The sequence below is a fragment of the Bacillus sp. ISL-34 genome (genome assembly GCF_018613325.1).
In the GTDB taxonomy this organism is placed as follows: Bacteria; Bacillota; Bacilli; order Bacillales; family DSM-1321; genus Peribacillus.
The window spans coordinates 1-115,343 of sequence record NZ_JAGGQJ010000026.1 but is presented as its reverse complement, the minus strand read 5'-3'; the positions used below and the strand labels follow the sequence as shown (position 1 = coordinate 115,343).

Genomic DNA, 115,343 nt, shown 5'->3' with positions numbered 1-115,343 from the left:
CTATTATTTTCCCTCTTGCAGCCTCCAATGAGGTTCTATCCAAAACATCTGCCGCGATTGATATCGCAGTTCCACCTGTTTGTTCGATGAGTTCGACCACTTCTTGCCCTTTTTCCGCCGTTCTGTTCAATATGGCTATCTTGACACCATGACGGGCCAATTCCACAGCCATTTTGGAACATAAAACACCGCTGCCTCCAGTGATAACCGCCACCCTGTTTGATAAGTTTTCATGGATGGGAATCATGATTTTTCACCTAATTTAGTAGCTTCATATGCATCCCATAGTCCGAGCAAATACATGATTCCCAGTGCTCGGTCATATAAACCGTAGCCTGGGCGGCAAACTTCACCCCATATATGACGGCCGTGATCCGGTCTGACATAGCCAGTATAATTTTGCTTATTCAATTCTTCCACGACACCCTGTATATTGATTGATCCATCCTGGGTATGATGGGATGTTTCCACAAAGTCACCATTTTCATAAACCTTCACATTGCGTATATGGGAGAAAGGCGAACGGTTTGCATACTTTTTAGCTATTTGAACCATATCATTTTCAGGGTTTGCCCCCATCGAGCCTGTACACATGGTAAACGCATTGGACGGTGAATCCGAAATCGAGATCAGTTTTTCATAGCTCGATTCTCCGGTGATGATTCTTGGCAAGCCAAAAATGGACCATGGCGGATCATCCGGATGAATAGCCATTTTAATGCCGCAAGCCTCTGCAACAGGTAATATTTCTTTAAGGAATATTTCAAGATTCGCCCATAGTTGCTCTTCGTCGACAGCTTTGTAAGCTTCGAATAATTCAGAAATTCGATCCATCTTTTCTGGTTCCCAACCTGGTAAAGTTAGATCTGAAGATTCAGTCACAGTACGAATTAAATCTTGCGGTTCTAACGTATCCACTTTCGCCTTTTCATAAAATAGGGCAGTTGAGCCATCTTCCAACGGATGGAACATTTCAGTCCGAGTCCAATCAAAGATCGGCATGAAGTTATAACAAATGACTTTCACTCCAGCTTCCGAAAGGTTCCGGATCGTCTCTTTGTATTTCTCTATATATATCATGCGGTCTTCGTTACCCAATTTAATCGATTCATGGACATTTACACTTTCTACGACATCCGTGTGAAAACCGAATGATTGGATATACTCGATTTCTTCTTTTATTTCTTCCTTTTCCCAAACCTCACCAACAGGTTTTTGGTGAAGTGCCCAGACAATTCCTTTCACTCCAGGAATCTGTTTAATGTGCTCCAATGTAACGGTATCATTTTCTTTTCCGTACCATCTAAATGTAATGTTCATCATGCACCTCCGTCATTCCGCAATTTTCTGCATGTATTTTCCGCTTAACTCCACTGCTGCTTCATAGCCGCCATTCTGATAGGCTTTGTTCAAGTCACTGCCGATACCGATCGCTACCGCGCCTGCATTCAGCCAGTCCTTCATGTTGTCCAAGTTAATTCCGCCGGTTGGCATGATCCTTACATTAGGCAGGGGACCATTAACCGACTTGATGAAAGAAGGTTCAAAATGGTTCGCAGGAAATAACTTTAAAACATCACAACCTGCTTCCAATGATGTAGCCATTTCTCTAATTGTCATGCAGCCAGGCATATAGGGAATGCCGTATCGATTACAAAGTTCGGCTACGCCATTGACAAAATAGGGACTGACAATAAACTTGGCTCCAGCTAAAATCGCATGTCGTGCCGTTTCAGAATCAAGTACCGAGCCTGCTCCTAATAGCGCTTCCGTATTTTGCAGTTCTTTGAAAGCTTCTTCAATTCCCGGTGTCGTATAAGTCAATTCGATTGCCTGAACACCGCCTTCCACAGCTGCTTTAGAAAGTTGTGCAGCCTTCTTTGCATCCTGTCCCCGGATAACAGCAACAACTTTCGTTTCCGTTATTCGACGTATGATTGAATGTTTATCCATGACTCCATACCCCCTTAATTAAAAACGATGATCGCTTTTCGAACTTGTTCGGGATGATTTTCAACAAAATTAAATGCTTCCTGAATATCATCGAGCGAAAATGTATGAGTAACTAAACCTTCATGTCTGAGTTTGCCTTCATTCAAAAGTTTAACCACTTTTGGAAACTGATTGGTTTGCAATCTAGATCCTTTCACAGATACTTCCTTTTTAGTGATTGGCAGCTGGGAAACCGATGAAGGTCGTTCATCAAAACCGAGTACGACAATCCGCCCCGCCGCTGACACGACATCGAAGGACAATTCAAATGTCATCGGCAAGCATACTGCATCAATGACGACGTTGGCCCCTTCTCCATTCGTCCATTCCTCCACTCGTTTTTGAACATCTTCTTTTCCCGCATGGACGGTGATATCGGCGCCGCATTCTTTAGCGAATTCTAAACGCTCATCACTTAAATCCGTGATCATCACTGATGCTCCTTGAAGCTTTGCCATCTTTAATATGCAAATTCCAATAGGCCCGGCTCCCTGGATAAGAACGGTTTCCCCTTCCTCCACTTCGCCTCTCCAAACGGCCTGTGCGCCAATAGTGTATGGCTCAGCCAATACTATTTCTTCCCAAGCTAAAGCGGAATCCACAACATGTAATTGTTTCTCTGGAAGGACGAACCATTCCCTCATCCCGCCATCTTCATGTACGCCAAAAACGGAAAGCTTTTCACAAACATTCTGGCGGCCTTTACGGCAAGCGTAACACTCTCCGCAATAACTGATGGGCTCAACAACAACGTGGTCCCCCACTTTTATGTTGGCTACACCTTGACCTATTTCCACAACTTCTCCCGCTACTTCATGCCCAACGACCCGCGGCAGCGTTGCAAGAGGATTGGTACCATGGTAAATATGCATATCCGACCCACAAATCCCGACTCTTTTTACTTTTACAAGGACATCCGTCGAGTTCGAAATCCGGGGTTTTTCCACTTCTTGAATGATAAGTTCACGAGCTTTACGTACTTGAACCGCTTTCATTTCTCCACCTACTTTGTAAGAAATTCATAAACACTTGATGCTATCGTAATACCTTGTTTCAGGTTTTTTTCTTCATTGATTTGTTCTATCTCACCCGGTACATATACGCGATCGAACCCAGGAGCTGGTTCGACCTGTTGCAGCTCTTCGATCATTCGATCCATTTGCTCTAAAAATATATCAGTATCCGTAAAGAACGAAGGATTAATCACACAAAAATAATGTCCCAGTTTCCGTTTCTTATCAAGGTCGTCATACATTTTCCCAATGTGCGGACCAAATGCCGCACCTGCCAATAATCCAGAAAACACATCTACAATTACGGATAGACCATAGCCTTTCGGGCCTCCGAAAGTGGAAAGGGAAACGACTTTATTCGGGTCTGTGACTTTAGCTCCATTTTCATCCACTCCCCATCCTTCAGGGATTTCCTTTCCTTCTTCGCGTGCCTGGAGGATTTTCCCCAGCGCAACATTGGATGTTGCCATATCAAGAATAAAGGGTTTCTTTGTTTTGGCAGGAACTCCGTAAGCAATCGGGTTGGTGCCAAGAAATGATGTTTTCCCTCCAAAAGGGACCACGATTTTATCGGTATGTGACATCGCGATGCCGATCAACTTAGCATCAGCGGCTTTTTGAACGAAATAGCTTAGTGCTCCGCAATGGCTGCTATTAAAAACAGTCACCATGCCCACGCCATTATCTCTAGCCATTTCGATTGCATGGTCCATGGCCACGTCGCCAATCACATGACCAAATCCATCATCTCCATCAACCACACCTGTAACGGGCCCTGTCTTTTGGAAGGAAATCTGTGCATCGGGATTTATGCCTCCTGCCAGTAAACGGTTCACATAATGCTCTGTTCGTAAAACACCATGCGAATTGACATTTCTGAGATCGGCATGAACCAAAACTTCCGCGATTTTCCCGGCATTTTCTTCATTTAAACCCACTTTGGTCAGCTGTTCTATGACTAATCGTTTTGCTTCCTTGGCTTGGATCGTTACTGTTGCCATTTCCTTCCCCCATTTCTTTCAGTCATCTATCTTTCTATAACAGCCTCATTCTGTATGAAAGGCATTACTTCATCCAAATATGGTAATCCTTCATTGTCCCCTGCAACAGTTGTGACAAGTGCCCCTACACCATTTGCGAACGTCAATCTTTCATCAATGGAAAGGCCATGGAGATATCCGTAAATATAACCGGCATCATAACCATCTCCCGCTCCAACAGTATCTAGGGGTATTACAGGGAAGGCTTCTTTTTCATGCCATTCATTTTTGGTATATAGTTTTGAACCATGTTTCCCGTCCTTTATGACAAGCTGATCAATGTCATTCACCTTTGCGAATTTTGCCAATGATTCTTTAGAATCATTTCCGATGATCAATCTTATTTCATCTAAACCTGTAAGCAAAATATCAACATATGGAAAAATATCATAATAAACTGATCTTGCTTCCTCGATGGACCATAGCTTTAAGCGGATATTCGGATCAAATGAAACAGGTATATTTTTTTGTTTTGCAATGTCCATCACCCTCTTGACAATATCCACATTTTTGGGATCTATAGCCAAAAATACTCCAGTAAGATGAACTAGATCAATCTCTTCAAACATCTTTTCTGTTATATCTTCCGGTTTTAAAGTTAGTATGGGAGATTGATAGCGATAATAAAATGTCTTTCCGGAACCATCTTCCCGGATTTCTTTAAAGTTAAGGGATGTTGGATATCCATTTACATAGGCAACATCACTCATGTCCACGCCTTCCCCACGAGCGAAATTATAGATAACCCTACCGAACTCATCCTTGCCTAAACGGCTTATCCATTTTGCCCGCATGCCTAGCCTTGCACAGCCAATGGCAAAATTCAGTTCAGCGCCTCCTACTTTTCGCTCAAAACGGGTAACGAATCTTAAAGGTCCTGTTTCTTCCGGATTTAGCGTAATCATGGCGTCACCCAGCGTTAAAACACCATATTTTGATGACAATACAGTACCTCCTTCTTTCGAACAATCACAAATAAAAAGAAAATCATTTGATCATATCACTTTCATTAAGCTTTACAGCTAAATCGATTTAGTTAATTACTAAACCGGTTTGGTAAATCATAAGGAAATTGTAAATGAAAACCCTACCAAAAACAATAGAAAAGTTTGATAATTTATAATTTTATTTTTATTTGATATTTTTTATCTTTTTTTAACCAAATTTATGATTAATAACCCTATTATTTATTTGATTAACAGTTTCTGATTTATACTCCTAAGGTTTTCAATCGAATTTTACTCTTTGCTATTAATTTGGAGAAAGTTGTATAATATATCAATTGTTAAATAAGTATGAAAGGTTGTTTGGAATGAGTATCGTGAAAATTTACATCTTACTTACCGGAATAATGATCACATGGGGGTTAAATGTTTCAGTTATTAAAATTTTAGTTGCGCAAACGCAGCCCGTATCCATAACTTCTTTGAGAATCTTTACTGCTTCTCTCATAGTCTTTCTTTTCCTTTTCTTTTTTCGTCTAATACGTCTTCCTAAAAAAAGTGAACTTTTTTACGTTTTTTGGGGAGCACTATTGAGCGTCGTTTTTCATCATTACTTTTTAGCTGAGGGATTGACGAAGACTTCCGCCTCGAATGCTGGACTGATTTTGGGCATGGGGCCAATATTGACTGTCATCTTGACCATGATATTCTTTCGTAAAAAGCCCACTTTAATCAAGCTTCTTGGCTTTATATGCGGTGCACTGGGTGTGAGTTTCACCGTTATGGCAGGCAGCGGAGGACTTCACTCTATTAATCTCGGGGATGTGGATATTTTATTATCCATACTTTCACAAGCTTTAAGTTTCATACTTATCAATAAAGCCTCAAAAACAATGGATCCACGATTACTAACCGGCTACATGATGCTGATCGGGTCTTTTATCCTTTTTGCCATCAGCTTATGGAAAGAGCCGGATGGCTTATCTTCACTGGCAACGGCCCCGCATTCCATCTGGGGAGCTTTCTTTTTCTCCGCTATTTTTGCCACTGCCCTCGGGCACATGAGCTATAATTATGCCATTGGTAAGGTAGGGGCAGCCGAATCATCGATATTTCTTAATTTAAACACCTTATTCTCCTTGTTAGGGGCAGCATTTTTCCTTAATGAAGCCATTGTTCCTGCACATTTCATTGGTCTGATCTTCATTGTTTCAGGAGTATTGCTTGGCTCCGGTGCAATAGAAATATGGATTCTTCAACGGAAAAATAAACGTATATCTGCCTGACGGCTACAGCAAAACATAGATTTCGTGACTTTCTATGTAAAAAAAGAAGAGACCCTATGACACTGCCATTCTTTTAAAAATGGCTTAGCAGTATCATAGGGTCTTATTATATATTGCCCCCCTCCTCCAACTACAAATAATAATCAGACTGAATAAATACTTGCAGCACAATTGGATCTCCATACCCACAATAATATACCCAGGAATAATTTGAAGAGTGCCATTTAGAAAAGCCCTTTTGTTAACTGTGCCACCCCACTTTTGGCTGCAGCATACGCTTGAACGGAAAGCAACGAGGCCATTTTCCACCCTTCTTTCAATCATGAGAAACCTCCTGGAAGATATATTGCCTTAATATTGGTTTTACATAAAAAAAAGAGACTGTCTATATGTTTAGACAGCCTGAGTTTGTTCCATTCATGCTTATAAAGTAAATCAATATGCCCAGAGCGCAAACAATCCTTCTGTTATACCCAATTTGTAAATATAATAAAGTCCGAAGACAAAACTTATGGCTCCAGCCAGTTTGATGAAGGTTCGGCTTAAACCGATGTTCTTTCCATTCAAAGCAAACGGTATGCCTACTATAGTTGTAAAGCACAGCATGCCAATAATCGTCCCTGCGCCAAATATAATTATATATATGGATCCTTCGCCTATACCGGTTACGGTCGACATCGTTAGAATGACCATTGCGGCACTGCCCGCAAGACCATGGACGAACCCAATTAATGCAGACACCAAAAAAGGGCGATATCCATCTTTTTCGTTAGTGATATTAGGTCGAGCTTTTAATAAACTTCTCGCCCCTAGAATAACAAGCATAATACCCACGCCGAATTCCAGCATCATGCTTAACGACTCCGGAGTTTCCCCTTTCATCCATATGAACAGCATCCCTATAAGGAACAGCGTACATGTATGGCCAATTCCCCAATACGCCCCCGTTAGAGTGGAACGCGATAATTTTTTCGTATTTCCTGCCGTGGTTGCTACTGCAATAACATGATCCGGCTCTAACGAATGCTTTATCCCCAATAGGAATCCTAATGTAAGAATCGACATGAAACTCATTTCTCTACCACCTCCCCGAGACATTTCCATACTTCTTCAAACACCCGTTTAAGAGGTATATTGTTCTGTACGGCAATTTTACGGCAATCTTCATATTCAGGTGCCTGCTGCATGGGCAAGCCCTCATGGAACCCTCTCTTTATCTTCACTTCCCCCCATTGTGTATATACATGTAAAAAGGATCGTTCGAGCCTGTGCACGGTAAGAGGATAGTAGCGTATACCGAGAGTAGTCGTTTCAGCAAATAATATCTTCTTCATTTTCGAAATCATCTGCTGTGAACAGAGAAGTTGCAATAACACCCCCGGTCGATTTTTTTTCATGAAGATTGGCGTATAATATACATCATTTGCTCCTGATTCAAACAATAAATCCATTACATGACCTAGCCATTCACCTGAAATATCATCTAGATTCACTTCCATTTTCACCATTTGTTCATCAAGATGCTCATGATCAGGTGGGCGGTTCATTGAGTCTCTCCTATGATGATTCGAAGGACGTTCGGATGATTTTCAAATGTTTTTGTTCCCGCACCATAGCCAATCGATTCTACAGTCATGGCTGGAAGCGAACAAAATGTTTCAGCTAATACCGCAGCGATGGCAGCACCGGTCGGCGTTGCTAATTCAGAACGAATATCGTGTGCTGCGACCGGTACCCCTTTTAATATTTCAAGAGTGGCAGGAGCAGGAACCGGATATATGCCGTGATCAATATATATGTGTCCAGATCCCGTTGGAATGGCTGATGACTGAACTGTTTCAATGCCTAGCTGATCGATTAAAATTGCAGCCCCGATTATATCAATTATTGAATCTACCGCTCCTACCTCGTGAAAGTGAACTTTTTCAAGAGGAATACCGTGTATGTGCCCTTCCGCTTCACCAATCTTCTTGAAAATGGCGAGTGACATGGTCGTTACCGATTCATTAAAGTTTGCCTCATTGATAGCCTCTACAATTTGTTTGTAGGTGCGGCTGCCATGATGATGGTGATGTACATGGATATGATTGTGTTCGTGTCCATGACTGTGGCTGTGTTCGTGTCCATGACTGTGGCTGTGTTCGTGTTCATGACTGTGGCTGTGTTCGTGTTCATGACTGTGGCTGTGGCTGTGTTCATGTTGTGTTTTACTAGTTAGAATGACATCAAATTTAGTGCTCGTAATGCCATTTTTGACGACCTTCCCCCATGATAGAGTATATTCTTCATCAATGTTCAGCTTTTTTAACTCTTCTTCCATTTGTAAAGGGTCTGCACCTGCATCGATCAACGCACCAATTACCATATCTCCGCTTATGCCGGAAAAGCAGTCAAAATATAATGTCCTCATCATCATTGATCTCCTTTTTATGTACAAGTTTGTATATAAGCGCTGCATTGTAGGCTGCACCAAATCCATTATCGATGTTCACCACACTAACACCTGATGCGCATGAATTGAGCATCGATAAAAGTGCAGATAAACCGTTAAAATTAGCACCGTACCCGACACTTGTCGGCACGGCAATAATTGGATTCATAACAAGGCCTCCCAACACACTCGGAAGCGCCCCTTCCATTCCCGCGACACAAACTGAAACGGTAGCACTTCGTATCTCGTCTATATGATCAAGGAGGCGATGAAGCCCAGCAACCCCAACATCGTAAATGCGCCTGACTGGAATACCTAGAGTCTCGGCCGTCACGGCTGCTTCCTCAGCAACGGGCAAATCTGATGTCCCGGCGCACACAATAGCAATATATGAACTCACGGATTTTGGCTTTTCTTTAACCCAAGCAAGTGTCCGTGCAATCTCGTTATACTCAAAATCCCTGCATTCTTTTTGTACAAATACTGCTTTTTCCCGAGAAATACGAGTCACAAGCACAGAATCATTCCTTGTCCGCAGCGATTGGACAATCGTTAAAATTTGTTCAGCTGTTTTCCCCTCTCCAAACACAATTTCGGGAAAGCCTTGTCTTCTTTTACGATGATGATCGATTTTTACAAACCCTAAATTTTCATAGGAAGCAAGTTTTTTCTTTGCCTCCACTGCTGTCAATGAACCATTTTGAACCTGCTCTAAAATATCGTCAATCATAACATTTCTTCCTTTTTAAGCGCTATATTCATACTTCCGCTTGTATAGCCCGTGAGATCCAATGATACAAACTTATAGCCAAATTGCTTCAGGCGTTTCCCAATCGCTACATGATATTGAAGAACACGCGGCATATCAACCGGTTCAACCTCAATTCGGGCAGTATCTCCATGCGTCCGGACTCGGACCTGGTTAATGCCTAATGATTTTAAGTAAGCCTCTGATTTATCCACTTTCGTCAATTTTTCCTTCGTAATCATATCGCCGTATGCTATGCGTGAGGATAGGCAAGCAAATGACGGTTTATCCCAGGTTGGCAAACCGGCTTCCTTGGACAATACTCTTATTTCTTCTTTGAATAAATCGGCTTCCAGGAGAGGTCCCCTGATTCCTTTTTCTTTTGCTGCTTTCATGCCTGGACGAAATTCGTTAGCATCATCAGCAATAACCCCATAAATAATATTATTGAATTCATATTCTTCAAGAATAGGTAGCAGGATCTCAAATAAACTATTTTTACAAAAATAACAGCGATTTTGATTATTTGCAGTATATCCAGGAATGGCCAACTCCGAAGTTTGAATGACACGATGGTTGGCACCAATCCATTTTGATAGCATAAGGGCTTCTTTCAACTCACTCGATGGATAGGTTTCCGAATCTGCTGTAATGGCCAATACATTTTCATAACCCAAAGTATCAATAGCGACTTTAAGTAAAAACGTGCTGTCCACCCCTCCTGAAAAAGCGACCACAACCGACTCCATTTTTTGGAGAATCCCCTGCAGGTTTCTGTACTTTTCTAGTAACATTGCAATTTTCTCCTTTCTGGTTTGCCTGAATTTATCCACTGTTCACCAGCAATAATACCCTTGTTGGACTACTAAAAGATTGAAAAGGAGGAAATAACACAGTCGTACGTTCATTCCCAGCGCTTTTTGAACTGATATTCATATATGCGACGGACAGTTTTAGCTTTTTTGTACGATAGCTGAGAATTTTTTTGCCGTTTCTGTCAGCTTGGTGTAATCTTCACCTGTAATCAATTTCTTAGGATTGATCAATGAACCACCAAGTCCCGCCGCGATGGCCCCAGCCTTAAAAAAAGAAGCGAGGTTGTCAAGGTTGATACCGCCAGTCGGCATAAGGGGGATGTGAGGAAGCGGCCCTTTAAGACTTTTAAAGTAGCCAACACCCAGTGCATCTGCCGGGAAAACTTTGATAATGTCAGCTCCATGCTCATAAGCAGTCAATATTTCGGTTGGTGTGAGCGCACCAGGGATACTAATGACGCCATAGCGCTTCGCCATTTTAATTGTTTTGACATTGACGGTTGGAGAAAAGATAAATTCCGCCCCTGCCATGATGACCGCACGGGCCGTTTCAGGATCCAATACTGTACCGGCACCCGCTATGATATCATCACCGAACTCCTCTTTCACTCTTTCAATCAAATGGCACACTTTGGGTGTTTCTACTGTAATTTCAAGTGTTCGGATGCCGCCCTCTTTCAGGGCTCGGACGATTGGTAAAATTTGATCCGGGCGTGCACCTCGAATGACGGCGACCAGTTTCCCATGTTTAACTTCTTCTAGTTTAGACATTTTTTCCACCTTTCTACCTCGTAACATCATCTGCGCCGCCACTCATGAACAAAGCGAGGTCGGCACGTACCGGCAAACCCTCAACATCGCCATTTACCATCGTTGCCATTGCTCCCATGGCATTTCCACGCCTTGCAGCTTCATCGAGCGGCAGTCCATCAAGCAGGCCGGAAAGTACACCGGCTGCAAAAGCATCCCCAGCGCCGATGGGATCAACGACCCGTTCCACAAAAAATCCAGGAACGTATGTTTTCTGTACAGACGGGGCTGAAATTAAAGAGCCTTCTTTGCCCAATTTCAGTAAAACTTTTTGAACACCGAGTTCATGAAAATGATCGACAAATACCTCCTGAGTTTGGGAGCCGAATAAAAATTCGGCTTCGGCCACTCCAGGCATGACGATATCACTCTCAGAAGCGTACTTTGTTATGATATGACGTGCTTCATTTTCATCGGCCCATATTTTCAAGCGAATATTCGGATCGAAGACGATTTTTGTTCCGGTTTCTTTAGCAATGCGGATCGCTTTATCCAGAAGCGACTGGCACGAATTCCCGAGTGCAGGGGTAATCCCGGTAATATGGAGATAAGCTGCGTCTTGAATGGCAAGATCCGATAGTGATTCTGCCGTCATTTTGCTCGCTGCCGAATCTTTCCGGTAATAATAAACTCGAGTATCATTCAACCGTCTGAATTCTTTAAAAAAGACTCCGGTAGGCGCAGTAGGGTCTCTTGTTACATATGAGACATCAACGCCTTCCCCGCGAATGAACGCTTGCATGGCATCGCCAAATTCATCCTCGCCGAGACGGCTTATCCAGCGTGACCTATGACCGAGTCGGCTTAACCCGATCGCGACATTGGATTCCGCACCTCCAAACTTCATCGAAAAAGATCGGGCGTGGCGAAGCGGACCTTCTTCATTCGGGGTAAACACTGCCATTGTTTCTCCGATGGTTACAACATCCATGTCATCATCTTCTTTCTCTTATCATGCTATTACTGAATTAGAAAGCGTGCCGATCTTCTCAATACTGACGTTCATCCGGTCACCGTTTTTCAGCCAGATTTTCGGATTCCGTCCCATTCCAACGCCAGGTGGCGTGCCAGTTGCAATCAAATCACCTGGCTTTAGTGTCATGGATTGTGATAAAAATGATATGATTTTTGGAACCGTAAAAATTAGGTTACTTGTATTTGAAGCCTGCATAATTTCACCGTTTAATTCAAGCGAAATCGCTAGTTCGTGTGGGTCGCCCACTTCATCATGTGTCACGACAACTGGACCAAATGGAGCAAATGTGTCCGCCGTTTTGCCTCTTGACCACTGCCCGTCCTGAAATTGCAAATCCCGGGCGCTAATATCATTCATGATTGTATAGCCAAAGACATAGTCATTCGCTTCTTCTTCTGATACATGTTTCGCTTCTTTTCCAATGACAAACGCAAGCTCTGCTTCAAAGTCTACCTCTGTTGAATTAATAGGGATTTCAATCGCATCATTATGGCCGGCGATCGCATTCGCATATTTTGAAAAAATGACCGGCGATTCAGGCGGCTCCATCCCGGTTTCCTTACAATGATCAAAATAGTTAAGCCCTACACAAATGATTTTATCCGGATTTGCGATTGGCGGCAGGATCTTTACTTCTGAAAGTTTGAATAGCGCATCGTCATTTTTCCGCTGCTCGATTAACTGTTCAGCACGTTTACGCAACTCGCTGCTTCGTTCTATAAATTTTTTCATGCAAGCAGGAAATTCTTCTGGACAGAGAGCCGTTAAGCTAATAATTCGATCATCTTGAACTAGGCCGATGTGCTGTTCGGTTTGTACGGAAAAAGTCGCTATTTTCATATTTTTCTCCCCTTTCTTAGGACAGTGAGTATGGTGTTTTTTCACCATTTAGGACCTGAACGATATTTCTCGCTGCTTTTTGACGAAGTTCAACCATCGCTTCCTCAGAATACCAGGCACTGTGCGGGGTAATGATGACATTGTCCATCGTGAGTAGCGGGCTATCGATGCTGACTGGCTCATTTTCTGTCACATCAAGTGCTGCTCCTGCAATTAATCCTTTTTCAAGTGCATCAGAAAGTGCTTTTTCATCTATTATCGGCCCACGTGCCGTGTTAATGATGACCGCATTTCTCTTCATTTGTTTAAGGCGATCCTCATTGATCAGATGGTATGTATCATCAATTAAGGGCACATGGATTGACAAATAATCGGCCACGCCTATAATTTCATCGAAATCCATTTTTTGAACCCCGACAGCAGCCATGTCTGCCGCAGATACGAAAGGATCGTAAGCAGCAGTTTTAAACCCGAGCGGTTTCACCTTTTCCATGAAACGGCGCGGAATTCGGCCAAAGCCCAGAACGCCAACCGTTTGCTCGTTAAAGCGATGAATCGGCACACACACTTTAAAGTCCCAGTTACCTTTTTTCACTTCCTTGTTTAACAGTGTCACTTTCCGCGCTGACGAAAGTAAAAGTGCCAATGCATGATTCGATACTTCCTCCATGCCATAATCAGGTACATTGGCGACAGTAATCCCCTTTTCCTTAGCAGCCGCGAGATTAATTGTATTGACGCCAACACCATAGCGTGAAATGATTTTGGTGTTTTCAAGCGACTCAATGACTCGGCGTGAGATAGGAGCATATTGATTTAAAATTGCATCTGCCTCTTTGGCATGCTCCATTACTTCTTCTTCGGTTTTGCATTGCGCTTTGATGAAATCGATATCCAGACCGCTTTTTTTAAAAACGGCTTCTTCATATTGCAAATGCTCAAATTCATAATCGGTTATTAATATTTTAAAGGTCATTTGGACTCCACTCCTTTATATAGTAATAAACTCCTGAATGACAAAGAGGGAATCCCTCGCGTTAAAATCATCTATTTCGCTGCTGCCTTTTCGATTTTCGCAATTCCGAGTCCTTCTGCACCGGGTTTTGATGTTTTTGCTTCTGGAAAGTATCGTTCAATCATTTGAATACCAATTGCGGCACGGCGTACACGTTCTTGAGCGAGTGAGATGTTCGTGCTTTCCCATTGTTTCCCTGATGGGTATACATCAGGGTGATTACGCAGTCCAAATTTGATGTATACAGGCGCCAATACACGGATAATTTCAGGTATTTCATAATAGCGAAGGAAGCCGCCGAAGGTATCCGGCACTTCAACGTATAAATCAATCGGAATGTTTATTGACTGTCGGATCGCTGCAAGTTTAGGCAGGGTTAATGCAGGTGGCACATTGTAGGTATCCGCTCCGATATCTTCCATCAATTTAACGGATACTGGATTGGCTGAACCCATTTGAACCGATACTTTAACAACAAAGTCTTCCGGAAGCTGCCCGTATTTTTTCATCTCTTTCGTTAAAAGCAATAGTCCTTCATCCGCAACTAACGCACCGCGAAGACCTAGTGCAGCTCCTCTTTTCAGGTCTTCCATGGCATAAACAAGCTGATCGGAGCCTTCATGGCGGATTCCCTGAGATTTGCCTCCTGGGGTAAGCGGTCCCGCACTTACATCCCATGACCCCCTGGGACCGACAAACAAACTTAGCTCCATACCGCGCTCTGCAGTCATTTCACACATTTCTTTAATTTCTTCATCCGTTTGAAGCATGATGCCGCTGCCTTGGGATATTCGGTGAATCGTCAAACCTAGTCGGTCAATTTCTTTCAAAGTTTCTTTTAGTGCCGCTGGACCTTCTACACTTGGGAGTTCAATGCGGTATTGAGCGCCGTCTGGAAATGTTTTTGTTGATGTAGGAAGTTCTTTAAGATCGGTTGATGGGTAGCCTAATTGTTCGAGCAAGTCGCGTGATTCTTTCATTTTTGGACGCCTTCTTTCACATCTATAATTTTTATAAGGGCAGCTACTTTTTCACTCAAATCAGCAGGGTATACATCGCATGGTGCACGGTGGCCAGCAGCCACGTCAAACCAACGCTGATGAACGGCTTCTTTCATGGCTGTAAAAAATGTCGGACCATAATTGTACACATCCATCAGTTTTGAAATCACTTGATGATTTTTCTGTGCTTCAGCAAAATCGCCTTTATGATACGATTCATACAAATCAACGGATATTTCCGGCGCAAAGACAGCGCTTCCATTAATGCTTCCTGCTGCACCAATCATTTGAGCCGGAATCAAATGCTCGTCAAACGCAGAGAAAACTCGGAAATCACTGCGAACTTTCGTCACTTCCGCCAGCACTTGACGAAGATGGCCGAAATCACTGACCGTCTCTTTAATACCAGCAATGTTTGAATGATCTTCGGCTAATTTTTTTATCAGTTCGATGGATAAATTTTGTCCTGTCAGGAGGGGGATATTATAAATGAAAACTTGCAGATTAGTATGGTTTGCGACGCTGGAAAAATGTCGGTATAATTGCTCGTCAGACAGCTTCCAGTAATATGGGTTGACTGCGAGAACGCCGTTCGCTCCATGCTCTTCTGCATAAGAAGTCAGTTCTTGCACCTCTTTTAATGCGGTATGCCCGACCCCGACCATAACAGGCACTCGTCCATTAATGTGCTTTATCATTTCGCGTACGTATAATTTTCTTTCTTCTGTTGTAAGTGATGAGAACTCACCTGAACTTCCCATCAACAAAATACCGTCAATATTCCGTGAGATTAATAGGTCGATATAACTTTTGTTCAGCGCTATATCCAAGTTCCCCGTTTCATCAAATAGGGTGACTACTGGGGGAATGATGCCATGAAAGTCCATTGTTTTTCCTCCTTTTATTACCATTCAGCGATGCTCCCGTCTTCATGACGCCAAATTGGATTTTTCCAATCATGTCCGGTTTCTGCTGCCTGCTTCACTTTTTCCTCATCAATTTCCACCCCAAGACCCGGTTTATCCGGAATGTTCACATAACCATTTTCATATTCGAATAATTCTGGATTTTTCATATAATCGAGAATATCCATGCCTTCGTTATAATGAATACCAAGGCTTTGCTCTTGAATAATGAAATTCGGTGTCGTTGCATCCAGATGAATTGATGAAGCGAGGGTCATCGGTCCAAGTGGGCAGTGCGGCGCAATGGCTACATCATAGGCTTCTGCCATCGCGGCGATTTTTTTTCCTTCCAAAATACCGCCTGTGTGAGAAAGATCTGGCTGAATAATATCGACATAGCCATCTTGAAGTAGCTGCTTAAAGCCCCAGCGTGTATACATCCTTTCACCCGTTGCAATCGGGCACGTAGTATGCCAGGCAATTTCACGAAGAGCTTCATTATTTTCCGGCAGCACCGGCTCTTCAATGAACATTGGACGGTAGGGCTCAAGTTCTTTCACGATTACCTTTGCCATCGTTTTATGAATCCTCCCATGAAAATCCACACCAATGCCAAAGTCTTTGCCAACCGCTTCCCTAATTGAAGCAACGCGTTCGATGACCGCCTCTACTTTCGAAAAGCTATCTATGTAATTCATTTCATCTGATGCGTTCATTTTGACAGCTAGGAAGCCCTCGTTCTGCTTCTCTATTGCGGCAGCAACGACATCCACCGGTCGATCTCCTCCGACCCAAGAGTACACTTTAATTTTTTGACGTGCCTTGCCGCCGAGCATTTGGTATACTGGAATATTGAAGTATTTTCCTTTTATGTCCCATAGTGCCTGCTCAATTCCAGAAATCGCACTCGTTAATATAGGACCCCCTCGGTAAAATCCACCTCGATACAGCGTTTGCCAAATGTCTTCAATGTCGTTCGGGTTTCTCCCGATCAAATAATCGGACAATTCATTAACAGCTGCTTTAACCGTTTCAGCACGCCCTTCAACTACAGGCTCTCCCCAACCAGAAATGCCTTCATCCGTATCGATTTTTAAAAACAGCCAGCGGGGTGGAACTTTGTATAAAGAAATTTTTACGATTTTCATCAAGCACCTCGCAATGTTTTTTTGGTAGAAAAAGAGTTTCTCCAACATGGAAACCTCTCTTAATCTTGTTAAGATCCTTTAATAAAAACCGTTTTTATGGCTGTATAAAATTCTTTCGCCGCTTCACCTTGCTCCCGTGAACCTGTACTCGATGCTTTCATGCCTCCGAATGGGGCTTGCAACTCTACGCCCGCGCTTTCTGCGTTAATGCGGACAAGACCTACTTCGATTTCATCGATGAATTCAAGAATTGAGCTAATATTTGATGTAAAGATTGATGCACTCAATCCGTATTTCGTATTATTGGCCAAGTCAATCGCTTCGAGAAGATCGGCTGCTTTTATAAGCGCGATTACTGGTCCAAAAATTTCTGCCTGTGCAATCACCATATCCGTCGTCACTTCGTCAAAAATAGCTGGAGTAATGAAAAAGCCTCTGTCATAGTCTCCGCCAGTTAATATCTCCCCGCCATGTATGAGTTTGGCGCCCTCCTGCTTGCCTTTTTCAATATACTCTTTCACTGTATTGAACTGGCTTTCGCTTGCACAGGGGCCCATCCAAATTCCCTCTTGAAGACCGTTGCCCACGGTAATTTTCGATGCTGCTTCTACCAGTTTTTGTTTAAATTCATCATAGACCGATGATTCAACGACAACACGGCTTGAAGCTGTACATTTTTGACCGGAGGAACGAAATCCACCGCTAATGACCGCCTCGACTGCTTGGTCGATGTTCGCATCCTTCGTAACGATGACCGGATTCTTGCCACCCATTTCAAGCTGGTATTTTATCCCGCGGGCGGATGCTGACTTTGCGACACTCTGACCGACACTTTCAGAACCGGTAAATGTGATCGCATTTAATAGCGGATGATCGACCAGTCCTTGGCCGATGTCGGATCCCTTACCGGTAATGAAGTTCACGACACCCTTAGGGAACCCGGCTTTTGTAAAGCATTCCATCACTTTCGCTGCTGTAACGGCTCCCTCTGTAGCGGGTTTCCATACTACTGCATTGCCATAAACAAGAGCTGGAGCCATTTTCCAGATGGGAATTGCAACCGGGAAGTTCCATGGCGTGATGATACCGACAACACCAAGTGGGGTGCGTTTCGTAAACATGAGGGCATCTTTATCGGATGATGGAATAACATCACCGTCTTTCCGCATCCCTTCCCCAGCATAATATCGCAGGATTGCAACACCTCGTGCCGTTTCACCTTTTGCTTCCGGTAACGTTTTACCCATTTCCCGGGTCATAGTTTCGGCAATTTCGTCCAGGTTTTCTTCCAATATATTGGCCGCTTTGAAAAGGATTTGGCCACGTGCAGACTGCCCGAGCCTGCGCCAAGCTTTTTTTGCCTTATGCGCGGACGCTACCGCTTTGTTCAAGTCATCTTCCGTTGAGCTTTGAACGTAACCAACCGGCTCTTTGTCCGCAGGATTAATGCTTTCGATCGTATTTCCGGAAGATGCATTCACCCACTCATTATTAATGAAGTTTTTATATGTTTTCGTTGCAAATGTAGTAGACATCATTGTCTTTAGCTCCTTTTTTAATTAGAATGTCGGTCCAATTCTCCAAATACCAAAGTCATGCTGCTTTAATATTTCCGCTTTTGTTAGTTTTCCGTTTGAAACATGTTGAATTTCTTCCATGATGCGCCTTCCCACTTCATCAACGGTCTCTAAACCATCGACAATAGTACCAGCATTTAAATCCATATTTTCATTCATCCTGTCAAACATTGGTGTATTAGTTGAGATTTTAATGACGGGTGAAATAGGAGAACCTGTTGGCGTGCCTCTTCCACTTGTAAAGAGAACGATTTGGGCACCTCCGGCGACCATGCCTGTCAATTGCTCAATGTCGTGGCCAGGCGTATCCATCCATACGAGCCCTTTTTTTGTGGGCGCCTGGGCATAGTCAATGACTTCTTCCAGCCTTGTTGTACCTGATTTTGTCGCTGCCCCCAGTGATTTTTCTTCGAGTGAGCTGAGACCTCCCTCAATGTTGCCCGGACTCGGATTTCCGGTGCGGATGTCTACGCCCATTTGAATCGAGCGGTCTTCCATCATTTTAATAACCGCATAAGCTTTTTGGGCTACCTGATCGTTTGCCGCCCGATTAGCGATCAAATGCTCTGCACCGATGAGTTCAGTCGTTTCCGCTAATATTGCGGTTCCCCCCTGTTGAACAACCAAATCGCTTGTCCGTCCGACTGCCGGGTTCGCCGATAAGCCGGAGCATGCATCCGACCCTCCGCATTCTGTGCCGACAATCAGCTCGCTAAAATCACATAATTCCCGCTGCACCATCGAGGCGTCCTGAACCATTTTGACCGCAATTTTTGCTACTTCGGCAATGGTTTGAAGTGTGCCGCCATGGTCCTGAATCGAAACCGTTTCCACTGGTTTACCGCATTTGGCAATCTCATCTCCAATACGGTGCGCCTGATGTGTTTCACAGCCAAGTCCAAGTACAATGACACCGTATACATTTGGATTCATGCCCATTCCCGCATAGGTTCTTGCCGTTTGATCATAATCTGTGCCCACTTGCGCACAGCCATGCTGATGAATGAATGTGACGGTTCCGCTCACCAGCTCTGTTACTCGCTGTGCTGTTTGGGTTGCGCAAGTTATCGTTGGTAGAATCAGTACATGATTACGGACACCGACACGGCCATCCGGACGGCGGTAGCCCCTAAACTGCATTTTTTCATTCAGCAATTTTGTCACCCCTTCCTCTCTTTCCTTCTAAATTGTGTACATGAACATGTGCACCAGCAGGAATAAAAGCTGAGGCAGCACCTATGACTTCCCCATATTTAATTATGTCTGTCCCTTGTTCGATGGCTTTAACTGCGAACTTATGCCCAAAACGGATCGGCTCAAGAATGGGTACGACAAGTTCTTCGAGGTCTGTCTTCACAACTACTGATGTGTTTGCAGGGATTTCGGATAAAGCGATAGCTACACTGTCTTTCGTACTTAAGTAAAGTGTTTTATATTCGCTCATTTAGTCACCCCCTAAATTGTTTGTACGGCTTTACTTTGGATGACCGGGTTACTTAATATCCCAATTCCTGGTATTTCAATTTCGATTCGGTCATCCCCTTTCAATGTAAATTCATTTGGCGGAACAACGCATGTACCTGTAAGTAAAACTGATCCGTCAAAAACAGTGTTATCTAAGACTAAATAGTCGACAAGCTCTTCCAATTTACGCTTCAGTTGGTTAACCTTCGCTTCGCCTTCAAATACTTTTTCTTCATTTCGATAAATACGGCACATGATTTTAAGCTCATATGGATCCGGAACAGCCTCTTTTAACAAGATGGCCGGTCCGATGGAGCAAGAATTTTTCCATACTTTTGCCTGTGGAAGATAAAGCGGATTTTCACCTTCAATATCACGGCAGCTCATGTCATTACCTGCGATATATCCCAGTACCGTTCCCTTTTTATCGATGACAAGACCAAGCTCCGGCTCCGGAATTTGCCATTTTGAATCAGAACGCAAGTATACCGGATCATTCGGGCCAACGGTTCTTGCTGCAGTCGATTTAAAGAAAATCTCAGGACGCACAGCATCATAAACTTTGTCATAGAAAGTTTGGCGGTCCAGCTTTCCTTGCGTCGCTTCGTAGTTACGTGCTTCCTTGCTTTTCTTGTACGTAACGCCAGATGCCCATACTTCCGGTGCATCGATAGGCGTTGTTAATTGAAGACCTTCCAATGGCTGCTTTTCCCCTTCGGCGACAATTTGTTTTACATTCTCAAACGCCGTTCTGTTATCATGGCGTGCCGCTGTAATCAACGACATGAAATCCGTAAATGGAAGGTCCACCACATTGTTTTCGTTTGTCACGGCAGCAAGTTGTTTTTTGTTTTCTTTTACATAGCGAATAATTCTCATTTGCTAGTTCCTCCTAAATGGCAGGCCTCATTTATATTTTTTGATATTCATAACCGAGCTCCTGCGAAATTTTACTGCTGCATTCCTTTAAGAGACGTACATAATACTCAAGTGTTTCATCGTTTACTTTCGAAGCAGGCATCGATACACTCATTGCAGCGATTACTTTTCCTGAATAATCTTTTATCGGTACAGCAAGACAATAAATGCCCGGTTCGTTTTCTTCATTATCCATTGAATAGCCATTAATGCGTACTTTTTCGATTTCCGCTAAAAATTGCTCCTTGGATCTAATCGATCTTTCGGTCGGTCCCGTATAATCATAGCCGTCCAAGAGCAAATCCAGTTCACTATCCGTTTTGGTTGCCACAAGAGATTTGCCAACTGCACTCGTATGGATCGGAACACGCCGGCCAATCCGGGAATATAAGACAGTTACCCCGGTGCCCTCCACTTTATCGACATATACACCTTCCTGCCCATCCAATATGACAAGGTGCAGGGTTAAATTCGTTGTTGCTGAAAGCCATTCAAGATGCTTTCTTGCTACGTTGCGTAAATCAAGATGTGTCACAACAACGCTTCCCCTCTCCAAAAGCTTTAATCCGAGTGAATATTTTCCATTTTCCTCATCTTGTGAAATATAGTGATGCACCTGTAGGGTTTTTAATAGTGAATGAACCGTACTTTTATGCAAATTCATTCGTTTACTTATCTCTGTTATAGTTAGTGCGCGTTCGCGCTCATCAAATAAATCCAATATTTTCAAGGCACGCTCCACCGATTGTATGATAGGCATCGTTCCTCACTCCTTTTATTCTGTCTACCCTTATCTTATCGGATTTATGACGAGCATTCCTCACTTTATTACTACTTTTTTTCATGGATCATAATATCCTGTTCATAATCAAGTACCGCATCCTCAATGACAGCGATTGGGACAACCCCATTTGCTGCATCTGTATGTCCAAACATCCTGTTACTGGCCGCAACCATCTTTTGTCTTGCTTTCATACGCTGCTTTCGTTCCACTGCCAACGATTTTCTTTCTTCTTTAAATCGATCCGCAAAATCATGAACCACATTTCCTGAATGAAGTTGAGCAGAATCAACTAAATCAATCCGTCGATCACGAAGCTGAAGATGAATCACATCCCCTGATTTAAGTAAACCAATGCCGCCACCTTCATACGATTCCGGTGTCATATGTCCTATCGCAGCACCATATGTTACTCCTGAATAGCGGCCGTCGCTAATGATTGTAGCGATTTTTTTCATAACACGGTTTGCATTGATGTGTTGCATCGGGGTAAACATTTCCGGCATTCCGAACGCTACAGGCCCCTGTCCTGAGATAATGGCAGCAATTTTCAATGTGCCTTCTTCAACCATCCTGTCAAATAACTCCTCATAGGTAGCAGTTTTTAGAAGAGACCATTCCGGCTCATTATTGTATTTAAGAGATTCGAGCAATAAATCATGTTCGAAAAGCTTTTGCTCTTTTATTTTTACAAGTAAATTTGAATCAAGCAGGCTTTTATTTGCATCATCTTCATTTTCGTAATAAAGCACAAATGCCAGCTTATCATCGAATTGGTCAAGCTGTGGTGTCGGCATACCGCTGATTTTTACAACGGCGCTTTCAAAGAAATTTCCTTTTAATACATCAACACCGCTGAATCCACGGCGTGGATTGGATAAAATGACCTGATTTTTCTTTACATTCACCGCTTTTAGGCTACGTGTAATCGAAAGACGTTCTTTCCAAGTTTTTGCTGCGACAGTCGGCGCATCCTGATCCATTGGTACACCATTCTCAATAAGTTCATGAAAAAGTGTTTCCATTCCTCTGCTTGTCCCGCTGCAGCACTGCATCGCAAGTGAATAAATGTCCCTCCCTTCCGTCAAACTGTAATCAAATAAGTCAGGAATTGGATGTGAATGATGAATGCGGTCAAGGTCCCATAAGCTGAATTTGTATCCTGCATAAAGCATGCCTGCGACAATATGCATCATTAAGTTAGTGGAACCACCTGAAGCGCTGTGAATACGGATTGCATTTTTTATGTTCGCAGCGACAATGTTGGCCACGCCGTAGCGCTCTTCGTTTATCATGCCGGCAAAGCTATCAAGCACCGAGTTAATCTGTCGTTGAGTTGGTGGATCGGTTAACAGCTCAACGGCTGGGTGTACGAGACCCATGCCTGCCACTAAATGACGTGAACTATTCCCCGTACCATTGAAGGCACATACACCTCCCTGCCCGTCACATGTTGCGACTGCAAGTCTCATTTCAAAATATTTATGCTGTTCCTTCGTCAATATTCCTCGTTCATAGGCCCGTTCAAACACACCCTGAAATGCAGTATTGGATGAACATTGCAATATGTATGCCATCGTATCACGCAAATCAACGGCTACATCAGTAGCTCCTTTACTTTCCGCGTTTTTCGCCAGCGTTTCCAATTCTTCAATCACGTCAGCTGGAATCGAACCGCCTTCTAATACGTGAGCAGGGGCGAATGTTGCGAAAAAGGGTGCTTCACCACGGTTTCGGCGAACACGATCGACATGTGCGAGTGCACTTACAACACCAAGAGGCTGCTTATCACACCCTTGAATGACGAATGCACCATGATAACTGTGTGCTTCTAGCTGATTGACAACCATTTGTGCAACCGCGTTTCGGCTCTGGAGGGAGTAACTCATTCCTTGATTGTTTTGCGCAGTGCCATCACACATGACCGGTGTCGAGAAGTGAAACGGCACGCCGCCGTTTTGCCAGATGCGGATTGCTGCCCTTGCCGACGTTTGGTAATCCATTATATGGGCCGGGTGATCGGACGAACCGCCAATAATTGCGATACGCGGGGCATTCCTCTCTAGCCGCATATATATTTCTTCAAGAGTCCAATCAGGCTTGCCCCCCTCATATGTGGAGCCAAGCGTAAGTTTCGAACGGTCCAACAGACCCGCAACCGTAATGGGTTCATTTGCTTTTCCCTGTACATTATCGCGGTAAGGGTTTATTTCGTTATCAATGAGTGGATATAGGTGTGTCATTTCAGCACTCCTTTTCTGATATCAAATGAAATTCTTCCATTCTCTAATAATATTAAAGAAGGTTTTTAGTCTAGTGCCAATTCTTCTGGTTCAGACAGGATCTCGATATTTTTGTTTTTTAAAGCTTCTTCCATCATGCTTTCAGAAATCCAAATTTCACCGATTTCAAGCGTATTTTTTATTCTAACTACTCTCACTTTATTCAAATCGTAGGCATTGCACGTTTTGATAGCGGCTTTAACAGCCAATTCCTGTGTATCTAAAAACATCGGGAGCTTTACTACATCTGTCACTGTGCTTGTGAGTGCATTGGCATAGCCTTTTTCCCATTCGATTTCATTCATGACGGCCTTCGTCGTCATATCAGCCATGCCGATGCCGTTTGCATTCCCGTGAGTTTTTTCAGTAAGTCCAAGTACAACGGTCCGTTTAACGTCTGGCCCCCCGGTAGCATATGGAGTGGCGAAGTTACCCGTTATATTCGGGTCCATTCCATCCCCCGAAATGTCCTTTCCGAGTTCATTTACAATAAGTACGTCCATCGATTCGAAATGTATTTTCGGCATCAATGATTTTGCTTCAAGCAAAAGTCCCGGCTCCACTTCCTCCAGATCCTCCGCTGGGACTGCGACAATTTTCGCTGGTTTATCATAGGCATTTTCAATTGTCGCAAGACCAAATATAATAGGAGCTTTTGTTAAGGAAATCTTCGCCATCTCAGGCACATGTTCCGCCATATACTTAAAGCTGTATGCATGTGCAGCTTCGGCTCCCTTTTGCTTGCCTAAACCGATTGTAATCATTTTCATTAGTCCGCTTTCAACCGGTCCGCGAAATGCCGTATGTGGTTTTATCCGATTGATGACGATGATTTTATCCGATTCATATGAAAGCCTATCAATATAGACAGGGAGCCCATTTGGCAATTCATCCAGTTTAATAACTTCCATCGATGACAGTATTGGCGCTCTGACCGATTCTTCTGAAATACCCAGCTGAAGCAACACATCGATTTGTCCTTCCGCTGTAGCACCCCCATGGCTTCCCATTGCAGGTACGATAAAAGGATTGCCACCAGCCTCCTTAACGGCAGCCACCGTTTCTCTTACTAGAGTAGGAAGGTCTGCTACCCCCCTGCTTCCTACTGCAATTGCCACCCTGTCATCTTCATTTATTCTTGATAAGACACCTGCTTCTTTTATCGCCTTCTTAACCTCACCAGCTACATCAGCGATTTGAGGTGTACGAAATTTCTGCCTCACTTTGACCATTTTCGGTAATTGGATTTCACGTAAAAGTTCAGAGATAATATCCATTTTCTATCCTCCAAACAGTCTGGACTATTTACCGCGTACTTTTTCAACTTCGCTCATCATTTCCTCAACAAGATCCGGCCCGAATTTTTGGGCATATTCGTCCGTGACTGGTTGGATGACTTTCTTCATTTTTTCCATTTCTTTCGGCTCTACTTCATTGATTTTCATTCCTTCTTCTTTTAGATACTCAAGTGCTTTTTCATTTTCTTTTTGGTTAACTTCCCGTTGATACTTTCCAGCCTCTTTTGCGGCCTCACTCATGATTTCTTGCTCTTGTTTTGATAAGTCATCCCAGAACTTTTTACTTACAAGGAATACAAATGGTGTATAAACATGATTTGTAAGACTTAAGTATTCTTGCACTTCATTATATTTTTGCGTTTGAATTGTTGCGAGTGGATTCTCCTGACCATCAACAGTGCCTGTTTCCAGTGCAGTAAATACTTCAGAAAAAGCCATCGGCGATGGATTAGCACCCAACTTGGAAAATGCATCTAAATGCACTTCATTTTGCATGGTACGAAGTTTAAGCCCTTTGAAATCCTCAGCCGTTTTAACAGGGTGTTTGCTGTTGGTTAAGTTTCGGAAACCATTTTCCCAGTATCCAAGACCCACTAAATCATGTTCCGGTAATTTATCCAAAAGTTTTTTGCCTACTGCACCATCAAGTACTGTATAAGCTTCTTCTTCATTATTAAAGACAAATGGGAAGTCATAAATTCCAAATTCCTTAATCATCCCCACAAGTGGTGAGGTTGAAGGAACTGTTACTTCCTGTAAGCCACCTTGAAGAGCTTCTGTCATTTTCTGATCATCTCCGAGGGCGGCATCAAAAAAGTTTTGCACTTTCATTTTCCCCCCGCTTTTTTCTTCAACCAGTTCTTTAAATTTCTCCATACCTTTTCCTTGTGGATGCATTTTACTATTTCCGATTCCTGCTTTGATCGTTCTTTCCTGGATACCGTCAGCTGAAGCGCTTTCATTTTGGCTTCCGCAAGCACTTAATAGCAGTACTGAGGGCAGTAAAACTCCCACCGCCAAACGTTTGAACAAATTATTCATTATCATTTTCCTCCTATAAAATAAGATGAATATCAGCATACAGTCCCTTTTTTAATTCCTTTAGGAGGTAAACCATTCTAGAGGAACCAATACTATGGAAGGAAACAAAATCAACAAGATCAATACAATTACTTCCACGAGCAAGAAAGGCCAAATCCCCTTCATGATATCTTCCATACTGATCTTACTTATGCCGCACATGACATTTAAAACGGTTCCAACAGGTGGTGTAAGTAAACCGATGGCATTATTCAGGATAAACAGGACACCAAAGTAAACTGGATCAATACCTGCAGCGACCACCAATGGCATCAAGACAGGTGTTAGAATAAGGATTGTCGGTGTCATATCCATAGCAGTTCCAACTACGATAACCAATAGGTTTATCATTATTAATAGAAGGAATGGATGATCCATAAATGGCTCCAGCAATCCAATTACCTGACCAGGTAAATCAGCTACAGTTATCAGCCAGGATGACACCAGTGCTGCAGCGACCAGAAACATGACAACACTCGTCATTTTTCCTGCATGAACAAAGACCTCATACAAATCTTTCACTTTCATTTCGCGATAGATCACAAGACCGACAAATATTGCATAGACTGCAGCCACCACTGCCGCTTCAGTCGGTGTAAATAAACCGAATTTCAATCCACCAATGATAATGACGGGCAGGAATAGAGCCCAAATGCCTTGACGAAGAGAAGTAAGTATTTCTTTTGCTGAAGCTCGAGGGTTAACGGCGACTTTATCTTTTCGTGCAACAATGGCCCAGGTAACCGTAAGTCCAACCGCTAGTAAAATACCTGGAACGATTCCTGCCATGAACAGCTTTGTAATGGACACACCACTCGCGACACCGAAAATGATAAAGCCAATACTTGGCGGAATGATCGGGGCAATGATACCACCTGATGCAATCAACCCACTTGACCGGTTCACATCATAACCGGACTTCACCATCATTGGAATTAATATAGCCCCAAGCGCTGCCGTATCGGCAACAGCAGATCCTGATAAACTCGCAAACAACACACTCGCAATGATCGCAACATAGCCAAGGCCTCCCTTGATATGGCCAACCAAATTCATTGCCATCTCAACGATACGCCGTGATAAACCTCCCCGATTCATCGCCTCTCCTGCCAGCATAAAGAACGGTATGGCCATTAGAGGAAAGTTATCCGCGCCACTGATTAGGTTTTGTGCGATAATTTGACTATCAAAAATACCAAGGAAGTACATAAGCACTACGCTACTAACAAGCAAGGCAAATGCAATGGGTATTCCAAGTCCCATGGCTCCCAGTAAAGATCCGACAAATACACCTATCATCCCTGCTTCTCCTCCTTAACTATCCTAATATCTGAAGCAAATTCATCAGCATGGAGGGAAATTAGGTCTTCTGACTCACTTATCATCACTAATTCTTCGTCTTTAATTTTATTGAAGAAAATCCGATACAAATTGAAAATGATCATGCTGCCCATTGAAACACTTACAAGAATGCCTGTCCCATATACAAATGCCAGTGGCATTCCAGTGGCCGGTGCATTACTATCAATGTTTATCATAGTCATTTTCCAGCTACCATCCAGGATTAAGAGAAGAACAAATAACATTATCAAATCACTAATTACAAGTACAACTTTTTTCAACTTATTTGGGAGTCGTTTGATTACCATGTCGACACCCAAGTGCTCTTTGTTTTTGAAGGCTCCGATGGCGCCGAGGAAAGTCAACCAAATAAAGAGGTACCTTGACATTTCTTCTGACCAAGTAATCCCTGAATTAAAGAAATAACGAAGAACTACATTACCGAACACGAGGACGACCATTATTGCTAACGCAGCAGCCATAATAATATTTAACGTATTTTCTAAGGTTCTGGATATTTTATTCACCTATACATCTCCCCCTTCCTATATAGGACATTCTTTATTCTGCTTTTATTTTTCCTACGAGCTCCTCTGCCCAGTCGTTTTCCTCAAAGACTTCATCATAAACAGGTTGGGCTGCCTTTATCATTTGTTCTAAAAATTCTTCATTAGGGTTAGTGAACTTGATTCCAGTATCCTTAAGGTATGCTTTGTCATCTTCGTAACTTTTTTCCATCAAATCAAACTCATATGCTGCCGATTCTTTTGCTGCATTTTGAATGATTTTTTGTTGCTCCATAGTTAGACCATTAAAGAATTTGCTATTAATAATGTAAATATTGGGGCTGAACATATGCTTGGATTCCAGTACATCACTTTGAACTTCATTCCACCCCGAGGATCTCAGCGTGGCAATGGGATTATCTTGAGCATCCACTACCTTTTGTTCAAGTGCGGTAAAAACTTCTGAAATAGGTAATGGGCTAACGTTCGCCCCTAATGATTCACCTAATTTTATGTAATTCGGGATGTTCGGCATTCTGAGTCGAAGACCGTCAAAATCTTTCATACTATTAATTGGACGATTGCTTGAAAACATCCTAAATCCATTTGCACTCCATGCAAGTGGGGTCACTCCATGTTTCGGATCAAGCTCTTCTGTCAATTCCTCTCCGATTGGACCATTCAATACCTTCTGTACATGGTCGTAATCCCTAAATAGGAATGGCCATTCCGGAACACCCATTTTCGGAATGTCCGCCTGCATAATTAATCCTGGAACACCCATTTCGATCGTTCCGTTTCTGACGCCGTCATAAAATTCTTTTTCTGCACCTAATGTACTGTTCGCATAAATCTGAACTTCTAGTTCACCATCACTCCCCTTTTCTACCATTTTTTCGAATTTTTCTTTTAAGGCAATGTTCTGAGGATGATTTTCAGCAAAATAATGTGCCACTTTAATCGTTTTCTTTTCAACTCCAGATCCGCTGGTTTTTTCCCCCTCACCTCCACCACATCCTGATAAAAGTAATGCCGCTGCAACAGATAAGCCTGTGGAGAATAAAAAATGCCTCTTTTTTCTCAATTAAAACCCTCCCCAACGTTTTTTGTAAGCGTTATCATTATGGACTGAAATAAAGAACTTTTCCTTCCTCATGTATAGGCCAAAGGTGTAATTGTTTTATAATATAAAACTCCGTTTTGATTTATTCGGAGTAGGAAAACACTTCACCACTTGTGGGTTAAAGACTTTTAAACTATTTACTCTTCCTTCTAAATTGAACGAAGAAATCGTTCTATAATATAAAACTCTGTTTTCGAATTTGAAATCTTACGTTGATTATAAGCTTCCAATTTTACTAATGTCAAACCATTTTTTGAATTTTATAACAATTAGAAAATACTCCATCATTCACATTTAGAGATCAATAATTTTTGATCTCATCATTTCCAGTCAGGTTTTTTAGAATCAGTACAGGAGAATTTACTATACTAGGATATCTATGGAATTAAAAATCATACATAACAAGAAAGTTCTTCTTAAAATACAATCACTACTCTATCTAATAGAGCCAAGTCGGAATTTTGTTTTGTCTGCTGAATAATTATGAACCTCTCTCACGACCGGTAAAGACTAAAGTATAAAAACTCCACCCGAAGCTTTTAAATTCTCATTAAATATATTTAATTATTACCGATATATAAAACATGTTTAATATATAACAAGGGGAAGGAATAAACAAAGATGAATAAACTCAGTACGAAAATAGGTTTTGTTCTTTTAACAGGCATGATCATTACATTAGTTGGAAGTTTACTATTGATGTATAAAAGTACAAATGATACGGTTGAGAAAACAATCGCCATGAGCAGCTTAGACATCGCAAGCAACATCGCTCAAGGAATAAATCCAACATCTTATGCTGATTTTTTAAGTAATCAATCCGAAACCTCTACATATTGGGAGATACGCGAACAGTTAAACGATTATAAACAAAAAACTGGAGCATTATATGTATATACATTGGGGATTAACGAAAGTAGCCAAAAAGTCCATATTCTTATAGATGGAATGGGTAAGGGAGATGAAAAGGCATCTCCCATTTTATCCCCCACAACCGTGACTTCATATCAGGATGTAGAAAGCGTCATGAAGGGAAAGGTTTCTACCACTTCCATCGTTCATGATCCTGAATTTGGTGACTATTTATCCGTTTTTGTTCCCATAAAGAAAGGGGACGAGGTCATTGGAATACTAGGGGTGGATATTGATGCCAGCAAAGTCGATGCTACGACCAGCATGGTACTGGGTGGCATCCTTCCCCTGATGATAATAATCAATGTGATCTTAATGGCAATTGTAGTGGGTGCATTAATATGGTTCTTGACTAGAAAGTTAAGCCCCCTTCTCAAGGTCAGCATGGCTGCAAAGGAAATCTCAAATGGAAACTTATTAACAGCCAATAAATTGATTAGCAACACAAGGGTTAAGGGAAACGATGAAATCAAGGTTTTAGTGAAATCCTTTGAAGAAATGATCACCAATACAACTTTGATCGTCAACTCCATGAAAAGCTCATCATTCCAGCTATTGGAGTCATCAAATGATATCGAACAAAAAATCAAAGAAATGGATACTTCCACACAATATATCGTTAAAGGCATTCAGCAAGTTGCAGGAGCTGCGGAAGTACAATTGCACAGAAGTGAAGAATCATCGAGGGTCATCGAGGAAATGACCATAGGGATACAAAAAATTGCCGAAGCTTCTTCAGAAGTCAGCGAACAGACAAATCATGTTTCAGCTAGAATGTCCATTGGAAATAAAGATATAAATGAACTCTCGAATCAAATTCTGCAAGTAAAAGATGTGATGCTGCAAACAAGTTCAGAAATAAAGAAATTGGACGAACAAGCAAATGAGATTGTGAATATTGTACATTTAATTACGGGAATTGCCGAGCAAACAAACCTGCTGTCTTTAAATGCGGCAATCGAAGCTGCTAGAGCCGGTGAACAGGGTAAAGGTTTTGCGGTGGTATCGAACGAAGTACGGAAATTGGCAGTAGGCACGAAGGAAGCTGCCATCAATATACAAGAGTCTCTACTTCATTTTAAATCCATCATAAATGATTCAGTGAAAATGATGGAAACTGGAACTAAAGAGGTGGAGGAAGGGACAAAATTTGTCCTGAATACTAGAGAAACTTTTAAACAGACCATAAAATCTTTTGAGCATGTTAGTGATCAGATTCAAGAAATATCCGCCATTACCGAGCAAATGGCAGCAAGTTCTCAGGAAATTAATGCTTCGATAGAAGATTTTGCAGGGTTGACAAGGGAAACGGCAGTTGCTTCAAAGCAAGTGGCACAATCAACCGATCAACAAGCGAAATCCATGGAGGACATTTCCTTCTCAACCACGTCTATGGTAAAGCTCGCTAATGACCTAGAAAGATCTGTTGAACAGTTTAACGCGTAAAAATCTTGAACCACATTCGATTACTATATCAAGAAAGGGATTTTGCTATTAATGCAAAATCCCTTTTATATTTACTTAGTTGATTTTAGTTTCAAATCACCTTCATAAGGTATATGTTCAACTGTTATCGTTATATCTTTGCCCTCTTTATCTTTACCAATTCGTTTATAAGTGAATTTATTTTCATTAAGCTCTGTAAGTTCAAGAACTGCGCCATACTTATTTTTCCCTTGTGAAACATGGGCTCTTATCTTATTTCCATGAACAACATCGTAATAGCCGTAATCACCACGGCTTTCACCGGTTTTAGCATCAAAAAATTCATACTTATTTGTTTTATCATCATATTTTGCCAGACCTAAATAATTCGAGTTATAGCTTGATACATCATTTCCCTTTTCATCCAATGCCACTGTACCTTGCCATGTGGTGCTTGATAAAATTTTGTCTCCATCAACGTCTGTAACTACATCTCCTGTGTAAGTTTCCAAATTTTTGACTGGATCAGTAAAGGAAAGTTCTGTTTCAGTATAAGGAATATGATCGACAAACACTTCTACGTCGTTACCATTTGCATCTTTGCCCATTCTTTTATAAGTAAACATATCCTTATTCAGTTCAGTTATTTCAACAACGGCTTGGTAACCCATTGATTCTGAAATTAACACTCGAATCTTCCCATTCGTGATAAAGAAAGTTCCTTTATCACCACGACTTTTTTTAGTATTTTTATCAAAAAATTCATATCTCGATGCTTCATCGTCATATTTAGCTAGACCAATAAAGCTTGCATTCTCCTTAGTTAAGTCATTATTATTTTTATCATAAACTTTTGTTCCTTGCCAACTCGTGCTAGTAAGAATTTTAGTCATTTCCTCTCCTGCGGTTAACTTATTTTCCTGTTTTCTCTGTTTTGCAGTTTGTTCCTGCTTCTGCGCACTTTGATTGTCTTGCGCATGTGTGGTACATCCTGTTATGGCCAATGTTAACCCAAGTAGTATAGCTGAAGAAATTTTTGCTTTTTTATTCATTTTTTCGTCTCCTCATCATATTGTGGTTTTTTTGTAGTGCAATTGACTTTACAAATGGAAGTATCAGCGAGCTGGTTATTTTGCCCCTGCTGTTAGTAAAATTTGTTCGATCTCCTTAAACCCTTTCTCGCGGGCATGTTGTAAAGGGTTCATACCACAATTGTCGGGGATATTGACATCTGCCCCATGATCTATTAGCAATTGCACTGTTTGCTGCTGTTTTCTATCACCATCATTCAAAATGATCGCTTCTAGCAACGCGGTCCAACCGAGATCATTCACATGATTCACATCAATATCAGTTTTAGTAAGGAGTTCTTCAATAACCTCAACATATCCATGTTCCGAAGCAGGGATTAAAGCCGTTCCTCCATAACGGTTGGTTATAGCCGGGTCGGCACCTGCTTCAATCGCAAGTTTAAGAATACCTACATAACCCTCAGCACCTGCATACAAGAAGGGGCTATTTTTCATGTCATCCTGAATGTTGACGTCTGCACCCGCTTCAATTAGGATTTTCGCCGACTCTACATCATTGTTGTAAGTCGCAATCATAGTTGCGGTTCGCCCTTCCGAGTCCTGTGCATTCATATCTGCTCCTTGCTCAATCAAACTTCTGATTCTTTCCGTTTCTTTTCGTTCTATAGCTTGAATCAATTGTTCATTCATTCCCTTTCCTGTCTCCTTTTCTTGTTTATTTAGCTCCACTTCGTTATCTAAGACACAGCCTTAAAGGATGAAAAGGCATCCGATGACAATCGTTAGCCGTCTCCACACGGAACACACCATCCTTTCCCCGTTTGCACTTCACAGCCGCAAAAGGATTTCCCGTCATTCTTATGTACAGGATTGGCTAGTTCTTTAGGTTCCATGATGTTTTTTTCTCCCTTTTATTTTTAGTTGCTTACTTATTCCGTCTTCATTATGTTAATGCTTAACCATAAACTCCCTCTAAACAATTTCTTAAAAAATGATTAACTTATTAATAAAATTTTTTAATGTTTATAAAAAAATCCCGCCACCTTCGTGACGGGTCCTACACATGCTATTTAAACATTAAAACGATACCCTGCTCCCCAAACGGTTTCCAAAAATTTAGGCTGGGCAGGATTTCTTTCAATTTTTTCACGTAGTTTCCTGATATGGACGGTGACAGTCGAAACATCTGCAGCCGATTCCAATCCCCAAATATTTTCATAAAGCTGCTCTTTGCTTAATACTTGATTCGGATGCATGACAAAAAACACTAAAGTATCGAATTCCTTTGTTGTAAACGGGACCACTTCTCCATTTATGTGAACTCTGCGTGCTGACTTATCTATTGAAATTCCATGAACATAGATTGAATTAGATTTGGGGTGACTTCCTGATAAACGTTCATAACGCGCTAAATGCGCCTTCACTCTTGCAACTAGTTCACTTGGACTAAAGGGCTTTGTAATATAATCATCTGCCCCTAGACCAAGCCCCCGAATTTTATCGATATCTTCCTTTTTGGCGGATACAAGCAAAATCGGGATATTTTTGACAGCACGTATTTGTTTGCATATCTCAAATCCATTCAACCCTGGAAGCATGATGTCCAAAATGATTAAATGATAATTTCCTTGAAGTGCCTGTTGGAGCCCTGCATCACCAGTATGTTGAATATCGACATTAAAATCATTAATTTCCAAATAGTCCCTTTGCAATTCAGCAATACTGACTTCGTCTTCAATAAGTAATATATTTTTCACATTTCCTCACCTTTCTTTATGGAAAAGAAGACACTTGTACCTTTTCCTATCTCGCTAGTAGCCCAAATATCTCCACCATGCTCGCCGATAATTTTTTTTGCGATCGCAAGGCCTAAACCACTTCCACCCGTACGAGAATTTCTAGATTGCTCAGCACGATAAAAGCGGTTAAATATATAAGGCAAAGCAGAAGGTTCTATTCCATAGCCATTATCCTTTACTTGTACAACTACATCATATAGCCCTTCATGCAGAGAAATGGAAATGTGTTTTTCATTTTTATTCATATACTTTACACAATTGCTGATCAGGTTGGTCAATACGCGTTTTAGTTTCTCTCTATCCGCTGTCACGTATATCGGTTTCTTCACCTGATGAAGTTCAATCTGGATCCCTAGTTGAAGTAAATCCAGTTGAAGTTCTTCTACGTAGTCTTTTAAATATTTATCTAATCTGACCGTTTCAAAAGTGAATGGTTCTTTTTTCAAATCCAACTTGGAAAATAAAAATAATTCATCTATCAATGAATCCATATCTCTTGCTTTTAGGTATACTGTCGATAAATACTTGTCCATTTTCTGTGGGGTGTTTGCCACTCCGTCTTTAATCCCCTCAACATATCCCATAATCGAAGTGATCGGTGTCTTCAAATCATGAGAAATATTGGAGAGAAGCTCTTTGCGATTTTCCTCATACTGAAGCTGAATGTTTACGGACTCTTTTAACTTTTTTCTCATTTCCTCAAATGCTCTATTCAATTGTCCGATTTCATCATTCGAAATGGCTTTGATTTCAAAGTTTAAATCTCCTGATTTTATCCGCTCTGCGCCTTCTTTAAGAATTGAGATCGGTTTGATGATGCTACGTGAAACTAAATAATTTAATAGTCCAATAATCATTACAAACAGTAATAACAATAGAGTGAATAAAATGGGAAAGAGCTCTCGAGTCAGCTCGGCATATGTACTTGCCTTTCTCAATACAAAAATACTTCCTTCACTTTTATCCGAAAAATAATAATCAAACTTCACATAAGTGAAAAAAGAGTCTTTCATTTTGATTGTGTCTCGCGTATTGATGTTCGTTTCTTCGAACTCGGGAAGTGATTGTATTAAGCCTGGCTTATCTAGTGTTTGGGACGCATACTCAATGTTTTTACCTTTTCTAACGACAATCTTAATATCTCCATGTTCAATCTTCTTCAGCTGTTCTTCGTTTAAAAGCTGCTCAGGGTTATTTTTTGCCAAAAGCTTCAAATCGAGAAACACACTTTCCTCTATTGCAGTCAAAGGTTTTTGGAGATAAGATTTTTTGTATAAATGCTCTATCGCTTTTACATCACCTGTTATTGCAAAAATAAGTAAAAACCCAGCCGCTAAAAATAAAGCGATGGAAATAAGAATTACGCCAACGTAGGACAACAGAAATCTCATTTTAATTGACAAATATTTTCACCCCGTATCGATCTCTCGTTTACTCTTTTTTAGAAAAGTTCACCGTTTTTCTGCTGTCTTGCATGTAAAAAAGATATTTTCCACGATAATTTTTCTTACTCAAAAAACCATATCACACAAATCTTAAAATTTTATAAAATACATGGAAAAAATCGAGTTGAATCTAGAAATCCGCTCCCTTTCCGCCGACTGTTTGTCAGGCCACCTCGACGCAACCGCCCGTAGGGTCTCGGCTAGCCATTTATTCGGCAAGGAGTGTCGCAAATTTCTTCAATTCATTGAGAATTTCATCAGTGCAGTTGATTTCAACCGAAGCACTTTTTCGACCTACACCGCACTTTTTTCGTTTTCCAGAGCTTTTTCTCGGCCGTTCACTCAGTTTTTCGTCCTTCACAGCACTTTATTCGACCGATCATGAATTTTTTCGACCTACACCGCATTTTATTCGACCGTTCATTTAACCTTTTATAATAATGGGATGGTTTATAAATTATCCAAGAATTAAATAAAACTGCACTTCAGTGTTTTCTATCCCTTCAATACAAAGATGGAATTAAGAAAAAAAGCGAACTTCCCCTTAAGGAGAGTCCGCTTTTACTTATATAAATTTCAAGAAAAGTTCACCTGTTCTTCTCATTAATTTGGTGAAACGATCATTTGGTCATCCAATCTAATATCGTCAATCGACCAAAACCAATTATTTTTCGCATTATGCATTCTCCATTGTAATTTCATAGAAGAAGCATCTTCAGGAACCTTAATCGATTTAACTTCATACCTATTCAAAACATGTCCATTTTTATTATCCGAAGCAGCTTTATTGTCATAAACGAGAACTTGTTGTTTTTCCCCATTGTCAAAGACAGCAGTTACTTCAGCTGTTTGCGTTCCTTCTTGTTTATAGTGGGATGCAAATCCTAAGTATAGATCTTTTGCATCATCAACTTTTACAGAAGGTGAAGTTAATGTACTATCAAAAAATCCTTTTGCTGCTGGTGAACCGTTATCATCCCATTCATCAGGATCCGCTACTGCTATAACTCCTTGACCAAGTTCAAATTTATTTCGCTCTTGGTCTTCTGCTTTTGTCCAAAAGTCCTTTGTTGTGAAGCTCCAACCTTGCCACTCTTCTGTACCAACTGGCATATTCGAGCTATTTGTAACCGACCAGCCGTTAGGAGCTGTATGGCTCCAACCGAGAATGGAACTTGGAATGTTTTCATTCACTGCTGGCTTTAATTCAGACTCTAATTGGTCAAAACTTTCTCCAAGCATCATGTTTACGAATACATTTATTTTCTTGGAGCCAATTATTTGGCCGCCCTCGTACGCAGTAATCGTGAATTGTGATGAACCCGAAATTCCCTTGCTAGGTGTAGCTTTTATTGACAACATTTTTTCTTCTTTTCCTGAAAGCTCATACTCAAGTTCATTGTGCTCCACACTCCAACCTTCAGGTGCATCAACTTTAATTTTCCCCTTCACACCATTACTTCCATACTTTTTCATCTTCACTTGGAGTGCAGTCGATTCACCTGAGGTTACTAAAGAAGGAGAAGCTTGTGCCGAGACCATTTCCAGGGCTTTTGTATGACCATCAGCCAGTAACACCCTTTTACTGCTATTGTTAAATGAATCTATTGCTTGTACCTTAATTTCATAATCAGTACCTGGCTTAAGTCCAGCAACAGGGAACTCTAAATTCCTTGGCACAGGATCATAATAGAATTCAGAAAATGCGGTGAAATCTGCGTCCAACTCCCCTGTTTCCATGTTTTTGGCTGTAATGTGATAAGAATGTACGAGCGCGTTATCTTTTGCCTGTGGAAATGTTACATTTAAACTTCTTAGTGTCGATTTTTCTTTTACAATCGAAGCCTTGTCTTTAACTGCAAAAACCGGTGGTAACTGATCTCGATCGTCTGTATATTTAAAGTTATTTTTTTTAGAAGGATTTTTTATTACCCATGGTTTTCCTGTCCAATCGTCTTTATGAAAGTCACGTTTTTTAATGACAACTTCATTATTATAAACTTCTACAATCATTCCTTGACTAATATCCCGATATCCTTCTGGATGGAACCCTTGAAGTTTGCCTGGCTCTAATTCCAAATAACTTACAGAAGACGTCCCAACTGACGTAAAGTCTTTTTGATGAATCGTTCTAGGGTCTTCAAGTGGATAATGAGAATGGCCTGAAAATGTAATAACCTGTGGATGTTTCTTTAGAGTATCATATAAAAGTTCTTTATTTTCCTGAGTTCCCCACAAGTCACTTCCATACACAGTGTCTTTAATGTGTTGATGAAGAAAAACAAAGATTGGTTGTTCCGGATTCTCTTTTTCTGCTGCAGCTAACTTTTCACCTAGCCAGTTAATTTGATTAATAGAATATAAACCATGCGTATTACCATTTTCCGGACTTAACGAAATAAAATCATATCCATTTACTTTTTTATGATAGTAAAGAGAATCCATTCCTGTTTTCTCGAGAAAACGATCTTGTGCTTTTTCAACGGAAAGTCCATTCCAATAATCATGGTTTCCCATTGTAAACATGGATTGGACATCGCCTTGTTTCTTCTCATTATAAATGGAGAAGAACTTATCATATTCAGTAGCGTATCCATAGTCCGTTAAATCCCCAACGACAACAAAAGCATCCTGTCTAGGCGCAGCTTTATTTAATTGATCCATGGCTGTTCTGAATTTGTTCATATCAGCAGTTGATCCATCATCGATATGTACATCACTGATTACTGGAAAAACGAGCTCTGGTTTACGTTTATTATCTGAATTTGAAGATTCCGAGAATGCTTGTACACTTGTTAAAGAAGTTGTTAATCCTACCGTTACAACTGTCAACATTGCTGCAAATTTTTTTTTCGCTTTCAAAATCCATTCCTCCTATTTATCATTAGCCACTTAAATTATGTAATCATTTTGCAAAAAGACAAATATCCTCCTTATTTAAAAATTTTATGTGGTTTACCAATTAAAATAGTAACTTTACATTATTAATAAAATATAAGACCCGTGTAATTTAATTATTAATAAATCAAAAAAAGGGCCTATGGCCAATATTCGTTCCATTCACTTTTTTTTTAGTTTTTGGTATTGATTTTCCTTTTCTTAATGGGAATGGCGGACTATCCCTTAACTGCGTAGTTACCCGTAAAATGGTAATATTTATACAGATGGTAAATGATTCCAAAGTACATAGAAACACCAATTTTCATATGGTAAAGTCTAGAAGAACGAAAGGAGAGAGATTATTATAAAAAAATTATTAAATATTGTGATGGTAATAACTCTTGTCTTTGGACTGTTCTTTGCGATTGCACCTATGAATAAAGCATTTGCCTTGTCCTACGATAATACAAACCCTTATTCGACAGGTTGTGCTTCTAAAAGCCCAATCACCTATGAAACAGAATATATCTATAAAAACGGTGTGAAAATTGGATATGTGCAGCTAAAAGGAAGTGCGTATTGTCATACGGCGTGGGGTTACTTAAAGTTTTATTCTTCTGCTCCTTATGATTATTATGCAAATGTTTGGGTTGACAGTTTTAATGGCACGACTAAGAGAGCATTTACAAGTTGTGCTAGTTCCGGTGGAAACGGATGGATAATGAAAGGTCAGACGTCCTGTTATACTGCACAATTATGGAATTTAGATCCTTATAATGCTCTGGCCAAAGCAGGTATTTATTCTTCAAGTGGTGCTCTAATTATTTCTGCGAACACTGGCCGTTATTAATGGGTTATAAAAGGGATCCTGACAGCAAAAAACGCATAAAAAAAAATCACCGCCTAACAATCAATCCCCTATTGCTTTACAGCTATTAATTGATTCCTTAAAAACAAATAAGGAGATTTCGCCTTCATGGTCGCTGTGTTTATACCTTTAATCATAGTTGGGTGTTTTTGTGCCGGCAGTAACAGAGGCGGAGGCTTCTGCTAGAAAATAATGGACGACTGTCATAGTCCGTCCTTTTTTACTTAGATTAATTGAAATACGTACTTTTCACCCAGGCTAAATACACAACTGAGGAACCTAATGGAAAAACTATCATGGCAAAATAAACAACCTTCAGATTATAGACAAAAAGCACTCGGAACGAATTCATTCCGAATGCCTTTTAAAAAAATTTAATCACATACCATGCTTTTTTGCATCAGCAAAAATAAGATCGCGAGGTTAAAGGTAATTTTTTGGTAACTACATAGTTTGAACCAAAACAATTTCGTCAATAATCGGAATCTCTCTTTTTAATGAAGTTAAGAGTGTGTCTTCGATTGCATTGTCGATTTCACAAATCGTAATTGCAGCACCATTGATTTTGGAACGTTCATTGGCCATTCGGGCTATATTGAACCCTTTTTGATAAAGAATATCCGATAATTCGGCAATAACCCCTTTTTGGTCGGAATGGCGAATAACAAGTGTTGGCCGTTCTCCCGAAAATTTAAATGGATACTCATCGAATTCCTGAACCTCCACTTTACCACCGCCTAAAGAGCTGGCCAAAACCTTTAGAGTACGTGTGACTTTTTAATTCTTTAGCAAGAAAAAGCCGCAGCCTTCCGCTTAGCTATAAAACAGTTACAAATAAATCACCTGTTTAGTTAATATATAATATGAATTTTTCAAAACCAGTGCTTTGGATATTGTCTTGTTTGAAATAAGTTATTATAAATCATCGATATAAAAACTAATAATAAGGTACCTATTACAATTGAAATCATGAATCCCCAACCAGCTTGAGAATTGATGGAAACAAGGGCACTTGCTGCTGCGGGAGGGTGAACAGTTTTTGTGAAAGTCATTATAATCAATACAATAGCCAATGTTAGACCGATAATGAGTAGGCTTTTACCAAAGATGCTCCAAATGATAAGAGCTGATGTAGTAGAGATTATATGTCCTCCAATAACATTACGGGGTTGTGACAAGAGACTTTTATGCGCACCAAAAACAATTACACAGCTCGCCCCAAGAGGAGCTAATGCCATAGGATATCCTAAATGGACAGCTATAAAACTAATAATGATAATAGCAATGAGCCCACCTATAGCTGAAACAAAGGAATCCATATAATCAATTCTGTCTTTTTCTCTAGCTTCGCCCTTCATTTTCTTTAAATACGCTGTTAAACCTATGTTTTGTTGATTGCTCCAACTTTTTTCAAAACTTTTTTCGAATTCCATAATGTACGTTATCCTCACGTTTTCTAAGTAAGCCGACATGGTTTTTTTATATTTTTATCTTACAGGAAAACAATGAATTATTAAATATATATCGGAATTTTCATTTTTTGATTTCCATAAAACAGTTAACACTCACTACTTATGTCTGTGAATCTATCTTTTTCCTCGGGGAATCATTAAGGCTTTACAGTTAAAAGAGAGTATAGATTAGTATCAAATGAAACATCATTTTGGTACATATAATTTCTCAGTATCCCTTCTTTTTTGAAACCTAAATTTGTCAACAACTTATTGGATGCTTTATTTTCAATAAAAACAATTGCTCCAATACGCGTTAAGTAAAGCTCTTTAAAACCATAAGAAATCAACTTACGGACAGCTTCTGTTGCATAACCGTTACCCCAATAGTTTGGGAAAAGTGCATAGCTCAGTTCTGCTCTCTTATGTTCATGGAACCATTCTTGAAATCCAATCGTTCCAATAATGCCATCCTTCCCTTTTAATTCAATTCCCCATTTAATTCCATGTTTTTCATTGAAGTTTTTTGAAAAATTTTTAATGATTTGCTTCGCCTGATCTGTATTAGTTAATGGAGCTTGCCCATAATATCGTAATACATCTGGATTGGAAAAACATTTTAATAGATCTAATGCATCACCTTCAACCAATTCTCTCAAGACCAACCGTTGTGTTTCTAATATGGGAAACATTTTTCCACTTCCTTTGCTACTAGATTCCTTTTAAAGATCCTAAGCCTATTTCGATCAGAGGCACTCCCTGAAAAAATTCGAACGTAATACCTGACTGCTTATATATCAAACTCCTTTTTAAAAAAAGGTCAACCAGTATAATAAACCGGCTAACCTTATAATCAGAACGCACCCTATAGCTTATTAAGAGCTTGATTATTCTCTTGTGTCCATGGTTTCCTAACCTATATACAGATTTCATGATATATGGATTTTCGATGAATGCATACCTTTGCACTTATGTGATTGGATAATGCTTCATTTATTAGGATTTGCTGTTATGTTCCATGGATATTACGATATTTCTATGTGCTTGAACTATTCTTCGAACGCATAATATCTGTCAATGAGCACTAACTTCTCCGCTTCAAAAAGTTCTTTGAGGAAGTTTAGAGCTTCTGGGGTTTCAGGTGAATTTTGACTCAATCTCAGCTTCTTTTTGGTTCCAAGCAGGCAGCCAAAAAGAGAAGGGCTCTAGAAAGACGATAACTTTTGAATTATCTCTTTAAACGCGTTTACAATAGCTTACTCGCCTTCATTTATCTTCATGCCTCTAATAAGAACCTCAGCCACTTCAGGACGTGTAAACTCAAGCGGCGGGACAAGGCTGTTCCGGAGCATTTCCCTGACTTTGGTCCCGCTTAATATAAACCTATCTTCATCTTTATGGGGACATGTTTTCAGGGAAGCCATATTCAAACATTTTTTGCAGTAAAAGCTATGTTCAAAGAACAGGGGTTTTATGCCAATTTTCAGCGGATCAAACTGGTTAAAGATTTTTTGGGCATCATATGTGCCATAATAATTGCCTACCCCCGCATGATCTCGGCCGACAATAAAATGCGTGCACCCATAATTCTTTCGAACAATTGCATGAAATACTGCCTCCCTGGGCCCTGCATAGCGCATTGCTGCTGGGTATATGGCAAGTAAAACCCTATCCAATGGATAGTAGCCTTTTAGTAAGGCTTGATAGCTTTCCATCCGAACATCCGCAGGTATATCATCTTTTTTCGTTTCACCGACAAGAGGATGCAATAGTAGTCCATCAACGGTTTCCAATGCTGTTTTTTGCAAGTATTCATGTGCACGGTGTACTGGGTTTCTCGTTTGAAATCCGACAACAGTATTCCAACCTAAATCCGTGAACATCTTTCTCGTTTCGGAAGGGTTCATATGAAATTCCTCGAATGGCTCATGCGATGGCCCATTTATTAAATAAATTGGTCCTGCAACGTATATATCCCCTTGTCCAATCAGCTTTTTAACCCCAGGGTGATTGGGATCGTCTGTTTTATATACGAGTTTTGCTTCCTCCAGTTTATCGTATTCATACGTTTCTTCCACCTGTATGATACCAGTAATATCCCCGTCATCACTGTATAAAGCGACCTCATCGCCAATGTTCAGCTGACTTGCCTCTTCCTTCGTGACAGGAAGAGTGATCGGTATCGTCCATGGCAAGCCATTGGCCAGATGCATATCTTTGATGACACTTCGGTAATCCTCTTTTCCCATGAATCCTACAAGCGGGCTGAACGCTCCGTTTGAAATCATTTCCAGATCGGAAACGTTCCATTTCGAGATGGTCAGGGACGATAAGGATTTACACTTTTCCAAGTATTCCACACGGTCATTTCCTGATAATTCACGTTGAATCAGTTTCCCGCCATGTGGATCGATACTTGTTCTTTGAACCTTCATTTATAACCCCTCAATCATTTGATTTGGTTTGTTTCAAATTCGGCCATGTCAATGTTAAAGACCATTATCCTTTAAATAGTTCATGACCTGCTGGACACATTCTTCAATGGTGTATTGACTGGTTTCAATTAATATTTCCGGATTTTCCGGTTCTTCATAAGGTGCCGAAACGCCTGTGAAGGAGGTGATTTCCCCACTTCTAGCTTTCTTGTACAATCCTTTTGGATCCCGTTTTTCACAGTCTTCGATGGGACATTTTACATAAATCTCAATAAACTCATCTTGTTGTACCTTTTTTCTTACTTCTTCCCTGTCACTCGCATAAGGCGAAATGAAAGTGGCCAATACCACTATTCCGCTATCCACAAAAAGTTTGGAAACTTCTCCGATTCTCCTTATATTCTCTTTACGGTCACCCGTGCTGAAACCAAGGTCTTCATTTAATCCATTCCGTAGATTGTCTCCATCTAAAATATATGTCGAAATCCCCATCGCATGCAGTCTTCCCTCAACCATATTGGCGATGGTGGACTTACCCGATCCTGATAAACCAGTAAACCAAAGAATATAGCTTTTATGTCCGTGCAGTGCTTGCCTTAGCTCTTTCGTAATGGTAAAAGTATGTTGATGAATATTCTCTTGTTTACTCACACTATCTCCCCTTTATTCTTTATGGAACCCCTTTTTGTTGTTCCGAATGACATAGGCTAAAGAAACTGCCCACCCGATCAATATCAGCAAATATATGACGGGGACCCAATGATCCTGAAGAGTCCATGTGGCAAGCAACGTTCGAGCATTCGTCAAGATGATAAAACCCCCGACAAGGACTCCCAATAAATGAGATGGCAATTTCGTAACGATCCATGCAGCAATCGGGGCAGCAATGATCCCTCCTACCATCAGGGAGGTTACCCAAAACCAGTTCACTTCCTGCCAACCTAATGCAATGAGAAACCCTAGGGTTGCGGAAACAGCTATTGCAAACTCACTAGTGTCAACTGTACCAACCACTTTTCTGGCAGGAACACCTTCTTGGGACAATAGGACTGGAGTTGTGATTGGACCCCAACCGCCCCCACCCGTTGCATCTGCGAAGCCCGCTATCAATCCCAAGGTGATCGATTTTTTTCTTGTAAGATTAATTGAGTTCTTTTCACTTTTTGTCTTAGACGTTCTTAAAAAGCGGAAAAGCACATACACACCAAGAATCAGCAGAAATATCGAAATGTATGGCTTTATCAGATCACCAGGTAAGTTACTTAAAAAACACGCTCCTGCAAATGCCCCAACAGATCCAGGTATGATTAATTTGAAAAGGGCCTGGCGGTCGACATTCCCGAACTTCATATGAGAAATGCCTGATGCGGCGGTTGTCACGACTTCTGATAGATGAACGGATGCAGAGGCCACTGCCGGTGCGATTCCGAATGTCAGCAACATCGATGTTGATGTAACCCCATATGCCATACCTAATGACCCATCGATCAGCTGAGCCAGAAATCCGATAAACGCAAATATAATGAGTTTTCTCATTTTCTCCTCCTACAAAGCATTCCTTTTTTTATAACGTACCTGTTGTCCCTTGTTCTGTATCAACCAATGCACTGACGCTCGTCCAATGTCGATTAACGCAATGAAGCCCTACCTGACAAATGCTTTAATGCGTGACAGTCCCCTGTTTTAAGGAAAATGAATGATTTCTATAAGATATGCAAAGAGCTTTATGTATGTTATAGACTCATATATGAAATTGGAAAATTCATTTAGCCACCCTCGAGGTCCCTTGATGAAAGTCAGGTTCTTCACAACAACTAAAGAAGGCCCCTGTTAACAGGGACCTCCTTATATAATGCTCACCTACCGTTTCCTAAGTTCATTAACCAATAATTCTTTCATTTTGGCATGATGTCGATTAACCACCAGCCTATTTTCCATTTTAATGCTGCCTTCATGCTTTTTAGAGCCCATTTCTGTATGAATCCTATATAGTAATAGCGGTTGAGGCACAAAGTGAAATTTGAAATTTTGCAAGATCCGCAACCATAAATCATAATCGTGTGTGTATAGAAGCGACTCATCAAATACTCCGATGAGCTCAAATACCTTCCTGTGAATCATGACCGAGCAGCCATTAATAATATTTCCTCTGATCATCGCTTTAATTAATTCAAGCTGATTAGGGGGGTATATCCCTATAATGGGAGTAATGATTTCGCCATTATCATCAATGCAGTAATAACTAGTATAACTGAATTGGGCATCTTCCCTTTCCATTACTTCTAACTGGACTTCTGTTTTTTCTGGGTAAAAGATATCATCTGAACTAAGCCAGCATACATAATCACCTGTTGCATTTTTGATGCCGGTATTCAATGCACTGGCCGTTCCCCCATTTTCCTTTTTGATATATATTATTTTATCCAGAAACGGATCGACTTTTTCTGAATATAATGTAGAACCGTCATTGACTACGATAATCTCAATATTTTTGTAGGTTTGATTGAACAAGCTCTCCAAAGCTTTATCGATATATGGACAATTATAGAATGGAACAACAATCGATACTTTAGACATTTATCACCCTCCTCACAGAAGTGAAAACCACATTTTGCAAAGTAGAAATTCATCCGTCTCGAATTAAAGTACGGAAAAAATATGGCTTATCAAACCCTGTTTGAAATATTAGAATTTACTCAGAAACAGTCAGCCATAATTATATTTTTTCATTTTTAATATATGTGACTTGTTTATAGAAGTTTATTCAAAATACTTCTATAACTACTTTTTTTGAATATTTTTTTCTGTAGTACTCAAACGATTTGAAGGAAATGATCTTATAATCTAATAATCATTTATAAAACAGGAAAAAGTGATTCTTTACCGCCCCTTCATCAATCCGTCACGATTATTGTCAAACGGGTTTAGAAAAGGCATGAATCTTTTTGTTATGTCCCATTTAACGGGGTATTTTAAAACGAACAACACATGTAAACCCACATACTTGTTTGACAAATTAATTAAGTATAAACTCTCCTTGAATTGAATACTAATGAACAATGGCAATACTTTCCCCAAAACCTAAGATATGTAAAAACCATTATCCATATTCTACTCACTAATACGATAAGTAACCTGTTGTTTTCTATCTAATAGGTTGAAGAATATTTGTATTCTTAATAAAAGTTCAGTTTTATCTCTAAGGAGGAGAATATGAACATACTATTTGTTTATTTTATTCCAAGCGGTGGCGTGGAGACTTTAAATCGACATAGAATTGTTGCCCTTAAAAAAAAGAATATTCAATGTCACTTCCTTTATTACAATAAGAGGAGGGAATTAGTTAATAACCATGAAGGAACCACATTTATTACAAATAATGATAACGAAATTAGAAAGATACTAAAAGATGGTAATTATAGTGCGGTTATTTTAACTTCAGATTACAACGGACTTCATAGATTCAGAAAACTAGGCTATAGGGGAAAATTATTATTAGAAATTCAGGGGCTCGGGTCTCAAGATATAGCTAAATCAGAATTAAAAAAGGCTATACCATTAGTCGTTCGTTATGGCGATGGGATATTAAGTTCCAAAACTCCACACATTATGAAAATACTGGATGATTTTGCCCCTTCGTGTCCAAGGTTCATAATTAATAATTGTTTTGATACCAGCAAATTCTCTTATATTCCTGCACAAAAAAGCAACCATATAATTATTGCCTGGATAGGTCGTATAGAAGATAATAAAAATTGGAAAGAATTTCTTCAAATCGGGTACAATCTTATTAATGGATATAATGCAAATATAAAGTTATATATGTTTGAGGACAATACGCTATCCAATTCTATTGAAAGACAAAGATTTCAACAGTTAATAGCTCACTTAAATCTAGAAAAAAGCTTGACCATCTTTTCAAATATCCCTAATGATAAAATGGCAGAATACTATTCAGTTATTGGGGACTCTGGTGGCTTCCTATGTTCAACGTCAAAGGTGGAGGGATTTGGTTATGCAATAGTAGAAGCAATGAGTTGCCGTTGTCCTGTACTTACTACAGATTCTGATGGTGTGAAAAATTCAATCATACACAATCAAACTGGAAAGTTTTACCAAATCGGAAATACGATTGAAGCGGTGAAGGAAGCTACAGAGTTAATGGAGAATGATCAATTGAGAGAACATATACGTTCAACCGCACTTGACCATATAAAACTCCAATTTAATCTTGAACAATATAGTCAGCAGTTTATCAATATGCTTGAAAGTGTTGGTGCGTAAAACTAAAACCGGAACAATAATCAACATTGTTCCGGCTTAAAAACTATAGATTTATCATAAATTTAGAGTAAGAAGCAAAAGTATGAAGTTTAGGGATTTTTACTAATTCATCGATTTGTAATTTTACTTTCTCCATACCTTCAGGAAATCCATCTAAAAGATTTGTTAATTTTTGTCCATTCCAAAGCCTTGATGCTAATGATTCAAGCATAAAACAAAAAGCATCCTTAACGACTTTGTATTCAAGTGGTGAAAAATCCAAAAATTTCAGATAGGATTCATAGACTAAATTAATATTAAAAAACGATATACCCAAAAAGTGGAGTGAAAATATTCTCATCTGCATTTCAGGGTATTTTTTGAACATCCGCACAAAATTCCGCAAGGCATCTTGAGGATTTGATTGAGAAATCGGATGTTCTTGATGATATGAAATCAGACCTGTATGGTTAAGAAAACTGTATCCTTTTTTATATAATCGATAACCCATTTCATGATCATCCCAACCGTATCCGGGATACTCTTCAAAGAGCCCTACCTCAATAATTGCTTTTGATTTAACAGAGACGTTGCCAGTACAGAATAGTATCCATGGAAAGTGAAACCCTTCAAGTTCATTACCATAGTGGCGAAAAAGTGTTTCTTTATAAATCTTTACATGGGGTTTCTCAAAAGATAGGTTCATAAAAGTTTGGTCATAAATGTCTTTTTCACTTAATAAGTTAACAGGCTTTCTTTTTTCAATATTATTTCCAATGTCCAATGAAAGTCTGTAATGTTTTTGCATCATCAAGGAAAGCTGGGATACCTGATCATCATTAAATTCTGGATGATATTTAGTAAACACCCCTCTGAGGACCATACTTCCGCATACAACTATGTTTTCCTTCTCAATATGGGCAGAATAATGTTGCTGAATAAAGTCTGGTTTCACCAATATTTCAGCATCCAAAAAGATTATAATACTTCCACTTGCACTTTGGATTCCCAAATTCCTCATGTTAGGCCTTCCAATATTATGATTTGAGCGTATATATTTTAGATGAAATGAGAAAGGGTTTTCTTTAAATATTGATGGTGTTTTATCCTTCGATCCGTCGTCTACTATAATTACTTCAAACTCATTTTTGTTAAAAGTCTGACATTCTAATGAATGAAGCGTCATAAGAATATCTGGATATTTGTTATAAGTTGGCATTATGACACTTACTTTAGCGTCAATTTTCTTTCCGCTTTTATATATGGTCCCATCTAAAAAGTCATGGGCCCAGGTAAGATTTTCATTATTCTCATAAGCCTTTTCTTTTAAAAGCGCCACATGTTCCATACCTAAACTTTCATTCCAAAGTTTAATAGACTTTATCTTTCCTCTAAAACACTCTCCTTCTTCATTTCCCCCTAGAACTCCTGAAGGATATACGTGATTAAAGGGACTTATATGTCCAACAGCAATTAGTTTTCCATTGATATATAAGGAAGGCTTTTTATTAGAGTAAACAAGAACCAGCTCAATCCAATTTGAATTATCGTAATGTACGAGGATTACAGTATTAAGCTTATTCATACTGTGTTCATAAACACGTATCTCATTTCCGTTGATTGAAATACCGACGCCAGCAGTATTTGCCTCTTTGACGCAAGAAGGAGAAACTAGATATGCAGGAGGATTAACCTGTTTGTGTTCCCCAGGTAGTACTATACATTCATAGGTAAAATTGTCTGCAGTATTAAACAAGTCTTGTATCCCAATAAATTCATTTCCAGTTAAAGTAAATGGCTTATTAAGCATGACTTTCATTACCTTTGGTGGAAATCAGTTCACTAATTTTCCCTCTATATTTTTCTCTAATACTGTAAAATTCAGTCATTTGATCATGATTATTTAGGATAGATCCCATTAATTGATGGACTCTGTAGTTGGTCAATGTTATATGAAAATAATGAATCGGGAAATGAAGTGATACCCTTAGCCAATATTCATAATCTTGTGCGTATTTTAATTGTTCATTAAAGTAACCTATTGTTTCGATTACTTTTCTTGACATCATAACCGTACATCCATTAATAGGACAAAATTCATATAATGCTTGGAGAATCTCTAATTCTTTTTGAAAATTTATACCTACATTATAACTGGTGATTTGATTATTTTCGTTTATTATATTAAAATTTGTAAAGCTTAAAAACGAGTTGACGCTGTTCATAAAATTAAGTTGTAACTCAATTTTATGATCATCCATTATATCATCTGAGCTAAGCCAAACCAAGTATTCCCCCTTTGCCTTTTTGATGCCTTGGTTTAATGCGGCAGCCACCCCTTTATTCACTTGCTCTATATAGGTAATCTTTGAAAGATACGGTGAAATTAAATCCTGATACTTATTTGATCCGTCATTTACAACTATTAGTTCAACATGTGGATATGTTTGCCTTAATACGCTTTCAATTGCCTGTGCAACATACTGGCAGTTGTAAAAAGGTATCACCACACTTACCAAAGGATGATGATTAGACAAAATGATTCACTCCTTATATTAATAGCAGTGTTATCTTTAAAACCCTTATATCAACAAATAAAGTCAATTCGAGAAGATAACCTTTTTTATACTCTGGTTTTTACCAATCATTATTTTCCTCATAACCAAGTTCAATTAGGAAATCTCCAGTTGTTTCTTTAAAATTACGTTTGTTTGTTTCTGTGAACTCTTTACGCCAACCTCCAATTCTTCCTTGGCGAAACGTCCATGAATTCCCAGGGTCAATATTATTTTTCGCTAAACGCAATAAATCAAACTTATTAATTTCTAATTCTTTTAAATCTTCCCATAAATAATCAATGATACTGAGAATGACTTCGTCTTTTGATCTATCATTAGTTAAGTCCTCATATCGTATATTGCAAACGGTTGGATCATTACGCCATTCGTATATCATATGAAACTCCTCATAGATACCCGGATAACGTTTTTCTACTCCCCATTTATTATTATTTTCTTCACCTATCAAATCTATTCCTAGAATCACTGCATTTAATTGTTCTTCAAAGGTTAATAGTCTTTTTTGAAATACTGGATACAATGGATGATCATGGAATTTTTCATTAATAAAATATACCATAGAAACAGCTACATCACGTAAATCGCGATATATAAATACTTGTTTGATGGATCGTAATTGTAGTTCTTTAGAAAATGAATAATCATAGGGTAAATGACTATACACCATCTCTCCATGTTCAAGTTTTAAAACTTCGTTAACGTTTTCTCCCCAAAAGGAACGTCCTTGATAAACTTTCAAAATTCCATTTAAAATTTGTATTAATAGGTTCGTACTACTTTTGGGAACAGAGTTGATAAATATCTTAGGCAAAAGTGATTTTTTTTGAGTCAACTTAACCCCCCCTATTTTTCTGTCTTATAAAAATTATCTTTTCAGATTAGAATTTTAATATTATTTGGTCAATAATTAAAAGCCCTTAATTTTGCTAATATTTTTTGTTTATTAATTCTTACGATAGAAATTAAGAATATCTAATATAGATGTATCAAAAGGAATAATGGATTGCCATCCTAATTTCTTTATTTTTGATAAATTAATTTCAGTATGTTCATCCGTTGCTGTAATTTTTGTGTTTATTTTTACTTTAAATTCTATATTTGCAATAGAATTAAATTGATTTATTATATCTCCTAAAGAACGACTATTCCCTGAAGCAATATCATAGATTTCTCCTGATTCCCCTTGAGTTAACAGAATTTCATAAGCATTTACAGCATCTCTTACATCCACAAAATCCCGTTTTGCTTGCAGATTACTTACTTCAAGTACTTTTTCAGCTTTATTTTCTTCCATATCGACTATCTTTTTTGCAAATATGGAACAAACACCATTTGAGATTCCGGGGCCTATCAAGTTTGAGGGCTTAGCTATAACGATATTCATGTTGTATAGTACTCCCCATGATTGGGCAATAAGTACTTGAAGCGTTTTACTTAAACTATAAGGGTGTGTTAGAGTTGTAATATTTTGAGGGTCAAATTGCAGTGCTGAACCGACTATAACCATTTTACATGCTGGATTTTCTTGCCTTAGTGCTTCAATTAAATATAGGGTTGACATGGCATTTACTTCCAGATAAGAAACAGGGTCAATCCAAGATTGTCCTACGTGGTTTTGCCCTGCTAAATGAAGAAGATAATCGGGTTTCACTTTCTTTATTAACTTACCTACATTTTCCTTGTTTGTTAGATCACAAAGCTCTGTCTGAACTTGACCATTTCCGAAACTCTTTCTGGACACGGCAGTAACAGCAAAACCTGCGTTTACAAAGTGGTTACACGCATGCTGACCAGTGAATCCGCTTGCCCCCGTAATTAATAATTTAGGCATCTGGCTCATTACTTTTCCATCCAACTTTTTAATTCTTTCAGCATATGTTCATAAGTGGGAATCTGATAATAAAAATCATTCCTTGTATTTTTTATTGTTCGATCCAGTACAATATGTGAATCAGGTAAAATCTCAACATCTGTTTTATTAAATGTCCTCTTGATTAATTTCAATAGATTATATTTTGACACTTTATTCTCAGAACCTAAATGATATAAGCCCGTTACGTTATTCTCAATCAATGCTTCAATGGCTTTAGCCAACTCAAGTGTTGTCACTCCATTCCACAGCACTTTCTCATAACCAATAATTTGATCACTTTGCTTCATAAACCATTGAAACAACCCTATGCCATCATCTTTTAACTCTGGACCGATAATTGAGGTACGAATAGTTAAATGTTTATCGCTAATGATTTCTCCCAGTTGTTTTGATTGAGCATAAAAAGAAGTACCGTCAGGAATATCACCCTCCGTATAATCTCCTTCCGTTCCTGAAAACACGCAATCTGTACTAATATGAATTAATTTACCATTGTTCCGTTCAGTTAATTTGACCAGCTCGTGTGGTAGTAAGCTATTTACCTGAAAGGCCAGCTTCGGATTATTGCTAGCATGATCATTTAATATACCAATACAGTTAACGATAATATCCGGCTTTATAGATTCAATGATTTCCTCCAACTTTGTTGGGATAGTAATATCTAGGTAGATACTATCCTTATCTTCAGGGTCCCTTGATGTATAGAACACTTTATACTGTGGATTTTGTTGAAAATAAGCTGTTATTACGTGTCCAGCCATCCCTTTTCCGCCAAGGATAAGTACTTTCATTTATATAAACCTGCCTTTTTGTAATATCTCTTTGATTTCGTCTTTACTCATCAATTCTTTGCTGGAATTGTAGTTCAATAAGTTTACAGGTTTATATTTTGAATAATGTTCCTTTAATTCTTCTGATTGGCTTGTAGGAAGAATAACAAAGTACTCATCATCAAAAGTAATCGTTGTTTTACTTTCATATTCGGAGAGGAGGAGTTCATGCAATTTTTCTCCAGGCCTAATACCTAGTATATCGACGTCAACATTTTCCACATCAGAAGAATCAATCAATACTTGGGCTAGGTCAATAATTTTACAGGATGGCATTTTCATCACGAATATTTCTCCGCCAATGCTTTCAAAGGTTGCCTTAAATACCAATTTAATAGCTTCTTCAATGGTTAGAAAGAATCTTGTCATATTTAAGTCCGTTATACCGATTTTTCCCTTTTCTTTGATTTGCTTTTTGAATACATGAATGACACTTCCATTTGTGCCCAGCACATTTCCGCCCCTGATACAAACAAATCTTGTTTTTGTGTTTAATGTATTAGCGTGTATGATCAGTCTTTCCGCCATTGCCTTTGATAGACCATAAAAATTGGATGGATTCGAAGCCTTGTCTGTAGAAATGTTTACAACCGAATGTACATTACAGCTAATAGCGGCTTCTATAACATTCTGTGTTCCAATTACATTCGTCTTCAATGCTTCAATGGGTTGATCTTCACATACAGGAACATGCTTTAATGCTGCCAAGTGGAAGATATAATCAACGCCTTCGCATGCTTCCAATAATGCTTCCTTCTCTTTTACATCCCCGATTATGAAATGCAGTTTCGGGTTATTATCAAACTCTTGTTTCATTGTAAATTGATTGGACTCATTTCTTGAAAAAATCCTTATTTCACGTGGTTCAAAATCCAATAGCTGCCTTACCAATTCATATCCCCAAGAGCCTGTACCGCCTGTTACCAAAATTGTTCGATTCTTAATCAATTTTATGGCCTCCCAGTATTATTTTAAGCACTTTATCTGAAACGTTTTTATGGTCGTAGCCTTCTGGAAAAGTCCAGTCTTTTTGCTGGTTAACCATAACCTTCACACAATTGACGATTTGTTTAGCGTTAATTCCCGATAACATATTGCTGCCAGACTCAATTGTTTCTGGCCTTTCCGTTGTTTTTCGTATCGTAACGGTCGGTACATGGAACAAACAACATTCCTCTTGAACGGTTCCACTATCGGTCAGCACACAAAAAGCGTTTTTTTCAAGCTTTACGAAATCAAAGAAACCAAATGGCTCATGAAATTCAATTAATGGGTGCACTTCTAATTTGGGACTGAGTTCTATACGGGATTTTGTCCGGGGATGTAAGCTGCATATGATTCTTTTTTGGTAGGTTTCAGCAACCAAATTAATGCCTTTCATAATTTCCATCAAACGGTCTTCATAGTCAACATTTTCGGCTCGATGGGCAGTTACGAGGAAATAATCCTCCTTTTTCAAATTCATCTTGTCCAAAATTCCACTTTGCTCGATCTCATTGTTGTAATGGTTCAAAACTTCGAAAATAGGGTTTCCCGATAAATATATCCTTTTGCTGGGGATACCTTCTTTCAGAAGATTCTCTTTACTTTGAGGAGTGTAAGGTAAATTCAAGCTTGATACAGCATCAATGATCTTTCGATTTTTCTCCTCTGGCACTTCCAGGTCAAAGCAACGGTTCCCTGCTTCCATATGAATGACGGGGATGCCCATCCGCTCTGCTAAGATGGAGCTGAGCCCGGAGTTTGTATCCCCCAACACTAATACTTTGTCAGGCTTTTCATTTAATATGATAGTTTCTAAATTCTTATATATGGCTGCTAACTGTTCTCCGAGGGTTTGCTGTTGATTCAACAAGACATAATCAGGGGTTCTAACCTGTAGCTGTTGGAAGAATATTTCACTTAAGGATGTAGTGAAATTTTGTCCAGTGTGCACTAGAATATGTGAATCAGCATATTGATCCAATTTCTTGATTATTAGACTTAATCTGATAATTTCAGGTCGAGTCCCTAAAATAGTCATTACTTTCACGATTTACACTCCTTACTCTTTTCTGGTTTATGGCCTCTCCGTCTACCCTTTATTGTATGCACAGCCAATCCTATTGACATAGGCTAACCTATTAGATTTCGGTCTATTTAAAACAAATAACCGCCTTTATAGACTGCACTTCCAACTCTGGCAAGACCCGTTTATTGACTTTTTTTCATAAAAAAAGACATGGAACGACTCCAAGTCTTTTTTGGTAGAAAATCTGCCTCAGTACACTGAGTCATTTTCATCCTTTGGAAAAGGTAAATGTTTCATCCATTTTTCAATTACCTTGTTTGTTACCCTTTGAAATTATGGGAAATCATTCTGAATTGAATTCCACTCCAATCTATTAAAAAAAGCTATATGTCCTTGTTAGGACATATAGCTTTTTATCATTTTTGGAATTGTAATTGATGCAGATTGGCAAAAATGCCCCCCTGCTTAAGTAAGTCATCATGACCGCCCTCTTCAGCAATTCCTTCTTCCGTAACAACCACGATCTTGTCAGCGTTTCGAATGGTTGCCAATCGGTGTGCGATGATTAACGTAGTTCTGTTTTCAGCTAGTTCTGTAAGAGCCTGCTGAATGATTCTTTCCGTCTCGGTATCGAGTGCAGAGGTTGCCTCATCGAGAATTAATATTGGCGGATTCTTCAAAAACATCCTTGCTATTGCAATCCGTTGTTTTTGTCCTCCCGATAATTTCAAGCCGCGTTCACCTATTTGAGTTTCATAGCCTTCTGGAAGTCCTTCAATGAATGTCTCCAAATGGGCTTTCCTTGCGGCTTCTTGAATTTGTTCATCCGAGGCGTCAAGCATTCCGTACGTAATGTTCTCTTTTACTGTTCCTGTGAAAAGAAACACGTCTTGCTGGACTATGCCAATTTGTGAGCGCAATGACTTTTTCGTCATCTCACGAATATCAATTCCATCAATGGATATTGAACCGGCCTTAACATCATAAAATCTTGGGATCAATGAACATATGGTCGTTTTCCCAGCTCCTGAAGGCCCGACAAAAGCAATGGTTTCACCAGCTTTAACTGTTAGATCAATACCTTTTAAAACTGGCTTTTTGTCTTCATAGTTAAAAGAAACATCTTTAAAGGAAATGTCCCCTAAAAGGGTGGTTACCTCAATTGCATCCTTTTTATCCACAACATCAGGCGCGACATCCAGAAGTTCCGTAAAACGCTTAAAGCCGGCCATCCCTTTTGGATAGAGTTCCATCAACGCACTGATTTTGTCGATCGGCTTAAATAATACGTTAACATATAAGACGAATGCAACCAGTTCACCATAAGAGAGCTGCCCATGAAAAGTTAGCCAAGCTCCAATCACCAACACGGCAAGGGTCATAAACCTCGTCATCATGTAAATGCCCGATAAGCTAAAGGACATTACCTTATATCCTAGAAGTTTCGCTTTACGGAATCTGCGATTATTAGTAGCAAATCTTTTCATTTCATATGTTTCATTAGTAAACGATTGTACAACCCTCACTCCTGAGACGCTATCTTCCACACGGGCATTTACATCCGCAACTTCTGTATACATTTTCTTCCAGGCTTTATTCATCTTTAAATTACTTATGACAATTAACAACACGAGGAACGGTAAAATACAAACCGATACGAGTGCCAGTTTCACATTGATTGTCAACATAATCCAAAATGCACCTATAAAAGTCATGAAGGCAATGAATAAATCTTCGGGACCATGGTGAGCAAGTTCACCAATATCGAAAAGATCATTGGTTATGCGGCTCATGATATGGCCGGTTTTCGTGTTATCAAAAAAACGAAAAGATTGTTTTTGCACATGCTCAAATAATTCCTCACGCATATCAGTCTCAATATTGATACCCAATTTGTGACCCCAATACCCTACGATGAACTGTAAGAAGGTACTAATGATATAAAGAAGGAACAAACCGATACTTACTGAAACAATTGCAGACCAATCGTCGCCAGGCAGCAGTGTATCTATAAACCACTGAACAGCTAGCGGAAATGCAAGTTCAAGTACCGCAACGACCACTGCACTAAAGAAGTCAATAATGAATAACCGCTTATGCGGCAGGTAATATGAAGCAAAACGTCGAATCATCAAATTTTTCTCCTTTTTTACATATATTAAGGAGTATAATTCCATATACAATATTCAGCAAGCATTTCAGAACCCCTATGTTCATATTTGGTAAAATTATCTATATAAAACAGCCCAACCCGGCTCATGCAATCTATTAAATTAAGGAGTGAATCCAGTGTAAAAATAATAACCATTCTAAATATCCATGAACTTTATTTTCGCAAAAGGATGGTATACATGACAAACACATCGTTTCGATACCTTTGGATCGGTCATGCGTTTGCAAATCTAGGGGATATATTTTATGTAGTCGGGTTGATTTCATTATTATATACTTTGACGGGATCTGCCTTTTATTAGAGCTTGCTTCCGTTCACTACAACGATTTTTCGGTTTATCAGCAGTTTACCCTCCCCCTTGTCATCCACAGGTTTCCTTTAAAAAGAATCCTTGTACATTCTCAATGGTGAAGACCATCTTACTCGTTGGCCTAGGAATCTATATAACAAATTTCAATCATGGTTTTGCCGATGCTGTCATTTTATTCATTGCCATGATTTCATTATTGGATGGAGTCGCTGCCCCGGTCAGCGCAGCTTTGGTTCCTCAATTAGTTCCAAAAGAAGAACGGATGAAAGCGAATGGTTTCTTGAATGTGATCACCCAGACCATCTTTGTAGCAGGATGGCCACTAGGTTCCATCTTATTGATAAGTACCAACAGCAGTTTCATTATTTGGCTTACGGTCATGCTGTTTGCCGTTTCAACGATCCATACAGTGAGAATGGAAGTCTCAGAACAAACGACGGACTCTGTTGTTCCGTCAAACTGGTGTTCGATTAAATCCGGATGGGTTGCGATTCGACAAATCCCAACTATCCGTACACTCATTTCCATTGATTTTATAACTACTTTGGCTTCAAGCGTGTGGGTGGCTGCCGTTATATATGTATATGTTGAAAAGAAGCTGCAACTGGGTGAGGAGTGATGGGGATACATTAACACAAGCTACTTTGTCGGCATGATTTTCAGTGGATTGATCGTCATCCGTTTTGCCAAGTTACTAGAAAAATATATAGGATTCTTCATCACTTTCAGGCTATTTCTCAGTTCACTGCTGACCCTGCTTTTTGGAACTACCAGTATTCCTGCTATGGCTTTGCTGCTGGCATGCCTGTACGGTCTCCCGGAACAACTCCGGGAAGTGATCTACACCAAGCTATTCCAAGACCATGCTTCGGAAAAGACTCTGGCAAAGATTCATGCCGTTTGGGGAGCAGTCATCAATCTTACATTTGCCGTCTCTGTCTTGCTATTAGGCTATATAACGGAAACATACGATGTCAAAACAACGTTCCAATTTTCTTCCACCCTTATATTCCTCGCTTTTCTTTATGCAACTTTTAAAAAGAAAGACTTACAGGGAAAAAAACATGAGCATTCGATGTCAAATCAGTCATCTAATATTCCTGGATGATGCATTCCATTCGGTTAACCGTTAAAGTAAAGGAGCCTTGGTTTTCCATGGCTCCTTTTAGCTGGATCCCTTTAAATTCCTCCAGGTGAGATTGGCTTAGCCCTGATAAAAGTTGCACAACCAAACAAGGAAAAAAATATAACACTTCCATTCACCGCCTGCACCCATTCATTCTATTTGATAATCAAGATATTCTTTTCAATAAACTCCCAATTCTGCGGGAATTCCAAACCAATCTGCCAATAAGTTGCACCTATCAGTTCATATGCATCAATCATTCCATATTTTGCGCTTATCGACCGAATATCTTCAAACCAAACGACATGATTCGAATTTTCTCTTTGATAAGAATAGGTAGGTGAAGCCGCAGAAGTGTCAAAAGTAATTTCAGTGCCAGTTGCAATGGCAAGATTTTGGGCATTTTGGGCTGATAAAGCTTTCGTCTCGTGGCTTGGTACTATCCAATCGTATCCATACATAGGGAATGCCGACTGTAATTTATACTCAGGAATATTCGCCAAAGCATAACGAAGAACCTCGCCCATCCACCACAGTGGTGAAATTGGTTCAGGCGGGCCAGTTGGATACCCATAATCAATGGTCATCACGGCAACAAGGTCGGCTGCCTCTCCAATCCCCCGATAATCATGGCCGCCTACAATACGATTTTCAGGATTATCCGCTGTTTTTGCATGTACGTTCACATGCAGGATCAGTTCGTTCAACCCCTCCTTTAATTCTTTTAAAAAAAGCACATAATCGGAACGCCTGGCAGGTGGGATGAATTCGATGTCCATACTGACACCCCCATACCCTTTCTCCCTAACGAAATTCAGCATGGTATTGATTAAAGTCGCCCTGTATACTGAACTAGCAAGGACATCACCCGCCAAATCAGCATCAAAATCACCATCTTGAAAGTTCCGGATCATCAGTAGCGGCGTCACCCCGGTTTGCTCACATTTCGCGATAAGCGGGAGATCATCACCATCAACATATGCATTTCCTTCCCTTGTAAACGAATAAGCTACAATGGCTAAATAGGATAATTTATCACCATTCTCCTCAAGTGTTTCAAATACTGCTCCACCTGAAGTCGGAAAGGCAAAACCCAGCGTAATCAATTGATTTTTGTAAGGAGACGGAATCAATATTTCCGTACCGACTTTAAGCGAGTTTTCAACGATTCCTGGATTGGCCTCCGTGATTGCCGTTGCACTCGTTCCAAAACGACTGCCGATTCTAGCGAGGGTATCCTGACTTTTAATTAGATACCTTCGATTCACCGCTTTTTCATCAGGTATATACAATGCCAGGCCAGGAACCAAAGCTGTTGACTCCAATCCGTTGACTTCAATTATCCTCGATGGTTCAACTTTATTTTTCCTGGCAATTTCCCAAAGGCTGTCACCTTTTTTCACAATAATGATCTTCATTCAAAACCCTCCAAACTCCCTCCAAAAAAGTTTATGTTATTCAGGTTATTGGATAGAACGAATTATCATATTTCCTTGATGATATCCTGTATTTTTATATAAAATAAAAGATCACTTAAAAAAGAGGCTGTCCAAAGGGACAACCCCACGCTATAAGCCAACAGTTGATTTTTCGTATTTCCATACATCAAAGTAAATTCTTAATATCGTAGAACTTCCCGTTTTCCAAATCATCCGCTTCAAGCAGCTGCAATAGTTTGTCTGCCACAAATTCAGGGCTTCTTAACATGCCTTTCTCTTTATATGCATGAAATTTGTCTCGATCGGAAAAGTCCCTTTCGTCTGCTGACCGGATTGTCCCTTGCATCTCCGTATCCATAACACCTGGTGAAAAAGATATGAGAGACGTAGGGAAAGACGCTTTATCCTGTTCCACCCCAGCAACCCGTGTGAACATTTCTAGTCCCGCCTTAGTACTGCAATAGGCTGCCCAGCCATGATAAGGGTTTTTTGCTGCACCTGAAGATATGTTGACCATTACCTTCTTTCTATTCCAGTCCTTTGTCTGTTTAACGAATTCATCAGCCAATACGATGGGTGCCATGAAATTCACCCGCATGCTTGTTTCCAAATTCACTATACCGAGATTTCCTACCGGCTTTATCGGTTCAATAACACCTGCATTATTAATGAAGTAAATGTCACTTGTTTCATCGACAGAAGCAAGAATCTCATTGACTAAGGAAGGTAACTTTTCAGTTTCATTCAAGTCCACTGAAATAAATGTAAGTTTCGTCCCGGATCGGTCAGCCAGCCGCTGCATTTCAGGATTGGCTGTACGGGAAACTAAAATGCAATGATCACTCGTCTGCAAACAGCCTTTGGCGATGGCAGCACCTAAACCTTTTGAAGCTCCAGTGATAATAAACGTTTTCACGGCATTTCCCCCTTTTATGGATATAAACTATTGTACCAAAATGGAGTTCGGAATGGTCTCATCCCGAACCATGATTTAAAACAAAACTTGGTTATACTTTTGATTGAAGAAATTTGCGACACTCCTGCCGAATAACTAGCTAGACAAGACCCCACATGCGCTTGCCTTGATGTGGCTTGGCAGACAGGCGGCGGAAAGGGTGCGTATTTTTGAAATCAGGCTAGAATATTTTTTAAGGGTTTGTAAAATTCGAACGTTGATTTCCACTTCAGGCACTCGCTTTCCGCGGGCGGTCCGGGAGCCTCCTCGACCCTCTTCGCGCCTGTGGGGTCTCCCTTGGACGCGCTTTTCCCGCAGGAGTCTCGTACCTTCCGTTCCAATCAACTGGAACGTTTTTCAAAGAAAAAAACTGCAGTCAAACTCGCATTTCTTCGAATTTGTCTACAGCCTGAGCAGACCATATCGTAGTGGTCCGCTTAGTTTAAAAATTATAATATCGGTGATAGCAGCCTTGCAATGGCCTCTTTAAAACGAATCCATTTTGAACGCCTTTCAAACTCTTCAATTGTTAGCTGCCTGCAGACTTCGACATCCTTATAAAAAATCCTTGTCAGTGTTTCGGCCATACCTTCATCATAAATGAAGGCATTGACTTCAAAGTTCAATTTAAAACTACGGACATCAATGTTAGCTGTCCCCACCGAGGAGACTTCTTCGTCCACCACGATCATCTTCGCATGAATAAAGCCGTTATCATAAATGTATATCTTTGCTCCCGCTCTTAACAACTGCCCTGCATTGAAAGTTGTTGCCCAATAAACGAAAAGGTGATCAGGTTTATTCGGAATCATGATTTTCACATCTAACCCTGATAAGCTGGCAATCCTGAGTGCATCCAATAAACTAGCATCCGGTATGAAGTAAGGTGTTTGAATGAGAATCGATTTCTTTGCTGAAGAAATTAATTTAATATAGCCATTTTTAATTTGTTCCCATTCAGAATCCGGCCCACTTGTCACTATTTGCAAATCTATATTTCCCTGAGGCTTTAAAATAGGGAAATAATGAGGCTGATAAGTTATATCATGGTGCTTTGATGCCTGATTCCAATCCAGGATAAAGCGGGTTTGAATGGCTTTTACAGCCGCCCCCTTTATTCGAAGGTGTGTATCACGCCAATAACCGAATTTTGGGTTAAGGCCTAAATATTCATCTCCAACATTAAAGCCTCCAACATACCCTACTTTTCCATCAATGATGACAAGTTTTCGATGGTTTCGGAAATTCAGGCGTAAATTTATAAATTTTAATTTGGATGGAAAGAATGCCTCCACTCTTCCTCCAGCCTGCCTAAATTCCCTGAAGAAACTTTTAGTCATTCCTCTGGAACCCAGCTCATCATAAAGCAGCCGAACTTTAACGCCTTCATTCGCTTTTTTGGTCAAAGCTTCAATGAATCGTTTACCAAGACCGTCCCTTTGGATGATGTAATATTGTATATGTATATGGTTTTCGGCCGCTTCAATATCTTTGAAAAGCTGGTCAAACTTTTTTTTTCCTTCCGTAAAAATATCGACTTGATTATCTTCAGTAAGCACTGCACCGTTGTTCCGGAGATGCATATAAATCAAATCACGGTAATTACTTGAGGAAGCATTTCGAAAAGGAAAATGATCCGTTGAAAGCTCTTCCATCTGTTTTTCAAGTATTTCTTCAATCCCTATCTTCTTCTTGTCCTCCCATTGGAATAAATGGGCGTGCCTTAAACTTGTTCCAAAAAGGAGATATAAAACAAATCCGGCTACAGGCAGAAAATATAACACCAATAACCAAGCCCAGGTCGTGCTCGCTTCCCTTCTTTCAAAAAATATGACAATCGTGGCAAATAAAATATTTAAAATGATGACGAGGCCGAGCAAAACCGATGTAACATGCGTAAATTCCATAGCATACCCTCACTCAATTTTTATCCCTTTAAGGATACCATGCAAATTCTTTATATCAAAGGATTTGCTTATCAGAAGTGAAAACAGAGAATTCACAAAAATGGACCTCTTAGAGGCCCATTTTAAAAAAATCCATCCATCCCTGACACTGAAATTTCTCGGATTGGTCAGGTTGTCTTATAATCATTGTTTTAAAAATTCCAATTCAAATAAATATAAATGCTTACCTGCTTTTCACTAATAAATTCACAGCTTCTTTCACTAGCCCTTCGGGATTCTTTTCTCCGGATTCATTAGCCTCCCGAACGCATTCCACAAGATTGGAACTTACTATGACCCCAATTGTCCTATCGATTGCAGATCTAGTGGCAGATAACTGAGTTACTACATCTCTGCAATCTTTGTTTTCCTCCATCATTTTCAATATCCCGCGAAGCTGTCCTTCAATTCGCTTCACTCTATTTTTAACCTGCTTATCATATTCCATGTGAGGCCTCCTACCCTGCCTATTACTTATGATTCGTATCAAGACATCCATCACAAAACCCATACAGTTTGAAACAAAGGCTTTATAAAAAATAGTTCAATTTATAATACATACCACTAAGGGATAATTGTCAAGTGCCAATATCCAATAATGATAGCTCCGATATGTAATTTTTATTTTTGTACAAGGAGACTTTGTGCAACTGCCTCAGAAAACTCGATCGTCATTTGGGGAACGTAGGTTTTTAACAAAGCATTGACGATAGGGGCTTTGGCTCCTTTTGCCGTAATCGCCAGGCAGCCAGTCATTTTAGTCTGTCCGATTCCGCACGGTTCCGCTAAAAAATAGCCATGCCCATCAAATTTTTCATTTAATCCCTTAAGTTTAAATGTTACCTTATCAGGTTCATTCCATTCCAATATATTCACTTCAAGTTTAATTTTCTTCTTCATTAATCCCAAATCGCTTTTAAACTCCCAAATAAGTGTCTCCTCATTTATCATCTCATGATTGATATATCCTGGGACAAGAGGTGCCCAACGATCTATGACACTGACAAATCCCCATACTGTTTTCATTGAAACAGGTAAAATGATACTATGTACACCTTCTGACAAAGCAAATCCCCCTTAATCATTCTACTTACATCTTTTTAATGTATGGCTGAAAATATTGAATAGAACGGTAAGATTAGATTCTTAAACAAAATTTTCCCGTAGGTAGCAAAGAATCGCCCCTCTGCAATAAAGGGACGATCCTTTTTTGACTTACTAATCTGAAGCAAATTCAACCGTATACATATTCAACCTTGGATCTGGGTTAATCCAGGCGCTTTCAAACACAAAAACCACTTTATAATTTGCGTAATCGGTATAAGTGACATAGTACATCCCTTCTTGCTCCACTTCACTTACAGGTTCACCAATCAATTCCTTCAACATGGATAAATGGATGGTTTGCAATTGCGGATTAAAATCATCAATGGCAGTAATCGTTTTTCTACCTGTTGAACCGTCATAGAGGAATCGAACATTACGGCTCCAATAATTGGCCGCAACGGTACTTAAATCTTCCGGTGCACCCCAGGCTTTTTCCACTTTCTTTAACGAATCACCTACAGAAAATGGTCCACTGCTCATGGATTGTTGGGATTCGTAGGCTAAACCCATGATCTGCCTAATCAAAAGGTCTGGCGTGGATTGCGATGATATTGAATCTGATGTAGCAAAAGCAGCCTGCCCACTAAACATGAGAAATGCGAGCATTAGAAATGTAACGCTTCGGATAAAACGATTACCTTGTTTCAAAGTTATCCTCCCTTTCCACCTGGAAATGACTAATTACATTATATTAAATATCTAAAAAAAAGATGAAAAATTGCGTATGTCATTCCATTAGGTTTTACCTTTACCCTATTCATCGGAACTTTGGACACATACCATTCGTTCAGAAAAAAACATTAAAACCGATTAAGTCGCTTCAAGTGAGCAACATTCTTTGATTTTAAAACGGGTCCTAAAAAAGACTTAGTTAGTTAACTTGATGCCCTTGGTGCCTTCTTTGTCCGGATGGCCAAAAAAAAAGTTGACAGCGTTTTCTTATGAAGATAGTATAATTATTACAAGTTAACGATGGTGGAGATTTGGAGACTCATGCTTTAATAGGACCTTTTAAACAAAAAGGTTGCTATTTGGGTATGAGTTTTTTTATGTGTCATCATCTATACTTTACTTAATTAGGTCCAAAAATATCATATTAAGGAGGAATTGGATGCTCAAATTATTTAAGCCAGCTCTACCGGTTGAAAGGTTACCTGAAGGAAAAATAGATTCTGAATATAAGAAACTCAGATTACAAGTTTTCATCGGTATCTTCATTGGTTATGCTGCATATTATTTAATTCGTAAAAACTTTTCCATGGCGATGCCATATTTAAAGGAGGAAGGCTTTACAACTGGAGAGCTGGGTCTTGCATTATCAGCCATTTCGATTTCATATGGGATAAGTAAGTTTGTAATGGGAACTGTGTCAGACCGAAGCAATGCAAGGTATTTCTTGCCAGTAGGTTTGATTCTTGCTGGAATTGTCAGCTTACTTATGGGTCTTGTTCCATTTTTCACATCATCCGTTACAATTATGTTTATCATGTTATTCATTAATGGATGGTTTCAAGGGATGGGCTGGCCTCCATCAGGCCGAGTGCTTGTTCACTGGTTTAGTGTGAGTGAAAGAGGAAGGAAAACGGCAATATGGAATGTTGCCCACAACGTGGGTGGTGGCTTAATGGCACCATTGGCGATTGCAGGTGTCTCCATCTTTGCAACATTAATGGGTTCTTCATATGCAGGTTATGAAGGGATTTTTATACTACCTGCTCTAATTGCCATATTAATAGCAATCATTTCATTTATCTTAATACGTGATACACCACAATCAGTTGGATTACCACCAATTGAAGAGTATCGTAATGATTTTCCAAATAAAATGAAAAAAACGTTTGAAACAGAGTTGACGACAAAAGAGATATTATTTAAATATGTATTAAATAACAAATGGGTCTGGGCGATTGCGATTGCAAACATCTTTGTTTATTTCGTCCGTTATGGGGTACTTGATTGGGCACCAACCTATTTAAGCGAAGAAAAAGGCTTCAACATGGACGAATCCAGTACAGCTTATTTCCTATACGAATGGGCAGGCATTCCGGGAACTTTATTATGCGGTTATATCTCGGATAAAGTTTTTAAAGGTCGTCGGGGACCAGCAGGGGTTGTCTTTATGTTAGGAGTATTAATCGCAGTCCTTGTATACTGGTTTAACCCTGCAGGCAACCCAATGATCGATATTATTTCCCTAATTGCGATTGGATTCTTAATTTATGGACCTGTAATGTTAATAGGTCTGCAAGCACTGGATTTAGTTCCTAAAAAAGCTGCAGGCACTGCAGCAGGACTGACTGGCTTATTTGGATATTTAGGTGGATCTGTAGCGGCAAATGCCATTATGGGATATGTAGTTGACTTTGCAGGCTGGAATGCAGGTTTTACATTAATTACGATTTCTTGTGTTCTGGCAGTAGTGGTATTTGCATTTACATGGAATGTTCGTGGGCAGGAAGTAGTAAAGGGCTAATACAGGCATATTATTGAGCTATAACTTCCCCATCCCCCTTAGATATATTCTAAGGGGGATGGGTTTTCCATAAATAGTTCTACCCCTCCATGATTATGTCGACGGACAAAAATCACGGAATATTCAGTCTTCAATACCCGCAAGCAGTTGACGGACGGTTGGGTAACAGTTCAAATTGGATTGTATATAATTAATGACTATGCCTTTAAACCAACGGTCCTAAAGGCATAGTCATTACATCAAAAATCATATAGATTAATGTTTTCTGCTTATTTACTGGTTATTGCCGATCAAAAAGAGAAGCTCCCGCTATACCGGGCTTTGTCATTTCATAAGGATTTAGAATAAGATCCAATTCTTCTTCTGTCAACACGTCATATTGTAAACAAAGTTCGCGAACTGATTTGCCTTTTAATATCGCTTCACGCGCAATACGTGAAACCACTTCGTATCCAAGGTGCGGATTGACTGCTGTAATCACTCCAACACTTTGTTCGACATAATCTTTTAAATGTTGCTCATTTGCTTCAATGCCTTCCAAACAATAATCTGTAAAGACATTGAAAGCATTGTTCATAATGCTGATTGATTGCAATAAATTGAATACAAGCACTGGCTCCATTACATTCAACTCTAGTTGTCCTGCTTCTGATGCTAAGCAAATCGTATTATCGTTCCCGATCACTTGGAAAGCGACTTGATTAATTAATTCTGGCATTACCGGATTTACTTTTCCTGGCATGATGGATGAACCTGGTTGACGAGCTGGAAGTGTGATTTCTCCCAATCCCGCTCTTGGTCCTGAAGCCATCAAACGTAAATCATTAGCAATTTTAGACATATTCATCATACATACTTTCAATGAAGCTGACACTTCAGTATATGCATCCGTATTTTGGGTTGCATCTACTAAATGTTCTGCTCCTACAAGCGGCAAGTTACTGATTTCAGCTAAATATGTAACAACATTTTCAATGTAACGCGGATCTGCATTCAATCCCGTTCCCACTGCTGTTGCTCCCATATTCACTTCATATAAATGTTGACGTGATTGACTGATTCTTTTTATATCCCGATCCAACACGCGACTGTATGCCTCAAATTCTTGACCGAGGCGAATTGGCACTGCGTCCTGAAGATGTGTGCGTCCCATTTTGATAACATGATCAAATTGTTTTGCTTTATTCTTTAAGACCGTACTCATCTTGGTCATTGTTTGCAGCAATTGCTCCAAAAGTCGTAATGTTGATAAATGGATGGCAGTAGGGAATACGTCATTCGTTGATTGCGACATGTTAACATGGCTATTGGGACTAACTTGTACATAATCACCTTTTTTGTGTCCCATAAGTTCTAACGCTCGGTTGGCAACGATTTCATTAATGTTCATATTCATCGATGTACCCGCGCCGCCTTGAATTGGGTCAACGATGAAATATTCATGCCACTTTCCATCGATCACTTCATCAGAAGCTTTGACAATAGCGCTTCCAATACCCTCATATAACCGTTTGGTATCCATATTTGCTAAAGCTGCTGCTTTCTTAATCATAGCTAGTGCACGAATCATTTCTTCATTGACTTTGTAACCGGTAATCGGAAAATTTTCTACAGCGCGTAGAGTTTGTATTCCATAATAAACATCTGCCGGAATTTCCTTTTCCCCAAGAAAGTCTTTCTCGATTCGGTATGTTCTCTCTTCTATCAACATTTCCTCTTGCCCCTTTGTTTGTTCTAGAATGTAATGTCCTCTGCAATCGGTGTTTCCATCATTTCCTTCACTTTTTTTGGATCCTGTGTCTTGGCCAATATCCACATCAACTTAGGAACGATGGCTTCTGTATTCATATTTCTGGAACGGATGATGACATTCTTATTCACTTTTCGTCCCACTTCGTAAATATCCATATCTTCCCCTTCTTCTAAACATTGGGTAGTAATGACTACGGATATTCCACACTCGACCAACTCATTCAATTTCTCTAAAATATTTCTTCCTTGAAATGGAATGCCGCCGCTTCCATAACTTTCAATTACGATTCCCCGACATTGATTTTTCAGAAAATCAAAGAATTCAGGCTTTATACCGGGATGCAGCTTAACCAAAGCAACATCAGTACATATGGAAGCATCTAACTTAGCTTCCTTATTCTTTGGTGAATGAACTGGCTTTAGATACTCAATTTTATCTTTGAATATGGTAGCAATATAAGGATAGTTAATACTTTCAAACGAATCATAGCTTTTCGTTCTCAATTTAATGGCCCTCGTACCCTGGATGACTCTACCATCAAATACAACATATACTCCGCCAATATCTTCACAAGCAAACCGAATCGCATCAGAGATATTTCTTTTGGCATCTGTCTTTTTGAAGGCAATTGGGATTTGAGAACCTGTAACGACAATTGGTTTCCCTAAATCTTGTAACATATATGAGAGCGCAGCTGAAGTGTAAGCCATTGTATCTGTTCCATGGGTAATCACAAAGCCATCGTAATCATGGTAGTGCTCATGGATGGAATGTGCCATTTCTGTCCAATCTTCCGGCTGCATATTTGTACTATCAATATTCATCAAAGGCATACTATCAATCTGACATAGTAAATCCAATCCCGGTAGGTGACCTAAAATTTCGTCAGCTTTCATCTCTGGAACCAGTCCATTTTTTCCTTCTAACGATGCAATTGTACCACCTGTAGTAATCAACATCAACTTCTTCATTTTCGTCTTCAACTTCTCCAATATACTACCCCCTATAAAGCCTCCCTGTATTACAATCATTCAATCATCTCAGAAAAGGATATTTTCACTGTAAATGTACATGTTACGCGTACAACACATGTTATTATAGTCATGTTTCAGAGTGAAATCAAGCTAAAATTATTCATTACGCGTACGCTTATTCCAATTTGATGTTATAATGGATTTATATAAAAGGAGAGTAATAAGAATGATTTTAAATAGATTAACTACATTAAGGAAGGCCAAAAGATGGTCTTTGCAATATACCGCTGACAGACTCGGAATCGCCAAGAGTACCTATGCAGGTTATGAATCGGGCCATCGCCGCCCTTCATTAGAAACGATTAATTTATTAGCAGGCCTATATGATACATCCACTGATTACATTCTAGGTCGAGTAGATCATCCAGCTAAAGATATTACCACAGAGTCACCTAAAGTCATGGAATTAACGGATTCACCAAATATGGAGCTAGCTATCGATGGAATTTCTCTTTCTGAAGAGGAGACGATTCAATTTATCGCTTTTATTAGAGCAAAACGAGAAGTGGAAATAAATCGCGATAAACAAAATGAAACATAGCAGAAATTGGGCTTAAGACTTGTATATGGGGAACGGACGGTACTTCATCAGCAGGTTCTTATAATATTCACGATGTACCTCTAATACTGCAAAAAATTCCAGGATTTTACCAAGTTAGCCCTTTTTGGACGCTACCCTTAATTATTTCTGGATGATAATGCAGATTATACTTACTAACCCGTCTTAAGTAGCTTTGGGAAGACTTATGGTGCCCGAGTTGAGAATTTTAAGTTTTATTAATTATTAATAGAAGAAAGTCGGTTTATTAAAAGGTCATCCATCTTCATTTTTCTGTTATCATCTTTTGCTTACTTCCTTTTCCATCAAAGGAAGATAGATATCTGTTTTTTCCAGCAACTTAATCTCTGACTTCCCCTCTTGATTTTTTTGTAATGAAAGAAAAAACCATAGCAAAGCTCATGGTTTTCCCCCCGTATATACATGGAAATTGCTGAATATCTTTAAAGCTAAAAAAAGCAGCTGATTATGGAAGCGTCATGAAGGGAAAGGGATATTGTTTAATTCATGTGCTTCTATTATTAAAAAGCGGAACTTAAAGGAATGGAAAATTGCTCAATATCTTGATACTTTTCAAAATGTCTTAACTGCATCTCAATATATTAAGGCATCTCGTCTTCTTTTTCCCGATTTTTAAAGGCTTCATGTGTGACAATATCCTCGATCTGTTCATACTGCCGGCTGTGTTCCTTCTCTTCGCTAATTCTATTATTGGGTAAATTTCCTGGATGGCCTTTTTCTTTGTGATTAAAATTTTTACCACGGCTCATACTCATTCTCTCCTTTCTATTCATTGTTTGTTTAGGTTTCCCAAGCACACAAAAAATATGATTTAATTTCTCTTTTTACTGTTTTTGAGCGGTTTCTTTTTCAGCCACAACGCTTAAAAAATAAGAGGTAGTTGTCAACCTAAAACGATCCTCACTTCAGTTCTAGCGACTTATTTCTGAAGCGCCTTGAATTAATCCTTTTCAAATGGACTCGAATCTAAAATAAAGAGCTCAAAAAGAACAGGACCGCCAGATTATGACGCTTCCTGTTCTTTTTATTAGGGTTTATCCACAACTTACATACCTTAGGAGGATACGACTACGGAAGGTCGCCACTTTCTTGAAATGTCTTCAATATGATGTGGTGCCGTTCTGCAGCACCCTCCAATTAAACGCGCCCCTGCATGGTGCCATTCTTGAGATTTCAGGTCGAGCCTGTTACATGATTCTTGACCATGCCATGTTTTAGTTTCTGGATTATATGTTTCACCAGAATTCGGATAAACAATGATTGGTTTATCCGTGTTTGCACGCAACACCTGGATGGCTTCCGTGATACATGATACTGGCGCACAGTTGATGCCGATTGCTGCAATTTGCTCACTGTTGCCAAACAATCTTGTACACTCCTCGAGTAATGTACCGTCACTTATCGCTTTTTCATTTTTCAATGAAAAGGATAGCCAAGCATACACTTCTGGATAATCCTTCAGTAAAGAATATAATACTTTTGCTTCTTGCAGGGAAGGAATCGTTTCAAATGCTAAAAGGTCAGCTCCTGCTTCAATCAAAGCCGATATTCGTGAGCGATGAAATGCCGTTAAAGTTTCATCTGAAACACCATAGTTTCCTACATACTCTGAACCATCTGCAAGATAAGCCCCATAAGGACCAACAGATGCAGCAACCAACGGCCTAGGCCTAATCGTTTGATTTTCTTCCTTCCAAAATTCATCTCTTGCTTTTCTTGCGAGTAAAACCGTTTTCCGGATTAGCTCCAAAGCCTCTTTTTCTTGTATTCCGCGGAGGGCGAAACCTTCAACAGTGGCTTGGTAGCTTGCCGTAATCGCGCAGTCCGCTCCAGCACGAAAGTAGTCAAAGTGAACCTGATAGATCACTTCAGGATTTTCAAGCAATACACGTGCAGACCATAGCGGATCGTCCAAATCACATCCATTCCTCTCTAGCTCTGTAGCTAAAGCTCCGTCCAAAATCATGAGTGAATGATCTCGTAAAATAGCGTCAATTGGGTTATTTTTATTGTTCATGATCTACTCCTCTTTTCTTTATGGTTTGTGTCAGATAATAACTTCCATAGCAAAACAATATAAAAGGAATGCCACAATAAAGTGCAATTCGTTGTGTAGGATCAAATGCAATTCCTATGCAAGAAGCAAGACATAGCATAAAAGCAACGATTGGTACGAGTGGATATAATGGTGTTCGATAAGCCAAATCATTTACTGAATTTCCTTCTTTTATAAATCGTCTGCGAAATAGAAACTGTGACACGCTAATACTCATCCAAACTACAACCACAGCTAGTCCAGAAATGGATACAAGCACTATGTAAACGGTATCCGGTGCAATAATGCTCGAGAACAGGGCTAAGCAGCCGCCCAACATACTGAAAAGGACTGCATTCATCGGAACTCCCCGTTTTGTCAATTTTGCAAATATTGGTGATATAGTTTCCTTATCTGCAAGTGACCAAAGCATTCTGGATGATGCATATAGTCCTGAGTTTGCAGCAGACAAAATGGCGGTTAATATAACAAAGTTCATAATATCCGCTGCATACGGCACACCAATTCGTTCAAGAACTGCCACAAAGGGGCTCTCTAATACGCTTGCATCCGAAATAGGCAATAATGCGGACAATACAACGATCGTTCCTACAAAAAAGATAATCAATCTCCATAATGTCATACGGATTGCCTTTGGTACCGTTTTTTCTGGATTCACAGTTTCTCCAGCTGCAATTCCGATTAATTCAGTTCCAGAGAATGCAAAATTCACCGCAAGCATCGTCATTAAAATGGCAAAAGCACCATTCGGAAATAAACCTTCACTTGTAAAATTGGAGAATAACGGAGCGGATTGTGAATGAATTATTGGAATAAAACCTAGCATTGCGGCTGCTCCCAAAATAATAAATATCACAATGGCAAATACCTTTATAGACGCAAACCAGAATTCGGATTCAGCGAAAAACTTAACGGTCCACGCATTTAATGCCAAGACCAATATGGCAAATAATGCACTCCATATCCAGACATTGATTGATGGAAACCATCGCTGCATCAACAATCCTGCTGCCGTGAATTCCGAACCTAGTGCAACAGTCCAAGTTAGCCAATACAACCAGGCTACTGTAAACCCTGTCCCAGGACCTATGTATTTAGCTGAGTAGCTATGAAACGCACCTGTCTCGGGCATATGCACTGCCAGTTCACCTAGACATAGCATGACTAGATAAACCACTAATGCCCCAATCAAATACGAAAGGATGGTGCCAAATGGGCCAGCCTGTTGAATCGTATAACCCGAACTTAAGAATAAACCTGTTCCAATCACCCCGCCAAGCGATAGCATTATTATATGCCGTGCCTGCATTTTCCTTTGAAAATCATGCTTCCTTTTGTTTTCCATTCTTACTCTCCTTTATCTTGCATCCAGAAAAAACGAAAACGCACTCTTAAAAAGAGTGCGTTACTGACAAATAAACACGTACGGTCTTATCTATCAAGGTTTCACCCCCTGGAATTAGCACAGTGTCTTTGCAGACCTGTTGCTGAGGTTTCATAGGGCCAGTCCCTCCACCTCTCTGGATAAGAAATTATTTTTTTATAACTTTATCAATCTATTAAAAGATTGTCAAGTTTTGTTTCAGTTTGTAAAGACTTCCTTTAAAATTCAAACAATCATGGCACCTTTGGCATATATATGAAATGGTAGCTTGTTTTTGTAGCAGTCGCACAGTATTAGAATTGCAGATAATGCTAACCGGGAATAATTTTATGGATTAAAAAAATGACGACATCTTAAAAGATGACGTCATTTTTTCTTATTCCTTAAGGTCGTTCTATTTCAAATAATTCCCCTAGTTTTGTATAAGTATGACCCGCTAATCTTGCTACAGGTTTTAGCCCATTCTGGTCAATTCGGCCATTATGGTAAATATCCTGCTCTATATGGTAGCAGACTATTTTCCCTATCAATAAATCACAACCAGGTTTATTCTTGGAACCTGCCAATGGTATCGCATGCTCTAATGTACATTCAAAGCGTACCTTCGCTTCTTGCAATCCTGGTACGGATACCTTATCACTAACAGCCGGCGTGAAATTGGTAAGACCCAATTCACTTTCGTCAGACGGGAGTTCCTTGGCCGTTCGATTTGCATCAGCAACATTATCTTCATCAGTGATATGAACAACGAATTCACCTGTTTGAATTGCATTTCGGGCCGTGTCTTTTGAAACTCCATCTTTCCGTTGAACAGAAATGGAAATCATCGGAGGATTGGAACTGACTATGTTAAAAAAACTGAACGGCGCTATATTGATTGTACCGGTTTCGGATTGTGTCGTAACCAAGGCTATTGGTCTCGGTATGATGCTTCCAGTCAAAAACTTATAATTTTCCCGTTCAGTCAGACTTTCAGGATAAACTGAAATCATCTTCATTCCCTCTCATTCTTATAAAAAGTTCTTTTGAAACCATGAACTTGCTGCATCAACCTCTGAACGTGTTAACTGATGACCGTAATTTTCCCAGTGAACATCCACCACAGCACCAGCTTGCAGTAAAAGTTGATTAAGTTCATCAGTTTCTGCTGCCGGGCAAATCGGATCGTTTTTACCTGCAGCAATGAATACAGGTATATCCGAAAGGGAGGGCAAAGCAATCCCGCGTCTAGGCACCATTGGATGATGAAGAATCGCTCCTTGTAATGCCCCTTCGAAATGGAACATCAAACTTGCTGCTATGTTTGCACCATTAGAATAACCTAATGCCACCACTCTGTCACGATCGAAGTCATATTGTCCGGACGCTGATTCCAAGAATTCATAAAGCTCCTTCGTACGGAAAATCAAATCTTCTTCATCAAAAACTCCTTCAGCCAGCCGGCGGAAATAACGAGGCATCCCGTTTTCAAGTACATTTCCCCGTACGCTGAGTACGGATGATCCCGGTGAAACCATTTCCGATAATGGCAAGAGATCTGTTTCCGTTCCTCCAGTGCCATGTAAAAGCAAAAGCAATGGCGCTTCTGGATTACTTCCTTTTTGAAAAATATGCTTCATCATTTATCCTCCTCTAGTACTCTCGGCACTGCCGGCAGTAACGTTTTCTCCATGATCTCCCTTTTTTCTTCAAGCCATGGTGGCAGCATTAATTTACTGCCCATCGTTTCCTTCGTTTCATCATGAGCAAAGCCAGGTGGATCTGTGGCAACTTCAAAGAGTATGCCTCCATCTTCCCTGAAATAAATGGCATCGAAGTATTGACGGTCTTTAAAGGGTGTCACGCCATAGCCATGGTTTGTGATATGCTCCCTCCATTCTTTATGATCTTCATTATCGCTTGCACGCCATGCAAGATGATGGACAGTTCCCACTCCGATTTTCCCATTTGGAAAAACCGTTTTTTTAACATCTATCAAATTTCCGATGTCCGATATAGATTTGAAGCGGACGAAATCGCCCTCTTCCCCAATCTTTTGCAGGCCCATCACTTCCTCTAATAGTTCCATCGTTTTGGTCGGATTGGACGTCAATAATACAGCACCGCCGAATCCCTTGACCGCCTTATCAGCTGGTACACCGCCGAATGACCACTCGCTATTTTTACCTTCTTTACGCTCGACCAGTTCAATTTGCAATCCATGTGGGTCCTGAAATCCCAAATAATCCTCGCCGAAGCGTGAAATCTTTTCAAAGTCTATGTTAAATTTACCCAAACGCGATTCCCAGAAGCCCATTGAACCTTCCGGAACGGCATATGTTGTAATCCCTACTTGTCCAGAGCCAATTGTCCCTCGGTATGCCCCAGGCCAAGGAAAGAAAGTGATGATAGAGCCCGGTGAACCTGATTCATCTCCGAAATATAAATGATAGGTGCCTGGATCATCAAAATTAACGGTTTTCTTCACCATACGCATTCCCAATACTCCAGCATAAAAATCCACATTCTCTTGAGGATTGCCTACAATTGCGGTTATATGATGTATTCCTGCATTTTGCTTTTGCATGCCGATTACTTCCTTTCCCGTTGATTAATTTGTTGATTTTGTATTCAGTGGTTTTAAATTCGATTCAATATCCTTTCTTTTCGATTCTAAAAATGGAGGCAGGGCAAGGTTCTCACCTAGGTGCTGCTCTTCTTCATCCACTGCAAAACCAGGTCCATCAGTAGCTAGTTCAAATAATATGCCATTCGGCTCCCTAAAATAGAGTGAACGAAAATAAAAGCGGTCCACATATCCCGAGTTCACGAATTTCGATTCATCAATTTTTTCTATCCATTTTCTCAGTTCTTCTTCATTATCCACCCGGAAGGCAACATGGTGGACTCCACCCCTCCCCAACCTTTCCCGAGGTATGTCATTCCTTTCTTCAATATGAAGTTCCGCTCCTGTTCCTCCCTCACCTGTCTCGTAAACGACAATTGGATTTTGCCCCCTGATGGAAGATGGATATGTGCCTGATTTCCTGAACCCCAATACCTCGGAAAGAACACTTTCTGTTTGTTCAATATTGGATACAGTAAGTTTTACTGGTCCTAATCCAAGGATGGAAAACTCTTGCGGTACCGGGCTTCCATCCCACGGTGATCCTCCTTGAACGCCGTTATTATCCTGATCGGAAACCAGAAGAAGCCTCTGCCCTTCAGGATCTTTAAAAGAAAGCACCTTCCTTTCAAAACGGCTCGATATTTCATCATGCTCAACATTGAATTCCACAAACCGTTTTTTCCAATATCCTAGTGCTTCATCATCTCTCACCCTTAAAGAAATTTCTGAAATGCTATTGTTTCCCTCATGAGTGCGGGCAGCGTTGGGAATTTCAAAAAACGTCAATTCCGTACCCGGAGAACCAATTTGATCTCCATAAAATAAGTGATACACACGAACATCATCTTGATTCACCGTTTTTTTGATTAATCGCATCCCTAGCACTTTTGTATAGAACTCAAAGTTATTTCCCGCTTTAGCTGTAATCGCCGAAACATGATGTAATCCTTTTAATTCCATCCGTACCACTCCTATTCTTTATAAATCTCCCCTTACGGAGATGAATTAATCCGTAAATAATATCTCGAATTCAAGGTATTTAACCTAACATACAATACTTTTAATGAAAATATCTTGATTTAAAGATAAACGACAACGATAAATTTGTCAACCATTTTCCATTAAATATTTCAACCGTATTCATCTTTCATAAAATAATAAAATCAGGTTAAAATAAGTCGGTATAATGACTGGGGGTATGATGAATGGCTAAAGATTTTTTTAGCGCAATTGAAGATAGACGCTCTTATTATTCCCTTAGCAAGGAACGTGTTGTCCCTATAAAAGGATTAAAGAAGTTATCGATCATGCCGTTCAATATTCACCTTCCGCTTTCAATTCCCAAAGTGCAAGAGTGATTGTTTTAACTGGTCAGAGCCACGACCAATTATGGGATATCACGAAAAACACATAAGAAAAGCGGTCGGTGACAAAGATTTTGAAAAATCGGAAGAAAAAATGAAGTCATTTATAAATGGTTATGGTACGGTTTTATTCTTTGAAGACCAGGCCATTATAGCTAGGCTTCAAGAACAATTCAAAACGTATGCCGAAAACTTTCCGATTTGGTCCCAATCGTCTGCCATTTTACAATTTGTCGTATGGAATTCCTTGGAAATTGAGGGGTTTGGTGCAAGCCTTCAGCATTACAATCCTTTAATCGATGACGAAGTGAGAAAGACATGGGATTTATCAAGCGATTGGAAACTCATCGCACAGATGCCCTTTGGAAAACCTACTGCAGTGCCTGGCGATAAAGACTTCTCACCACTTGAAGAACGAGTGAAATATTATCAATGAGACAATAGGGCTGCACTACATACCGAGCCAGCCCTTTCATTTATTTCACTTTAGTAATCCGGAAATGTTGCAAAAAATTTTGAAAATATCAATGCCGCAAAGCCTATATATTCTACAACCGGCATGAATTTGATATCCTCACTGACGTTAAACACGTACATTTCACTTCCCCCTAGTAACCTATTGAATTGGTGAAGAACGTCCTGGTAGCCATTCCTTCAAATAATATGGGAGTTCACCGTAATATTGTTTGGAAGCATGTCCACTTTTCAGTAGGCTATATGTTTTATCCTTACATGTTAAATGCTCCATTATCGGATAAATCATTTCCTGTGGGACCAATCGATCATACTTACTTGCAATGACCAAAACACTGGCATCAATTTTTGATAGCTTCGCTTTTTTCCCCCTTACCTTAAAACCCCCATTAACCAAGCGATTTTTTATCAAGAGGTCTTTGGTTATTTGTTTGGCAGCTGCTCCGGATAACGGCACATGCCCATTGGTCCACGCATTGAAGCGGCGCCAATTCTTAACGTATTCCTCATCATCCGCTTGATTCAATAATGATAAATACGGTGATATATAGATAGGAGATGTAATTAAACGGATTCCATATTTAACAGCACTGGCTGGAATCGTTTGATAAATATCAATCGTCTCGTCAAAATTCGCGGTACCGTCTTTTAATGCTTCCTTCCACTGATCAAAAAATTCTGAGGCACTGAAATCAACCGGTGTAACGGAGAGAATCAAATTCTTGATTGGCTCGTCTGCAATGGCAGCATATATTGCGGCTATTGTACCGCCGAGACAAAATCCCATTACTGTAATTTCTGATGCCCCAGAGTGGCGTAATGCACGCTGGACTCCTTTTTGAATATAATCGACGATATAATCTTCGATCGATATTTCGCCATCTTCAAAACCCGGACTTCCAAAATCAAGCAAATATACATCAAAACCTTCATTTACAAAAGATTCTATTAAACTATTCCCTGGGGACAGATCAAGAATCAAAGGTGTATTGATTAGTGAATATATAAGAAAAACCGGCACATCATATTTTTTTTGTGCCGACGGATAATACCAAATTGTTGATTTGTTTTTTTTCCACACCGATATTTTAGGCGTCAGTCCCACTTCAGGTATGGGCTGATTGGGAATATCCAAAAAATGTTTCCACTTAGGTTCGTATTGATTTTTCGGCACTTTCCGTTTAGACATTTGAATTCCCCTGTCTAAAAGAATCGAACTCTGGCAACTGTGAACTTATCAATAAGGAATCATTTATGAAATTCGATATCCTTTTTTTACTCCCTTCCTTTTCATTGGAATCCCAACTTGACTTCTTTTTCTTACTGCGGGATGAAATAGCATTCCGTTTATTGCGATCTGATGAATTACCTCTGACGTTCCCGCCCCTATCATCAACAAGTGTAGAGAGCAAATCTTCTAACCTATCAATTTTATCTTCGAGCTGGATCACTAATTTCGCGATTCCCGCCACATCTTTTTTTGTTGGGTAATTCATGATGATGGACATTCTTTCTGAGGCTTCCTGCATTCTATTTATTCTTGGAATCTGCATTTGCGCATTGTCGCTTACTGCTTCTATTAACTCACGATTATTTAGCAAATCCTGAATTTCACCATTAAGCTGTTGCTCTTTTTGTGCGCCTAGTAATTTAAGCCCTTTATAAAAATTTGATTTTTCCGCCATATATTTCTTCCTTCCTTTCTCCTCCGTTTACACTAATGCCGATATTCCACCGTCAATGATCAAAACATGACCAACCATATAGTCAGAAGCCTGTGAGGCTAAAAATACGGCAGCACCCTTTAAATCATCTCCATCGCCAAACCTGCCAGCCGGTGTTTTACCTAATATGTCATAGTTGGACTTTTCAAGAATTTTCTTTGTGATTTTAGTCGGGAAAAATCCAGGTGCAATTGCATTGACTTGGATTCCGTATCTAGCAAGTTTAACTCCTAAATCCTTCGTCATTGTAATGATGGCACCCTTACTGGTGTTATAAGCTATCGTATCCAATAGCTCAGGAAACGTTCCTCCAAGACCTGTCACCGATGCAATATTTATGATTTTTCCGGAATTTTGCTGCTTCATGACCTTCGCAACAGCCTGTGAAAACAGGAATGTACCTGTAACATTGACATTCAATACTTTTTCCCACTTATCCTTGGGAAGATCCAAAAGCGGACCTGACCAGGACGTACCGCTATTATTGACAAGAATATCAATGGTGCCAAATTGGGCAACCGTTTCCTGGACGACATGGTCAATGGCACTCTCATCCGTGATATCACATTCAAAGGCAACGGCATTAACACCCATCGATTGCAAGTCTTCACATACCTCCTTACATACAGGAAGATTTCGTGAAGCAATGACTATATTTGCACCAGCCTCCCCCAACGCCATAGCGATCTGTTTGCCCAGTCCTCTGCCGCCGCCGGTAATGATAGCCGTTTTATTAGTCAAATCGAACATATTACTCAATGTAGTCAACTTTTCAGCCCTTCCTAAATGAAGTATTATTTATATAAACCGTCTATATCATTATAGAAAAGCCTATCCAATATTGTGCTTAAAATAGCCTAATGCCTCTGCCTTTTGTTTCATCAACAGTATCCTTCATATCAATAATGCCTATCCATTCAACCGCTTCGGTCGGCTGGCGGATTTGCATAAAGGAACCTTAATTCGACCCACTGCTGGATGATCACTTTCCCGAGTGAGCAAAATCGAATGCTTAACCTGTTTAATCGTTTACACTATAGAATAGTAAGGAGGTTTTAAAAATGACGATACATCACTTTCATTTAACCGCGGAATGGCCCGGCGGCAGAAATGATATCGGCACGATTCATTCAGGGAATCTTCAAACACAGATAAGTATTCCTACTGAAATGGAGGGACCAGGGATCGGCACTAATCCCGATGAAATGCTGCTTGGGGCGGCATCGACCTGCTATATCATTACCTTTGCTGCCATGTTAGAGCGAGCCCATATAGAAAAGGTGAGCTTGACCATGCAATCGGAAGCATTAGTGGATGTTACGAATGGTGTATTCACCTACAAGAAAATCATTCATCGCCCTGCACTTATATTAGTACCGGATACTTCAGAAAAAGAGGTTGAAAAAGCGAGGAAACTTGCTGAAAAAGCTGAAGCTTCATGTATGATTTCGAGAGCGATCAAAGGTAATGTAGCGGTGGAATTGAATGCGGCAATTTCCATAGCACAGTAACCTTGAACAAAAAAGTGCCTAACCCTATATCGGTTTAGGCACTTTTTGAACTATTGAATGGCGTTCATTTTATTTTCAACCTCGCGGCACACTTCATCAGCCGTTAAACCATTTGCCTCAATGATAGACGCTTTTAATGTTGTATCGCTTATACCCATCACATTACTTTCCAACCCTGTTACCACACAACAATCGACGTTTTTTGTGTCAGCTTCTTGTTTAATCTCCACAACATCAAAACCTTTTTCACGAAGTGCTTCCTGAATATTCGTTAATGATTCTTCTACACCGATTTTTGACATCAACACACACCTCCTCTACCATCTAACCTGTCCTTTTCACCTTCAATATATGTATAGGATGCAAAGGAAATAGGGAAAGTAATATCGAGGTGATAAACATGAATGGAAAAAACAAGAAAGATGCTTCACAAACTCGTTTAGGGTCTTCTCAGGTAGAGGGGCAAGGTACCACTACAAAAGAAACCGGGTCCTTCACTCGACCCTCTTCACTTAAAAAGCAAAAGCGTTCCTGATAAGAATCCTAAAACAACCATGGTATTCCGCCTTCGTGATACGCAAAAAAAACGCTTGGTTTAATCGCCAAGCGTTTTCCTCTGCATGATCCTGTGTTGCTTTTCTTTGACGATCAGGACTTCTCTTATATATTTTGCTTTCTGATTTCCCTTTGGATCTTTAGATCATTCAATCGATCTCCATCAATTGTTTTTGTATCCATTTTTGCTTTATCGGCTCCATCCGGGTTAAAATCACTTGCCCTTAAATTATTATTGGGAGCTGCTTGCTCGTTCCATTTGGTCATCATGATCTCCTCCTCAGTCCTTATCCTTCCCAATCCTAATAATATTCATGAATACACCCCATCATTTTTTGCCAAGATACTAATGGAGGTGGTTTAATTGGAACCAAACAGACCCGGCAATAAGAATGTACCGGATTTTAAAGAGTTGAACGACCGTATCATTAGAGAAGCATCACAGAGTCCCCGTTTAGTGATTAAAACAAATTTGGATGCAAAGAATGTAAAGGATGAGAACCCTTATACCGATCGGATTAACAGTGAAGGATTTGCTGATTTTTTTGAGGAATAAAACAAAACCGGCTTAATAAGCCGGTTACTCTTAAAAATATTTTTTCTTCCAAAAAATGAATGCCGTCGTCCCCGCCAATGTGATGGCAATTAATAATGTAAAAATGAAAGCATACCGATTATGTTCAAATGGCAGTTCCACATTCATTCCGTAAAAACTTGCCACCATGGTCGGCAGAGTCAAAATAATGGTCACGGAGGTTAGAAACTTCATGGCATTATTGACATTATTGGAAATGATCGAAGCGAATGCATCCATCATACCGCTAAGTATGGATAGATACACTTCTGCCATTTCAATTGCCTGAGCATTTTCGATGATTACATCCTCAAGTAATTCTTTATCTTCTTCATACATTTTCAAATAGTTAAAACGGAGGATCTTATCAAGTACAACGCGATTGGATTTTAATGATGTCGTAAAATAAACCAGGCTTTTTTCCAAAGCCAGGAAAGTGTATAATTCTTTATTTTTCATGGACTGATGCAATTCACGTTCCGCTTCATTAGTCATCTTGTTGATTTGTTTCAGGTAACGTAAATAATAGGATGAAATCTCAAATAATAATTGTAAGGCAAACCTTGTTTTCTTATTGGTGAAAAATCCTTTTATCTTATTGTTTTTGAAATTCGCCAATATCGGTGTTTCTTTCAAAGATACCGTAATGAAACAGTCTTTGGTAAAGATCATCCCTATAGGTATCGTTTCAAAAATCGGTAAGTCTGCTTCGTCCCTGGTCAAATATGGGAAGTCAACAATAATTAAAACATTATCATCCTCTTTTTCGATTCGGGGCCTTTCCTCATCATCCAGCGGATCTTTCATGAAATTGATCGGTAACTTCAAATTCGTGCATATATAATCTATTTCAGCTTCAGTGGGCGCGACAATGTTCACCCAGGAACCTTTTGTCATTTCCTCGATATTGTTTAGGTGACGGTTTTCATCCGTCTTATAGATTTCAATCATTTCTTGACCTCCTCTTCTATAGAGAAAGCCTTATTTACCTTCTTCGAGCAGATACTCAGGGAGAATAACAGTCTCGACTTCTAGCATCATATTGGCTTCCTCTTGCTTTCTGGGTTCAGGATCATAAGAACTGCTGCTCACTCGTATCCACTTCCTTTCGATTCTTTAATCTTAATCCTTATTCTTTTAAAGCACAATAACGAATTTAATACCCTGATTCCCTGTTTCGAATTCGCAATTATCAGATTTTCGCGTTTGGAAAGGATAATGAAACTACCAAAAAAATAACGCTTGGGTATCCCCAAGCGTCTGATTATTTTATTCATGCTTAGCTTTATTATAATAGTGAACACCATACATGGCGCCTTCATCTACCATTTTATTGTCGTCATGATCATATGGATCAGGGTGACCTGCCTTTTCAATTACGGGATCCATCTCTGAAGCCGTCCTATTCCAAAAGCCTGCTGTTTTTGCTTTTGCATTGGACCATATGTCCTTTACTTTTCCTCTGTTCGTTTTATTCGATAAAAATGAGACTCCGGCAACTCCGACTCCTAGTAATACCACGTTTCTTCCTAATGCCATCATTACCTTCCCCCTTATTTATTGGCTTGATATATATATACCCAACGCCAATTAATGTAAACCTTTATTTATATGGAGGAATTTGATAAAAGAAATTAGGTTTCATTATTTCATTGTTATATGGCTGGTGAAAAACGTGGGTCGTGGCTGGTGAAACCGGTGGAATTAACCAGGTCCAGTCCCCAGTAACTTTCCGGTCACAAGTGGTTTCTTTTTCCTCGAATTTCTTGAATTGTTTAGCTGCTGTATGGTGATCAACAATGCTGACTCCGTGTTTTTTATACGAATGAAGGACTGCTTCATTCAGTTCGATTAAGGCTCGATCTTTCCATAAACTCGAATCACGTTTAATATCCAAGCCCATCCTCTCCCCGATTGCCGGAAGCATATTGTAGCGTTCTTCATCAGCAAGGTTCCTGGCACCGATTTCCGTTCCCATGTACCACCCATTAAATGGTGCAGCTGAATACGTGATACCGCCAATTTCCAGCCTCATGCCAGATATGATTGGAACAGCATACCATTTGATTTTAAGATCTTTGAACCATGTCAGTTCAGGGTGGGTGATTTGAACTTCTTTAACGAGGCTTTCAGGTATATCATGAAAACTAGGGGTTTTTCCGTCCAATTGGACTACAAGGGGTAAAATATCGAAATGTCCGAATTTCCCTTTCCATCCTAATGCCATACATTGCTTAGTGAATTCTATTGAACTTGAATCGCCGATTACGCCATGTTCCGTCTCATACCCTGCATATCGTATAAGCTGATGATTCCAAATTTCCACTTTTCGATCATGATCTTTCTGTTTGAAAATTGTAATCACAGGTCTGATGCTCCCATTATTCGTAGCATATTCGATATGCTCAAAGAGAGCCGATACAATTTCTTCTTCGCTTTGAATCATCCGTTTATCAATCACCCTCAGCGACTCCCAAAAAAAGCGCCCAATGCAACGATTGCTATTACGCCAAGCTAATTTAGCACCATAAACCAATTCTTCATATGTATGTTCATATCTGCCTGTTTCATTTATTTCCTTTTTGATTTGTTCGATCCTGCCATCTATGTCCTCTTCCGTTTTCAATAATTCCTGATAACTTGTCCTGATAAAGGATACGGCCTCTTGCAGTAAATCACTCATCTTTCCCACGAACCCTTCCATTTATAAAACTTTGACTTCAATATTAAAATAACATATTTTTCACGGTATCCCTAAAGAACACATTTTTTTTAAGCGCAATTTTTAAGTAAATGTGGCAATTACGAGGCGAAATTCTGTTCAAGATACTTAAAGTAAGCTCATAAATTTCTTATACTATAACATCTCTAGTAACTAAATAATTATCGGTAAAGTTGTTACATATGAGGTAAATGCATTATAATATATTAATAATGAGGTGATATGATGAATAATACGACACTTTGTCCACGATTTGAAAAAGGAATGCAAATCTTGAGTAAACGCTGGACTGGATTGATTGTCAATCAATTACTTAATGGCCCTCAACGGTTTTGTAATATTGAATCTGCATTCCCGATAAGCGGCAGGATTCTTTCTGAACGTTTAAAGGACTTGGAAAATGAAGGTATTGTTAAAAGGGACGTATATCCAGAGACACCGGTCAGGATTGAATATTCTTTAACTGAAAAAGGCAAGGCCCTTGCACCGGTAATGAACGAAATTCAAAATTGGGCACAGGAATGGCTCGAACCAATACAGAATCAATGATACAGGCATTAACAGAAAAGGAGGAAGGTCCGCCGGCTGGCGGACTTCCTCCTTTTTTGTTTAAGCGCCAACGACTAGTGGTATATTTTTTACAGATAGAATAACACTAGGTTTATTCCAAATTTATGGGCGGTGAATTCATGAAACAAGCAGATTGCATTATTATTGGTGGAGGTATAGCCGGGATACAAGCAGCCATACAGCTCGGAAGATATAAACATGATATTATCGTCATTGATTCTGCTCAAGGCCGCTCTTCCATTGCAAAGGCTTACCATAACATTCTTGGATGGCCGGATGGGGTAAGCGGTAAACAATTAAGGACGCTTGGCAGACAGCACGCTGAAAAATTCGGTGTCGAATTCTTGGATGATACAGTGACATCTCTTGAAAAAAAGCAGGACAAGTTTTTTATCCAAACAAAGAATGACAGGGAATATCAAGCCAAAATGATTTTTCTCGGTACAGGCATTACCGATAACATTCCTCCAATCAAAAACATCTATCCAACTCTCGGGACATCCACATATATATGCCCTGACTGTGATGGGTATGAAATCATGGATAAGCAAACCGTTGTTCTTGGAGGCGGAAATACGGGTGCCGGCATGGCCCTTACACTATTATATTGGTCAAAAGATATCATTTACGTAAATCATTTGAAAACAAGAATTGATGAAGAGTATAGGAAAAAATTAAAGGAAAATCAGATTCCCGTAATCGAAGAAGAAGTTTGTGAGGTTCATGTCGACGACAAACAGCAGTTAATGGGCATACAATTAGTCTCCGGTAAAATAATCGAGGCTGAAAAAGCATTCACGGCGTTTAAAGGGAACAAACTAAATAATGGCCTAGCTCTACAGTTAGGTGTGCAAGTCAATGAAAACAATCATGTCGTGATTCATCCCCGGACTAAAGAAACGAATATTAAAGGAGTCTGGGCAGGCGGTGACCTCGTTGCCCATTCCGAACAAGTCACCATTTCGATGGGGGATGGCACCCAGGCAGCGATATGGATTCATAAGAGGCTGTTAGGCCAGCCACTTCCTTATGATTGACAGCATAAAGGAAAATTAAAAGGCGACCTGTTCACCAGGCCGCCTTTTACATTGGTATTTATTAGCTTTTCCACGTCACATCTACATTCGATTCCTTCCCTTAAAAACTTTAACCAAAATGAGAATGACCGCGATGATAAGCAAGATATGTATAAAGCCTGCAGCCACTTTAAAGACTAAACCTAGAACCCATAATAATATTATTAGACCAATAATTGTCCAAATCATGTTACTCCCCCTTTCTTCCCATTTTTTCTGCTTACATTTAAATTACCCATATCTTTCTGTAACAAACCCTTTCCTATTTTTTTACATAAAACTGTAAATGCTGTAAATGATAATAAAGAAATAAGGAATCTTCCATAAAAAAACATTCACAAGGAAGAGACTTTCAGGTTTTAAAGGTTCTACAATTCTTCATAAGGCAAAAAAACAAAAGAAGGAGTCGTTCATTCATGAAAAAGTTTTTAGTCATCTGTTTAACTGCCTGTTCCCTATTCTTAGTCAACCTGAATCACCCAGCTGCAGAGGAAAAGGAAAATAAAGCAAAAACGGAAAGTGTACAATTCACTGAAGCTCAAAAATCGGAAATCGCTAAGATCCAAAAGCAGATACTCGCTGACAAAAAGATATTGATCCAAAAATATGTCGAGTATGGCGCGCTTTCAAAAGAAGAAGCCGATAAAATGGTTTCACATTTTGAAAAACATTATAAAATGATGGAAGAACATAATTTCCAAATACCGCCGCACCGCCCACATACACGGCACATGCATAAGTAATTATAAGTTTTTTGGCTATGTATCCTGATGATCCGACCTTATGAAAAGGCCGGATTTTTTTCATTTCATTCGTCCTTGATAAATAAACCTTACGCGATTACCATTTACTAAAGGATTTATATTTCTCTTTAGCGAAATACATAACTATGAGAAATGAAAGGGTGAAAAGGATGAACAAAATAGGTATAACAGCAAGAGACTTATTTCACTTGAAATCAGTGACCGATCCAAAGCTATCACCGGATGGCAGCATGGCGGTTTATGTCCAAACCAGAATAGATGAAAAAACGGAAAAATACATTTCCAATCTGTTTATGTTCAGCCTGATTACGAATGAAACAAAGCAATGGACATTTGGGGATAATCGTGATACATCACCAGCCTGGTCCCCCGACGGCAAGCATATCGCTTTTATATCAGACAGATCAGGAAAAAAACAAGTTCACCTTATTGGGAGCATTGGCGGGGAAGCCCGCCAGTTGACCCATTTCGTTAACGGTGTAACAAAGCCCATTTGGTCTCCTTGTTCCACCAAGTTGCTGCTTTCTACCGGGTTAAAGGAAGGCGAAAACCTAAATACGGTTAAGGAAAGTGATTTGTCCAAAGAAATTCATAGGTATGACCGGATTAAGTATAAATGGGATGGAAGAGGCTATTTTGATCAGTTATATCAGCAGCTGGTCATAGTGGAAATTTTTAAGGGAGAATCATCATTGCTAACGGAAAACAATGTTGATCATCAACCGAATGCATGGTCACCAGACGGACAGCATATTGCATTCATAAGCGGGGATGCAGAAAGAAGTGACGATGAGCTTTTTTCCGATATTTTCATCATGGACCTTGAAACGAGTTCCTTAGAAAAGATAACGGAAAGTACAGGTTTCTTTAGAGATCCGAAATGGTCGCCAAATGGCGAATATCTATCTTACATTGGCCATACTAAAGAATTTGCCGGTGCCACCTTTTCAAATATCTGGTTATACTCCATATTCGATCAAACGACTCAGTGTTTGACCGATGGATGGGATGTCCAAATAGGCGATTCTGCCATTGGGGATTTCCAAATCGGAGCCGTCGACCCAGGTATTTTATGGACAAACGATAGCCAAGGCTTTTACTTTTTAATAAGCGATTACGGAAATACCGGAGTTTATTATGGTTCGATTGAAGGAGCCATGTATCCATCAATCCTTGACCCGCAGCATATATACGGCCTGACTATAGATCCCGAAAGTCATCGTGCTGTTGTGGCCATCAGTACTCCAGTTCATCCCGGCGATCTCTTTGCTTATAACCTTACCAATGGCGATAAGGAACAAATCAGTTTTGTTAATGACGATTTTTTGAAGGATAAACATTTGTCCATGGCAGAACCTATTACTTTTCCATCTGTTGATGGACTTACCATCCACGGCTGGATCATGAGACCGACCGATTTTGATGGTAATCAAAAATATCCGCTCATTTTAGAAATCCACGGCGGTCCGCATATGATGTATGCCAATACCTATGTTCATGAATTCCAGACCTTGGCTAATGAAGGGTATACTGTATTGTTCACTAACCCGCGCGGTAGTGTAGGATATGGCCAAGACTTCGTAAATGCCTGCCGGGGCGATTATGGAGGCATGGATTATAAGGACTTAATGGCTGGAGTAGATCACGTTTTAGCTACGTATGATTTTATAGAGCATGAAGATTTAGGGGTATCCGGAGGAAGCTATGGAGGGTTTATGACAAATTGGATCATCGGACATACCAACCGCTTCAAGGCCGCTGTGACTCAGCGTTGCATTAGTAACTGGCTAAGTTTTTATGGGGTCAGCGACATTGGCTATTATTTTACAGAGTGGGAAGTAGGCGGTGATATCGTTAACTCTGCTGAAAAATTATGGCAGCACTCTCCTTTAAAATATGTTTCCGATGTGAATACCCCTTTACTTTTACTTCACGGCGAAAAGGATTTTCGATGTCCCATTGAACAGAGCGAGCAATTTTTTGTCGCTTTAAAACGTCAAAATAAAGAAGCGGTACTTGTTTCCTTCCCAGATGAAACTCATGAGGTATCCCGAAGCGGATCTCCAAAAATGCGCCTGCAACATGTTGAGGAAATCAAAGGATGGTTCAATAAATATCTTTAAAAACAAACACTCTGTTAGCAAAAGCTAACAGAGTGTTTGTTTTTAGTGTTGAATTTGGTCTCTGTCCTCGGAAATTGAACTTAAAGCATTTCCTGCCATTGAATTTGTCTGTTGGTGTACAGCAAGATCACCTAATGCCACGACTCCGACCAGCTTATCATTTTCAATGATAGGGAGCCTTCTGATTTGTTCGGTAGCCATTATCTCCTCAGCTTCCTCCACTGACATATCAGGCGTGCCTGTTACAAGATTGGTGGAAATGACATCGGTAATTCTAGTCGAATTGGGCTTTTTCTCGGCAACACAGCGAATGACGATATCCCTGTCTGTAATGACACCAATTAAATGGTTATTCTCCAGTACAGGAATGACACCAACATCATCATTCTTCATTTTGACTGCTGCTTCATATATATTATCTTCCGCAGTGCAACAGTCCACGTCTGTTGTCATGATATCTCTTAATTTGGTCACGGATATCCCTCCATTTTCATAAGTTGCTTGTTTATTTTTGACTTCTGAAGAGAAATTATTCATGAAACACGTTCACGCTTCATTCCACATATTTCCCATGATCCGGTTTAGCTAATGAATCGAATTCCTTTGCAAGCTTTGATAAACCCATTTCCAGTTCTTGCCCTTCAACAGGATACCCATGCCCCGTTATGGCAACAGCCGGCTTCATGCTTTCCAATAACTTTACAGATTCTTTGGCAGCCTCCCAATCAGTTGTCAAATACCTCGGTGGGCCTGCTATTTCTTTCTCCTGAGTGATAACCTTGTATAGGGAATCCTGCCTGACATTCACAAAAGCATCTCCAGCAATCAAACTTCGGTCACTTTCACGGAAAAGTGAAATATGTCCTTTTGAATGTCCAGGGGTGTGAACCCATTTCCAATCGCGAAGCCCGGGAACACTATGATCATCAGGCAATGGCTGAACTTTTTCATCAAGGTTGATTCCCTCATTCGGAAATACCCATGACATTTTAGCGACCATCCCGCCTTCAACAGTAGGATCCGGTTCGGGATAATTTTCCTGTCCCGTTAAATAAGGCATTTCTTTAATGTGGGCATAAACAGGAGCCTTCCAATACTCCATTAACTCAATCAGTGCACCAACATGATCGAAATGTCCATGTGTCAAAATAATGGCAGCAGGTGGATTTTGCGGTCCGTATATTTCTTCAGCAGTTTTCCTTATTACCTCTGCTGAACGCGGCATCCCTGCATCTATCAATACCCATTTATCATCTTTGGGTGACCCTACAAAAATTACATTAACGATTTGGACGGACAGACAATATATATCCTCGTTTAGGATCTGTACATCTCCACTGGAAACTGAAGTCATCGGCATCAATTTTTCATTCAAATGATTATCATCCATTTATAATCCTCCTAATTTGAACATACTGTTTTATAAAGGATACCCTGTACGAGAAAATAAAAAACAACCTATATTTTATATAGGCTGTGTCAGACTGTAGACAAATTCGAAGAAAAAGCGAGTTTGCCAACAGTTTTTTATTTTTAAAAGTTACGGATGATTTCAGTTCATAAAACAGTTAAATATCATGCAGTATAACAAGGTCTTGTTTAAAATCATGGTCATCATTCCCTCGATAAAATCATGAAAAGTATTCGGGATGAGACCATTCCGATCCCCAATAATCGACAAATTCGAAGAAAAGCCAGTCTGCCTGCAGCTTTTTCATTTAAAAAAGTTGCAGTTGATTTCTGCCCGACTTTTTTCGACTGTTCTCGACTTTTTTCGACCTTCACCTCATTATTCGTACTCCAGAGCTTTCATTTTGCGGTCCCAGCACTAAATCCGCTCCCTTTCCGCCCTGTGTCTGCCAAGCCTCATCAAAGCAAGCGTCTAGCGGGGCTCGGCTAGCCATTAAACCGAGTCTTCTTTTAAAATCATGGTTGTGGGTGCGACACTCAAACTGAAACAACCTATAATTTGTATAGGCTGTTTCTCAGTATACATCCCGCCGGGTAAATACTGTAAAAGATACAATTAAAGCAAGCGCCCACCAAACGAGCAGAGTAATGACGGAGGATAATAAGGTCATCCCTTCTATCGGTGGAGCCGTTCCGCTAATATAAGCGGTCAATTTCAAATTCACCATAAAGAAATATTTAGCTGATTCCCATGATGAAACCATATTGTTCAATATAGCCCCGGAAATCAATGCAGCCAGCATGATGCCCATGCCTGCAGGGGTGCTTCTCACTAAAACCGAAAGCATGAAAGATAGGGTCCCTACAACAACCGCCACCAGCCAGACAAGTCCCAAATCCATCAATAGGAATTTCCATTGTTCCACTAACCTTACTTGACTGACATCCACGTCAGCCCCATTCAATTCGAATCCGGTTATTACGGGGGCCCCCCATCCTTGATATCCGAAAACGATTCCTGATAAAAGGTAAGACAATAAGGCTGTCATCGCCACGATAATCGAAACCGATAATAATAATGTTACATATTTGCTCAATAAGATTTTCCAGCGCTCCACTGGCCGGGTCAACAAAAGCTTGATCGTCCCTTGACTGCTTTCGGAAGAAACCATATCACTAGCCACAATCATGATCAACAGCGGAATGAACAAATCGATTGCATTTTCCAAAAACATGCGTGTAAAGGTGGCAGCGCCTGGTTCTGAGGGATTGATATCATGATCGAGATAATATTGCTGCTGCTTCAGACTTACTTGCAGCTGTTCACGCCACTCATCGAGCATCCTATTCGAGCCCAAGCGATTTTGAGTATCGATGATTTGCTGCTGTAGAGCTGCACGCCAATCATCAGTTCCCAACTTCTCCCGCTGCTCTTCCACTTGTTTATATTGGGCATATGTAAACATCAGCACTAAAATTCCAACGATGATACCGATTATGATTAACCGTTTCTTTGCCAACAACTTCATCATTTCATTTTGGATCAAGTTATTCAATGCCTGCACCTCCGACACCGGTAACTTGCAAAAACAATTCCTCCAATCCCGGGAGCTTTCGATTCATTTCATGCACCCTCACCCCTGCTTGGTTAAGTGCAGCATTCCATTCGGGTGTTTTAAGTTCATCATAGGCTGTAATGATATATTTTTGATCTATGGTAATTTCGGTGAAGCCGCTAAGAATTTCCGCTCCCTGTTGAATAGGTTCCACCCGCCAAAATATCCGCTCCTGCGTGGATAATAAGCTTTCCACTGTGTCCGTTTTGATAATTTCCCCTCCTTTAATAATTGCGACCCGGTCACAAAGTTGCTGTATTTCACCCAATAAGTGTGAAGAAACCAGAACGCTCATACCTTCTTCTTCAGCCAATTTTCTGATGAATTGCCGCATTTCACGGATTCCGGCAGGATCTAGACCGTTAGTCGGTTCATCCAAAATCAACAGCTTAGGGCTGTTCAGCATTGCCTGCGCGATTCCTAAACGCTGCCTCATACCTAACGAATAGGTCTTCACTTTATCGTGAATTCTCGCTTGCAGGCCGACGAGTTCAACAACCTCGATCATTCTTGTTTCATCCACTTCAGGTAACATTCTTGCAAAGTGGAGCAAATTATCCCACCCGCTCAAAAATGGGTACAACTCTGGATTTTCAACGATGCAGCCCATTTGCTTCATAGCCTTCGTAAATTCCTGACGAACATCATACCCGCATATATGGATGGAACCTGAGGATGGCTTAATTAAACCGACCAACATGCGGATCGTCGTCGTCTTGCCTGCTCCATTCGGTCCTAAAAAGCCGAAAACCTCACCTTCATTCAGCTCAAAGTCTATTCCTTTAATAATTTCCCTTTTGCCAATCCTTTTTCTCAAATCCCTGACAGACAAAGTCACCCGTTTCATCGTTCCACATCCTCCCATTTTATTAAAGGAGCAACTCTATCTGCAATTAAACGGTACCCCTTCTTATTAGGGTGAAATTTATCCGAATACAAATACTCATTTACCGACAATTGAAATAAATCAAATGTGGGAACGAAAATTGCATTTTGATAATGAGCCACGACTTCTGCCGTTTCATTATTCCAGTCACGAACAATGCGGTTCGTATCAAAGTCTTCATCCAAATCTATAAATGGATTATACAGCCCAAGCAACAGTATGGTAGCTGTATCATTGACTTTATTGATATCTTTAAAAATTCCATTTAAATTTCCCAAGAAATTCTTTTGTGATACAGATATAGCTTCACGATCATATTCAAGCAGGGTCTGGCCTTTTTGAAATAAATCGTTACCCCCTATCGTAACTAAAATAACATCAGCTGCTTGGATTTGGCGCTTCACTTCCGGTTGTTTCACTTGCTGCGCCAATTCTTTAGACACTTGTCCATTAATTCCGAGGTTATGAATGATTGGTTTTCTGTTGTATTCACTCTTCAAATCTTCAACAACAAGTCCCACGTAGCCTTTCCCTGTTTCATCACCTGTGCCACGTGTCAATGAATCGCCTATCGCCACTACCGTAAAATCATCAGGAAGATCATTTTTAATGGGGGTTTCTTCAATTACTTCCGTATCGGAAGTTCCTTTACCGTAATGGTCAGTAATCGCCCATCCAAGGCAAAATAAAAAAAACAGGCCGATAAGAGCTGATACGATGGTAGAAGCCAACACTTTTGGTTTGTTCAAAAACACTCATCCTTCCATTCATTCTCTATCTTCCATTAAATCATATTATTTCCAAAAACAAAAAACTGATTGTTCTGGTTAAAAACCCCAATTAATAAAAGGGTTTATAAAATTACCAATACAAAAAGGAGGAAAGGGATTACAAAAGGGGTTCTATCTAAAATTAAAACAAAGTTGATTGGAGCGGGTGTTCGAAACTCCTTCGGGAAAAGCGTGTCCAAGTGAGACCCCGCAGGAGCAAAGGTGCCGAGGAGGCTCCCGGACCCGCCCGCGGAAAGTAAGTGCCTTACGTTCCAATCAACGTTTAAATTGTATAACCCCTAAAAAAATGTTGAGAGACAAGTAAAAAAGACCTCTTCACCATGAAAGGTAAAGAGGTCTCTCGCTTTATTTCCCATCATTTTTCTATTGTACCTATGGGTTTTCCCATTACTTTTAATTTTATATCTAACCTCATGAGCCATATTGTAAGCAGCATCCCAATCAGCGTGAGTAAACCATAAAATAAATAGACCGCATATATTCCTGATTTATCCAAGATTATCCCGCCGCTGAAGGTACTGAACCAGTTACCCAATCCATTGCCAATGGCGGAATAAAGCGTTATTGCTGTTACTGTTATACGTGCAGGGACAACTTCCCTGATATATTGTAAAGCTGCAGGAATGAATAATCCAAGTGAAAACCCTTGAATGATCGAAGTCACATATACGGTAGCCAAACTGGGTTCGGTGAAGTACAAAACCCAGCGGACCAATGAGGCCGTTCCAGCTAATAAGGTAATTGGCAGCAGGCCTATCTTATGAATCCAGGTTCCTGCGATTCTCATAAAGGGGATTTCCGATAATACAGCTAAAAGGAACGCAATGCCAATTCCTGTATATGTCCCTCCCCTTGCCTCTACAAACAAACCATAGTATACATTATTTGCAAGATTAGGACCAAAAAGCAAGAACGTTATAGCAAGAAAGATAAGAAATCGTTTCATGGTGATCAATTCTTTCATTCCACCGAAAAGCTTCACCTTTTTCCCAGGTGGCTCTTCAGGCAAACGAAGAGCCAGACTGGCCGCGATCAAAAGACCGAAGAAAAAAGCATAAAATATCACTGAAGGACCCATGAAGGATTCAGATAACTTTCCCATTACAAAAACGGCCACACCGTATCCAAGTGAACCGAATAAACGGATTTCCCCATAATTCGATTTGATTTTTGTTGTATATTGAAGGGTGATGCTATCTGAAACTGGTATTATCGCACTTTGAAAAATAGCCAAAGCGATTGCGACGGATACTATAAGTAAATAGTGCTCGAACAGCAAGTAGCCTAAACCGAATACACCAGCAAGCAACGATGTCATTGCCAGTATTTTTGCTGGTCTCCCGCTCCAATCACAGACAATTCCCCAAAAAGGTTGAAAAACGATCATCACTATCGGTCCAACAGACATGATCGTACCTATTTCAATACCGGACAAACCAGCCTCATTGGCCAAATAAACGCTTAATAGCGGTGTTAAACTTCCCACTGCAAAAAAAGAAAATAGGTAAAATACCTTCAAGCTAATAATATTGACATGCTTTTGTTTATCCAAATCCAGTTCCCCCACGCAGACAGCTTCTACAAAGTTGTTGATTTTATTCATTGCTTCCTATTATGGATATTAAACAGGGAGCACGATATTAAAGACTGTACCTTTATTGACCTCGCTCTCGACAATGACATTACCCGAATGCCTTTCTATGATTTTAAAGCTGATCATGAGACCTAACCCATTACCAGATTTTTTCATTGTGAAAAATGGTTCTCCCAGTCTCTTAAGCTGCTCTGGCGGCATCCCAATTCCTGTGTCGGTAATGGATATATGCACTTTATCCTCTTTAAGTTCAGTCATGACTTTTATGAAGCCACCGTCAGGCATAGCTTCCATACCATTTTTAATGAAGTTCAATATGACTTGTTTTAATCGATTCTCATCACAACGAACGAGGATCTCTTCTTCATTGCAATCCGAAATCAGTGTGATGTTCTTCTTCCTGGCTTCAAACTCCGTCAAAGATACGACGTTTTGAATGATTGGCACAAGATTCTTCAATTCCAATATCAAGGCCTGTGGTTTCGCCAATTGTAAGAACTCTTCAACTATCTCATTCACACGATTGATTTCGTCCATGATTATTTCCAGATATTCTTGTTTATTTTCGTCCGTTTCATCTAATTGCAAAAATTCCGTATACCCTTTCATGGAGGTCAGCGGATTCCGTATTTCATGTGCCACTCCAGCAGCAAGCTGACCGACTGCGGCTAATTTATCCTGCCGATGGAGCATCTCTTCCGATTGTTTACGCTCAGTTATATCATATCTAAGTGCCAGAAATTGAAATGGCCTTCCTTCTTCGTTGAAAAATGGGACAATTGTTGTATCGACCCAATAAAAACTGCCGTCTTTCGCCTTGTTTCTAATTTCCCCCTTCCAAACTTTCCGTTCATGGACGGTCTTCCACATATGTTCAAAGAATTCCTTTGAGTGGTATCCAGAATTAACTATCTTATGTGTATGTCCTATCAATTCACCTCTCCCATAACCGGAAACCTCAGAGAACTTTTCATTCACTTCGATAATGACTCCTTTATCATCGGTAATCGCCACAATCAAGGATTGGTTGATTGCATATTGCATATCTTCCAGTTCCTTGATTGACCCCTTTAAAGCATTTTCTGCTTTTTTACGACTGGAAATATCTGAACGGATGGAAATATATTGATATGGCTTGCCTTTTTTCATAAAAGGAACGATGGTTGTATCCACCCAATAAACATTACCATCTTTAGCTCGGTTGCATATTTCACCATGCCATGTTTTCCCTTGGCTGATCGTTAGCCATAGGTCAGTGAAAAATTCTTTTGTATGATGACCAGAATTGATGATGGAATGATTTTTCCCTATTAGTTCATGTTTTTCATATTGTGATATTTCCAGGAATTTTTCGTTAACATATGTAATGATTCCTTTTGTATCCGTGATGGCTACGATCGCCGATTGATCTAAAGCATAACGGATATCGCTCACAGTATTATCACTTTTTGCCAACCGCCGGCTTACGATCGTACTTGAAGCGATCAAGCTGGCAAGTATGAATAATGAAACGAAGCATGTAAGATAAAGCATAAATGGGGTGAGTGGAACAAATTCACCCGTTTCGTTTTTCGCGTTCATCGGTAACACTCTTAAAAAAAGATAATAGCCTTCAATGATTGCCCCGCTCATCATGAGAGTACTGACTGGCTTTAGCGAGGATTGACTTAATTTATTAAAATAAAATAATATTGCAAGTGCTGCTACAAATAAAATAAAGATACTGAAAAGCGTACTGAAGACCGACAATGGGCTAAAGTGCAAAGAGTGGTTTAAAGAAGATGTTCCCATAATATAATTGGATAAAATGGCCATCGTAAACATGAAGCCGCAAAAAACGATTTGCAGCACTTGTGTTTTATACGATATGGCCAATAATCCAACCCCTGCGAGAGCAATTGCCAATGCCAACGAAAAAATTATTGTAGGAATGTTGTATGCCGCCATTCCTGAATTATCAAGGGTGAATATGACCACAAAATTAAGCGTCCAAATAGCCACTCCCATAGAGCAGCTGCTCCCAATATACACCAGCCGTTTATATTTCTCTATCGTCAGTAATGTTGTCAGTAAATCCAACGCCGTATAACACGCCATTTTATCAAAAGTACTGCAATCATAAAGAGGACAGGATTTGATGCCACAATTGATTGTTCCATTTTTTTACTTGACCACCTCAAACGTTCTATTCTCCTATATTGTAATGGAAATCCATAGTACCTCAAAGGTTTTTTATTTCCTTTCTCCTATATATTTACACACTAATTATTCCAGTGCACCCCACATCTCAAGAAAATGCAGGTTTCTTTCATAAAATCAACAAAATTAGAAATACTATTGTTTTGTATGGAGTAGAATAGGAATACATGGTAATGACAAGCATTCACAACCCTGCTTCATCATTGCAGGACATTTCAATAACAAAAATAATTATTCGGGAATATATTAATGAAGAATGTTAATTTCTTTATTTAATTATACCTATAGGTTTATAATTAAATAGAACCTATATAGAGAGAAGGAGTGGGGGGCATGATTATGTCAGACCTGGCAGGTGCAAGTACAACAGAAATTATGCAAAAGAGAACCCAGCATAAAAAATTAACACTGAGACAAATTTTACAGAGAGGTCTACTAATTACAATCGGTGCGGTTTTGATGGCTGTCGGTCTTGAGATTTTTTTAGTGCCGAATAACGTAATCGACGGGGGCATAACGGGTATATCGATTATGTTATCTTACATTACTGGATGGAAGCTCGGTATCTTTCTATTCATTTTGAATCTTCCTTTCTTTTTTATCGGTTATAAACAAATCGGCAAAACCTTCGCATTATCTACCCTTTATGGAATTTTAGTCCTTTCCATCACCACTACATTGCTTCATCATGTACCAGCTTTCACTCAAGATATCCTCCTAGCGTCCGCTTTCGGCGGAATGATTCTTGGCATTGGTGTTGGAATGGTCATTCGATATGGCGGCTCATTGGATGGTACAGAAATACTTGCTATACTCGCTAGCAAGAAGATCCCATTTTCCGTTGGGGAGATCGTCATGTTTTTTAATTTATTCATCCTTGGCAGTGCGGGCTTCGTATTCTCGTGGGATCGGGCCATGTATTCGATCATAGCTTACTTCGTGGCATATAAAACGATGGATATCGTCATCGCAGGTTTGGACGAATCCAAATTCGTTTGGATTATCAGTGATGAATTTGATGATATCGGCCAAGCCATAATGAATCGCCTTGGACGTGGCGTAACCTTTTTAGCTGGAGAAGGTGCTTATTCTGGTGATGATAAAAAAGTCATCTTTTGTGTAATAAACAGGCTTGAGGAAGCTAAACTTAAAGAGATAGTCAAAAGCTTCGATCCATCTGCATTTCTTGCCGTAGGGGATATCGCGGAAGTTCGAGGCGGTCGATTCAAGAAAAAAGATATCCACTAATCTCACCTGCTTTTTGCTTCATCCAATTGGCAAAAAGATAAAAAAAGCTGAAGGGAGAATCCCCTTCAGCTTTTTTTATAACCTTAATAATTTCTTGGATTGTTAATTGCTTGAAGCATTCTGGTGCCGGGTTTCATCTCGCTGCTGCATAACGGACAAACGTGTTCATCATTACTTGTAAAGTTATCGCGAATCCAACCTTTGCAATCTTCTGATGTACATTCCCACACCTTTGTTTCTTCAGGAATGATTTCTTCCGTATTATTTCTTCTATACATGTATCTCACTCCTTAGAATTGAATTGACTCCGTCCTGCATAACAGATCACAAGCCATAAAGATAAAAGAAGAATAGATGGCGCTTAATCTAAATTGTGAGTAAATACCCATTCGCAAATATAAGTATGATTATTGTTCTTTCAACCAAACTTTTTGAATGGTAAGAACTTGAGATTACGACATGAATTTTTCATATCTCAGTAACCATTATATCATATATATGCTTTATACATTTGAGGAAAGATTCTAAAAAAGAAAGTATTCCCCAAAATGAAACACAGTCCCTGACTTACCCTTCAAGATAATCGAGACTGCGCTGTTTAAGAATCCATTCCATATGGTTCTTCCTGCTCGTTCGATGAACATTTCAAAGCGAATCGAGCATGAGAGTAATTTTTAATGCCAAAACCTAAAACAATGAAAGCCCTGCCTCTCTCCCATCCATACGGTTCCTAGACCGTGCCTGCGAGAATCAGATAAAAGCTTGTAAGTACATGTTTATTAATTAAAACCGTCCGTAATTCCAATTGGGTTGATTAAATTCCAAAAGACAAATGGTACATAGAAGTAAGTTAATGAAGAACAGAAATGGATCGAGGAAAATACTTGGTGATTACATGTATTTCTTTTTTCTAGATGTGTTTAACTTGTTTCTACTTCATCATGAAAATGATGAAAAATTATGTTATTAATAAAAATGTTACTTTAAATTACCCTCCAGTGCTTTCTTTTCATAACACTGAAATTTAATGATACCATACAAGTTTTTATATGTAAAGCATTAATTCAGAATGAAACCACCCGCCATACTTCTTTCTTTAAATAAAAAAATAAAGAGGCTAAGATTCACCTCTTTTATTTAAAAGCATTATACTCATTTTCAATTTTTGGAAGTTCCCTGACTTCTTCAACTAATTGACTTCCACACATTGGGCAATCATAGTTTTCCGAGGCAAAATCCTTTCTCATCCAACCATTACAATCTGCTGATCCACACGCATATACTATCGTATCTTCCATAATGATTTCTGGTTCCTCTGAATTCTTTTTACCAAAATACATGAGCAACCTCCTCTTTTTTATAAAGACTCTGATTAAAGGGGCGAAATTTCACCTTTTTATCATTCCTAGTATACGCATTAAAGCATATTCTTATTTATTCAATGAAGAAATTATCCAAAAAACCTTAACACCTTTCGTTTTCCAGTCCTGCTTTAACCAAGATCGCTTTAATCATAAAGTAGGAAATATGCTCAGGCAGGGCTTCTTTTAGTGGTTTCAATTTATCAGAATCCAATTGTTTCGCAGTTTCCAAAACAAGATCAAACTCTTTATCCAAGAAGATCTCATCCCATTTGATATCCAGGTGTTCTTCTGCACACTTTAATAAATGATTTTCAATTGAAATGGAAGACAGCCCTCTCAATGTCCCTATTTCCTTGATTGTTTTGCCTTCCTGATATAAGCGATAGCTTTCTAAGTGAGATGGTGTAGCAGCTCGCTTTACCGTTTCCTTTGTAACCATAGTATTCGCTTCTAATTCAGGGTGTGCCTGTACATACTGGGAAATCCCTTGTAAAAACACGGCTCCGAATCGTTCGAATTTTTGCATGCCCACCCCTTTGACTTCCAGGAATTCCTCTTCCGTCCGCGGCAGTTTGACGGCCATATCTTTCAAGGATGCATCGGAAAAAATAATGAATGGCGGCACATTTTCCTTAACAGCCAATTCTTTTCTTAACTGTCTCAACTCTTCGAACAACCCATGATCCGCACTGATGCTGCTTACTTTTTTTATTTCCTTACGCAGTACTTTTTTCTGTCCCAGGAGCACTTCCCTGCCAGCATTGGTAACTTTAAGTACCGGAAACTGGCCGCCCGTCATTTCGATATACTGTTTCGCTGTCAGGAAATCAATGAAATCACCTACATCCTTCGCAGATTGATCATTGATGATTCCATAGGTTGAGAGCTTCTGGAATCCGAACTCTTCAATTTTCTTATTGCGTGATCCCGTAAGCACTTGGGAAATCATCGTTTTACCGAACCGCTCACCCATTCGCAACATGCATGAAAGGACCATCTGTGCCTGTGTAGTTACCTCAACAGAGTCACGTTTATCTGTACAATTTTCGCAATGACCGCAATCCTCAGGGTTTTCTTCTCCAAAGTATTGTAGAATGAAGGCTTGCAAGCATCCTTCGGTAAAACAATAATCCTTCATTTTGTTCAATTTCTTCAATTCCTGTGATTGCCACTCCTGCGAGGGATTTGATTGATCAATCAAGAAACGCTGTATCTGCATATCCTGAGGGGAATATAAAAGGATACATTCACTATCTAAACCATCCCTCCCTGCACGGCCCGCTTCCTGGTAATAACTCTCCATGTTCTTTGGAGTTTGGTAATGGATGACGTATCTAACATTCGATTTATCGATTCCCATACCAAAGGCAGATGTCGCTACCATCAAGGGTATGTCATCACGAATGAATTGATCTTGCTGTTCCGAACGGTCTTGTTCATTCATGCCAGCATGGTATCGGCCTGTTTTAAATCCGGCTTTGATAAGCTTCGCATACAAGGAATCGACCTCTTTCCTAGTGGCTGCATAAATGATACCCGATTCATTTTTGTTTTTCTCTAAATAGCGCATTAAAAACCGGCCGCGATTTTCCTCTTTCACTACTGAAAAGAACAGGTTATCTCTGGAAAATCCCGTTGATATTGTATGCTGCTCTAATATTCCGAGCGACTGACATATATCGTCGGTCACATGCGGTGTGGCTGTTGCCGTTAATGCCAGTACGGTCGGAGCTGATGGCATGTTTTTCAATAAGGTTTTGATTTTTAAATAGCTTGGTCTGAAGTCATGACCCCATTGAGATATACAGTGGGCCTCATCTATGGCTACCATTGAAATATCCACATTAAATAGATCCTGTTGAAATACAGGATTTTCCAATCGTTCCGGCGCCAAATAAACCAACTTATATCTTCCGTGCTTAATATCGTTCATTCTATTGGATGATTCTAACCCAGAAATGGAGCTATTAAGAAATGTGGCATCAATCCCAGTTTGTTCGAGGGCATCTACTTGGTCCTTCATCAAGGAAATTAGTGGGGATATAACGAGTGTTACACCTGGTAACAGAAGGGCTGGAATTTGGTAACATATTGATTTACCTCCGCCTGTCGGCATGATTCCCGCTGTGTTTATTCCGCCCAACACCTGTTCGATAATCTGTTCCTGACCTTTTCGGAATGACTCATAACCAAAGTATTCTTGTAAATAATCACGTGCTTTTTCCATCAATTTACTACTCCTCCTATTTACCTTGTAAGGATTTATAAGGATCTATTTCTTCCATTGTACCTGCTTTTCCCGTGAACCAAAAGGAAAAGCAGACACATTATGTCTGTGTCTGCTTTTTTCTATATAAAAACATGTTTTGCAGGGTTTAATTAATTCAGGATTTGAACTTTAACGTTTTTAACGCCCCAATTCACGGCATCTTTTTCGTTAGGTATAAAAATGTCCACTCTATTTCCTTTGATGGCACTGCCTGTATCAGCTGCCGTCGCATAGCCATAACCCTCTACATAAACTTTAGATCCTAGCGGAATGACTGATGGGTCCACTGAAATCACCTTTGCATCAGGATTAGCTTTCAAGTTAACTCCTGTGGCTGTTGTACCGCTGCAGCCTTGACAATCAGCCGTATAGGCAGTTGCTCTAACAGTGATTTCTTTTTCGATTCCTGCTTGATCGCTGGATTCATTGTTCGAGTCTGCTTTTTCTGATGATTCTGCTGGTTCCGATTGTTCAACCGGCTTTGTTTGTTCTGCTGGTTCCGATTGTTCTACTGGCTTTGTTTGTTCTGCTGGTTTTGATTGTTCTACTGGTGCAGCTTGCTCTGATTTCTGCGCAGGCTCTACACTTGCAGCTTCGACTTTGTTAGCTGCAGGTTTAATGACCAGTTCTTGAGCAGGATGGATTGTATCTGAATTTAAACCGTTCCAAGATTTAATATCATTTACCGCTACATCATATTTGTGTGCAATTTTCGATAATGTGTCCCCTGACTTTACTTTATAATGCTCTTCTTGAGAAATATGTATGGTTTCTCCGGCATAAATCGCGTCTGAAGACAAATCGTTCCAAGACTTAATATCTTCTATTGATACTTTATATGTTTGAGATATCCCCCATAATGTGTCTCCATCTTTCACTTTGACATCTTCTGCTTGTACCGGAATTGTGAATGCACCGGATATAGCAGCCGCTGCCGCTAACGATAAGATTGATTTTTTCATATGTTGTTACCTCCTTGTGAGCTGCTTTATAAGCTACGAGTTAAATCTTAACATAGTTTTTTTCTATACAAAGAACAAACAGATAAAGAATAGATGACAAACATCACAGTAAGATAACGGGACTATAACAAGATTTTATAATATTCTGAAAAAACATAATTTTCCAGATAATTTCCTTTCCAGACCAGGGGAGTCATATTATGCATTACCCAGGCATAAGAATTAAAGGCCATATCTTTATAAAGGAGGTATTTTTTTGACACGCGAAAAGACTTTTACCTTAGTAAAGTCATATAAACCTTTCCATAGTAAATTCGATCCGTGCCCGCCTATTGGGAGAAAGTACTACAGGACACCTCCTAATTTGTATATTAATTTTCAACCGCCGAATTTGGAGCAGTTCACACCGGAGGAAGCTTTGAAATATGGTACACTTTGGAAATTCTTTTATGACTTTTATGATAATCCTTATCGGGAAAGGGAGACGTAAATGAAAAAGAAACTGGATGATGAATATTATCAGTTGCTTGAACAAATACAGGCTGCCGATTTCGTACTTGTCGAGTTGACTCATTATTTGGATACACATCCTAACGACCAGCAGGCTTTACAGCAATTCAATCAATTTCATGAATACTCAAAACAATTAAAATCGGTTTTTGAGCCTAAATATGGTCCATTATTGGGATTTGGAAACAGTCCAGGCGGTGAAAATAAATGGGAATGGGGCCAAGGCCCTTGGCCATGGCAGGTATAAGGAGAGGTAGCTATGTGGGTTTATGAAAAGAAGCTTCAATATCCAGTTAAAGTAAGAGACTGTAATCCTCGATTGGCAAAATATTTAATAGAGCAATACGGGGGTGCTGATGGTGAGTTGGCTGCAGCACTCCGTTACTTAAATCAACGATATACAATTCCAGATAAAGTGATTGGCCTGCTGACGGATATCGGAACGGAAGAATTCGCCCATCTGGAAATGATTGCCACGATGATTTATAAGCTTACAAAAGATGCCACACCTCAGCAGATGGCTGCAGCCGGGCTAGGGGACCATTATGCTAATCATGATCATGCCCTTTATTATCATGACGCAGCGGGAAATCCATGGACTGCCACTTATATCCAAGCCAAAGGAGACCCCATTGCAGATTTATATGAAGATATCGCCGCTGAGGAGAAGGCCAGAGCAACCTACCAATGGTTGATTGACATCTCGGATGATCCTGATATCAATGATTCACTCAGGTTTTTGCGTGAGAGGGAAATTGTCCATTCGATGAGGTTCAGGGAAGCTGTGGAGATTTTAAAAGAAGAAAAAGGTAAAAAGAAGTTCTTTTAATGAAATTCACATAAAAAAAGGCAGCGGAGAAAATCCGCTGCCTTTTTTTCATTTACGGTCTGAAGAATATGTCCATCCATCTTCCTGATAAATCTTTTCTTCTTTCATAAGTTTACCGAGAGCACGCTTGAACGCTCCCTTGCTTAAACCGAAGTGAAACTTGATATCATCTGGTGGCGTTTTGTCACCATAAGGCATTGCACCGCCGCGATTCATTAAATAAGTGAAAATGACATCAGCATCTTCCCCCATTAAATCTTGTTTAAAGGGGATTAAAGAAACGTTAAGCGTTCCATCTTCTTTACTATCAATGACGCGCCCTTCAACTAATTCACCAAGACGGGGCTCCTCCTTGCGTTCACTTTCGTGAATGAAACAGCGGTACCCTTCTTGTGAAATAAAGAAAGACCCAACCATAAGCAAACGATAGACATTTCCCTTAATACTGGTGTTTCGCACTCCTTTTAAAGGGGCTGTCACTGCAATCTCCTGAATAACATCTTCCGTTGCAAGTTTACCAAACAGGCGGTCATTACGGTCTGTCTTAAGGGATACATATAGACGATCACCAACCTCAGGCCATAAACGATCAATATTCGGAAGGTCGTCCAGGGATACAAGAATATCTTTGGAAAGACCGATGTCCACAAAAACACCCAGTTTCCTTTTCACATTGACAACTTCCGCCCAGCCATACTGATCAATTTGAATTTCGGGTATCTTCATTGTCGCTGTTAGCCTTGCTTGTTTGTCATGGTAGATGAACACAGTTACTTCATCGCCAATCTCAAGTTCCGTTCCTTCATTCATTTCATTATGATGAAGTAAGACATCTTCTGAACCATCTGTTAAAAACCATCCGAAATCAGCCTTACGTTCCACTTCTAACTCTACAGCCATGCCGGCCTGAATTTTTTGCATGTATAAAAATCCTCCTGTAACTTACCTTTACCTACAATTGTACCCAATTATTTATTTTTCCAACATATTTGAATTTATCATTTTTTTCTTGTTCTGTATACCTATTACGTTTTTTTATTTTTTAACCCTTGTTTTCTTCATGGAATGTCTGCGGGACCAGAATATGCCCTTGTTTACCGTTACTTAATAAGGTATGCATGATCACTTTGGATAAATGGCTCGGTTTATACGGTTTAACTAAATAATCGTTATCTCCCAAGGAAATTCCCTTCTCCCTTTCGTCAAGTGCAGTCGATCCAAAAACGGGAATCTCATTCAAATCAGCGGATCCTTTTATTCCAGCCGTCCATCTCTCCCTCTTCAAGAAGGATATCCAGTATAATGGCATCCGGAGGTGAGGTTTTTAGCTTTTGAAATGCCTTTCTACCACTTTTGAAATAGCTGACGTGGAATATTGCCATCTTGCACTTAAAATTTTTCAAAAGGTTTACTTATTTACCTGACTAATCTTCTAAACCCGCGATTTCAAACTCTGGTGTTTCGGTGATATAATTTTAATAATTAACTGAAAGGAAACAGAAATCATTCATGACAAAAAAATTGTATTACACGTCCACCAAGACTTCCCAATGGGATACCAAAATTCGGGATACCATTGAAGAAAATGGCTTTTACTATATCACTCTTGAAGAAACCGCTTTTTATCCCGAAGGGGGCGGTCAGCCTGCAGATACTGGTAAAATAGAAGGAATCACCGTTCTTGACGTTATAAAAGACAATGATGGAAAGATTCTTCATAAGATGGATAGACGGCCAGATTCAGAGATCGTTCATTGTGAACTTGATTGGTCCCGCCGCTTCGACCATATGCAACAGCATAGCGGCCAGCATTTACTCTCTGCTGTCTGCAGGGAACTGTTCGACTCTAATACGGTCAGCTTTCACCTTGGGAAGGAATATTTAACGATCGATATAATGTCAGGATTTCAATGGACTGAAGTACATACGGCAGCCGCTGAAAAGCTAGTTAATCAATATATTATCGAGAATCGCGAAATACTTATCTATTACGTGACGAACGAGCAATTACAGACGCTTCCTGTCGTCAAAATGCCTAAAGTTTCAGAGAATATCCGTATTGTTGAGATAGAAGGGATCGAATATAACCCTTGCGGTGGAACCCATGTAGGGCGTACCGGGGAGATTGGCTTAATAAAAATTTTCAAAGCGGAGAAGCAGAAAGAACATACCCGTCTCTATTTTAAGTGCGGCTTCAGGGCATTGAACGATTATTCCGAAAGTCTAGGAATTCTTTCGGCATTATCGAATAAATTCAATACCGGACGTACAGAGATTCTGAATAGGGTGGAGAAACTGGAAAATGACTATAAGCAGCTGCTATCGGCAAACGAAAACTTAAAACTTGAAAATGCAAATTATCTTGCTGACTCCCTGCTTGCAGAAAATGGAGGGGGATTCATCTCTCATATTTTCGAAGATAGCTCAACGAAAGAACTGCTTTACCTTGCAGGTACGATTGTAAAAAAGGAAAAGGTTACCGTATTATTAGCATCACGTAAGGAGCAAAAGCTCATCCTCTCACATAGTGGGGCCATCCCCTTTCATTGCGGGCAATATTTTAAAGCTGAACTCAGTACCTATAATGGGAAAGGCGGAGGGAACGAACAGACTGCACAAGCAGGTTTTGCGTCACAAAATGACTTAATCGCTTTTTACCAATACACAGTTGAAAAATTAGGCCATAATCCTTGTGTATAATACCGATCCGTAATGGATGGCATACGTGATGAACATATGGAAATCATGACTTTTCAGAATAAGAAAAGAGGGATAAATTTATGTCCTCTCTCGAATTTGTAGACAAAAAGGGGTTTACCTAAAATTTCAAAACAAAGTTGATTGGAGCGGGTGTGCGAGACTCCTGCGGGAAAAGCGCGTCGAGGGGAGACCCCGCAGGCGCACGGCGCCGAGGAGGCTCCCGGACCGCCCGCGGAAAGCGAGTACCTGGAGTGGAAATCGACGTTCGAGTTTTTATGAACCCTCATAAAAACTGAGACAAACTTGATTTTACATCGAGTTTGTCTACAGTCTGAAGAGAGGACAAACTAAGCCCTCTCTCTTTTTATTCTACTATTTTCAAATTCCCTAATCCGTGTTCTTCAATATGAAGATGATATTTTTCCTCAAGCTCCATGATACGTTTAAACGCTTCCTCCTGATTATATTCATGGTTTTCCGACTCCTCGGCAAACTCTTTTCTAGCCATATGATAGGCAAGCTTATCTCTGAACACTCCTTCTTCATACTCATCTATGACTTCATGGAGTTGATCCTCCAATTCCCTGCTTAAATCAAAAATTCCATACTCCTTCACAAACTGTACTCCTTCCATGCCAAAATCTTTGGCAAAGGAATTGAGATACTGTTCCATCTCACTAAATTCTTCTTTATTAACTTCAGTATCGGAAGCAACCCAATATCCGTACTGAACCATTTTGAATAATGTTTCATACTGTTTCTTGGTAAAATTGATTTTCATTGTCGATACTCCTTTTCCGGTTTCCTTACAACAAAAAGAATAAACCGCAATGGAACAAATGTCCAATGCGGTTTATCTCAATCCAGTATTTCCGTTACAGAAAAATAAGCTGCTTTTTCCGTATCTACTACATAATGGCAATCGCCTTTAACTAAATTATAATAACGGTGCTTTTGAATGTTTGAAATCATTTGAGTTGAGTCATCGCCTTCTACCTCATGCTCTAGTTCTTTACCGCCCGGAAAATAAAAACCAACTTTCAATTTCATCTTTCTCATCCTTCCCTTCGTCTGGTTGAATCACTCTTTTATTTCATATCCTTTCTCATGCAGTTATAAACATAAATAAAATGCTTATTAACTTTTCCCATGATATTCTAGGGGAAAATACGAAAATCAGAAGGTGTTTTTATGAAGATAAGGAAAGCCATAGAACAAGATGTAAGTGGAATAGCAAATGTACATATAAACAGCTGGAAAACGACTTATAAAGGAATCCTCCCTGATCAATATTTGTCTTCCTTGAATCTGGAAGCCAAAAAGAAAAACTGGCTAAGGAATTTAAAGATGCTGCATAATGCCACCTTTGTAGCCGAGAACGCCAATGGGGAAATCATCGGTTTCGCTGCCGGCGGACCTGAACAAACGAATGATCCGCATATTCAAGGAGAAGTATATGCCATTTATTTTTTACAAGAATATCAACGACAGGGACTCGGCCGAAAAATGATAAAAGCGGTCATACATGAGCTTATGAAAATGGAACATAAGAATTTAATAATATGGGCATTAAATGATAATCCTTCATGCGGTTTTTACAGAGCACTTGGCGGTCAAGTGATAGCTGAAAAAACAGTTAGAATGGCAGGCATCGAGCTTATCGAAGTCGGTTTCGGGTGGGAAGATATTCAGGATATCCTTTTGCATTTGTGAGCGTATCCCGAGGAGGATGGTTATTCTCCACCCTTCCCCTCTCATGTCTCGATAAGGAAAGCCTTTTTCTCATTACCTAAAAAATAAAGCCGGTGCAATGGCCTAGTCATTGTTACGTACAGCAATTTGATATCAAGTTCATTTCCATGGCAATAGGATTCTTCGAGGGATATTGCAAATACGACATCGAATTCGAGACCTTTGGCTTGATATGAAGGAACAATCAACGTTTTATCTTTTGGGATGTTTCCCGCTTCATCTATTAAATGAAAGCCTTGATGGAGTCCACTTAGTTTCTCGTTTGCCAGTTTGCAATCTTTCATCGTTTTGGCAATAACGGCAAACGTATTAAAACCTTCTCCTTTAAGGCTTGCAATAAGATCGATCAGCTCTTTTTCCCAACCTTCCTTTCCAATGGCAATGAATTCTGGATCCTTGCCATGACGGACTACAGGTTCAACTTCCGGGAAATCGTATGTTAACAACTGAAGTATTTCATTAGCTTGTTTCATTATTTCAACAGTTGTTCTGTAGCTTTTTTGTAATTCAGTATAAGTCGCCCGAGGGAAAATGCGACTGTGAACCTCGTCCCATGTTTGAAGTCCGCGGTATGAATGGATGCCTTGTGCAAGATCGCCTACAAGTGTGAACATATCGGTATCCACTGCCGTCTTTAGTGCCTGTAACTGCATGAAGCTATAATCCTGTGCCTCATCAATGACGACATTTTTTGCTTTGTTTTCTTTATCGATACCAAAAAGCCGTTCCTGAAGATATAATAATGCTCCTAAGTCCTCCATCTCATAACTTTTAGCAGAAAATAATTTATGATTATACTCACATAAAACACTGGCATCTTCAACAGTAAGTTTACCGTTGCTGTACGAGGAGAGACGCTCCGGATCTTGGTATAATTCCTGATAGTAATCCAGGAGATCTTTACTTTTGAATTGCTTAAAATACCCTTTTACCGAAGTACGGATCGCCTTTTGGACCTGCCCTATCCTTTCCTCTTTTTTATCGAGGCATTTTGTAACAAATTCTTTGCGAATGACTGGATCGATATTCTTATATAGAGCTTTCTCAATTTTGGCATCATAAAAATCAACAACACGTTCAAGCATTATTTTCTTTTTCAATTTCACTTCATTTTGTAATATGGCCTTCAGTTTGTCCAGCCTGCTGTATAACGGTAAATACCAATAATCCTCTTCCAATAATCTAATAAACTTCTTAGCGGAATAGAGGCGATATTTATCACAATAAAAATCAGCATCCGGGTGAAACCCCCTGAAAATATCCTTTACATATTCGTCCAATATATATTTAAAGGCAGGAGAGCCCTTCAGACCTGATATCCAGACGGCTGAATTGATTTCTTCATCATCCTTTTCCAGCAATCGGGTTAATTTATCATCCGCGACAAGCTTCACTTGCTTTCCTATCGCTGCCTGAACATATTCGGAAAATGTGAATTGCTTTACCTTTTCGACACCCAATTCAGGTAAAGCTTCAGATATGTAATCAATGAAAACCCGGCTCGGAGCAAGAATCATTAATTGTCGCGGATCGAACAAGTCTTTATAATGATAAATGAAATAAGAAATCCTATGTAGAGCAATTGTGGTTTTACCACTGCCCGCTGCGCCCTGGACAATGATAGGTTTATTCAAATCTGCACGAATGATTTTATTTTGTTCTTCCTGGATCGTGGTAATGATATCTGTCAATCGATTGCTGGAACTTTTGGAAAGGGATTCCTGCAACAATTCATCCGTGGTTGTCAAATCAATGTCCCTTATCTCCTCCAAGATACCTTTTTCTATCATTAGCTGTCTTTTTAAAGTGATGTTCCCGCTGAATGTCTCCCCTTCCGCTTCATATTCTATTTCACCAATCCGTCCCTCATAATACAGGTTTGCAATCGGTGAACGCCAATCGACGATGATCTGTTCCTGGCTTTCCCTCTGATAAAGCGATGTTTTTCCGAAATAAAGGACTTCGCCTCTATCACCGTCATTCCTTTCAAAATCCACTCTTGCAAAGTAGGGTTTTTTACTTGCCTTGCGTAAACTTTCAAGTTCGGTTTTGGACATCTCAAAAAAGTTGGCCGTTGTCAGCAGCTGTGAATATAAGGCTGATTCAGACCAATCGGCATCGCCAAAAGCTTCTTGCATATTCCTCTGAAATTGATCTTTGCTTGTTTCTGATGTTTTGATGACTACGTCGATATAACGTTTCGTAAAATCCAGCCGCTGACGTTCCTGTTCGAAATCAGGGTGATTACCCAATAAAATCACTTCCCCTTCCTTGTTTATTTATCAAACTTATTAAAATGCCGATGCTAAGACGAAATGGACATTTATACTATCAGAAAAGCCAAAGGTTGACAAATCTGGAGACATAGAATTATATAGTTGTAATTTACCTTCCCTGATATTTCATATAATTCGAAGAATACTCTATATATTCCTGATTGGATTTAGCTATAATATGTTGACTTATGAAGGAACATTCAAAATGCCTCGGTTATGACTTTATTCAGCAATTGTCATCAATTCTTAACATAAATAACGCTAATTTAATGTTTTATTGGAAACTCACATTATATACTTAAATTACAATTACATAATTTTTTTAAGAAAGTGGGTCCTGTCATGGAAATAAATAAAAGACAACCAATGCTATCCCCTAAATTAATCCATGAACTTGAAATTTTATCATCTAAAACAAATATGCCTGTTTCTGAATTATTGGAAATATCTGTAGTATCGTTGCTAGAAAAAGTGAATAATACCAAAGAACACAATGTTGGACTTAATAATAAAGAAATGATTTTAAGAAATAAAATCATCATTAATCAAAATAAAGAGGTTTTGAATAACAAAAGCACTTGACCATAAAGGTTAAGTGCTTTTTGGTTCCTAACTGCCACTGTATTAATAGTGATATTCTATCGTGGTTTCCAATGTAATATTTAAACCTTAAAAAGTAATTTACCCGCATATAAAGTAACAGCAAAATTCACTTCATGTTTAAAAAATCGTACCGGATTTGAAATTGTAGATTTGCATAAAAAAAAGCAGCTATTAAACTGCTTATCAATTAATCATGGTTTATTTGATGTCACGTACGTACCTGCTATGAAATCGTGTATCGCTCTATGATCTTTTCTTATGCCAACCATGAATGCACTGACAATAAACCCTATCCCTAATGTAATGGCATAGACCAAAGCTGCAACTATATACCTCAATAGCATTGTGCCTATGCCTAATTTTTTGCCGTCCATCCTTACTATGCGTATTCCCATCATCCTTTTACCCACTGTATAGCCATACCATAATATCGGGACAATCAGCATGTAAAGAAAGTTGAAAAACGTTGAAAAATTCTCATTTTCCCAATCACCGGTAATCAACCCGAATATTATCGCTAATGGTAAAGACACTATTATGCCATCCAAAAAACCTGCTAAAAGACGTTTCCAAAAACCTACTGAATCGCTCATATAAAATCCTCCTGTTGCGTTAGTTACAGTTACCTATATTACCAATTACAAGGTTGTTGCGTAATGAGTCTTTATACCTATATTTTTCTTCAACAAGAAAAACAACTTACATTATTGGTGACAATTTATAAACAAAATTAAATCTCTGTGTAATTTTTGCTTATAAACGTTTGTTTTTGCTAATCTGCCTTTAATTTTCCTAAGAAATAAGATACAATTTAACGAACGGCATTTAAATATAATTGGACATAAACTGCTGTTTGTGTGAATCAGCGTAAAACTAATGAAACAAAGTGTTGGACACGTTGAAACAAAAGTATTTTGGAGGAATGTAAATAAATGATTACTGTAAATAATGTTGGTTTACGCTATGGCGATCGTAAACTGTTTGAAGATGTTAATATAAAATTCACGCCTGGTAACTGCTACGGACTGATTGGTGCGAATGGTGCGGGTAAATCCACTTTCTTAAAAATCCTTTCAGGTGAAATTGAAGCGCAATCCGGTGATGTCCATATGGGGCCTGGCGAACGCCTTGCCGTTCTAAAGCAAGATCACTTCGCTTATGAAGAGGAAGAAGTCCTTAAAGTTGTCATTATGGGACATGAAAGATTATATGAAGTCATGCAAGAAAAAGATGCCATCTATATGAAGGAAAACTTCACCGACGAAGACGGAATGAAAGCGGCCGAACTTGAAGGTGAATTTGCCGAATTAAACGGCTGGGAAGCTGAACCTGAAGCTTCAATCCTCTTAAAAGGCCTTGGCATTGCAGAAGATCTGCATACAAAGAAAATGGCTGAATTGAACGGTGGCGACAAGGTTAAAGTATTGCTTGCCCAGGCATTATTCGGTAAACCGGATGTTCTTTTACTGGATGAGCCTACCAACCACTTGGACTTAAAAGCGATCAAATGGCTGGAAGAATTCTTGATCAACTTTGAAAACACTGTTATCGTAGTTTCCCATGACCGTTACTTCCTTAACAAAGTTTGTACACATATCGCGGATCTTGATTTCGGTAAAATCAAAGTTTATATCGGTAACTATGACTTCTGGTATGAATCAAGCCAGCTTGCCCTTAAACTGACTCAAGATGCCAATAAGAAAAAAGAAGAAAAAATCAAAGAGCTTCAAAATTTCATCGCTCGATTCAGTGCCAATGCATCCAAATCGAGCCAAGCGACATCCCGTAAGAAATTATTGGACAAAATCAGCTTGGATGACATAGAGCCTTCTTCGCGCCGCTATCCATATGTCGGCTTTACACCTGATCGTGAAATCGGGAACGACCTGCTTCGTGTAGATGGAATTTCGAAAACGATTGATGGCGTAAAAATATTGGATAACGTCAGCTTCACGATGAATAAAGGCGACAAGATTGCATTTGTCGGTAAAGATGAGATCGCTAAAACAACAATGTTCAAAATCTTGGCAGGTGAAATTGAACCGGATAACGGCTCATTCAAATGGGGCGTTACGACCTCTCAGGCATACTTCCCTAAGGATAATGCTGAATTCTTTGAAGGTGTCGATTTAAATCTTGTTGATTGGCTCCGTCAATATTCTCCTAATGATCAGAGTGAAAGCTTCCTGCGCGGTTTCTTGGGCAGAATGTTATTCTCTGGCGATGAAGTCACGAAAAAGGCAAGTGTACTTTCAGGGGGCGAAAAAGTCCGCTGTATGCTTTCCAAAATGATGTTGAGCGGTTCGAACGTCTTGATGCTTGATGAACCTACTAACCATCTGGACTTAGAGTCGATTACGGCATTGAACAACGGTTTGATCAGCTTTAAAGGGTCCATGATCTTCTCTTCTCATGATCATCAGTTCATCCAAACTATAGCGAACCGAATCATTGAACTTACACCAAAAGGTACAGTCGATAAGCAAATGAGTTATGATGAGTACCTTGAAAATAGCGAATTGCAAAAACAAGTGGCTGAAATGTACAAATAATACTTTAATGAAAGCACATCCTTATTGGATGTGCTCAGTTTGTAGACAAAAGGGGTTCGGAATTAAAAAATTCCGAGCCCCTTTTGAAATTTCCTTTGAATTTTGGCCCAAGGTTGAGAGATTAGGGCTCTACGAGCCCTCTATGTTAGGCCATTTTTGGACCTTGCCATGTCCAATTGGCCATCTTCTTTAAATTAATGGCAGCGAAAGTAAGCATCGGCTGGATCGACAATTTTTTAAGTCCC

Annotated in this window: 113 protein-coding genes, 3 pseudogenes and 1 riboswitch (1 of these 117 running past the window's edge); of the genes and pseudogenes, 24 read left to right on the top strand and 92 right to left on the bottom strand. The window is 39.6% G+C overall.

Translation table 11 applies throughout. From position 1 onward, the window contains the following. The 6 genes in view from J7E52_RS19050 to J7E52_RS19025 are tightly spaced (at most 26 nt apart) and all read right to left on the bottom strand, a layout consistent with a single transcriptional unit that may run on beyond the window. Positions 1-247: the beginning of an SDR family oxidoreductase gene (locus J7E52_RS19050; RefSeq protein WP_214749984.1), read on the bottom strand. The gene continues 590 nt to the left of window position 1, outside the view; only the first 247 of its 837 coding nucleotides appear in the window; the start codon lies at positions 245-247; its stop codon lies off the left edge, out of view. Next, positions 244-1,320, bottom strand: a complete 1,077-nt coding sequence (uxuA, locus tag J7E52_RS19045; RefSeq protein WP_214750084.1) for a mannonate dehydratase — start codon at positions 1,318-1,320, stop codon at positions 244-246. Before uxuA ends, J7E52_RS19050 begins: the two co-directional genes overlap by 4 nt. A 12-nt stretch (positions 1,321-1,332) precedes the next feature. Further along, complete coding sequence (locus J7E52_RS19040) at positions 1,333-1,953, bottom strand: bifunctional 2-keto-4-hydroxyglutarate aldolase/2-keto-3-deoxy-6-phosphogluconate aldolase (RefSeq protein WP_214749982.1); 621 nt, start codon at positions 1,951-1,953, stop codon at positions 1,333-1,335. Between the two features lie 14 nt (positions 1,954-1,967). Next, positions 1,968-2,987 carry a zinc-binding alcohol dehydrogenase family protein gene (locus J7E52_RS19035; RefSeq protein WP_214749980.1) on the bottom strand — a complete coding sequence of 340 codons (1,020 nt, stop codon included), beginning with the start codon at positions 2,985-2,987 and terminating at the stop codon, positions 1,968-1,970. A gap of 8 nt (positions 2,988-2,995) precedes the next feature. Further along, positions 2,996-4,006 (bottom strand): ureidoglycolate dehydrogenase, encoded by a 1,011-nt coding sequence (gene allD / locus J7E52_RS19030; protein ID WP_214749978.1) that lies wholly within the window; start codon positions 4,004-4,006, stop codon positions 2,996-2,998. A gap of 26 nt (positions 4,007-4,032) precedes the next feature. Next, on the bottom strand, positions 4,033-4,989 hold the full coding sequence (locus tag J7E52_RS19025) for a sugar kinase (protein WP_214749976.1): 957 nt from the start codon (positions 4,987-4,989) through the stop codon (positions 4,033-4,035). A gap of 368 nt (positions 4,990-5,357) precedes the next feature. Here J7E52_RS19025 and J7E52_RS19020 point away from each other — a divergent pair, with 368 nt between their 5' ends. Then, the gene (locus tag J7E52_RS19020; protein WP_214749974.1) at positions 5,358-6,275 is read left to right on the top strand and encodes a DMT family transporter; all 918 of its coding nucleotides are present in this window, start codon (positions 5,358-5,360) and stop codon (positions 6,273-6,275) included. Between the two features lie 435 nt (positions 6,276-6,710). Here J7E52_RS19020 and J7E52_RS19015 read toward each other — a convergent pair whose 3' ends face one another. The 23 genes from J7E52_RS19015 to J7E52_RS18905 all read right to left on the bottom strand — a co-directional run bounded on the left by J7E52_RS19015 (position 6,711) and on the right by J7E52_RS18905 (position 29,295). Beyond that, positions 6,711-7,349, bottom strand: coding sequence for an urease accessory protein UreH (locus J7E52_RS19015; protein ID WP_286197896.1), 639 nt, complete (start codon positions 7,347-7,349; stop codon positions 6,711-6,713). Next, positions 7,346-7,822, bottom strand: a complete 477-nt coding sequence (gene larC2, locus J7E52_RS19010; RefSeq protein ID WP_214749970.1) for a nickel pincer cofactor biosynthesis protein LarC2 — start codon at positions 7,820-7,822, stop codon at positions 7,346-7,348. Before larC2 ends, J7E52_RS19015 begins: the two co-directional genes overlap by 4 nt. Then, on the bottom strand, positions 7,819-8,685 hold the full coding sequence (larC, locus tag J7E52_RS19005) for a nickel pincer cofactor biosynthesis protein LarC (RefSeq protein ID WP_214750082.1): 867 nt from the start codon (positions 8,683-8,685) through the stop codon (positions 7,819-7,821). Before larC ends, larC2 begins: the two co-directional genes overlap by 4 nt. After that, entirely contained in the window at positions 8,666-9,436 is a 771-nt protein-coding gene (gene larB / locus J7E52_RS19000) for a nickel pincer cofactor biosynthesis protein LarB (RefSeq protein WP_214749968.1), read from the bottom strand. The genes larC and larB overlap by 20 nt, the downstream gene beginning before the upstream one ends. Next, positions 9,433-10,248: an ATP-dependent sacrificial sulfur transferase LarE gene (larE, locus tag J7E52_RS18995; protein ID WP_214749966.1), complete on the bottom strand. Its 816-nt coding sequence runs from the start codon at positions 10,246-10,248 to the stop codon at positions 9,433-9,435. The genes larB and larE overlap by 4 nt, the downstream gene beginning before the upstream one ends. A 159-nt stretch (positions 10,249-10,407) precedes the next feature. Further along, positions 10,408-11,040 (bottom strand): bifunctional 4-hydroxy-2-oxoglutarate aldolase/2-dehydro-3-deoxy-phosphogluconate aldolase, encoded by a 633-nt coding sequence (locus tag J7E52_RS18990; protein WP_214749964.1) that lies wholly within the window; start codon positions 11,038-11,040, stop codon positions 10,408-10,410. A 13-nt stretch (positions 11,041-11,053) separates the two neighbouring features. After that, positions 11,054-12,010, bottom strand: coding sequence for a sugar kinase (locus J7E52_RS18985; RefSeq protein ID WP_214749962.1), 957 nt, complete (start codon positions 12,008-12,010; stop codon positions 11,054-11,056). A gap of 21 nt (positions 12,011-12,031) precedes the next feature. Then, a complete protein-coding gene (locus tag J7E52_RS18980) occupies positions 12,032-12,895 on the bottom strand; it encodes a fumarylacetoacetate hydrolase family protein (protein WP_214749960.1) in 864 nt (287 codons plus the stop codon). Between the two features lie 16 nt (positions 12,896-12,911). Further along, positions 12,912-13,871: a C-terminal binding protein gene (locus J7E52_RS18975; protein ID WP_214749958.1), complete on the bottom strand. Its 960-nt coding sequence runs from the start codon at positions 13,869-13,871 to the stop codon at positions 12,912-12,914. 71 nt (positions 13,872-13,942) lie between these two features. After that, positions 13,943-14,890, bottom strand: a complete 948-nt coding sequence (locus J7E52_RS18970; RefSeq protein WP_214749956.1) for a U32 family peptidase — start codon at positions 14,888-14,890, stop codon at positions 13,943-13,945. Beyond that, entirely contained in the window at positions 14,887-15,798 is a 912-nt protein-coding gene (locus tag J7E52_RS18965) for a dihydrodipicolinate synthase family protein (protein ID WP_214749955.1), read from the bottom strand. Before J7E52_RS18965 ends, J7E52_RS18970 begins: the two co-directional genes overlap by 4 nt. A gap of 17 nt (positions 15,799-15,815) precedes the next feature. Then, positions 15,816-16,964 carry a galactonate dehydratase gene (gene dgoD, locus J7E52_RS18960; RefSeq protein ID WP_214749953.1) on the bottom strand — a complete coding sequence of 383 codons (1,149 nt, stop codon included), beginning with the start codon at positions 16,962-16,964 and terminating at the stop codon, positions 15,816-15,818. A 68-nt stretch (positions 16,965-17,032) separates the two neighbouring features. After that, positions 17,033-18,499, bottom strand: a complete 1,467-nt coding sequence (gene gucD, locus J7E52_RS18955; RefSeq protein ID WP_214750080.1) for an alpha-ketoglutaric semialdehyde dehydrogenase GucD — start codon at positions 18,497-18,499, stop codon at positions 17,033-17,035. Positions 18,500-18,523: 24 nt separating this feature from the next. Beyond that, entirely contained in the window at positions 18,524-19,681 is a 1,158-nt protein-coding gene (locus J7E52_RS18950) for a UxaA family hydrolase (protein WP_214750078.1), read from the bottom strand. A 4-nt stretch (positions 19,682-19,685) separates the two neighbouring features. Beyond that, the gene (locus tag J7E52_RS18945) at positions 19,686-19,985 is read right to left on the bottom strand and encodes a UxaA family hydrolase (protein ID WP_214749951.1); all 300 of its coding nucleotides are present in this window, start codon (positions 19,983-19,985) and stop codon (positions 19,686-19,688) included. A gap of 11 nt (positions 19,986-19,996) precedes the next feature. After that, positions 19,997-20,884, bottom strand: coding sequence for a fumarylacetoacetate hydrolase family protein (locus tag J7E52_RS18940; RefSeq protein WP_214749949.1), 888 nt, complete (start codon positions 20,882-20,884; stop codon positions 19,997-19,999). Between the two features lie 31 nt (positions 20,885-20,915). After that, positions 20,916-21,683, bottom strand: a complete 768-nt coding sequence (locus tag J7E52_RS18935; RefSeq protein WP_214749947.1) for an IclR family transcriptional regulator — start codon at positions 21,681-21,683, stop codon at positions 20,916-20,918. A 71-nt stretch (positions 21,684-21,754) separates the two neighbouring features. Then, positions 21,755-23,947, bottom strand: coding sequence for a dihydroxy-acid dehydratase domain-containing protein (locus J7E52_RS18930; RefSeq protein ID WP_214749945.1), 2,193 nt, complete (start codon positions 23,945-23,947; stop codon positions 21,755-21,757). Positions 23,948-24,012: 65 nt separating this feature from the next. Continuing rightward, entirely contained in the window at positions 24,013-25,263 is a 1,251-nt protein-coding gene (locus J7E52_RS18925; RefSeq protein WP_214749942.1) for a nickel pincer cofactor-dependent isomerase, group 22, read from the bottom strand. Positions 25,264-25,287: 24 nt separating this feature from the next. Beyond that, positions 25,288-26,331, bottom strand: coding sequence for a TRAP transporter substrate-binding protein (locus J7E52_RS18920; protein ID WP_214749940.1), 1,044 nt, complete (start codon positions 26,329-26,331; stop codon positions 25,288-25,290). 54 nt (positions 26,332-26,385) lie between these two features. Further along, on the bottom strand, positions 26,386-27,663 hold the full coding sequence (locus tag J7E52_RS18915) for a TRAP transporter large permease (RefSeq protein ID WP_214749938.1): 1,278 nt from the start codon (positions 27,661-27,663) through the stop codon (positions 26,386-26,388). Continuing rightward, complete coding sequence (locus J7E52_RS18910) at positions 27,660-28,232, bottom strand: TRAP transporter small permease (RefSeq protein ID WP_396020295.1); 573 nt, start codon at positions 28,230-28,232, stop codon at positions 27,660-27,662. Before J7E52_RS18910 ends, J7E52_RS18915 begins: the two co-directional genes overlap by 4 nt. 34 nt (positions 28,233-28,266) lie before the next feature. Continuing rightward, positions 28,267-29,295 carry a TRAP transporter substrate-binding protein gene (locus J7E52_RS18905; RefSeq protein ID WP_214749936.1) on the bottom strand — a complete coding sequence of 343 codons (1,029 nt, stop codon included), beginning with the start codon at positions 29,293-29,295 and terminating at the stop codon, positions 28,267-28,269. Between the two features lie 660 nt (positions 29,296-29,955). Between J7E52_RS18905 and J7E52_RS18900 the strand changes: the two genes are divergently transcribed. Continuing rightward, positions 29,956-31,692, top strand: coding sequence for a methyl-accepting chemotaxis protein (locus J7E52_RS18900; RefSeq protein ID WP_214749934.1), 1,737 nt, complete (start codon positions 29,956-29,958; stop codon positions 31,690-31,692). Between the two features lie 71 nt (positions 31,693-31,763). Here the strand turns inward: J7E52_RS18900 and J7E52_RS18895 are convergent, their stop codons facing one another. The 5 genes and pseudogenes from J7E52_RS18895 to J7E52_RS18875 form a co-directional block, all read right to left on the bottom strand. Further along, positions 31,764-32,723: a DUF4822 domain-containing protein gene (locus tag J7E52_RS18895; protein ID WP_214749932.1), complete on the bottom strand. Its 960-nt coding sequence runs from the start codon at positions 32,721-32,723 to the stop codon at positions 31,764-31,766. A 75-nt stretch (positions 32,724-32,798) separates the two neighbouring features. After that, a pseudogene (locus tag J7E52_RS18890) lies at positions 32,799-33,512 on the bottom strand (ankyrin repeat domain-containing protein). A gap of 260 nt (positions 33,513-33,772) precedes the next feature. Continuing rightward, entirely contained in the window at positions 33,773-34,459 is a 687-nt protein-coding gene (locus tag J7E52_RS18885; protein ID WP_214749928.1) for a response regulator transcription factor, read from the bottom strand. Beyond that, the gene (locus J7E52_RS18880) at positions 34,456-35,904 is read right to left on the bottom strand and encodes a sensor histidine kinase (protein ID WP_214749926.1); all 1,449 of its coding nucleotides are present in this window, start codon (positions 35,902-35,904) and stop codon (positions 34,456-34,458) included. Before J7E52_RS18880 ends, J7E52_RS18885 begins: the two co-directional genes overlap by 4 nt. A 645-nt stretch (positions 35,905-36,549) precedes the next feature. Next, positions 36,550-38,808, bottom strand: coding sequence for a metallophosphoesterase (locus J7E52_RS18875; protein WP_214749924.1), 2,259 nt, complete (start codon positions 38,806-38,808; stop codon positions 36,550-36,552). Positions 38,809-39,259: 451 nt separating this feature from the next. Between J7E52_RS18875 and J7E52_RS18870 the strand changes: the two genes are divergently transcribed. Further along, entirely contained in the window at positions 39,260-39,676 is a 417-nt protein-coding gene (locus J7E52_RS18870; protein WP_214749922.1) for a DUF2690 domain-containing protein, read from the top strand. A 462-nt stretch (positions 39,677-40,138) separates the two neighbouring features. On the opposite strand, the gene J7E52_RS18865 is transcribed toward J7E52_RS18870, so the two are convergent. The 8 genes and pseudogenes from J7E52_RS18865 to J7E52_RS18835 form a co-directional block, all read right to left on the bottom strand. Beyond that, the gene (locus tag J7E52_RS18865) at positions 40,139-40,420 is read right to left on the bottom strand and encodes an ACT domain-containing protein (RefSeq protein ID WP_214749920.1); all 282 of its coding nucleotides are present in this window, start codon (positions 40,418-40,420) and stop codon (positions 40,139-40,141) included. Between the two features lie 146 nt (positions 40,421-40,566). Continuing rightward, positions 40,567-41,127: an HPP family protein gene (locus J7E52_RS18860; protein ID WP_214749918.1), complete on the bottom strand. Its 561-nt coding sequence runs from the start codon at positions 41,125-41,127 to the stop codon at positions 40,567-40,569. Positions 41,128-41,303: 176 nt separating this feature from the next. Beyond that, positions 41,304-41,837, bottom strand: coding sequence for a GNAT family N-acetyltransferase (locus J7E52_RS18855; protein WP_214749916.1), 534 nt, complete (start codon positions 41,835-41,837; stop codon positions 41,304-41,306). A 304-nt stretch (positions 41,838-42,141) separates the two neighbouring features. Then, positions 42,142-42,326, bottom strand: a pseudogene (locus tag J7E52_RS27080) (NAD(P)-dependent alcohol dehydrogenase); the annotation flags it as partial. Positions 42,327-42,401: 75 nt separating this feature from the next. Further along, positions 42,402-43,580 (bottom strand): sulfate adenylyltransferase, encoded by a 1,179-nt coding sequence (sat, locus tag J7E52_RS18850; protein ID WP_214749914.1) that lies wholly within the window; start codon positions 43,578-43,580, stop codon positions 42,402-42,404. A 54-nt stretch (positions 43,581-43,634) separates the two neighbouring features. Next, positions 43,635-44,231: an adenylyl-sulfate kinase gene (cysC, locus tag J7E52_RS18845; protein ID WP_214749912.1), complete on the bottom strand. Its 597-nt coding sequence runs from the start codon at positions 44,229-44,231 to the stop codon at positions 43,635-43,637. 12 nt (positions 44,232-44,243) lie between these two features. Beyond that, entirely contained in the window at positions 44,244-45,116 is an 873-nt protein-coding gene (locus J7E52_RS18840) for a sulfite exporter TauE/SafE family protein (protein ID WP_214749910.1), read from the bottom strand. 324 nt (positions 45,117-45,440) lie between these two features. Further along, on the bottom strand, positions 45,441-46,157 hold the full coding sequence (locus tag J7E52_RS18835) for a glycosyltransferase family 2 protein (RefSeq protein WP_214749908.1): 717 nt from the start codon (positions 46,155-46,157) through the stop codon (positions 45,441-45,443). Positions 46,158-46,793: 636 nt separating this feature from the next. Between J7E52_RS18835 and J7E52_RS18830 the strand changes: the two genes are divergently transcribed. After that, positions 46,794-47,864 (top strand): glycosyltransferase family 4 protein, encoded by a 1,071-nt coding sequence (locus J7E52_RS18830; RefSeq protein ID WP_214749906.1) that lies wholly within the window; start codon positions 46,794-46,796, stop codon positions 47,862-47,864. A gap of 43 nt (positions 47,865-47,907) precedes the next feature. On the opposite strand, the gene J7E52_RS18825 is transcribed toward J7E52_RS18830, so the two are convergent. The 8 genes from J7E52_RS18825 to J7E52_RS18790 form a co-directional block, all read right to left on the bottom strand. After that, positions 47,908-49,653: a glycosyltransferase gene (locus J7E52_RS18825; protein ID WP_214749905.1), complete on the bottom strand. Its 1,746-nt coding sequence runs from the start codon at positions 49,651-49,653 to the stop codon at positions 47,908-47,910. After that, positions 49,646-50,380, bottom strand: a complete 735-nt coding sequence (locus J7E52_RS18820; protein WP_214749903.1) for a glycosyltransferase — start codon at positions 50,378-50,380, stop codon at positions 49,646-49,648. Before J7E52_RS18820 ends, J7E52_RS18825 begins: the two co-directional genes overlap by 8 nt. A gap of 100 nt (positions 50,381-50,480) precedes the next feature. Continuing rightward, on the bottom strand, positions 50,481-51,254 hold the full coding sequence (locus J7E52_RS18815) for a sulfotransferase domain-containing protein (protein WP_214749902.1): 774 nt from the start codon (positions 51,252-51,254) through the stop codon (positions 50,481-50,483). 111 nt (positions 51,255-51,365) lie between these two features. Then, on the bottom strand, positions 51,366-52,262 hold the full coding sequence (locus J7E52_RS18810; protein WP_214749900.1) for an NAD-dependent epimerase/dehydratase family protein: 897 nt from the start codon (positions 52,260-52,262) through the stop codon (positions 51,366-51,368). Continuing rightward, positions 52,262-53,086 (bottom strand): dTDP-4-dehydrorhamnose reductase family protein, encoded by an 825-nt coding sequence (locus J7E52_RS18805; protein ID WP_214749897.1) that lies wholly within the window; start codon positions 53,084-53,086, stop codon positions 52,262-52,264. The genes J7E52_RS18810 and J7E52_RS18805 overlap by 1 nt, the downstream gene beginning before the upstream one ends. Continuing rightward, entirely contained in the window at positions 53,087-54,073 is a 987-nt protein-coding gene (locus J7E52_RS18800; protein WP_214749895.1) for a polysaccharide biosynthesis protein, read from the bottom strand. Further along, positions 54,066-55,157: a non-hydrolyzing UDP-N-acetylglucosamine 2-epimerase gene (gene wecB, locus J7E52_RS18795; RefSeq protein ID WP_214749893.1), complete on the bottom strand. Its 1,092-nt coding sequence runs from the start codon at positions 55,155-55,157 to the stop codon at positions 54,066-54,068. Before wecB ends, J7E52_RS18800 begins: the two co-directional genes overlap by 8 nt. A gap of 395 nt (positions 55,158-55,552) precedes the next feature. Next, positions 55,553-57,268, bottom strand: a complete 1,716-nt coding sequence (locus J7E52_RS18790) for an ABC transporter ATP-binding protein (RefSeq protein ID WP_214749891.1) — start codon at positions 57,266-57,268, stop codon at positions 55,553-55,555. Between the two features lie 445 nt (positions 57,269-57,713). On the opposite strand from J7E52_RS18790, the gene J7E52_RS18785 reads away from it, so the two are divergent. Together J7E52_RS18785 and J7E52_RS18780 are read left to right on the top strand one after the other, a co-directional pair. Then, entirely contained in the window at positions 57,714-58,238 is a 525-nt protein-coding gene (locus J7E52_RS18785) for an MFS transporter (RefSeq protein ID WP_214749889.1), read from the top strand. Positions 58,239-58,247: 9 nt separating this feature from the next. Continuing rightward, a complete protein-coding gene (locus J7E52_RS18780; protein WP_309476908.1) occupies positions 58,248-58,727 on the top strand; it encodes an MFS transporter in 480 nt (159 codons plus the stop codon). A 173-nt stretch (positions 58,728-58,900) separates the two neighbouring features. Here J7E52_RS18780 and J7E52_RS18775 read toward each other — a convergent pair whose 3' ends face one another. The 6 genes from J7E52_RS18775 to J7E52_RS18750 form a co-directional block, all read right to left on the bottom strand. Then, entirely contained in the window at positions 58,901-60,163 is a 1,263-nt protein-coding gene (locus tag J7E52_RS18775) for a LysM peptidoglycan-binding domain-containing protein (RefSeq protein WP_214749885.1), read from the bottom strand. A 187-nt stretch (positions 60,164-60,350) separates the two neighbouring features. Continuing rightward, positions 60,351-61,100 (bottom strand): (S)-benzoin forming benzil reductase, encoded by a 750-nt coding sequence (locus tag J7E52_RS18770; RefSeq protein ID WP_214749882.1) that lies wholly within the window; start codon positions 61,098-61,100, stop codon positions 60,351-60,353. A 488-nt stretch (positions 61,101-61,588) separates the two neighbouring features. Next, complete coding sequence (cls, locus tag J7E52_RS18765) at positions 61,589-63,046, bottom strand: cardiolipin synthase (RefSeq protein WP_214749879.1); 1,458 nt, start codon at positions 63,044-63,046, stop codon at positions 61,589-61,591. Between the two features lie 223 nt (positions 63,047-63,269). After that, positions 63,270-63,533, bottom strand: coding sequence for a metal-sensitive transcriptional regulator (locus J7E52_RS18760; RefSeq protein WP_214749876.1), 264 nt, complete (start codon positions 63,531-63,533; stop codon positions 63,270-63,272). A gap of 173 nt (positions 63,534-63,706) precedes the next feature. After that, positions 63,707-64,150, bottom strand: coding sequence for an SRPBCC family protein (locus J7E52_RS18755; RefSeq protein WP_214749873.1), 444 nt, complete (start codon positions 64,148-64,150; stop codon positions 63,707-63,709). Positions 64,151-64,303: 153 nt separating this feature from the next. Further along, positions 64,304-64,840, bottom strand: a complete 537-nt coding sequence (locus tag J7E52_RS18750; protein WP_214749871.1) for a DUF4309 domain-containing protein — start codon at positions 64,838-64,840, stop codon at positions 64,304-64,306. A gap of 463 nt (positions 64,841-65,303) precedes the next feature. On the opposite strand from J7E52_RS18750, the gene glpT reads away from it, so the two are divergent. Next, positions 65,304-66,665, top strand: a complete 1,362-nt coding sequence (gene glpT / locus J7E52_RS18745) for a glycerol-3-phosphate transporter (RefSeq protein ID WP_214749869.1) — start codon at positions 65,304-65,306, stop codon at positions 66,663-66,665. Between the two features lie 280 nt (positions 66,666-66,945). On the opposite strand, the gene aspA is transcribed toward glpT, so the two are convergent. Beyond that, the gene (aspA, locus tag J7E52_RS18740; protein ID WP_214749866.1) at positions 66,946-68,376 is read right to left on the bottom strand and encodes an aspartate ammonia-lyase; all 1,431 of its coding nucleotides are present in this window, start codon (positions 68,374-68,376) and stop codon (positions 66,946-66,948) included. 23 nt (positions 68,377-68,399) lie between these two features. Then, positions 68,400-69,389, bottom strand: coding sequence for an asparaginase (locus J7E52_RS18735; RefSeq protein ID WP_214750074.1), 990 nt, complete (start codon positions 69,387-69,389; stop codon positions 68,400-68,402). A 229-nt stretch (positions 69,390-69,618) separates the two neighbouring features. Here J7E52_RS18735 and J7E52_RS18730 point away from each other — a divergent pair, with 229 nt between their 5' ends. Continuing rightward, the gene (locus tag J7E52_RS18730; RefSeq protein ID WP_214749863.1) at positions 69,619-69,993 is read left to right on the top strand and encodes a helix-turn-helix domain-containing protein; all 375 of its coding nucleotides are present in this window, start codon (positions 69,619-69,621) and stop codon (positions 69,991-69,993) included. Between the two features lie 620 nt (positions 69,994-70,613). Here J7E52_RS18730 and J7E52_RS18725 read toward each other — a convergent pair. From J7E52_RS18725 to J7E52_RS18695, 7 genes are all read right to left on the bottom strand, one after another. Further along, a complete protein-coding gene (locus tag J7E52_RS18725; protein ID WP_162878727.1) occupies positions 70,614-70,781 on the bottom strand; it encodes a hypothetical protein in 168 nt (55 codons plus the stop codon). A gap of 305 nt (positions 70,782-71,086) precedes the next feature. Continuing rightward, complete coding sequence (gene mmuM, locus J7E52_RS18720; RefSeq protein ID WP_214749860.1) at positions 71,087-72,049, bottom strand: homocysteine S-methyltransferase; 963 nt, start codon at positions 72,047-72,049, stop codon at positions 71,087-71,089. Beyond that, positions 72,039-73,433, bottom strand: a complete 1,395-nt coding sequence (gene mmuP / locus J7E52_RS18715) for an S-methylmethionine permease (protein WP_214749857.1) — start codon at positions 73,431-73,433, stop codon at positions 72,039-72,041. Before mmuP ends, mmuM begins: the two co-directional genes overlap by 11 nt. A gap of 83 nt (positions 73,434-73,516) precedes the next feature. Then, positions 73,517-73,619: riboswitch (SAM riboswitch) on the bottom strand. A 236-nt stretch (positions 73,620-73,855) separates the two neighbouring features. Next, positions 73,856-74,464 (bottom strand): flavin reductase family protein, encoded by a 609-nt coding sequence (locus J7E52_RS18710; protein ID WP_214749854.1) that lies wholly within the window; start codon positions 74,462-74,464, stop codon positions 73,856-73,858. A gap of 18 nt (positions 74,465-74,482) precedes the next feature. Further along, positions 74,483-75,091 carry an alpha/beta hydrolase gene (locus J7E52_RS18705; protein WP_214750072.1) on the bottom strand — a complete coding sequence of 203 codons (609 nt, stop codon included), beginning with the start codon at positions 75,089-75,091 and terminating at the stop codon, positions 74,483-74,485. Continuing rightward, entirely contained in the window at positions 75,091-76,038 is a 948-nt protein-coding gene (locus tag J7E52_RS18700; RefSeq protein WP_214749851.1) for a ring-cleaving dioxygenase, read from the bottom strand. Before J7E52_RS18700 ends, J7E52_RS18705 begins: the two co-directional genes overlap by 1 nt. A gap of 24 nt (positions 76,039-76,062) precedes the next feature. Continuing rightward, positions 76,063-77,040, bottom strand: a complete 978-nt coding sequence (locus J7E52_RS18695; protein WP_214749848.1) for a ring-cleaving dioxygenase — start codon at positions 77,038-77,040, stop codon at positions 76,063-76,065. Between the two features lie 245 nt (positions 77,041-77,285). Between J7E52_RS18695 and J7E52_RS18690 the strand changes: the two are divergent. After that, positions 77,286-77,880 (top strand): annotated as a pseudogene (locus J7E52_RS18690) (nitroreductase family protein). A gap of 180 nt (positions 77,881-78,060) precedes the next feature. Here the strand turns inward: J7E52_RS18690 and J7E52_RS18685 are convergent. From J7E52_RS18685 to J7E52_RS18675, 3 genes are read right to left on the bottom strand one after another with little or no spacing between them, the layout of a single operon-like run. Beyond that, positions 78,061-79,107 carry an alpha/beta fold hydrolase gene (locus tag J7E52_RS18685; RefSeq protein ID WP_214749845.1) on the bottom strand — a complete coding sequence of 349 codons (1,047 nt, stop codon included), beginning with the start codon at positions 79,105-79,107 and terminating at the stop codon, positions 78,061-78,063. Then, positions 79,100-79,603 carry a hypothetical protein gene (locus J7E52_RS18680; protein WP_214749842.1) on the bottom strand — a complete coding sequence of 168 codons (504 nt, stop codon included), beginning with the start codon at positions 79,601-79,603 and terminating at the stop codon, positions 79,100-79,102. Before J7E52_RS18680 ends, J7E52_RS18685 begins: the two co-directional genes overlap by 8 nt. Before the next feature lie 27 nt (positions 79,604-79,630). Next, positions 79,631-80,392: an SDR family oxidoreductase gene (locus tag J7E52_RS18675; RefSeq protein ID WP_214750071.1), complete on the bottom strand. Its 762-nt coding sequence runs from the start codon at positions 80,390-80,392 to the stop codon at positions 79,631-79,633. A 311-nt stretch (positions 80,393-80,703) separates the two neighbouring features. Here J7E52_RS18675 and J7E52_RS18670 point away from each other — a divergent pair, with 311 nt between their 5' ends. After that, positions 80,704-81,153, top strand: a complete 450-nt coding sequence (locus J7E52_RS18670) for an OsmC family protein (protein WP_214749839.1) — start codon at positions 80,704-80,706, stop codon at positions 81,151-81,153. A gap of 50 nt (positions 81,154-81,203) precedes the next feature. On the opposite strand, the gene J7E52_RS18665 is transcribed toward J7E52_RS18670, so the two are convergent. After that, entirely contained in the window at positions 81,204-81,455 is a 252-nt protein-coding gene (locus J7E52_RS18665; protein WP_214749836.1) for a YkuS family protein, read from the bottom strand. A gap of 98 nt (positions 81,456-81,553) precedes the next feature. On the opposite strand from J7E52_RS18665, the gene J7E52_RS18660 reads away from it, so the two are divergent. Next, positions 81,554-81,688, top strand: coding sequence for a YuzL family protein (locus J7E52_RS18660; RefSeq protein ID WP_214749834.1), 135 nt, complete (start codon positions 81,554-81,556; stop codon positions 81,686-81,688). A 125-nt stretch (positions 81,689-81,813) separates the two neighbouring features. On the opposite strand, the gene J7E52_RS18655 is transcribed toward J7E52_RS18660, so the two are convergent. Continuing rightward, the gene (locus J7E52_RS18655; protein ID WP_214749831.1) at positions 81,814-81,978 is read right to left on the bottom strand and encodes a hypothetical protein; all 165 of its coding nucleotides are present in this window, start codon (positions 81,976-81,978) and stop codon (positions 81,814-81,816) included. A gap of 94 nt (positions 81,979-82,072) precedes the next feature. Here J7E52_RS18655 and J7E52_RS18650 point away from each other — a divergent pair, with 94 nt between their 5' ends. After that, positions 82,073-82,264, top strand: coding sequence for a hypothetical protein (locus tag J7E52_RS18650; RefSeq protein WP_214749828.1), 192 nt, complete (start codon positions 82,073-82,075; stop codon positions 82,262-82,264). 30 nt (positions 82,265-82,294) lie between these two features. Here J7E52_RS18650 and J7E52_RS18645 read toward each other — a convergent pair whose 3' ends face one another. The 3 genes from J7E52_RS18645 to J7E52_RS18635 form a co-directional block, all read right to left on the bottom strand. Then, on the bottom strand, positions 82,295-83,233 hold the full coding sequence (locus J7E52_RS18645) for a magnesium transporter CorA family protein (protein ID WP_214749826.1): 939 nt from the start codon (positions 83,231-83,233) through the stop codon (positions 82,295-82,297). A gap of 318 nt (positions 83,234-83,551) precedes the next feature. Next, positions 83,552-83,824, bottom strand: a complete 273-nt coding sequence (locus J7E52_RS18640; RefSeq protein ID WP_214749823.1) for a hypothetical protein — start codon at positions 83,822-83,824, stop codon at positions 83,552-83,554. A 61-nt stretch (positions 83,825-83,885) separates the two neighbouring features. Further along, a complete protein-coding gene (locus J7E52_RS18635; RefSeq protein ID WP_214749821.1) occupies positions 83,886-84,965 on the bottom strand; it encodes a nitric oxide synthase oxygenase in 1,080 nt (359 codons plus the stop codon). Positions 84,966-85,229: 264 nt separating this feature from the next. Between J7E52_RS18635 and catR the strand changes: the two genes are divergently transcribed. Then, positions 85,230-85,553, top strand: coding sequence for a catDE operon transcriptional regulator CatR (gene catR, locus J7E52_RS18630; protein ID WP_214750069.1), 324 nt, complete (start codon positions 85,230-85,232; stop codon positions 85,551-85,553). A 140-nt stretch (positions 85,554-85,693) separates the two neighbouring features. Next, a complete protein-coding gene (locus tag J7E52_RS18625) occupies positions 85,694-86,611 on the top strand; it encodes an NAD(P)/FAD-dependent oxidoreductase (RefSeq protein ID WP_214749817.1) in 918 nt (305 codons plus the stop codon). 81 nt (positions 86,612-86,692) lie between these two features. On the opposite strand, the gene J7E52_RS18620 is transcribed toward J7E52_RS18625, so the two are convergent. Next, entirely contained in the window at positions 86,693-86,839 is a 147-nt protein-coding gene (locus J7E52_RS18620; RefSeq protein WP_144476786.1) for a lmo0937 family membrane protein, read from the bottom strand. Positions 86,840-87,066: 227 nt separating this feature from the next. Between J7E52_RS18620 and J7E52_RS18615 the strand changes: the two genes are divergently transcribed. Both J7E52_RS18615 and J7E52_RS18610 read left to right on the top strand, forming a co-directional pair. Further along, on the top strand, positions 87,067-87,393 hold the full coding sequence (locus J7E52_RS18615; protein WP_214749815.1) for a DUF2680 domain-containing protein: 327 nt from the start codon (positions 87,067-87,069) through the stop codon (positions 87,391-87,393). Positions 87,394-87,563: 170 nt separating this feature from the next. Next, positions 87,564-89,537 carry a S9 family peptidase gene (locus tag J7E52_RS18610; RefSeq protein WP_214749812.1) on the top strand — a complete coding sequence of 658 codons (1,974 nt, stop codon included), beginning with the start codon at positions 87,564-87,566 and terminating at the stop codon, positions 89,535-89,537. Between the two features lie 42 nt (positions 89,538-89,579). On the opposite strand, the gene J7E52_RS18605 is transcribed toward J7E52_RS18610, so the two are convergent. From J7E52_RS18605 to J7E52_RS18575, 8 genes are all read right to left on the bottom strand, one after another. Continuing rightward, on the bottom strand, positions 89,580-90,011 hold the full coding sequence (locus J7E52_RS18605; protein ID WP_214749809.1) for a CBS domain-containing protein: 432 nt from the start codon (positions 90,009-90,011) through the stop codon (positions 89,580-89,582). Between the two features lie 79 nt (positions 90,012-90,090). Next, entirely contained in the window at positions 90,091-90,927 is an 837-nt protein-coding gene (locus J7E52_RS18600) for an MBL fold metallo-hydrolase (protein WP_214749806.1), read from the bottom strand. A gap of 391 nt (positions 90,928-91,318) precedes the next feature. Continuing rightward, a complete protein-coding gene (locus J7E52_RS27075; protein WP_286197892.1) occupies positions 91,319-91,441 on the bottom strand; it encodes a hypothetical protein in 123 nt (40 codons plus the stop codon). A gap of 81 nt (positions 91,442-91,522) precedes the next feature. Beyond that, positions 91,523-92,503, bottom strand: a complete 981-nt coding sequence (locus J7E52_RS18595) for an ABC transporter permease (protein WP_137017470.1) — start codon at positions 92,501-92,503, stop codon at positions 91,523-91,525. Continuing rightward, positions 92,496-93,410: an ABC transporter ATP-binding protein gene (locus J7E52_RS18590; RefSeq protein WP_214749805.1), complete on the bottom strand. Its 915-nt coding sequence runs from the start codon at positions 93,408-93,410 to the stop codon at positions 92,496-92,498. The genes J7E52_RS18595 and J7E52_RS18590 overlap by 8 nt, the downstream gene beginning before the upstream one ends. Continuing rightward, positions 93,407-94,198, bottom strand: coding sequence for a GDSL-type esterase/lipase family protein (locus J7E52_RS18585; protein WP_214749802.1), 792 nt, complete (start codon positions 94,196-94,198; stop codon positions 93,407-93,409). Before J7E52_RS18585 ends, J7E52_RS18590 begins: the two co-directional genes overlap by 4 nt. A gap of 397 nt (positions 94,199-94,595) precedes the next feature. Beyond that, on the bottom strand, positions 94,596-95,843 hold the full coding sequence (locus J7E52_RS18580; RefSeq protein WP_214749799.1) for an MFS transporter: 1,248 nt from the start codon (positions 95,841-95,843) through the stop codon (positions 94,596-94,598). A gap of 18 nt (positions 95,844-95,861) precedes the next feature. Beyond that, positions 95,862-97,841 (bottom strand): PAS domain S-box protein, encoded by a 1,980-nt coding sequence (locus tag J7E52_RS18575; RefSeq protein WP_286197890.1) that lies wholly within the window; start codon positions 97,839-97,841, stop codon positions 95,862-95,864. Between the two features lie 525 nt (positions 97,842-98,366). Between J7E52_RS18575 and J7E52_RS18570 the strand changes: the two genes are divergently transcribed. Then, positions 98,367-99,281, top strand: a complete 915-nt coding sequence (locus J7E52_RS18570) for a YitT family protein (RefSeq protein ID WP_286197889.1) — start codon at positions 98,367-98,369, stop codon at positions 99,279-99,281. An 83-nt stretch (positions 99,282-99,364) separates the two neighbouring features. Here the strand turns inward: J7E52_RS18570 and J7E52_RS18565 are convergent, their stop codons facing one another. The 4 genes from J7E52_RS18565 to J7E52_RS18550 all read right to left on the bottom strand — a co-directional run bounded on the left by J7E52_RS18565 (position 99,365) and on the right by J7E52_RS18550 (position 103,876). Further along, on the bottom strand, positions 99,365-99,559 hold the full coding sequence (locus J7E52_RS18565) for a cold-shock protein (RefSeq protein ID WP_034307294.1): 195 nt from the start codon (positions 99,557-99,559) through the stop codon (positions 99,365-99,367). Positions 99,560-100,414: 855 nt separating this feature from the next. Next, positions 100,415-100,621, bottom strand: a complete 207-nt coding sequence (locus J7E52_RS18560) for a cold-inducible protein YdjO-related protein (protein WP_053346482.1) — start codon at positions 100,619-100,621, stop codon at positions 100,415-100,417. 124 nt (positions 100,622-100,745) lie between these two features. Further along, on the bottom strand, positions 100,746-102,872 hold the full coding sequence (recQ, locus tag J7E52_RS18555) for a DNA helicase RecQ (RefSeq protein ID WP_286197905.1): 2,127 nt from the start codon (positions 102,870-102,872) through the stop codon (positions 100,746-100,748). A gap of 152 nt (positions 102,873-103,024) precedes the next feature. Then, a complete protein-coding gene (locus J7E52_RS18550) occupies positions 103,025-103,876 on the bottom strand; it encodes a LysM peptidoglycan-binding and 3D domain-containing protein (RefSeq protein ID WP_214749791.1) in 852 nt (283 codons plus the stop codon). Between the two features lie 256 nt (positions 103,877-104,132). Here J7E52_RS18550 and J7E52_RS18545 point away from each other — a divergent pair, with 256 nt between their 5' ends. From J7E52_RS18545 to J7E52_RS18535, 3 genes are read left to right on the top strand one after another with little or no spacing between them, the layout of a single operon-like run. Further along, the gene (locus J7E52_RS18545; protein WP_063234475.1) at positions 104,133-104,366 is read left to right on the top strand and encodes a spore coat associated protein CotJA; all 234 of its coding nucleotides are present in this window, start codon (positions 104,133-104,135) and stop codon (positions 104,364-104,366) included. Then, entirely contained in the window at positions 104,367-104,633 is a 267-nt protein-coding gene (locus J7E52_RS18540; protein ID WP_214749788.1) for a spore coat protein CotJB, read from the top strand. A gap of 12 nt (positions 104,634-104,645) precedes the next feature. Next, positions 104,646-105,215, top strand: a complete 570-nt coding sequence (locus tag J7E52_RS18535) for a manganese catalase family protein (protein ID WP_214749785.1) — start codon at positions 104,646-104,648, stop codon at positions 105,213-105,215. 48 nt (positions 105,216-105,263) lie between these two features. Here J7E52_RS18535 and J7E52_RS18530 read toward each other — a convergent pair whose 3' ends face one another. Both J7E52_RS18530 and J7E52_RS18525 read right to left on the bottom strand, forming a co-directional pair. After that, the gene (locus J7E52_RS18530; RefSeq protein WP_214749782.1) at positions 105,264-106,136 is read right to left on the bottom strand and encodes a CvfB family protein; all 873 of its coding nucleotides are present in this window, start codon (positions 106,134-106,136) and stop codon (positions 105,264-105,266) included. A gap of 121 nt (positions 106,137-106,257) precedes the next feature. Further along, positions 106,258-106,500 (bottom strand): response regulator, encoded by a 243-nt coding sequence (locus J7E52_RS18525; RefSeq protein WP_214749779.1) that lies wholly within the window; start codon positions 106,498-106,500, stop codon positions 106,258-106,260. Positions 106,501-106,724: 224 nt separating this feature from the next. On the opposite strand from J7E52_RS18525, the gene J7E52_RS18520 reads away from it, so the two are divergent. Further along, a complete protein-coding gene (locus tag J7E52_RS18520; protein WP_214749776.1) occupies positions 106,725-107,915 on the top strand; it encodes an alanyl-tRNA editing protein in 1,191 nt (396 codons plus the stop codon). A 364-nt stretch (positions 107,916-108,279) separates the two neighbouring features. Here the strand turns inward: J7E52_RS18520 and J7E52_RS18515 are convergent, their stop codons facing one another. Together J7E52_RS18515 and J7E52_RS18510 are read right to left on the bottom strand one after the other, a co-directional pair. Beyond that, positions 108,280-108,696, bottom strand: coding sequence for a hypothetical protein (locus tag J7E52_RS18515; RefSeq protein WP_214749774.1), 417 nt, complete (start codon positions 108,694-108,696; stop codon positions 108,280-108,282). 77 nt (positions 108,697-108,773) lie between these two features. Next, entirely contained in the window at positions 108,774-108,965 is a 192-nt protein-coding gene (locus J7E52_RS18510; protein WP_034307314.1) for a hypothetical protein, read from the bottom strand. A gap of 141 nt (positions 108,966-109,106) precedes the next feature. Here J7E52_RS18510 and J7E52_RS18505 point away from each other — a divergent pair, with 141 nt between their 5' ends. Next, positions 109,107-109,628: a GNAT family N-acetyltransferase gene (locus J7E52_RS18505; protein ID WP_214749771.1), complete on the top strand. Its 522-nt coding sequence runs from the start codon at positions 109,107-109,109 to the stop codon at positions 109,626-109,628. A gap of 41 nt (positions 109,629-109,669) precedes the next feature. Here J7E52_RS18505 and J7E52_RS18500 read toward each other — a convergent pair whose 3' ends face one another. Next, positions 109,670-111,928 (bottom strand): HelD family protein, encoded by a 2,259-nt coding sequence (locus J7E52_RS18500; RefSeq protein WP_309476906.1) that lies wholly within the window; start codon positions 111,926-111,928, stop codon positions 109,670-109,672. Positions 111,929-112,285: 357 nt separating this feature from the next. On the opposite strand from J7E52_RS18500, the gene J7E52_RS18495 reads away from it, so the two are divergent. Next, positions 112,286-112,525, top strand: a complete 240-nt coding sequence (locus tag J7E52_RS18495) for a hypothetical protein (protein ID WP_214749768.1) — start codon at positions 112,286-112,288, stop codon at positions 112,523-112,525. A 212-nt stretch (positions 112,526-112,737) separates the two neighbouring features. Here J7E52_RS18495 and J7E52_RS18490 read toward each other — a convergent pair whose 3' ends face one another. Beyond that, positions 112,738-113,139 (bottom strand): RDD family protein, encoded by a 402-nt coding sequence (locus J7E52_RS18490; RefSeq protein WP_214749765.1) that lies wholly within the window; start codon positions 113,137-113,139, stop codon positions 112,738-112,740. Positions 113,140-113,478: 339 nt separating this feature from the next. Between J7E52_RS18490 and J7E52_RS18485 the strand changes: the two genes are divergently transcribed. Then, the gene (locus J7E52_RS18485; RefSeq protein ID WP_214749762.1) at positions 113,479-115,098 is read left to right on the top strand and encodes an ABC-F family ATP-binding cassette domain-containing protein; all 1,620 of its coding nucleotides are present in this window, start codon (positions 113,479-113,481) and stop codon (positions 115,096-115,098) included. Positions 115,099-115,343 lie beyond the last annotated feature (245 nt).

What these genes read in the sequence shown, in the direction of transcription:
- larC (WP_214750082.1), bottom strand. Translation starts at nt 8,685, where the DNA reads ATGAGGACATTATATTTTGACTGCTTTTCCGGCATAAGCGGAGATATG.
- J7E52_RS19020 (WP_214749974.1), top strand. Translation starts at nt 5,358, where the DNA reads ATGAGTATCGTGAAAATTTACATCTTACTTACCGGAATAATGATCACA.
- cls (WP_214749879.1), bottom strand. Translation starts at nt 63,046, where the DNA reads ATGGAATTTACGCATGTTACATCGGTTTTGCTCGGCCTCGTCATCATT.
- J7E52_RS18735 (WP_214750074.1), bottom strand. Translation starts at nt 69,389, where the DNA reads ATGAAGAAGTTGATGTTGATTACTACAGGTGGTACAATTGCATCGTTA.
- J7E52_RS18830 (WP_214749906.1), top strand. Translation starts at nt 46,794, where the DNA reads ATGAACATACTATTTGTTTATTTTATTCCAAGCGGTGGCGTGGAGACT.
- J7E52_RS18935 (WP_214749947.1), bottom strand. Translation starts at nt 21,683, where the DNA reads ATGCCTATCATACAATCGGTGGAGCGTGCCTTGAAAATATTGGATTTA.
- J7E52_RS18970 (WP_214749956.1), bottom strand. Translation starts at nt 14,890, where the DNA reads ATGAAAGAATCACGCGACTTGCTCGAACAATTAGGCTACCCATCAACC.
- J7E52_RS18990 (WP_214749964.1), bottom strand. Translation starts at nt 11,040, where the DNA reads ATGTCTAAACTAGAAGAAGTTAAACATGGGAAACTGGTCGCCGTCATT.
- J7E52_RS18495 (WP_214749768.1), top strand. Translation starts at nt 112,286, where the DNA reads ATGGAAATAAATAAAAGACAACCAATGCTATCCCCTAAATTAATCCAT.
- J7E52_RS27075 (WP_286197892.1), bottom strand. Translation starts at nt 91,441, where the DNA reads ATGGCTAGCCGAGCCCCGCTAGACGCTTGCTTTGATGAGGCTTGGCAG.
- J7E52_RS18825 (WP_214749905.1), bottom strand. Translation starts at nt 49,653, where the DNA reads ATGCTTAATAAGCCATTTACTTTAACTGGAAATGAATTTATTGGGATA.
- dgoD (WP_214749953.1), bottom strand. Translation starts at nt 16,964, where the DNA reads ATGAAAATCGTAAAAATTTCTTTATACAAAGTTCCACCCCGCTGGCTG.
- J7E52_RS18925 (WP_214749942.1), bottom strand. Translation starts at nt 25,263, where the DNA reads ATGGATATTATCTCTGAACTTTTACGTGAAATCCAATTACCGAAAATG.
- J7E52_RS18915 (WP_214749938.1), bottom strand. Translation starts at nt 27,663, where the DNA reads ATGATAGGTGTATTTGTCGGATCTTTACTGGGAGCCATGGGACTTGGA.
- J7E52_RS18805 (WP_214749897.1), bottom strand. Translation starts at nt 53,086, where the DNA reads ATGAAAGTACTTATCCTTGGCGGAAAAGGGATGGCTGGACACGTAATA.
- J7E52_RS18540 (WP_214749788.1), top strand. Translation starts at nt 104,367, where the DNA reads ATGAAAAAGAAACTGGATGATGAATATTATCAGTTGCTTGAACAAATA.
- J7E52_RS18510 (WP_034307314.1), bottom strand. Translation starts at nt 108,965, where the DNA reads ATGAAATTGAAAGTTGGTTTTTATTTTCCGGGCGGTAAAGAACTAGAG.
- J7E52_RS19015 (WP_286197896.1), bottom strand. Translation starts at nt 7,349, where the DNA reads ATGAGTTTCATGTCGATTCTTACATTAGGATTCCTATTGGGGATAAAG.
- J7E52_RS18675 (WP_214750071.1), bottom strand. Translation starts at nt 80,392, where the DNA reads ATGTTCGATTTGACTAATAAAACGGCTATCATTACCGGCGGCGGCAGA.
- larE (WP_214749966.1), bottom strand. Translation starts at nt 10,248, where the DNA reads ATGTTACTAGAAAAGTACAGAAACCTGCAGGGGATTCTCCAAAAAATG.
- J7E52_RS18610 (WP_214749812.1), top strand. Translation starts at nt 87,564, where the DNA reads ATGAACAAAATAGGTATAACAGCAAGAGACTTATTTCACTTGAAATCA.
- J7E52_RS18575 (WP_286197890.1), bottom strand. Translation starts at nt 97,841, where the DNA reads ATGGGAGTGGCTATTTGGACGCTTAATTTTGTGGTCATATTCACCCTT.
- recQ (WP_286197905.1), bottom strand. Translation starts at nt 102,872, where the DNA reads ATGGAAAAAGCACGTGATTATTTACAAGAATACTTTGGTTATGAGTCA.
- J7E52_RS19035 (WP_214749980.1), bottom strand. Translation starts at nt 2,987, where the DNA reads ATGAAAGCGGTTCAAGTACGTAAAGCTCGTGAACTTATCATTCAAGAA.
- J7E52_RS18645 (WP_214749826.1), bottom strand. Translation starts at nt 83,233, where the DNA reads ATGATTGAAATCTATAAGACGGATGAAAACCGTCACCTAAACAATATC.
- J7E52_RS18570 (WP_286197889.1), top strand. Translation starts at nt 98,367, where the DNA reads ATGATTATGTCAGACCTGGCAGGTGCAAGTACAACAGAAATTATGCAA.
- J7E52_RS18520 (WP_214749776.1), top strand. Translation starts at nt 106,725, where the DNA reads ATGACAAAAAAATTGTATTACACGTCCACCAAGACTTCCCAATGGGAT.
- mmuP (WP_214749857.1), bottom strand. Translation starts at nt 73,433, where the DNA reads ATGGAAAACAAAAGGAAGCATGATTTTCAAAGGAAAATGCAGGCACGG.
- J7E52_RS18895 (WP_214749932.1), bottom strand. Translation starts at nt 32,723, where the DNA reads ATGAATAAAAAAGCAAAAATTTCTTCAGCTATACTACTTGGGTTAACA.
- J7E52_RS18615 (WP_214749815.1), top strand. Translation starts at nt 87,067, where the DNA reads ATGAAAAAGTTTTTAGTCATCTGTTTAACTGCCTGTTCCCTATTCTTA.
- J7E52_RS18640 (WP_214749823.1), bottom strand. Translation starts at nt 83,824, where the DNA reads ATGATGGCATTAGGAAGAAACGTGGTATTACTAGGAGTCGGAGTTGCC.
- J7E52_RS18950 (WP_214750078.1), bottom strand. Translation starts at nt 19,681, where the DNA reads ATGCAGTTTAGGGGCTACCGCCGTCCGGATGGCCGTGTCGGTGTCCGT.
- glpT (WP_214749869.1), top strand. Translation starts at nt 65,304, where the DNA reads ATGCTCAAATTATTTAAGCCAGCTCTACCGGTTGAAAGGTTACCTGAA.
- J7E52_RS18900 (WP_214749934.1), top strand. Translation starts at nt 29,956, where the DNA reads ATGAATAAACTCAGTACGAAAATAGGTTTTGTTCTTTTAACAGGCATG.
- J7E52_RS18775 (WP_214749885.1), bottom strand. Translation starts at nt 60,163, where the DNA reads ATGAAGATCATTATTGTGAAAAAAGGTGACAGCCTTTGGGAAATTGCC.
- J7E52_RS18940 (WP_214749949.1), bottom strand. Translation starts at nt 20,884, where the DNA reads ATGAGAATTATTCGCTATGTAAAAGAAAACAAAAAACAACTTGCTGCC.
- J7E52_RS18930 (WP_214749945.1), bottom strand. Translation starts at nt 23,947, where the DNA reads ATGACACACCTATATCCACTCATTGATAACGAAATAAACCCTTACCGC.
- J7E52_RS18975 (WP_214749958.1), bottom strand. Translation starts at nt 13,871, where the DNA reads ATGACCTTTAAAATATTAATAACCGATTATGAATTTGAGCATTTGCAA.
- J7E52_RS18505 (WP_214749771.1), top strand. Translation starts at nt 109,107, where the DNA reads ATGAAGATAAGGAAAGCCATAGAACAAGATGTAAGTGGAATAGCAAAT.
- allD (WP_214749978.1), bottom strand. Translation starts at nt 4,006, where the DNA reads ATGGCAACAGTAACGATCCAAGCCAAGGAAGCAAAACGATTAGTCATA.
- uxuA (WP_214750084.1), bottom strand. Translation starts at nt 1,320, where the DNA reads ATGAACATTACATTTAGATGGTACGGAAAAGAAAATGATACCGTTACA.
- sat (WP_214749914.1), bottom strand. Translation starts at nt 43,580, where the DNA reads ATGAAGGTTCAAAGAACAAGTATCGATCCACATGGCGGGAAACTGATT.
- J7E52_RS18965 (WP_214749955.1), bottom strand. Translation starts at nt 15,798, where the DNA reads ATGGACTTTCATGGCATCATTCCCCCAGTAGTCACCCTATTTGATGAA.
- J7E52_RS18785 (WP_214749889.1), top strand. Translation starts at nt 57,714, where the DNA reads ATGGTGAAGACCATCTTACTCGTTGGCCTAGGAATCTATATAACAAAT.
- J7E52_RS18810 (WP_214749900.1), bottom strand. Translation starts at nt 52,262, where the DNA reads ATGAGCCAGATGCCTAAATTATTAATTACGGGGGCAAGCGGATTCACT.
- J7E52_RS18840 (WP_214749910.1), bottom strand. Translation starts at nt 45,116, where the DNA reads ATGAGAAAACTCATTATATTTGCGTTTATCGGATTTCTGGCTCAGCTG.
- J7E52_RS18625 (WP_214749817.1), top strand. Translation starts at nt 85,694, where the DNA reads ATGAAACAAGCAGATTGCATTATTATTGGTGGAGGTATAGCCGGGATA.
- J7E52_RS18760 (WP_214749876.1), bottom strand. Translation starts at nt 63,533, where the DNA reads ATGGAATATGATAAGCAGGTTAAAAATAGAGTGAAGCGAATTGAAGGA.
- J7E52_RS18560 (WP_053346482.1), bottom strand. Translation starts at nt 100,621, where the DNA reads ATGTATTTTGGTAAAAAGAATTCAGAGGAACCAGAAATCATTATGGAA.
- larB (WP_214749968.1), bottom strand. Translation starts at nt 9,436, where the DNA reads ATGATTGACGATATTTTAGAGCAGGTTCAAAATGGTTCATTGACAGCA.
- J7E52_RS18945 (WP_214749951.1), bottom strand. Translation starts at nt 19,985, where the DNA reads ATGAGCGAATATAAAACACTTTACTTAAGTACGAAAGACAGTGTAGCT.
- J7E52_RS18550 (WP_214749791.1), bottom strand. Translation starts at nt 103,876, where the DNA reads ATGAAAAAATCAATCTTATCGTTAGCGGCAGCGGCTGCTATATCCGGT.
- J7E52_RS18860 (WP_214749918.1), bottom strand. Translation starts at nt 41,127, where the DNA reads ATGGAATTCGAAAAAAGTTTTGAAAAAAGTTGGAGCAATCAACAAAAC.
- J7E52_RS18535 (WP_214749785.1), top strand. Translation starts at nt 104,646, where the DNA reads ATGTGGGTTTATGAAAAGAAGCTTCAATATCCAGTTAAAGTAAGAGAC.
- J7E52_RS18870 (WP_214749922.1), top strand. Translation starts at nt 39,260, where the DNA reads ATGAATAAAGCATTTGCCTTGTCCTACGATAATACAAACCCTTATTCG.
- J7E52_RS18565 (WP_034307294.1), bottom strand. Translation starts at nt 99,559, where the DNA reads ATGTATAGAAGAAATAATACGGAAGAAATCATTCCTGAAGAAACAAAG.
- mmuM (WP_214749860.1), bottom strand. Translation starts at nt 72,049, where the DNA reads ATGAACAATAAAAATAACCCAATTGACGCTATTTTACGAGATCATTCA.
- J7E52_RS19040 (WP_214749982.1), bottom strand. Translation starts at nt 1,953, where the DNA reads ATGGATAAACATTCAATCATACGTCGAATAACGGAAACGAAAGTTGTT.
- J7E52_RS18660 (WP_214749834.1), top strand. Translation starts at nt 81,554, where the DNA reads ATGAATGGAAAAAACAAGAAAGATGCTTCACAAACTCGTTTAGGGTCT.
- J7E52_RS18695 (WP_214749848.1), bottom strand. Translation starts at nt 77,040, where the DNA reads ATGGAATTAAAAGGATTACATCATGTTTCGGCGATTACAGCTAAAGCG.
- catR (WP_214750069.1), top strand. Translation starts at nt 85,230, where the DNA reads ATGAATAATACGACACTTTGTCCACGATTTGAAAAAGGAATGCAAATC.
- J7E52_RS18725 (WP_162878727.1), bottom strand. Translation starts at nt 70,781, where the DNA reads ATGAGCCGTGGTAAAAATTTTAATCACAAAGAAAAAGGCCATCCAGGA.
- J7E52_RS18705 (WP_214750072.1), bottom strand. Translation starts at nt 75,091, where the DNA reads ATGAAGCATATTTTTCAAAAAGGAAGTAATCCAGAAGCGCCATTGCTT.
- J7E52_RS18620 (WP_144476786.1), bottom strand. Translation starts at nt 86,839, where the DNA reads ATGATTTGGACAATTATTGGTCTAATAATATTATTATGGGTTCTAGGT.
- J7E52_RS18530 (WP_214749782.1), bottom strand. Translation starts at nt 106,136, where the DNA reads ATGCAAAAAATTCAGGCCGGCATGGCTGTAGAGTTAGAAGTGGAACGT.
- J7E52_RS18835 (WP_214749908.1), bottom strand. Translation starts at nt 46,157, where the DNA reads ATGTCTAAAGTATCGATTGTTGTTCCATTCTATAATTGTCCATATATC.
- J7E52_RS18790 (WP_214749891.1), bottom strand. Translation starts at nt 57,268, where the DNA reads ATGATTCGACGTTTTGCTTCATATTACCTGCCGCATAAGCGGTTATTC.
- J7E52_RS18635 (WP_214749821.1), bottom strand. Translation starts at nt 84,965, where the DNA reads ATGAGTGATTTACTGCAAGAGGCCGTATCCTTTATCAGGACAAGTTAT.
- J7E52_RS18515 (WP_214749774.1), bottom strand. Translation starts at nt 108,696, where the DNA reads ATGAAAATCAATTTTACCAAGAAACAGTATGAAACATTATTCAAAATG.
- larC2 (WP_214749970.1), bottom strand. Translation starts at nt 7,822, where the DNA reads ATGAACCGCCCACCTGATCATGAGCATCTTGATGAACAAATGGTGAAA.
- aspA (WP_214749866.1), bottom strand. Translation starts at nt 68,376, where the DNA reads ATGTTGATAGAAGAGAGAACATACCGAATCGAGAAAGACTTTCTTGGG.
- J7E52_RS18710 (WP_214749854.1), bottom strand. Translation starts at nt 74,464, where the DNA reads ATGATTTCAGTTTATCCTGAAAGTCTGACTGAACGGGAAAATTATAAG.
- J7E52_RS18700 (WP_214749851.1), bottom strand. Translation starts at nt 76,038, where the DNA reads ATGCAAAAGCAAAATGCAGGAATACATCATATAACCGCAATTGTAGGC.
- J7E52_RS18590 (WP_214749805.1), bottom strand. Translation starts at nt 93,410, where the DNA reads ATGAAACGGGTGACTTTGTCTGTCAGGGATTTGAGAAAAAGGATTGGC.
- J7E52_RS18985 (WP_214749962.1), bottom strand. Translation starts at nt 12,010, where the DNA reads ATGGATGTTGTAACCATCGGAGAAACAATGGCAGTGTTTACCCCGAAT.
- gucD (WP_214750080.1), bottom strand. Translation starts at nt 18,499, where the DNA reads ATGTCTACTACATTTGCAACGAAAACATATAAAAACTTCATTAATAAT.
- J7E52_RS18920 (WP_214749940.1), bottom strand. Translation starts at nt 26,331, where the DNA reads ATGATAATGAATAATTTGTTCAAACGTTTGGCGGTGGGAGTTTTACTG.
- J7E52_RS18680 (WP_214749842.1), bottom strand. Translation starts at nt 79,603, where the DNA reads ATGGCGGAAAAATCAAATTTTTATAAAGGGCTTAAATTACTAGGCGCA.
- J7E52_RS18485 (WP_214749762.1), top strand. Translation starts at nt 113,479, where the DNA reads ATGATTACTGTAAATAATGTTGGTTTACGCTATGGCGATCGTAAACTG.
- J7E52_RS18670 (WP_214749839.1), top strand. Translation starts at nt 80,704, where the DNA reads ATGACGATACATCACTTTCATTTAACCGCGGAATGGCCCGGCGGCAGA.
- J7E52_RS18490 (WP_214749765.1), bottom strand. Translation starts at nt 113,139, where the DNA reads ATGAGCGATTCAGTAGGTTTTTGGAAACGTCTTTTAGCAGGTTTTTTG.
- J7E52_RS18685 (WP_214749845.1), bottom strand. Translation starts at nt 79,107, where the DNA reads ATGTCTAAACGGAAAGTGCCGAAAAATCAATACGAACCTAAGTGGAAA.
- J7E52_RS18600 (WP_214749806.1), bottom strand. Translation starts at nt 90,927, where the DNA reads ATGGATGATAATCATTTGAATGAAAAATTGATGCCGATGACTTCAGTT.
- J7E52_RS18580 (WP_214749799.1), bottom strand. Translation starts at nt 95,843, where the DNA reads ATGAATAAAATCAACAACTTTGTAGAAGCTGTCTGCGTGGGGGAACTG.
- J7E52_RS18980 (WP_214749960.1), bottom strand. Translation starts at nt 12,895, where the DNA reads ATGAAAATAGCGACTTTTTCCGTACAAACCGAACAGCACATCGGCCTA.
- J7E52_RS18655 (WP_214749831.1), bottom strand. Translation starts at nt 81,978, where the DNA reads ATGATGACCAAATGGAACGAGCAAGCAGCTCCCAATAATAATTTAAGG.
- J7E52_RS18665 (WP_214749836.1), bottom strand. Translation starts at nt 81,455, where the DNA reads ATGTCAAAAATCGGTGTAGAAGAATCATTAACGAATATTCAGGAAGCA.
- J7E52_RS18855 (WP_214749916.1), bottom strand. Translation starts at nt 41,837, where the DNA reads ATGTTTCCCATATTAGAAACACAACGGTTGGTCTTGAGAGAATTGGTT.
- J7E52_RS18730 (WP_214749863.1), top strand. Translation starts at nt 69,619, where the DNA reads ATGATTTTAAATAGATTAACTACATTAAGGAAGGCCAAAAGATGGTCT.